The sequence below is a fragment of the Xanthomonas sp. Leaf148 genome (assembly GCF_001423585.1).
GTDB lineage: Bacteria > Pseudomonadota > Gammaproteobacteria > Xanthomonadales > Xanthomonadaceae > Xanthomonas.
In genome coordinates this window covers 346,030-460,545 of record NZ_LMOP01000001.1, presented here as the reverse complement: position 1 = coordinate 460,545, position 114,516 = coordinate 346,030, and the positions used below count along the sequence as shown (strand labels likewise).

Annotated in this window: 93 protein-coding genes, 1 tRNA gene, 3 other RNA genes and 1 pseudogene (1 of these 98 only partly in view); 54 read left to right on the top strand and 44 right to left on the bottom strand. The window is 64.8% G+C overall.

From position 1 onward, the window contains the following. A protein-coding gene (locus tag ASF90_RS01900) for a hypothetical protein (protein ID WP_055845143.1) crosses the window boundary here: on the top strand, positions 1 to 143 show its 3' portion. The gene continues 49 nt to the left of window position 1, outside the view; 143 of the gene's 192 nt are visible here — the last part of the coding sequence; its start codon lies beyond the left edge, outside the window; the stop codon is at positions 141 to 143. A 75-nt stretch (positions 144 to 218) separates the two neighbouring features. Here ASF90_RS01900 and bamA read toward each other — a convergent pair whose 3' ends face one another. The 16 genes from bamA to ASF90_RS01820 form a co-directional block, all read right to left on the bottom strand. Next, entirely contained in the window at positions 219 to 2,585 is a 2,367-nt protein-coding gene (bamA, locus tag ASF90_RS01895) for an outer membrane protein assembly factor BamA (RefSeq protein ID WP_055845140.1), read from the bottom strand. 83 nt (positions 2,586 to 2,668) lie between these two features. Further along, the gene (gene rseP, locus ASF90_RS01890) at positions 2,669 to 4,015 is read right to left on the bottom strand and encodes an RIP metalloprotease RseP (protein ID WP_055845138.1); all 1,347 of its coding nucleotides are present in this window, start codon (positions 4,013 to 4,015) and stop codon (positions 2,669 to 2,671) included. 26 nt (positions 4,016 to 4,041) lie between these two features. Then, positions 4,042 to 5,232 carry a 1-deoxy-D-xylulose-5-phosphate reductoisomerase gene (locus ASF90_RS01885; protein ID WP_055845134.1) on the bottom strand — a complete coding sequence of 397 codons (1,191 nt, stop codon included), beginning with the start codon at positions 5,230 to 5,232 and terminating at the stop codon, positions 4,042 to 4,044. Between the two features lie 2 nt (positions 5,233 to 5,234). Beyond that, positions 5,235 to 6,062 (bottom strand): phosphatidate cytidylyltransferase, encoded by an 828-nt coding sequence (locus tag ASF90_RS01880; RefSeq protein ID WP_055845131.1) that lies wholly within the window; start codon positions 6,060 to 6,062, stop codon positions 5,235 to 5,237. After that, complete coding sequence (gene uppS / locus ASF90_RS01875) at positions 6,059 to 6,820, bottom strand: polyprenyl diphosphate synthase (protein WP_055845128.1); 762 nt, start codon at positions 6,818 to 6,820, stop codon at positions 6,059 to 6,061. Before uppS ends, ASF90_RS01880 begins: the two co-directional genes overlap by 4 nt. Before the next feature lie 17 nt (positions 6,821 to 6,837). Continuing rightward, positions 6,838 to 7,395 (bottom strand): ribosome recycling factor, encoded by a 558-nt coding sequence (frr, locus tag ASF90_RS01870; RefSeq protein WP_055845126.1) that lies wholly within the window; start codon positions 7,393 to 7,395, stop codon positions 6,838 to 6,840. 199 nt (positions 7,396 to 7,594) lie between these two features. Then, positions 7,595 to 8,317, bottom strand: a complete 723-nt coding sequence (gene pyrH / locus ASF90_RS01865; protein WP_046963035.1) for a UMP kinase — start codon at positions 8,315 to 8,317, stop codon at positions 7,595 to 7,597. Between the two features lie 106 nt (positions 8,318 to 8,423). Then, on the bottom strand, positions 8,424 to 9,947 hold the full coding sequence (locus ASF90_RS01860) for a GGDEF domain-containing protein (protein ID WP_055845123.1): 1,524 nt from the start codon (positions 9,945 to 9,947) through the stop codon (positions 8,424 to 8,426). 279 nt (positions 9,948 to 10,226) lie between these two features. Continuing rightward, positions 10,227 to 11,105 (bottom strand): translation elongation factor Ts, encoded by an 879-nt coding sequence (tsf, locus tag ASF90_RS01855; RefSeq protein ID WP_055845120.1) that lies wholly within the window; start codon positions 11,103 to 11,105, stop codon positions 10,227 to 10,229. Positions 11,106 to 11,275: 170 nt separating this feature from the next. After that, entirely contained in the window at positions 11,276 to 12,109 is an 834-nt protein-coding gene (gene rpsB, locus ASF90_RS01850; RefSeq protein ID WP_055845117.1) for a 30S ribosomal protein S2, read from the bottom strand. A 314-nt stretch (positions 12,110 to 12,423) separates the two neighbouring features. Beyond that, a complete protein-coding gene (locus ASF90_RS01845) occupies positions 12,424 to 13,131 on the bottom strand; it encodes a fimbria/pilus periplasmic chaperone (protein ID WP_055845114.1) in 708 nt (235 codons plus the stop codon). 2 nt (positions 13,132 to 13,133) lie between these two features. Beyond that, on the bottom strand, positions 13,134 to 13,460 hold the full coding sequence (locus ASF90_RS01840; RefSeq protein ID WP_055845111.1) for a hypothetical protein: 327 nt from the start codon (positions 13,458 to 13,460) through the stop codon (positions 13,134 to 13,136). Positions 13,461 to 13,508: 48 nt separating this feature from the next. Beyond that, a complete protein-coding gene (locus tag ASF90_RS01835; RefSeq protein WP_055845108.1) occupies positions 13,509 to 14,543 on the bottom strand; it encodes a spore coat U domain-containing protein in 1,035 nt (344 codons plus the stop codon). Further along, entirely contained in the window at positions 14,540 to 16,888 is a 2,349-nt protein-coding gene (locus ASF90_RS01830; RefSeq protein WP_055845105.1) for a fimbria/pilus outer membrane usher protein, read from the bottom strand. Before ASF90_RS01830 ends, ASF90_RS01835 begins: the two co-directional genes overlap by 4 nt. Positions 16,889 to 16,904: 16 nt before the next feature. Then, on the bottom strand, positions 16,905 to 17,672 hold the full coding sequence (locus ASF90_RS01825) for a molecular chaperone (protein WP_055845102.1): 768 nt from the start codon (positions 17,670 to 17,672) through the stop codon (positions 16,905 to 16,907). Positions 17,673 to 17,680: 8 nt separating this feature from the next. Next, complete coding sequence (locus tag ASF90_RS01820) at positions 17,681 to 18,205, bottom strand: spore coat U domain-containing protein (RefSeq protein ID WP_055846220.1); 525 nt, start codon at positions 18,203 to 18,205, stop codon at positions 17,681 to 17,683. 317 nt (positions 18,206 to 18,522) lie between these two features. On the opposite strand from ASF90_RS01820, the gene map reads away from it, so the two are divergent. The 7 genes from map to asnB (ASF90_RS01785) all read left to right on the top strand — a co-directional run bounded on the left by map (position 18,523) and on the right by asnB (ASF90_RS01785) (position 27,288). Continuing rightward, entirely contained in the window at positions 18,523 to 19,299 is a 777-nt protein-coding gene (map, locus tag ASF90_RS01815; protein WP_055845099.1) for a type I methionyl aminopeptidase, read from the top strand. Then, the gene (locus ASF90_RS01810) at positions 19,296 to 21,905 is read left to right on the top strand and encodes a [protein-PII] uridylyltransferase (protein WP_055845096.1); all 2,610 of its coding nucleotides are present in this window, start codon (positions 19,296 to 19,298) and stop codon (positions 21,903 to 21,905) included. The genes map and ASF90_RS01810 overlap by 4 nt, the downstream gene beginning before the upstream one ends. 17 nt (positions 21,906 to 21,922) lie before the next feature. Then, positions 21,923 to 23,119: a 2,3,4,5-tetrahydropyridine-2,6-dicarboxylate N-succinyltransferase gene (gene dapD / locus ASF90_RS01805; RefSeq protein ID WP_055845093.1), complete on the top strand. Its 1,197-nt coding sequence runs from the start codon at positions 21,923 to 21,925 to the stop codon at positions 23,117 to 23,119. After that, positions 23,116 to 23,589 carry a hypothetical protein gene (locus tag ASF90_RS01800; RefSeq protein WP_055845090.1) on the top strand — a complete coding sequence of 158 codons (474 nt, stop codon included), beginning with the start codon at positions 23,116 to 23,118 and terminating at the stop codon, positions 23,587 to 23,589. The genes dapD and ASF90_RS01800 overlap by 4 nt, the downstream gene beginning before the upstream one ends. Then, positions 23,586 to 23,942 carry an arsenate reductase gene (locus tag ASF90_RS01795; RefSeq protein WP_055845087.1) on the top strand — a complete coding sequence of 119 codons (357 nt, stop codon included), beginning with the start codon at positions 23,586 to 23,588 and terminating at the stop codon, positions 23,940 to 23,942. Before ASF90_RS01800 ends, ASF90_RS01795 begins: the two co-directional genes overlap by 4 nt. A 225-nt stretch (positions 23,943 to 24,167) precedes the next feature. Continuing rightward, positions 24,168 to 25,298: a succinyl-diaminopimelate desuccinylase gene (gene dapE / locus ASF90_RS01790; protein ID WP_055845083.1), complete on the top strand. Its 1,131-nt coding sequence runs from the start codon at positions 24,168 to 24,170 to the stop codon at positions 25,296 to 25,298. 295 nt (positions 25,299 to 25,593) lie between these two features. After that, positions 25,594 to 27,288 (top strand): asparagine synthase B, encoded by a 1,695-nt coding sequence (gene asnB, locus ASF90_RS01785; protein ID WP_055845080.1) that lies wholly within the window; start codon positions 25,594 to 25,596, stop codon positions 27,286 to 27,288. 66 nt (positions 27,289 to 27,354) lie between these two features. Here asnB (ASF90_RS01785) and hpaM read toward each other — a convergent pair whose 3' ends face one another. The 4 genes from hpaM to ASF90_RS01770 all read right to left on the bottom strand — a co-directional run bounded on the left by hpaM (position 27,355) and on the right by ASF90_RS01770 (position 33,999). Continuing rightward, on the bottom strand, positions 27,355 to 28,407 hold the full coding sequence (gene hpaM, locus ASF90_RS01780; protein WP_055845076.1) for a type III secretion-associated outer membrane-bound protein HpaM: 1,053 nt from the start codon (positions 28,405 to 28,407) through the stop codon (positions 27,355 to 27,357). Between the two features lie 300 nt (positions 28,408 to 28,707). Beyond that, positions 28,708 to 30,849, bottom strand: coding sequence for a TonB-dependent receptor (locus tag ASF90_RS01775; RefSeq protein WP_055845073.1), 2,142 nt, complete (start codon positions 30,847 to 30,849; stop codon positions 28,708 to 28,710). A 206-nt stretch (positions 30,850 to 31,055) separates the two neighbouring features. Further along, positions 31,056 to 31,123: non-coding RNA, sX9 sRNA (locus tag ASF90_RS21165), on the bottom strand. 470 nt (positions 31,124 to 31,593) lie between these two features. Next, positions 31,594 to 33,999 carry a penicillin acylase family protein gene (locus tag ASF90_RS01770; protein WP_055845068.1) on the bottom strand — a complete coding sequence of 802 codons (2,406 nt, stop codon included), beginning with the start codon at positions 33,997 to 33,999 and terminating at the stop codon, positions 31,594 to 31,596. A 265-nt stretch (positions 34,000 to 34,264) separates the two neighbouring features. On the opposite strand from ASF90_RS01770, the gene bfr reads away from it, so the two are divergent. After that, positions 34,265 to 34,750 (top strand): bacterioferritin, encoded by a 486-nt coding sequence (gene bfr, locus ASF90_RS01765; RefSeq protein WP_074059611.1) that lies wholly within the window; start codon positions 34,265 to 34,267, stop codon positions 34,748 to 34,750. A 280-nt stretch (positions 34,751 to 35,030) separates the two neighbouring features. Here bfr and ASF90_RS01760 read toward each other — a convergent pair whose 3' ends face one another. The 3 genes from ASF90_RS01760 to ASF90_RS01750 all read right to left on the bottom strand — a co-directional run bounded on the left by ASF90_RS01760 (position 35,031) and on the right by ASF90_RS01750 (position 39,624). After that, positions 35,031 to 35,687, bottom strand: a complete 657-nt coding sequence (locus ASF90_RS01760) for a thiopurine S-methyltransferase (RefSeq protein WP_055845062.1) — start codon at positions 35,685 to 35,687, stop codon at positions 35,031 to 35,033. Positions 35,688 to 36,468: 781 nt separating this feature from the next. After that, positions 36,469 to 38,712 carry a DNA topoisomerase IV subunit A gene (parC, locus tag ASF90_RS01755; protein ID WP_055845059.1) on the bottom strand — a complete coding sequence of 748 codons (2,244 nt, stop codon included), beginning with the start codon at positions 38,710 to 38,712 and terminating at the stop codon, positions 36,469 to 36,471. Between the two features lie 60 nt (positions 38,713 to 38,772). Then, positions 38,773 to 39,624, bottom strand: coding sequence for a helix-turn-helix transcriptional regulator (locus ASF90_RS01750; protein WP_055845056.1), 852 nt, complete (start codon positions 39,622 to 39,624; stop codon positions 38,773 to 38,775). Between the two features lie 122 nt (positions 39,625 to 39,746). On the opposite strand from ASF90_RS01750, the gene ASF90_RS01745 reads away from it, so the two are divergent. The 5 genes from ASF90_RS01745 (at position 39,747) to ASF90_RS01725 (ending at position 46,075) form a co-directional block, all read left to right on the top strand. Continuing rightward, entirely contained in the window at positions 39,747 to 40,187 is a 441-nt protein-coding gene (locus ASF90_RS01745; protein WP_055845053.1) for a MarR family transcriptional regulator, read from the top strand. Beyond that, complete coding sequence (locus ASF90_RS01740; RefSeq protein ID WP_055845050.1) at positions 40,184 to 41,698, top strand: efflux transporter outer membrane subunit; 1,515 nt, start codon at positions 40,184 to 40,186, stop codon at positions 41,696 to 41,698. The genes ASF90_RS01745 and ASF90_RS01740 overlap by 4 nt, the downstream gene beginning before the upstream one ends. Positions 41,699 to 41,708: 10 nt before the next feature. After that, positions 41,709 to 42,902 (top strand): efflux RND transporter periplasmic adaptor subunit, encoded by a 1,194-nt coding sequence (locus ASF90_RS01735; RefSeq protein ID WP_055845048.1) that lies wholly within the window; start codon positions 41,709 to 41,711, stop codon positions 42,900 to 42,902. A 6-nt stretch (positions 42,903 to 42,908) separates the two neighbouring features. Then, entirely contained in the window at positions 42,909 to 44,489 is a 1,581-nt protein-coding gene (locus ASF90_RS01730; RefSeq protein WP_055845045.1) for a DHA2 family efflux MFS transporter permease subunit, read from the top strand. Between the two features lie 251 nt (positions 44,490 to 44,740). Next, positions 44,741 to 46,075, top strand: coding sequence for a serine hydrolase domain-containing protein (locus tag ASF90_RS01725; protein ID WP_055845042.1), 1,335 nt, complete (start codon positions 44,741 to 44,743; stop codon positions 46,073 to 46,075). A 565-nt stretch (positions 46,076 to 46,640) separates the two neighbouring features. Here the strand turns inward: ASF90_RS01725 and ASF90_RS01720 are convergent. From ASF90_RS01720 to ASF90_RS01710, 3 genes are all read right to left on the bottom strand, one after another. Next, positions 46,641 to 46,727 (bottom strand) — tRNA-Leu (locus tag ASF90_RS01720). 131 nt (positions 46,728 to 46,858) lie between these two features. Continuing rightward, positions 46,859 to 49,048, bottom strand: a complete 2,190-nt coding sequence (locus ASF90_RS01715) for a glycoside hydrolase family 3 protein (protein WP_055845040.1) — start codon at positions 49,046 to 49,048, stop codon at positions 46,859 to 46,861. A 180-nt stretch (positions 49,049 to 49,228) separates the two neighbouring features. Continuing rightward, complete coding sequence (locus ASF90_RS01710; protein WP_055845037.1) at positions 49,229 to 50,998, bottom strand: M14 family metallopeptidase; 1,770 nt, start codon at positions 50,996 to 50,998, stop codon at positions 49,229 to 49,231. Positions 50,999 to 51,282: 284 nt separating this feature from the next. Between ASF90_RS01710 and ASF90_RS01705 the strand changes: the two genes are divergently transcribed. Together ASF90_RS01705 and ASF90_RS01700 are read left to right on the top strand one after the other, a co-directional pair. Then, positions 51,283 to 52,848, top strand: a complete 1,566-nt coding sequence (locus ASF90_RS01705) for an oligopeptide:H+ symporter (RefSeq protein ID WP_055845036.1) — start codon at positions 51,283 to 51,285, stop codon at positions 52,846 to 52,848. A 7-nt stretch (positions 52,849 to 52,855) separates the two neighbouring features. Beyond that, complete coding sequence (locus tag ASF90_RS01700) at positions 52,856 to 53,464, top strand: rhomboid family intramembrane serine protease (RefSeq protein WP_055845033.1); 609 nt, start codon at positions 52,856 to 52,858, stop codon at positions 53,462 to 53,464. A 140-nt stretch (positions 53,465 to 53,604) separates the two neighbouring features. Here ASF90_RS01700 and ASF90_RS01695 read toward each other — a convergent pair whose 3' ends face one another. Beyond that, positions 53,605 to 53,805 carry a hypothetical protein gene (locus ASF90_RS01695; protein ID WP_055845030.1) on the bottom strand — a complete coding sequence of 67 codons (201 nt, stop codon included), beginning with the start codon at positions 53,803 to 53,805 and terminating at the stop codon, positions 53,605 to 53,607. A gap of 212 nt (positions 53,806 to 54,017) precedes the next feature. On the opposite strand from ASF90_RS01695, the gene ASF90_RS01690 reads away from it, so the two are divergent. The 3 genes from ASF90_RS01690 to ASF90_RS01680 all read left to right on the top strand — a co-directional run bounded on the left by ASF90_RS01690 (position 54,018) and on the right by ASF90_RS01680 (position 55,755). Next, positions 54,018 to 54,302, top strand: a complete 285-nt coding sequence (locus ASF90_RS01690; RefSeq protein ID WP_055845026.1) for a GNAT family N-acetyltransferase — start codon at positions 54,018 to 54,020, stop codon at positions 54,300 to 54,302. Positions 54,303 to 54,342: 40 nt separating this feature from the next. Beyond that, entirely contained in the window at positions 54,343 to 55,188 is an 846-nt protein-coding gene (locus ASF90_RS01685; RefSeq protein WP_055845022.1) for a DUF3298 and DUF4163 domain-containing protein, read from the top strand. Positions 55,189 to 55,254: 66 nt separating this feature from the next. Beyond that, positions 55,255 to 55,755 (top strand): MarR family transcriptional regulator, encoded by a 501-nt coding sequence (locus ASF90_RS01680; RefSeq protein ID WP_055845019.1) that lies wholly within the window; start codon positions 55,255 to 55,257, stop codon positions 55,753 to 55,755. A 90-nt stretch (positions 55,756 to 55,845) separates the two neighbouring features. Here the strand turns inward: ASF90_RS01680 and ASF90_RS01675 are convergent, their stop codons facing one another. Next, positions 55,846 to 58,044: a M3 family metallopeptidase gene (locus ASF90_RS01675; RefSeq protein ID WP_193552564.1), complete on the bottom strand. Its 2,199-nt coding sequence runs from the start codon at positions 58,042 to 58,044 to the stop codon at positions 55,846 to 55,848. Positions 58,045 to 58,413: 369 nt separating this feature from the next. On the opposite strand from ASF90_RS01675, the gene ASF90_RS01670 reads away from it, so the two are divergent. Then, complete coding sequence (locus ASF90_RS01670) at positions 58,414 to 58,899, top strand: glutathione peroxidase (RefSeq protein ID WP_055845013.1); 486 nt, start codon at positions 58,414 to 58,416, stop codon at positions 58,897 to 58,899. A 446-nt stretch (positions 58,900 to 59,345) separates the two neighbouring features. Here the strand turns inward: ASF90_RS01670 and ASF90_RS01665 are convergent, their stop codons facing one another. Together ASF90_RS01665 and ASF90_RS01660 are read right to left on the bottom strand one after the other, a co-directional pair. Beyond that, positions 59,346 to 60,125, bottom strand: a complete 780-nt coding sequence (locus tag ASF90_RS01665) for a ferredoxin--NADP reductase (protein WP_005988314.1) — start codon at positions 60,123 to 60,125, stop codon at positions 59,346 to 59,348. A 217-nt stretch (positions 60,126 to 60,342) separates the two neighbouring features. Continuing rightward, a complete protein-coding gene (locus tag ASF90_RS01660; protein WP_055845011.1) occupies positions 60,343 to 62,223 on the bottom strand; it encodes an ABC transporter ATP-binding protein in 1,881 nt (626 codons plus the stop codon). A 476-nt stretch (positions 62,224 to 62,699) separates the two neighbouring features. Here ASF90_RS01660 and ASF90_RS01655 point away from each other — a divergent pair, with 476 nt between their 5' ends. The 4 genes from ASF90_RS01655 (at position 62,700) to ASF90_RS01640 (ending at position 66,604) form a co-directional block, all read left to right on the top strand. Beyond that, complete coding sequence (locus ASF90_RS01655; protein WP_055845008.1) at positions 62,700 to 64,217, top strand: fumarate hydratase; 1,518 nt, start codon at positions 62,700 to 62,702, stop codon at positions 64,215 to 64,217. A gap of 69 nt (positions 64,218 to 64,286) precedes the next feature. Next, positions 64,287 to 64,363, top strand: a non-coding RNA gene (locus tag ASF90_RS21150) — sX9 sRNA. Positions 64,364 to 65,140: 777 nt separating this feature from the next. Further along, entirely contained in the window at positions 65,141 to 65,776 is a 636-nt protein-coding gene (locus ASF90_RS01645) for a glutathione S-transferase family protein (protein ID WP_055845002.1), read from the top strand. 189 nt (positions 65,777 to 65,965) lie between these two features. Next, complete coding sequence (locus ASF90_RS01640) at positions 65,966 to 66,604, top strand: carbonic anhydrase (protein WP_193552589.1); 639 nt, start codon at positions 65,966 to 65,968, stop codon at positions 66,602 to 66,604. 201 nt (positions 66,605 to 66,805) lie between these two features. Here ASF90_RS01640 and ASF90_RS01635 read toward each other — a convergent pair whose 3' ends face one another. Together ASF90_RS01635 and ASF90_RS01630 are read right to left on the bottom strand one after the other, a co-directional pair. Next, positions 66,806 to 67,936: a phospholipase A gene (locus ASF90_RS01635; RefSeq protein ID WP_055844999.1), complete on the bottom strand. Its 1,131-nt coding sequence runs from the start codon at positions 67,934 to 67,936 to the stop codon at positions 66,806 to 66,808. Between the two features lie 211 nt (positions 67,937 to 68,147). Then, a complete protein-coding gene (locus ASF90_RS01630; protein WP_055844998.1) occupies positions 68,148 to 68,633 on the bottom strand; it encodes a DUF456 domain-containing protein in 486 nt (161 codons plus the stop codon). 228 nt (positions 68,634 to 68,861) lie between these two features. On the opposite strand from ASF90_RS01630, the gene ASF90_RS01625 reads away from it, so the two are divergent. Beyond that, positions 68,862 to 69,077: a cold-shock protein gene (locus tag ASF90_RS01625; RefSeq protein ID WP_055844995.1), complete on the top strand. Its 216-nt coding sequence runs from the start codon at positions 68,862 to 68,864 to the stop codon at positions 69,075 to 69,077. Between the two features lie 90 nt (positions 69,078 to 69,167). Here the strand turns inward: ASF90_RS01625 and ASF90_RS01620 are convergent, their stop codons facing one another. Together ASF90_RS01620 and ASF90_RS01615 are read right to left on the bottom strand one after the other, a co-directional pair. After that, on the bottom strand, positions 69,168 to 69,650 hold the full coding sequence (locus ASF90_RS01620; RefSeq protein ID WP_055844992.1) for a glycine zipper 2TM domain-containing protein: 483 nt from the start codon (positions 69,648 to 69,650) through the stop codon (positions 69,168 to 69,170). Positions 69,651 to 69,780: 130 nt separating this feature from the next. Next, positions 69,781 to 70,209 carry a hypothetical protein gene (locus ASF90_RS01615; RefSeq protein ID WP_055844989.1) on the bottom strand — a complete coding sequence of 143 codons (429 nt, stop codon included), beginning with the start codon at positions 70,207 to 70,209 and terminating at the stop codon, positions 69,781 to 69,783. A gap of 71 nt (positions 70,210 to 70,280) precedes the next feature. Between ASF90_RS01615 and ASF90_RS01610 the strand changes: the two genes are divergently transcribed. After that, positions 70,281 to 71,114: a tRNA threonylcarbamoyladenosine dehydratase gene (locus ASF90_RS01610; RefSeq protein ID WP_055844986.1), complete on the top strand. Its 834-nt coding sequence runs from the start codon at positions 70,281 to 70,283 to the stop codon at positions 71,112 to 71,114. Positions 71,115 to 71,147: 33 nt separating this feature from the next. Here the strand turns inward: ASF90_RS01610 and ASF90_RS01605 are convergent, their stop codons facing one another. Together ASF90_RS01605 and ASF90_RS01600 are read right to left on the bottom strand one after the other, a co-directional pair. Beyond that, complete coding sequence (locus tag ASF90_RS01605) at positions 71,148 to 71,915, bottom strand: TatD family hydrolase (protein WP_055844983.1); 768 nt, start codon at positions 71,913 to 71,915, stop codon at positions 71,148 to 71,150. Next, positions 71,915 to 72,130 (bottom strand): DUF6116 family protein, encoded by a 216-nt coding sequence (locus ASF90_RS01600; protein WP_055844980.1) that lies wholly within the window; start codon positions 72,128 to 72,130, stop codon positions 71,915 to 71,917. Before ASF90_RS01600 ends, ASF90_RS01605 begins: the two co-directional genes overlap by 1 nt. 144 nt (positions 72,131 to 72,274) lie before the next feature. Here ASF90_RS01600 and ASF90_RS01595 point away from each other — a divergent pair, with 144 nt between their 5' ends. The 9 genes from ASF90_RS01595 (at position 72,275) to ASF90_RS01555 (ending at position 84,882) form a co-directional block, all read left to right on the top strand. After that, positions 72,275 to 73,066, top strand: a complete 792-nt coding sequence (locus ASF90_RS01595; RefSeq protein ID WP_055844978.1) for a glycine zipper 2TM domain-containing protein — start codon at positions 72,275 to 72,277, stop codon at positions 73,064 to 73,066. Between the two features lie 132 nt (positions 73,067 to 73,198). Next, positions 73,199 to 74,374: an acyl-CoA dehydrogenase family protein gene (locus ASF90_RS01590; protein WP_193552565.1), complete on the top strand. Its 1,176-nt coding sequence runs from the start codon at positions 73,199 to 73,201 to the stop codon at positions 74,372 to 74,374. Between the two features lie 88 nt (positions 74,375 to 74,462). Then, the gene (locus tag ASF90_RS01585; RefSeq protein WP_055846211.1) at positions 74,463 to 77,006 is read left to right on the top strand and encodes a DUF3857 domain-containing protein; all 2,544 of its coding nucleotides are present in this window, start codon (positions 74,463 to 74,465) and stop codon (positions 77,004 to 77,006) included. A 149-nt stretch (positions 77,007 to 77,155) separates the two neighbouring features. Beyond that, the gene (locus ASF90_RS01580) at positions 77,156 to 77,794 is read left to right on the top strand and encodes a glutathione S-transferase family protein (RefSeq protein ID WP_055844975.1); all 639 of its coding nucleotides are present in this window, start codon (positions 77,156 to 77,158) and stop codon (positions 77,792 to 77,794) included. Between the two features lie 19 nt (positions 77,795 to 77,813). Next, on the top strand, positions 77,814 to 79,754 hold the full coding sequence (gene asnB, locus ASF90_RS01575) for an asparagine synthase (glutamine-hydrolyzing) (RefSeq protein WP_055844972.1): 1,941 nt from the start codon (positions 77,814 to 77,816) through the stop codon (positions 79,752 to 79,754). A gap of 259 nt (positions 79,755 to 80,013) precedes the next feature. Next, positions 80,014 to 80,568, top strand: a complete 555-nt coding sequence (locus tag ASF90_RS01570; protein ID WP_055844970.1) for an NADPH-dependent FMN reductase — start codon at positions 80,014 to 80,016, stop codon at positions 80,566 to 80,568. A 221-nt stretch (positions 80,569 to 80,789) separates the two neighbouring features. After that, a complete protein-coding gene (locus ASF90_RS01565) occupies positions 80,790 to 82,220 on the top strand; it encodes a replicative DNA helicase (RefSeq protein ID WP_055844967.1) in 1,431 nt (476 codons plus the stop codon). Between the two features lie 250 nt (positions 82,221 to 82,470). Next, positions 82,471 to 83,889, top strand: a complete 1,419-nt coding sequence (locus ASF90_RS01560; protein ID WP_055844964.1) for a deoxyribodipyrimidine photo-lyase — start codon at positions 82,471 to 82,473, stop codon at positions 83,887 to 83,889. 267 nt (positions 83,890 to 84,156) lie between these two features. Further along, positions 84,157 to 84,882, top strand: coding sequence for an OmpA family protein (locus tag ASF90_RS01555; RefSeq protein WP_055844961.1), 726 nt, complete (start codon positions 84,157 to 84,159; stop codon positions 84,880 to 84,882). A 238-nt stretch (positions 84,883 to 85,120) separates the two neighbouring features. Here the strand turns inward: ASF90_RS01555 and ASF90_RS01550 are convergent, their stop codons facing one another. After that, entirely contained in the window at positions 85,121 to 86,152 is a 1,032-nt protein-coding gene (locus ASF90_RS01550; protein ID WP_055844956.1) for a LysR family transcriptional regulator, read from the bottom strand. Positions 86,153 to 86,281: 129 nt separating this feature from the next. On the opposite strand from ASF90_RS01550, the gene ASF90_RS21145 reads away from it, so the two are divergent. The 6 genes from ASF90_RS21145 to ASF90_RS01520 all read left to right on the top strand — a co-directional run bounded on the left by ASF90_RS21145 (position 86,282) and on the right by ASF90_RS01520 (position 93,927). Then, complete coding sequence (locus ASF90_RS21145; RefSeq protein ID WP_082473369.1) at positions 86,282 to 86,509, top strand: hypothetical protein; 228 nt, start codon at positions 86,282 to 86,284, stop codon at positions 86,507 to 86,509. Further along, positions 86,506 to 87,279: an SDR family NAD(P)-dependent oxidoreductase gene (locus ASF90_RS01540; RefSeq protein WP_055844950.1), complete on the top strand. Its 774-nt coding sequence runs from the start codon at positions 86,506 to 86,508 to the stop codon at positions 87,277 to 87,279. The genes ASF90_RS21145 and ASF90_RS01540 overlap by 4 nt, the downstream gene beginning before the upstream one ends. After that, positions 87,276 to 88,466 (top strand): efflux RND transporter periplasmic adaptor subunit, encoded by a 1,191-nt coding sequence (locus tag ASF90_RS01535; RefSeq protein ID WP_055844946.1) that lies wholly within the window; start codon positions 87,276 to 87,278, stop codon positions 88,464 to 88,466. The genes ASF90_RS01540 and ASF90_RS01535 overlap by 4 nt, the downstream gene beginning before the upstream one ends. Before the next feature lie 104 nt (positions 88,467 to 88,570). Beyond that, positions 88,571 to 91,741 (top strand): efflux RND transporter permease subunit, encoded by a 3,171-nt coding sequence (locus ASF90_RS01530; RefSeq protein WP_055844944.1) that lies wholly within the window; start codon positions 88,571 to 88,573, stop codon positions 91,739 to 91,741. Positions 91,742 to 91,777: 36 nt separating this feature from the next. Next, positions 91,778 to 92,509 (top strand): SDR family oxidoreductase, encoded by a 732-nt coding sequence (locus ASF90_RS01525; RefSeq protein WP_055844941.1) that lies wholly within the window; start codon positions 91,778 to 91,780, stop codon positions 92,507 to 92,509. Then, positions 92,503 to 93,927 (top strand): efflux transporter outer membrane subunit, encoded by a 1,425-nt coding sequence (locus ASF90_RS01520; RefSeq protein WP_055844938.1) that lies wholly within the window; start codon positions 92,503 to 92,505, stop codon positions 93,925 to 93,927. The genes ASF90_RS01525 and ASF90_RS01520 overlap by 7 nt, the downstream gene beginning before the upstream one ends. Positions 93,928 to 94,022: 95 nt before the next feature. Here the strand turns inward: ASF90_RS01520 and ASF90_RS01515 are convergent, their stop codons facing one another. Next, positions 94,023 to 94,997 (bottom strand): GGDEF domain-containing protein, encoded by a 975-nt coding sequence (locus ASF90_RS01515; RefSeq protein WP_055846208.1) that lies wholly within the window; start codon positions 94,995 to 94,997, stop codon positions 94,023 to 94,025. A 94-nt stretch (positions 94,998 to 95,091) separates the two neighbouring features. On the opposite strand from ASF90_RS01515, the pseudogene ASF90_RS01510 reads away from it, so the two are divergent. Next, positions 95,092 to 95,394, top strand: a pseudogene (locus tag ASF90_RS01510) (hypothetical protein). A 291-nt stretch (positions 95,395 to 95,685) separates the two neighbouring features. Here ASF90_RS01510 and ASF90_RS01505 read toward each other — a convergent pair. Beyond that, positions 95,686 to 97,401, bottom strand: a complete 1,716-nt coding sequence (locus ASF90_RS01505) for a diguanylate cyclase (RefSeq protein ID WP_055846206.1) — start codon at positions 97,399 to 97,401, stop codon at positions 95,686 to 95,688. Between the two features lie 386 nt (positions 97,402 to 97,787). Here ASF90_RS01505 and ASF90_RS23160 point away from each other — a divergent pair, with 386 nt between their 5' ends. Both ASF90_RS23160 and ASF90_RS23760 read left to right on the top strand, forming a co-directional pair. Continuing rightward, a complete protein-coding gene (locus ASF90_RS23160) occupies positions 97,788 to 97,925 on the top strand; it encodes a hypothetical protein (protein ID WP_156364941.1) in 138 nt (45 codons plus the stop codon). A 121-nt stretch (positions 97,926 to 98,046) separates the two neighbouring features. Next, positions 98,047 to 98,217, top strand: coding sequence for a hypothetical protein (locus ASF90_RS23760; protein ID WP_162847462.1), 171 nt, complete (start codon positions 98,047 to 98,049; stop codon positions 98,215 to 98,217). Between the two features lie 125 nt (positions 98,218 to 98,342). Here the strand turns inward: ASF90_RS23760 and ssrA are convergent. After that, positions 98,343 to 98,739, bottom strand: a transfer-messenger RNA (tmRNA) gene (gene ssrA / locus ASF90_RS21140). Between the two features lie 132 nt (positions 98,740 to 98,871). Here ssrA and ASF90_RS01500 point away from each other — a divergent pair. Next, entirely contained in the window at positions 98,872 to 101,319 is a 2,448-nt protein-coding gene (locus ASF90_RS01500; protein WP_055844934.1) for a S8 family peptidase, read from the top strand. A 134-nt stretch (positions 101,320 to 101,453) separates the two neighbouring features. Here ASF90_RS01500 and smpB read toward each other — a convergent pair whose 3' ends face one another. Beyond that, on the bottom strand, positions 101,454 to 101,957 hold the full coding sequence (gene smpB, locus ASF90_RS01495; protein ID WP_055844930.1) for an SsrA-binding protein SmpB: 504 nt from the start codon (positions 101,955 to 101,957) through the stop codon (positions 101,454 to 101,456). A 60-nt stretch (positions 101,958 to 102,017) separates the two neighbouring features. On the opposite strand from smpB, the gene ASF90_RS01490 reads away from it, so the two are divergent. Together ASF90_RS01490 and ASF90_RS01485 are read left to right on the top strand one after the other, a co-directional pair. Beyond that, positions 102,018 to 102,449: a type II toxin-antitoxin system RatA family toxin gene (locus ASF90_RS01490; RefSeq protein WP_055844927.1), complete on the top strand. Its 432-nt coding sequence runs from the start codon at positions 102,018 to 102,020 to the stop codon at positions 102,447 to 102,449. Between the two features lie 2 nt (positions 102,450 to 102,451). After that, positions 102,452 to 102,727, top strand: a complete 276-nt coding sequence (locus tag ASF90_RS01485; RefSeq protein ID WP_055844924.1) for an RnfH family protein — start codon at positions 102,452 to 102,454, stop codon at positions 102,725 to 102,727. A 412-nt stretch (positions 102,728 to 103,139) separates the two neighbouring features. On the opposite strand, the gene bamE is transcribed toward ASF90_RS01485, so the two are convergent. Continuing rightward, complete coding sequence (gene bamE, locus ASF90_RS01480) at positions 103,140 to 103,535, bottom strand: outer membrane protein assembly factor BamE (protein WP_055844921.1); 396 nt, start codon at positions 103,533 to 103,535, stop codon at positions 103,140 to 103,142. 104 nt (positions 103,536 to 103,639) lie between these two features. Between bamE and fur the strand changes: the two genes are divergently transcribed. Beyond that, positions 103,640 to 104,050: a ferric iron uptake transcriptional regulator gene (gene fur / locus ASF90_RS01475; RefSeq protein ID WP_055844918.1), complete on the top strand. Its 411-nt coding sequence runs from the start codon at positions 103,640 to 103,642 to the stop codon at positions 104,048 to 104,050. Between the two features lie 210 nt (positions 104,051 to 104,260). Here the strand turns inward: fur and ASF90_RS23975 are convergent, their stop codons facing one another. Then, a complete protein-coding gene (locus ASF90_RS23975; RefSeq protein ID WP_201782812.1) occupies positions 104,261 to 104,449 on the bottom strand; it encodes a hypothetical protein in 189 nt (62 codons plus the stop codon). A 125-nt stretch (positions 104,450 to 104,574) separates the two neighbouring features. After that, on the bottom strand, positions 104,575 to 106,239 hold the full coding sequence (gene recN / locus ASF90_RS01470) for a DNA repair protein RecN (RefSeq protein ID WP_055844915.1): 1,665 nt from the start codon (positions 106,237 to 106,239) through the stop codon (positions 104,575 to 104,577). A 139-nt stretch (positions 106,240 to 106,378) separates the two neighbouring features. Between recN and hrcA the strand changes: the two genes are divergently transcribed. The 6 genes from hrcA (at position 106,379) to ASF90_RS01435 (ending at position 114,238) form a co-directional block, all read left to right on the top strand. After that, entirely contained in the window at positions 106,379 to 107,410 is a 1,032-nt protein-coding gene (gene hrcA, locus ASF90_RS01465) for a heat-inducible transcriptional repressor HrcA (RefSeq protein ID WP_055844914.1), read from the top strand. Between the two features lie 99 nt (positions 107,411 to 107,509). Next, positions 107,510 to 108,028: a nucleotide exchange factor GrpE gene (grpE, locus tag ASF90_RS01460; protein WP_055844911.1), complete on the top strand. Its 519-nt coding sequence runs from the start codon at positions 107,510 to 107,512 to the stop codon at positions 108,026 to 108,028. Positions 108,029 to 108,170: 142 nt separating this feature from the next. Then, on the top strand, positions 108,171 to 110,096 hold the full coding sequence (gene dnaK, locus ASF90_RS01455; protein WP_055844909.1) for a molecular chaperone DnaK: 1,926 nt from the start codon (positions 108,171 to 108,173) through the stop codon (positions 110,094 to 110,096). A 162-nt stretch (positions 110,097 to 110,258) separates the two neighbouring features. Then, positions 110,259 to 111,392: a molecular chaperone DnaJ gene (dnaJ, locus tag ASF90_RS01450; RefSeq protein WP_055844906.1), complete on the top strand. Its 1,134-nt coding sequence runs from the start codon at positions 110,259 to 110,261 to the stop codon at positions 111,390 to 111,392. Between the two features lie 813 nt (positions 111,393 to 112,205). Continuing rightward, complete coding sequence (gene pdxY / locus ASF90_RS01440) at positions 112,206 to 113,114, top strand: pyridoxal kinase (RefSeq protein WP_055844901.1); 909 nt, start codon at positions 112,206 to 112,208, stop codon at positions 113,112 to 113,114. Beyond that, positions 113,111 to 114,238 (top strand): prephenate dehydrogenase, encoded by a 1,128-nt coding sequence (locus tag ASF90_RS01435; RefSeq protein ID WP_055844898.1) that lies wholly within the window; start codon positions 113,111 to 113,113, stop codon positions 114,236 to 114,238. The genes pdxY and ASF90_RS01435 overlap by 4 nt, the downstream gene beginning before the upstream one ends. Positions 114,239 to 114,516 lie beyond the last annotated feature (278 nt).

The window sequence follows — 114,516 nt, the reverse complement described above, 5'->3', positions numbered from 1 at the left end:
TCAGCAGCGCCTCGGCCGATGATTTCGCGCAGGAGCGTGCCGACGCTCATAACTTCTGGGACCAGCAGGTCCAGTGTGTGGATACATCCGATTGGAGCGGGACGGCGAGCTGTCTGAGCACGTTGTTCCAGAGCTACTTCTGAGCCTGTAACACCTCAGGCATGACAGACAAACAATGGCGGCCCGATCAGTCGGGCCGCCATTGTTTTGCGTGCGTCTTAGAACTGGCCGCCGAAGGTGAACTGCAGGCGCTCGATCTCGTCGTTGTCTTCCTTCTTCAGCGGGAACGCGTAGCTGATCGAGATGGGGCCGACCGGGGCGCGCCACAACAGCGCCACACCGGTGGAGGCGCGCAACTCGTTGGCCTTGAAGTTGTCCACGCCGTCGTACACGTTACCGAAGTCGAAGAACGCGGAGATGCGCGCCGACGGGCTGTCGAACAGCTTCGGGAAGTACATTTCCACCGAGCCGACGGTCTTGAACGACCCACCCAGCGGCTGACCGCGGTTGAATCCGTTGATCGGCTCCGAGCGCGGACCCAGGGTGTTGTCTTCGAAGCCGCGCACCGAGTTGGTACCGCCGGCGTAGAAGTTCTCGTAGAACGGCAGCCCGGTCGCAGTGATGGTGCGCGAAGTGCCATTGGGGCCGGCCACTACGCGTGTGCTGTCATTGCCATAGCTATCGCCGTAACCCAGCTCGAAGCGCGTGTTCAACACCAGCGCCGGGATGATCGGCCAATAGTTGGAGATCTGGTAGTTGAGCTTGTAGTACTCGACCGTGGAGCCGGGCAGGGTGGTTTCCAGGCCGACGCGCTGGTACATGCCGCGGGTTGGCATGAAGAAGTCGTTGCGGGTGTCGCGCGCCCAGCCCAGCTCGCTGCGCCAGGCATGGAAGGTGCGCGTGCCGATCGCATCGATGTAATCGACGATCGCCTGCGGCGTGGTGCCCGGGAACGTGGTGATCTGGTTGCTGTCGATGCCGATCATTGCCGAGACGGTGTCGTTCTCGGTGATCGGCACGCCGAACACCACCTGCGCCGAGCCGTTCTTGCTGTTGAACTGCGCGGTGTTGAAGTCCGAGTAATCCAGCGAGCGCCACGACAGGTTGTAGCCCAGCGACACGCCATCGTCGGTAAAGAACGGGTTGGTATAGGAGAACGCGTAACGCTGCTGGAAGGTGCTGCGCGAGGCTTCCACCGCCACCCGGTTACCGCCGCCCAGGAAGTTGTTCTGCGACAACTGCACCGAGGTGGTCACACCGAAGCTCTGCGAATAACCCAGGCCGAACACGAAGCTGCCGGAAGTGGTTTCCTTGACGTCGTAGATCACGTCCACCTGGTCGTTGCTGCCAGGCACCGCCGGGGTTTCCACGTTCACCGACTCGAAGTAGCCCAGGCGCTGCAGACGGATCTTGGAACGGTCGATCGCAGCCTGCGAATACCAGGTGTTTTCGAACTGGCGCATTTCGCGGCGCAACACTTCGTCGGAGGTGCGGCTGTTGCCCTTGTACAGGATCCGGCGCACGGTCACGCGCGGGCCCGGCACCACCTGCAGGTTCACCGCAACGGTGCGGTCCTCGCGGTTCGGCGTCGGAAGCGGGTTGACCTTGGCGAACGCGTAACCGACGTTGCTCAGCGTGTTGGTGATCGCATCGGAGGTGTATTCCAGCAGCGCGCGCGAGAAGATATCGCCGGCCTTGGGAATCACCAGGCGCTCGATATCGGCCTGCGGCAGCACGGTGTCGCCGGTGACCTTGATGTCGGAAATCTTGTACTGCTCGCCCTCGGTGACGCCGGCGCTGACGAACATGTCGCGCTTGTCGGGGCTGATCGCCACCTGGGTGGAGTCGATGCTGAAGTCGACGTAGCCACGGTCCAGGTACCAGGAGTTGAGCTTCTCCAGGTCGCCGGACATCTTTTCCTTGGAGTACTGGTCGTCGCGGCGATACCACGAGGCCCAGTTGTGCTCCTTGGATTCCCAGTTTTCCAGGATGTCTTCGTTGGCGAACTTTTCGGTACCGATCAGGTTGACGTGACGGATCTTGGCCGCCTTGCCTTCCTTGATCGCGATGGCCACATCGACGCGATTACGGTCCAGCGGGCTGACCGTCGGAGTGATCTCAACGTTGTACTTGCCGCGGTTGTTGTACTGACGGGTCAGTTCCTGGGTCACGCGGTCCAGGCTCAGGCGATCGAAGGTGCCGCCTTCGGTCAGGCCGATATCGCCCAGGCCCTTGAGCAGCTCTTCGGACTTGATGTCCTTGTTGCCGGTCACGGTGAGCTTGTTGATCGCCGGGCGTTCCTTGACCGTGATCACCAGGATGTTGCCCTGGCGGTCCAGCTGCACGTCTTCGAAGAAGCCGGTGCGGTACAGCGCCCGGATCGAGTCGGCCACCTTGGTGTCGTCCACGGTGTCGCCGCGGTTCACCGGCAGATAGGTGAACACGGTGCCGGAAGCGATGCGCTGCAGGCCGTCGACGCGGATGTCGCTGGCAACGAACGGCTCTGCGGCCAGGGCAACGGCTGGCAGGCTGAGGCCGGCGGCAAGAGCGAGGGCAAGCAGGCGGCGAGTGGGAAGACGCGTCATGTCACATCCGGTTGGAGTCGATTTCGGGTGTTGCTGGATGCCGACGTATGACGACGACAACAGGCGGAAAGAGTGGAGCAATTTCATCGTGGAACCAGGCCGAGGATGTCGTTGTAGAACGCCAGTCCCATCAACCCGGCCAGAACCGCCAGGCCGACATATTGCCCGGCAATCATGGCCCGTTCGCTGATCGGGCTGCCCTTGACCAACTCAATAAGGTAATACAGCAGATGCCCACCGTCCAAGATCGGGATGGGCATCAGGTTGATGATCGCCAGGCTGAGCGACAGCAAGCCCAGAAAATACAGGAACCAGTCGAGCCCGCGTTCGGCCGAAGCGTTGGCTGCGCGCGCAATCGTGACCGGGCCGGAAATGTTCTTGACCGAGGCCTGGCCGGTCAGCATTCGCTTCATCATGCCCAGCGAATCGGCGGTCATCTTGCCGGTTTCGCGGATGGCTGCCGGCACCGCAGCGAAGATGCCGTACTGCTGGCGACTATCGTATTCCGGCGCCGGCGCGGCGGCGGGGCGGACCCCGATCATCCACTGGCCTTGCGGCGATTTGCGCGGTGCGATTTCCAGCGCCAGGCGGTCTTCGCCGCGCGCCACTTCGATCATGCCCGGCCCGCCATGCGCGCCCAGCGCCTGCACCTGCGGAATGATGTCCTGGGCCGAGCGGATTGGCTGGCCATCGATGGCCACGATGCGATCGCCCGGCTTGAGCAGGCCGTCGGCCACCGAACCTGGCACCACTTCGGCAATCACCGGCGGCTGCAACATGAACTGCCAGCCGATGCCGGCCAGCGATGCCACCCGGCGCTCGTCGAAACCCACCGGCAACTGCGAAAGACGCAAGGTGTGCTCACTGTTGCCGCCACCCTCGACGGCGGTGCGCAGCTGGATATCGCGCTTATCCATGGCCGCAGTGGTGAGCTGCATGCTGGCATCGCTCCAGCTGCTCACGCTGCGTCCGTCGATGCGCACGATGCGCTCGCCCGGTGTCAGCCCCGCTTCGGCGGCCAGACCATCGGCGCGGCCGACGGTGGCCGAATAATCCTGCTTGCCGACCACGAACATTGCCCACAGCATCGCCATGCACAGCAGTAGATTGGCGATTGGGCCGGCCGCGACGATGGCAATACGCTGCCACACCGTCTTGCGATTGAACGCCTGGTCCAGTTCGGCCGGGTGTACGTCGCCTTCGCGCTCGTCGAGCATCTTGACGTAGCCACCCAGCGGGATCGCCGCCACCACGAACTCGGTGCCGTGGCGGTCGCGGCGCATCCACAGCGGCTTGCCAAAGCCCACCGAAAACCGCAGTACCTTGACGCCACAGCGGCGCGCGACCCAGAAGTGTCCGAATTCGTGGAACGTCACCAATAGACCCAGGCTGACGATCATCCACCAGACCGAACCGATGAAATCACCCATGGATGCAACTCGGCTGCGTGGATCGATCAAGCATGATGGGCGTAGTTGGCGAGGGCGCGTTCAGTGATTTGCCGGGCTTGCGCATCGGCAAAAAGCAGGGTGTCGAGGGAGTCGGCATTGTGCCGTGAGAGCGTTGTCAGCGTGTGTTCGACCAACGCAGGGATCGCTAGGAAACCTATTTGGCCCTGAAGAAACGCTGAAACAGCCACTTCGTTGGCCGCGTTCAGGATCGCCGGCGCGGTTCCGCCGGCGCGCAAAGCTTCCCAGGCCAGGTGCAGGCAGGGGAATGCATCGGTGTCGGGCGGCTCGAAATCCAGTCGGCCCTGTTGCAGCAGATCCAGTCCCGCCACGCCCGATTCCACCCGCTCCGGCCACGCCAGACCGACCGCCAGCGTGGTGCGCATGTCCGGCAGACCAAGCTGGGCCAGGGTGGAGCCGTCGACGAATTCCACCAGCGAATGCACCAGGCTTTGCGGGTGTACCAGCACGTCGATCTGCTCGCCGGGCAGGCCAAACAGATGATGCGCCTCGATGACTTCCAGGCCCTTGTTCATCAGGGTGGCCGAGTCCACCGAAATCTTCGGGCCCATCGACCACTTCGGGTGCGCAACCGCCTGCGCGGGCGTCACTGCCGCCAGCGCGGTGCGATCCCAGCCACGGAACGGGCCACCGGACGCGGTCAGGACCACCCGACGCACGCCGCGGCTGGCGTCGCACGAGCGCAGGCATTGGAAGATGGCGCTGTGTTCGCTGTCGATCGGAATGATTTCCGCGCCCGCCGCAGCAGCGGTGCGGGTCAGCAGCTCGCCGGCCAGCACCAGCGACTCTTTGTTGGCCAGCAGCAGGCGCTTGCCGGCGCGGGCGGCGGCCAGGGTCGACGGCAAGCCGGCGGCGCCGACGATGGCAGCCACCACGGTGTCGCAGGCATCGCTGCCGGCCAGCGCATCCAGCGCCGCGGTGCCGGCGTGCGCCTGGGTGGCGAGGCCGGCGGCACGCAAACCGTCACGCAGGGCCGGGTACAGCGCCTCGTCGGCAATCACCGCATGCGCAGGCCGATGCGTGGCGCACAGCGCCAGCAAGGCGTCGACCTGGCGGCCCGCAGACAGCACGCTGGCGCGCAGCCGCTGCGGATGACGGGCGATCACGTCCAGTGCCGACGTACCGATCGAGCCGGTCGCGCCGAAGATGGCGACCTGGCGGGGAGAAGAGCCAGCCATGCTTAGAATCCGAGAATTTCCTTGCCGAGTGCGAACACCGGCAGGGCGGCGAGCACGCCATCGATGCGATCCAGTACGCCGCCGTGGCCGGGAATCACCGTGCCCGAGTCCTTGGCGCCGGCGTGGCGCTTGAGCAGGCTCTCGAACAGATCGCCGAGTACCGACGCCAGCACCGCCACCGCCGCGACCAGGACCAACTGCGGCACATGCGCCAGGGTCAGCCCGGCCAGCCAGCCGAAGGCGCAGGCCACCGCGATGCCGGCAACCATCCCGCCGAGCAGGCCTTCGATGGTCTTGTTCGGACTGATGCGCGGCGCCAGCTTGTGCTTGCCGAACGCACGTCCGGCGAAATACGCACCCGAGTCGGCCGCCCAGACCATGGTCAGGGCGGTCAGCAGCCACAGGTTGCCCTTGTCCGGGTTGGCGTGCAGCAGCACCAGCGCGGCCCAGGCGGGAAGCACCGCCAGAGTGCCGGCCGCCAGTTTGAGCGCGCGCGCCTGGCCGTTGCCATGATCGGCACCGAAGGTGAAAAAGCGCAGCCACAGCAGCGCCAGCACCCACCAGGCCACACCCACCAGGGCGGCGATCTGGAACAGCACCATCGAGCCGGCCGACGCCCACACCATCAGCACCATCAGCAGCAGATTGAGCATCAGCAGCACGGTGCGCGGCAGGCTGTCGTCGATGCCGGAGAGCTTGAGCCACTCCCACAGGCCGGTCAGGAACAGAATCGCCGCCAGCGCCGCCAGCCATTGGGTGGGCAGCAGCACGATCGCGCAGATGGCGAGCGGCGCCATGATCAGCGCAGCAATCACGCGGGTCTTGGTCATGCGGAGGAGATCTCCGTCGCCTTGTCGGCGATCTGGGCACTGGTCAGGCCAAAGCGGCGTTCGCGCCCGGCATAGTCGTCCAGCGCCTGCTGCAGCACGCCGGCATCGAACTCCGGCCACAGGGTTTCGGTGAACCACAGCTCGGTGTAGGCCAGCTGCCAGAGCAGGAAATTGCTGATGCGGGTATCGCCACCGGTACGGATGAACAGATCCGGCGCCGGCAGGTCGGACAGTGCGACGCGGCTGGACAGCAGGGCCTCGTCGATCTGATGCGGTTGCAGGCGGCCGGCCGCCACCTCTTCGGCCAGCGCACGTGCCGCCAGCGCGATGTCCTGGCGGCCGCCGTAACTGGCCGCGATGCTGAGCACCAGTCGCGCATTGCCCGCGGTGCTGCGTTCGGCAGCGGCCATGCGGTCGCGCAACGGCGCAGCGAAGCGATTGCGCTCGCCGATGAAACGCACCTGCACGCCACGCCGTTGCAGTTCTTCGACCTCGCGGTCGAGCGCATGCAGGAACAGCTTCATCAGCGAATCGACTTCCTCCTGCGGGCGGCCCCAGTTTTCGCTGGAGAACGCAAACAGGGTCAGCGCCGACACGCCCTTTTCCAGGCAGAAATCGATGGTGCGATTGACCGCCCGCGCACCGGCGCGATGGCCGATCATGCGCGGACGTCGCCGACGCTGCGCCCAACGCCCGTTGCCATCCATGATGATGGCAATGTGGCGCGGGACTGCGTCGGTAGAAGGGACTGGATGCATGGCAGGCGATGCCACGATCAGACCGTCATCAATTCCTGTTCCTTGCCCTTGACGACCTCATCCACATCTTTGATGGCCTTGTCGGTCAACTTCTGGATGTCGTCTTCGGCGGCACGGGCTTCGTCTTCGGTGACCTTCTTGTCTTTCAGCAGATCCTTGACCTGCTGATTGGCATCGCGACGGATGTTGCGGATGGCGACCTTGCTGTCTTCGCCTTCGCCATGCACGGACTTGCTGAGCTCCTTGCGGCGCTCCTCGGTCAGCGGCGGCAGGTTGAGACGGATCACGGTGCCCACCACGGTCGGGGTCAGGCCCAGGTCCGAGGCGTACAGGGCTTTTTCCACGTCCTTGATCATGCCCTTGTCGAACAGGCTGATCACCAGCGAGCGGCCTTCGGACACGCTGATGCTGGCAACCTGATTGAGGGGGGTGTCGGTGCCGTAGGCCTTGACCTTGATGCCGTCCAGCAGCGCCGGCGAAGCGCGGCCGGTACGCACGGTGGTCAGTGAATGGCGCAGAGCATCGATGCTCTTGGTCATGCGCGCCTGCGCGTCTTGTTTGATCTGGTTGAGCATCGCCGGAATCCGTGTGGAGCTGAATCCGGGGATTATAGCCGGGACTGGGGTTTCACGACTCGCCGGCCTACATGAGCCGGCGCAGCCGGTTCACCTGCCTGGCGCGTTCACGCCAGGCGCTGCGATGGATCGGACACGAGCGGAGCGCCCGATCCACGCTGTGACGAATCACAAATCCCGATTCTCTATTCCCAAAAAGTCAGCTACGGCCCTGCACCAAGGTGCCGATCTGCTCGCCGCGCAGGATGCGCAGCAGCACGCCGGGCTCGCTCATGCCGAAGATGCGCAGCGGCAGATCGCTGTCGCGTGCCAGCGCGAAGGCGGCGGTGTCCATCACTTCCAGGCCCTGCATGATGACTTCGTCGTAGGTCAGGCTGTCGTAGCGCACCGCGTCGGTGTGCTTCTTCGGGTCTTTGTCGTACACGCCGTCGACCTTGGTTGCCTTGAGCAGCAGGTCGGCACCGATTTCGATCGCGCGCAGCGCCGCGCCCGAATCGGTGGTGAAGAACGGGTTGCCGGTGCCGGCGGCGAAAATCGCGATACGGCCCTTTTCCAGGTGACGCATGGCACGGCGACGGATGAAATCTTCGCAGACGTCGTTGATCTTGATCGCGCTCATCACGCGCACCTTGGCGCCGAGCTTTTCCAGCGCGTCCTGCATGGCCAGCGCGTTGATCACGGTGGCGAGCATGCCCATGTGGTCGCCGGTGACACGGTCCATGCCGCTGGCGGCCAGGCCGGCGCCGCGGAAGATGTTGCCGCCGCCGATCACCAGTGCGACCTGTGCGCCGGCCTGCTGCGCTTCGATCACTTCATGGGCGAGGCGGTTGATCACCTTGGGATCGATGCCGTAATCCCCGTCCCCCATCAGCGCCTCCCCGGAAAGTTTGAGAAGAATGCGGCGATAGGAAAGTTCGGACATGGGGGAGACCTCGGGGGTGGGGGACGACAAACGCCGGCAATTCTAGCGGAAGCGTGCCACCGGGCGTGGTAAAAATTCCTTTGTCGTCATCGAGGTGACGTGCCGCTCAGTGCGCCCGCGGGTTCGGTGGCGTCGGAACATCGGTCGCATCGTAGGCGGTGACGCGGTTGCGGCCGCGATGCTTGGAGCGGTACAGCGTGCTGTCTGCGGCCTGCAACAGGTGTTCGATACTTTCGAACTGGCGCTCGATGCCGCCATGCGTGGCCAGGCCCGCGGAGAAGGTGATGTGCAGCGGGCCGCCCTGCAGTTGCGCCATCGGCGTGCGCGCGGTTTCGGCAAGGATGCGCTCGATCACCATCAACGCCGCATCGGCAGGCGTGTTGGGCAGGATCACCAGAAATTCTTCGCCGCCATAGCGTGCCACCAGGTCGCTGGTGCGCACCATGCGTTGCAGCGTCTGCGCAAAGTTGCGCAACACCTCGTCGCCGACCAGATGGCCGTGCGCATCGTTGACGCGCTTGAAATCGTCCAGATCGATGAAGGCGATCGACAGCGGCCAGGCCTGCCGCGATGCCAGTTCGAACTCATGCGCCAGCGCGGTGCCGAGCTGATGCCGATTGAACACACCGGTCAGTGCATCGCGGCTGGCCTGCTCGGCCAGATGACGCATGCGGTTCTCCGATTCGTCGGCATGGCGGCGCGCTTCGGCCACATCCTGCAATTCGCGCAGGCTGCGCAGCAGGGCCAGCTCGCGCGCCTGCTCGAAGATCAGCTGGATATGCTCGGGTTGCGGCACGCGGATGTCGAATAAGGCTTCGAGCTCGGGCAAGGATTCGGCGATGCGTTCGATCACTTTTTCGAAGCGTTCGGCATCCAGCTCCAGCACGTCCTGCGCCTGGCGCTGCGCATGCTCGGTGGCGGTAGCCGCGCTAGCGGAGAGCCAGATGTCGGCCAGACGTCCGGACAGCGCGACGCAAGCCATGAAGGGCTCCAGGCCTGACGGTTCTTCTTCGCTTTTCGCGATCGCGTTCTGCAGGTAGTGCGGTAATTGCCACTGGTGCGCAAGCCAGGCGCCGATTTCGGCGTGGGTGGCACCCAGGTGTTCGCGTTCGGCATCCAGCAGCGATGCATTGTCGGGCGCCTGTTCCAGCAGCGGCGCATACAGCTCGGGCGCCCCTTGCAGCAGTGCCAGCTTGCCGATGTCCTGCAGCAGGCCGGCCAGCATCAATTCTTCGGGTTTGCGGATGCCATAGGCCTGACCCAAGATGCGACTGGCCAGCGCGCATAGCCCGGCACGACGCCAGATGCGCTCATGCAACGGGTGCGCGATAAAGGTGCTGCGCACGCCGTGCACCATCGAAAACCCCAGCGCCAGGCTCAGGGTCGCGTTGAGGCCGAGCATGGTGAGCGCCTGGCCGAGGTTGTCGACACGGCGGCGGCTGGCGTAGAGCGGTGAGTTGGCCACGCGCAGCATGCGTGCGCTCAGGGCGATGTCCATGCCGATGACTTTCGCGGTGGTGGTCATGTCCACATCCGGGTCCTGCGCCAGCTCGATGATGCGCAGCGCGACGCCGGGTGGCGATGGCAGGTTACGGCAGTAGTGCAGGGCGGCCTGGAGATCTGGTTGCATGAGTCATCGCCAACAGTGAACGCAAGCATACAGCTGCGTTCGGTGAGTTTGAGCACGCCACGGCTCGCAGTCGCTGCGCTGGAACGCATGCGTGAGGGGTGCTGAGAGTCTGGTTGGCATCTAGGCTTAGCGGCACGGCCGACGACATCTATAGCGTCGAGGCCGGTTGCAGGCACCACGGATGTGTGTGCTTCAGTTCGTGCGCTTCGATGCAGCGCGGATTCGCAGGCAAAAAAAAGCCGCGGCATGGCCGCGGCTTTTTTCACTCTTTGGCGAAGATCAGGCCAGACCGGCCTGCTTCATCACTTCGGCGGCGTAGTCTTCCACCACCTTCTCGATGCCTTCGCCAACGGCCAGGCGCTGGAAGCCGATCACGTCGGCACCAGCGGCCTTGACGGCCTGCTCGACGGTCTGATCGGTGTTCAGCACATACGGCTGGCCGTACAGCGTGACTTCGTTGACGATCTTGCTGATCTTGCCGCTGATGATCTTTTCCAGGATCTCGGCCGGCTTGGACTTGTCCTTTTCGGACATCTTGGCCAGTTCGATTTCCTTTTCCTTGGCGACAAACTCGGCCGGGACGTCGGATGCCTTGATGTGCGGCGGGTTCATTGCGGCGATGTGCATGGCAATGCCGCGTGCCAGCTCGATGTCGCCACCCTTCAGCTCGACCAGCACGCCGATACGGCCGCCGTGCACGTAGGCCGCGACGTTGTTGGCGCTGTCGATACGGGCCAGGCGACGCACCTGCAGGTTCTCGCCAACCTTGGCGATGACCGCAGCGCGACGCTCTTCGATGGTCTCGCCGCTGTCCAGCTTGACGCTCTTCAGCGCTTCGGCATCGGCGACGTCGGAGTTCAGTGCGGCGTTGGCCACGACCTCGGTGAAGGCCAGGAAGTTCTCATCCTTGGCGACGAAGTCGGTCTCGGAATTGACTTCGACCAGCACGGCCTTGCCGCCGGCCTGTGCAGTGGCGATGCGGCCTTCGGCAGCAACGCGGTCGGCCTTCTTGTCGGCCTTGGCCAGACCCGACTTGCGCAGCCACTCGGCAGCGGCATCGATGTCGCCAGCGTTTTCGACGAGTGCTTTCTTGCACTCCATCATGCCGGCGCCGGTGCGCTCGCGCAGTTCCTTGACCAGGGAAGCAGTGATTTCCATGGAATTACCTCGTATGGACGAATGCGTACGGCGGAAGTGTTCCGCCAGTGAGGAGACGGTGCAGCGTGCGGGCCGCCCCCGTAAAAATCTTTGGTGGCCTCAGCGACGGGGCGCGATGGACCCGTCGGGGCTGCGGCCGCCCAGCATGGAGCGGCCGCATTGCATGCCGATTACTCGGCAGCCGGTGCTGCAGGTGCTTCAGCTGCTGCCGGTGCGTCGGCCTTCTTCTCGGCGGACTTCTTGGCCGGGGCACGACGGCCCTTGCCTTCGTCGCCGGCGTCAGCCGAGAACTCTTCTTCGCGCACCGACGCCGAGTTCGGCGCAGCAGCCTTGCCTTCCAGCACGGCATCGGCAGCGGCACGTGCGTACAGCTGCACGGCGCGGATGGCGTCGTCGTTACCCGGGATGGCGTAGTCGACCAGGGCCGGATCGTAGTTGGTGTCGACCACGGCGATCACCGGGATGCCGAGCTTCTTGGCTTCCTTGATGGCGATGTCTTCATGGCCGATGTCGATCACGAAGATCGCGTCGGGCAGACGGTTCATTTCCTTGATGCCGCCCAGCGACGCGTCCAGCTTTTCGCGCTCGCGACGCAGGCCCAGCACTTCGTGCTTGACCAGCTTTTCGAAGGTGCCGTCGGTTTCAGCGGCTTCCAGTTCCTTCAGGCGGGCAACCGACTGCTTGACGGTGCGGAAGTTGGTCAGCGTGCCGCCCAACCAGCGCTGGGTCATGAACGGCATGTTGCAACGCTCGGCTTCTTCCTTGATCGACTCGCGCGCGCTGCGCTTGGTGCCCAGGAACAGCACGGTGCCGCGCTTCTGCGCGATCGAGGAGAGGAAGTTCATCGCGTCGTTGAAGAGCGGGACGGTCTTCTCGAGGTTGATGATGTGGATCTTGCCGCGCGCGCCGAAGATGTACGGCGCCATCTTGGGGTTCCAGTAGCGGGTCTGGTGGCCGAAATGGACGCCGGCTTCCAGCATCTGACGCATGGTGACCTGAGGCATTGAAAAAACTCCTGGTAGCGGAATCGCCGTGCGCAGCTGTTGTTTGAAGTCAGCGCAGGGAGTGCGGGCGCTGCGAGAACACTCGCATCAAACGCACAAGATTCCGGGGTTGGGCTTCCCTGTTGCCTCCGCGACGAACCCTTGTGAGGGCACCCCGGCACGGATGGCGGCAGCAGGTGTGGATTCGTCGGTGACGTCCGACGTGGACGGCGCAATGCGGCAAAGACGCAAAACAGCCGGCGGAGTATAGCCGGCCGGGCCGGTCGTATGCAATGTGCACTGCCGGCATCGCCCGGACTGGCGGGCGAGGGGACTCAGGGCTGCAGTGCGAGCGTGGTTTCGGTATCGCTGTTGACGCGGGCCACGAAGCGTCCCAGATCGGCGGACAGGGTTGCCGGCAGCGCCCATTGCCGGGTCTGGCCGGGCAGCACATAGCCGGCCAGATCGTTGCCGATGCTGTGCCGGGTACCGCCGGCATCGATAAAGGCCAGGTCGGCCAGGCGGGCGTGGTGCACGCCGGCATTGTGGATGCGTAAGCTGCGGCCGCTGCCCTGGCCGGACAGCGTCGCCTGCAGCTGCGGGTGCAACTCGCCCGGCTCGGTGGGCATCGCAAACACCGGCGTGGAATAGCGCAGCAGCTCGGTTTCATCGCCCACGGCATGTTGGGTCACCACCAACCGATAGCTGTCTTCGATCCGTGCCGGGCTTGGGCCGAGGCGGATGACCCGCAACAGCTGGCGGCCTTGCGCCGGGATTTCGAACTGACTGGGACTGACGGCGGCGCCGGTGGCCGGTTCCAGCAGTTCGCGCCCACCGTCCTGGTGCCAGCGGTAGAGCTTGGCGTCGGCGCGCCACGGTTGTGCAGACTGGTTATAAAGCCACACGGCCGCCTGGTTGCTGTCGGCCGGGATGTGTGCGGTGGTTGGGGCGATGGCGATTTCGGCAGCGACAGCGCTGCCGCTGGCGGCCATGCATAGCAGGCCCAGGATCAGCCAACTGCAGCGCGGGTGGGTGGCGGCCATGCTCAGAACGCGATGGTGGTGATGCGCGTCGCACCGCTGGGCGCAGGCCCTGCAAGTGCGCTGGCGTCCTGGCCCGTGCTGGTGGTCGACGGGGTGTTGACGTTGCGCGACGGCTGCGCAACCGCGACCGGCGTGCCACGCGAGCAGCTGGCGCGCGGCGGGGTCGTGCGCAGCTCGCAACCGCTGAGCAGGCGCAGGCCGATGTGCAGGCTGGAGTTGTCCGGGCCGCGGTTAGTGGACGCAGTTGCGGCAGCGGCGCTGCAAGCGAGGGCGACCAGCGTGAAGCACTTCAGGAAGGTGACCGGCGTCATGAAGGCAATCGTTTGCATTGGAGTCGTTACAAATAGCGACGCCCCCGAAGCGAACTTAATTAACGGTCAGTAAGTGATCGAGACAGTCACCGTGTCGGTATAGGCCCCGGCGATGGGTAGCTGCGGCGCCGGCGCGCGGCCATAGACGGTCACCGTCTGCGCGACCCCGTTGCCGGTGCCGGCGAGGGTATCGACCCCGATCGTGGTGCCCCAGCGGCTGCTGCGGCCCGAGTCCTTGTAGAGCTCGTAGGTGATGAAGTTGGCGCTGCTGGCGTGGCGCATCCGTCGGGTGCTGCCGCTGGCGTTGACGCCGACGTCCAGGCCGATGTTCCAGGCGGTGCGGTTGGTGCAGGCCAGGCTGATGGTCGAGCTGCGGTCGATCTGGGTGTCGATGCTGCCGGCGATGCTGCCGAAATCCAGATCGGTAGTGACATAGGTATTGCAGCGCGCCGGCACATTGGCCGAGGCGGTGAACGGGAATGCATTGCTGGCGGTCTTGGCGCCGCTGCCGCCCGTGTTGCAGCTGGCCGGCGGCTGGATGCCGCCGATGATGCTTTCGTTGTAGGCGTAGCGCATCACCGTATCGGCGCCGCCGAAGCTGCTGGTGTGGTTGCCCACCGACAGCGTCTGGCTGCCGGGAATGCGTCCGTAGAAGGTGACCGTGGTGGTCTGCGAGCCGCCGACCAGGATCGGTACCGAATAGGCGAAATTCAGTACCAGCGGCGACGGCGTGCTCGATCCGGTGGCGCCCCAGACCTGCGTGCGCGCCGCATCGCTGTAGATCTGATAACTCACCGCATCGCTGGTGGCGTTGAGCATGCGGCGCGGCGTATACACGCCTGCGCTGGCACTGCCGGGCCCCAGGTCCAGGCACAGCGTCACCCGCGCCTGGCCCAGCACGCTGAGCGCGGTGGTGGCGCAGGACACGTTGAAGCTCGCGACCGCATCGGTGGCGCCATTGGCAGCCACGTTGCCGAAGGCCAAGGGCGTCCCCAACGTCACCGTGCAGGTGGTATCGGCATGCGCCGACTGGCTGGGCGTCAGCCATAGCAGTGCAAGGCTCAGTGCAAGCAAGACCCGCCAGAGCGCATGCAGGCTCATGGCGTCGGCTCCGCGATGCAGCGCAACGGGCCGACCCGCGGAATGCGGCCAGCGTCGGCCGGATACGCGAACTGCGCGATGCAGCGGCCCTCCGGCAACTCCACCAGGATGCGGTTGTCGTTCTGCAGATTGTCCAGATAGGTTTCGCCGTCGTAGCCGACCACCACGCGTTCGGCACCGCCTTCGCGTTGCGCCACGCTGCCCACCGGCACCGGCGCGCCGTTTGCGTCGTGCAAGACGATCACCGCAGCCCGCACGCGGGTAATGCCGAAGCGCACCGCCACACCAGATTGCTGGCGCGGCGTCACCGTGGTGTCGACCCGATCCACGCGCAGGTCCGCCGGCAGGCTCAGCGTGTCGATCGATAGCTGATTGCGCTGCCACGATTGCAGCGGCGTCACCAACAAGGTGCCGCGTGCATCGGTGACCCCGATCAAGCGGTTCTCCAGCCGTACCGGAATGCCGGCCTGGCCGTCGGTGGACACCACCGCAAACGCGTCCTGGACGTCGCGCGCCGCAAAGCTGCGGCCGTCCATCCACACCAGGCTGCCGCTGGCGCTGGCATAGCCGAACTGGTCGCCGTCCTGGGTGGCGGCGCCGAAGTTGTAGCGGCCGACGCGGTTCAACCAGCCCAGCTCGGCCAGCCCGCCGCTGGCATCGTCGCCCGCGCGTGCCTGCACGCGCCAGCCGATGCCGCCCAGGTCGCCGTCGCCGGGTAGCGGCTGGCTGACATCGGCCACAAACCCGGTGCGATTGCCGTTGCGCTGCATCGACGCGCTGGCCTGGCGCAATTCGCCGAAGGTGGTGGACAGCGACAGATACAGGCTGCGGTCGCTGCGGATATCCAGGTTCTGGTTGCCGGATAGATTGGCGGCCCAGTTGCGCCCGAAGCTGCGCGACCAGAACACGCTGGCATAACGCGAGGTGTCGCCTTGCGGGTAGCTCAGGCGCACGTAGCTGGTGCCCAGCGAGCCGATCGGGTCGGCATTGACGCCGAATGCGGCGCGGTCGCTGACGCGCGCCGGCAGGCTGCCCTGCAACGCGCCGAGGTCGCGGTAATCGCCGTGGGTACGCTGGGTGCCCAGATTTACGTTGAAACGCCGGTTGTTCCAGGCGTAGCCCAGCACGGACTGGCCGCCACGCAGCGCATGCATGCTGCTGTGTGCGTAGGCCGCATTGAACACGCCGCCAGCGCCGAGCAACCACACCCCGCCTGCGCCGGCATTGACCACGCCGCCGCCGGCTTCGGTGTGCGCCTCGATGGTGAAGTCATCGCGCAATCCCTTGCGAAAGCTGGCGCTGGCGACCGGCTGCGAGGCATAGGAAAACGAACGCACGCCATAGTCGCGGCGCAGATGGCCGATGCCTGCCGACCACTCGGAAATGCCGCGCGCAAGCAGTTGCGGCGTGCCGTAAAACGCGAAGTCCAGTCGACGCACCCGGCCGAAGGCATCGGTCACCACGATCTGCGCCTGCCCGGTGCCGCTGATGCCCGGTTGCGCGGCCAGTTGAAACGGCCCGGCCGGTACCTGGCCGCTGTACTGACGCAGGCCATCGACATACAGCTCCACCGTGGAGGGCACCGCCGCTTCGCCCAGAAAGCTGGGCGTCGGGGTCAGCACACGGTAGGGCTGCAGCGCGTAATTGCGGCCGATCTGCACGCCGCCCAGCCGCAGCGAACGGCTCCAGTCGACGAACCCGCTGTAGAAATCGCCCACCCGCAGGCTGGTGGCGCTGTCGGGGAAATCCATCTGCCAGGCGCTATCCAGGCGCACCGCCTCGCTGCGCCAGCGTTGGTCCTGCGGGCGGTCGTAGGCCAGAAAAATGGCGGTGGTATCGACCATGCCGCGACCCAGGCCGAAGCCGCGCAGTTCGGTGGCCAGCGACATGCTGCTGGAACCGGCATTGCGCGTGGCATAGAAGTCGTAATTGAGCAGCATGCCCGGCGATGCGGTGGCGCTGGGCGGGGCGGCTTCTTCGGCCTTGAGTACGGTGGTGGACAGCGACAGCTGCGCCAGCGGTACCTGCAGCGCGAGCCGCTGCAGTGCGGCGTCGTAGCGCACTTCCACATCGGGTAGCTGATCCAGATCGACCAATTCGCCGGGCAGGCGATCGGCCAGGATGAAGCCGAGTTTGCGCAGCGTTTCCACCGATCCACGCAAATGACCGTCGACCAGTTCGAACGGCGCCAGGCCGCGATCGGCCTGATTCAAGGTGACGTCCAGATACAGCGACTGCGGTTGTGTGGCGGCGCTTTGCGCAATCTGGTCGGGCAACGATGCGACATCGGCGAGATCGCCGGCCATGGCGTTTGCCAACCCGGTGGCGGTCGCAAGCAGGGTCATCGCCAGCCGGGCCGCATCACGGCGCCGTGGGCGCGGCCAACAGGGTGCGTTCGTCAGCCTCACCATTGATCCTTGCGACGATGGAGCCGCGGCCGAACTGCGCCAGCGGTGCGCCCAGCGACCAGCGCATGGTCTGGCCCGGTAACACGTAGCCCACCAAGCCATTCAAGGTGGTCTTGGTTGCGCCATCGACCCGGTGCTGCAGATCGGCGACCTGCGCATGCCCGGAGCCGCTGTTGCTGATCTGGATCTGCGCATTGCCATCGGTACCGGCGATCACCTGCGCGCTCAGGGTGGGCGTGGGCTCGGCCTTGCCGGGTGGCAGGACGAAGATCGGCACCGAGTAGCGCAGCACGAACTGCATGCCCTTGCGATCGGCATCGGCGCTGGGCAGTTCGTCGACAATGATGCGGTAGCAGAGCTCCTGGCGACTGGGCGCAGGCCCGGCGCGGATCACGCGAATCAGTTGGCGCTCGCCTGCAGCCAGGGTGCGCATCGGTGGGCTGATCAGGATTTCCTGGGTCGGATCGAGCTGGTCCTGCCCATCGCGCTGGGTCCAGCGATAGGCGCGGGTCTGCACTTGCACCGGCGCGCCGCCACTGTTGCTCAGCCATAGGCCGTCGGCGGTCTGCTCTGCGCTCAGGGTCAGCGAGGTCGGTGCCAGCTGCAGGCTGGCCGCCTGCGCAGACGGCAACAGCCAGGCGCAGCTCAGCGACAGGCTCAGGGCGAGTCCAACCGGGACCAGCCACGCACGGAGGCGCGACGGCAGCTGTTGCAATGGCATGCGTGAGCTCAATAGACGATGGTCGCGGTGATCGTGTCCTGGTAGCTACCGGTCGCGGCGTTGTTGACCGACGGATTGGTCACACGACCGTAGACCGGGTAGACCTGGTTGATGCCGGTGGCGGTGCGGCTCAGGGTGTTGGTGCCGGTGGTGCTGCCCCACACCGTGCTGCGGCCCAGGTCCTGATAGAGCTGATAGGCGATGAAGTTGTTGGTGGTGACCAATGGGTCGGCGTTCTTCATGCGACGGGTGGTCACATCGTTGGCGGTGCCCGCGTTGCTGCCCGCGCTCAGCGCGATGTTGTAGGGCGTCAATGCGGTGCATTGGGCGGTCACGCTGCCGTTGGCATCGGCGTTGGCGGTCGAGGTGGAGAGCACCGAGCCGAAGTCGACGTCCGTGGCGGAGGCGGCGGTGATGGTGCAGGCCTTGGTGACGGCGATCTTGACGTTGAAGGTGGTTGTATCTGCTGCCGTCGCCATGCCGATGGTCGAGAGCAGGCCGATGGAGAGCAGGACAGGGCGGACAGTGCGCATGGACATTTCCTTGACCGGTCAGGTCTTTGATGACGCGACAAGCTGTCGCCCTCCATGCAATGCATCAACTGTGCCAAACATAACTGCGAATTCATCTTGTATCTAGCTGTTTCGCTTGCATCTTTTGCGAAATTTGCGATGTCCTATTGATGACTTCGCTCGCAGGATTCTTGACGCGAGAGGAACTGCGTCACACATGAATAGGCGCTCGCGACGGTTTGCTGTTGCCCGGTCCGCTTGCCGTGTCGACACTGTGTCCTGCAAAAAACGCTGTCGCGGGTCGTTCAGATTCAGCCCGGATCGGCGATAATCGGGGCATGAGCGTCAATCTAAAAACCAAAGAAGAAATCGAACTGATGCGCATCGCCGGCCGTCTGGCCGCCGAGGTGCTCGACATCGTTGGCCCGCACGTCAAGCCAGGCGTGACCACTGCCGAGCTCGACCGCATCTGCCACGACCACATCGTCAACGTGCAGGGCACCATTCCTGCAAACGTTGGCTATCGCGGCTTTCCCAAGAGCGTGTGCACCTCGGTCAATAACGTGATCTGTCACGGCATTCCGAGCGCGGCCAAGGTGTTGAAGGAAGGCGATATCGTCAATATCGATGTCACCGTGATCAAGGACGGCTGGCACGGCGACACCAGCCGCATGTATTACGTTGGCACGCCGTCGGTGATGGCCAAACGCCTGGTGGACACCACCTATGAAGCGATGTGGCGCGGCATCCGCGCGGTCAAGCCGGGCGCCACGCTGGGCGATGTGGGCCATGCGATCCAGAAGTTTGCCGAGGCCGAACGTTTCAGCGTGGTGCGCGACTACTGCGGACACGGCATCGGCAAGGTCTATCACGACGAACCGCAGGTGATGCATTACGGCCGTCCGGGCGAAGGCCTGGTGCTCAAGCCGGGCATGACCTTCACCATCGAGCCGATGATCAACGAAGGCACCTATCACCATAAGACACTGCCCGACGGCTGGACCGTGGTCACCAAGGACCGCAAGTTGTCCGCGCAGTGGGAGCACATGGTCGCAGTGACCGAAGACGGCGTGGATGTGCTGACGCTGTCTGCCAATTCGCCCGCGCCGGTATGACGGCCACGCCGGCGGATCGACCCGACCCGGGCGTCGCCGGCGATGCGGAATGGGCCGCGCAGGCCCGTCCGCTGCTGGTGCACGCGGACATGCGGCTGTGCAAACGCTTCGATCAGGGCGAACCGATCGAACGGTTGGTTGCGCTACGCGCACGCGCGGTCGACCAGTTGATGCGCAACGCCTGGACCCGCTGTATTCCGGCCGATAGCGGCCTGTCGCTGCATGCGGTCGGTGGGTATGGCCGCGGCGAGCTGTTTCCGCGTTCGGACGTGGACGTGCTGGTGTTGGGCGACACCGCCGTGCAGCAGCGCCACGAGCAGGCGCTGGCGCGGTTGTTCGCGTTGTTGTGGGATGTGGGCCTGTCGATCAGTCACGCAGTGCGCTCGCCGGCGCAATGTACCGCCGCGGCGATTGATCAGACCGTGCTCACCGCGTTGATCGAGTCGCGGCCGTTGGTGGCCGATGGCGACGCGCGCGCGGCACTGGCTGCGGCGATCGCGCCGCAATGGGTGTGGCCGCCGCGCGATTTCTTCCAGGCTAAGCGCGAAGAATTGCTGGCGCGGCATCAGCGGTTTGGCGACACCGCCGACAATCTCGAACCCGACATCAAGGACGGCCCGGGTGGCCTGCGCGATTTGCAGACCCTGGGCTGGATGGCGTTGCGCGCGTTCGGGGTTAAGGATCTGGAAGCATTGGTCGGGCTGGGCCATGTCGGCTTCGACGAAGCGGCTGCCTTGCGACGCGAGCGCGAAGAATTGGCGCGGCTGCGCTTCGGGCTGCACATCGTGGCCAACCGGCCGGAAGAACGCCTGCGTTTCGATTACCAAAAGACCCTGGCGCAGCGGCTGGGCTTTGCCGACGACCCGGAAAGCCTGGGCGTCGAAAAGATGATGCAGCGCTTTTACCGCAGCGCTGCGTTGATCCGCCGGATCAGCGACCGGCTGCTGCAGCGCTTCGAAGAACAGTTCGATGGCGAGGCGGTACCGGAGCCGTTGGACGACGGTTTCAGTCTGCGTCGTGGTTACCTGGCCGCCGATGCCGACAGCTGGCCGGATGGCGATGTGCTGCGGGTATTCGCGCTGTTTGCGCAGTGGGCCGCGCATCGCGATGTGCGCGGGCTGCATTCGCTGACCGCACGCGCGCTGGCCGAAGTGCTGCAGCAACTGCCGGCTTACGACGTGGCCGATGCCGCCACGCGCGACCGTTTCATGGCGCTGCTGCGCGGCCCGCGTGCGGTGGAAACGCTCAATCGCATGGCGCGGCTGGGTGTGCTGGGGCAGTGGATTCCGGCGTTTGCCAGTGTGTCCGGTCGCATGCAGTTCGATCTGTTTCACGTCTACACGGTGGACCAGCACACATTGATGGTGCTGCGGAACATCGCGCTGTTCGCCGCAGGGCGCGCCGACGAGCGTTTTTCGATCACCCACGAAGTCTGGCCACGGCTGCGCAAGCCAGAATTGCTGCTGCTGGCCGGGTTGTTTCACGACATCGCCAAAGGCCGCGGTGGAGATCACTCCGAACTGGGCGCAGTCGATGCGCGCGCGTTCTGTCTTGCGCATCGGCTCAGCGAAGGCGATACCGAACTGGTGACCTGGCTGGTGGAGCAGCACCTGCGCATGTCGGTCACCGCGCAAAAGCAGGACATCTCCGACCCGGAGGTGATCCATCGCTTCGCCACCCTGGTCGGCACCCGCGAGCGTCTGGATTATCTGTATCTGTTGACCTGCGCCGACATCGCCGGCACCAGCCCCAAGTTGTGGAATGCGTGGAAGGACCGGTTGCTGGCCGATCTGTATTTCGCCGCGCGTCGCGCGCTGCGCGAAGGCCTGGAACATCCGCCGCCGCGCGAGGAGCGCTTGCGCGAAGCGCGCGACTCCGCACGCGCGCTGATGCAGGCGCAAGGCCATGACGATGCCACCATCGACCGCCAGTTCGCCGGCATGCCGGATGAAAACTTCCTGCGCTTCCGTCCCGAGCAGCTCGCCTGGCAGGCCGTCTCGCTGATCGAAGTGCAGATCGGCCAGACCCTGGTCAAAGCGCGTCGTGCGGTGCCGGACAACGATGCGTTGGAACTGTTCGTGTATTCGCCAGACCGCGATGGCCTGTTTTCGGCGATCGTCGCCACGCTGGATCGCAAGGGCTACGGCATCCATCGTGCGCGCGTGCTGGACGCGCCGCACGATGCGATCTTCGACGTGTTCGAAGTGCTGCCGCAGGAAGGCTATGCCGATGGCGATCCGCAGCGTCTTGCCGCCGCGCTACGCCAGGTGCTGGCCGGCGACCTGCAAAAAGTACGGCCATCGCGGCGTGCCGTGCCGCGCCAGTTGCGGCATTTCCGCTTTGCGCCGCGCGTGGAATTCAGCGAAAGCGCTGGCGGCCGCCGCACCCGCATCAGTCTGGTCGCCCCCGATCGCCCCGGCCTGCTCGCCGATGTGGCGTATGTCCTGCGCATGCAACATCTGCGCGTGCACGACGCGCGCATCGCCACCTTTGGCGAGCGTGCGGAAGATCAGTTCCAGATCACCGACGAGCACGATCGCCCGTTGTCCGAATCCGCCCGGCAGGCCCTGCGCGATGCGTTGTGCGCCTGTCTCGACCCCGCCTAGTACGTCTGGAGACCCCCATGGCCACCACCAAGAAGACCGCGCGCAAGCCCGGCGCGACCACCGCCAGCGCCGCACCCAAGCGCGCAGCCACCTCCACCGCCAAGGCCGGCAAGACGCCTGCAGCAGACACGACCAAGCCGGTCGCGAGCGTCGGCAAGAAAGGCGCCGTCAAGACGGCGGCGGTCAAGACCGCGCCGGTCAAGAGCACCGCTGTAAACAAGGCTGCTGTAAAGAAGACTGCTGAAAAGAAGGCCGCCAGCGCAGCGCGCGTGGCCAGGCAGGCGACCGGCGTGGTGTCGGCGCCAGCTGCAAAGAAAGCGGCCGCTGCAAAGAAACGGCCGATTGCCGAGCAGGCCGTGCAGAGCGCGGCAACCCATGTGGGCAGCGATGAACTGAAGTTCGGCATCGAAAGCGCCTTCGAGCGCCGCGCCACCTTGACGATGGATGAGATCGACGGCTCCACCCGCGCGATCGTCACCCGCGTGATCGATGGCCTGGAGAGCGGCGAATTCCGCGTGGCCGAGCCGGACGGGCAGGGCGGCTGGACCGTCAACGAGTGGTTGAAGAAAGCTGTGCTGCTGTATTTCCGCGTCAACGAGATGGCGGTAATCGACGCCCAGCCGGCGCCGTTCTGGGACAAGGTGGAATCGCGCTTTGCCGGCTTCCATGAAGCCGACTTCCGCAAGGCCGGCGTGCGCGTGGTGCCCGGTGCGGTCGCGCGTCGCGGCACCTATTTCGGCAAGGACGTGGTGCTGATGCCGAGCTTCACCAATATCGGTGCTTATGTCGGCGAAGGCACCATGGTCGATACCTGGGCAACGGTGGGCTCGTGCGCGCAGATCGGCAAGCACTGCCATCTGTCCGGCGGTGCCGGCATCGGTGGCGTGCTCGAACCGCTGCAGGCCAGCCCGACCATCATCGAAGACCATTGCTTCATCGGCGCGCGGTCGGAGGTGGTCGAAGGCGTGGTCATCGGCCATCACAGCGTGATCGGCATGGGTGTGTTCATTTCGCAGAGCACGCGTATTTACAACCGCGCTACCGGCGAGATTTCCTACGGCTATGTGCCGCCGTACAGCGTGGTGGTGTCTGGTCAGCTGCCGTCCAAGGACGGCTCGCATTCGCTGTATTGCGCAGTGATCGTCAAGCAGGTGGATGCCAGGACACGCAGCAAGACCAGCGTTAACGAGCTGCTGCGCGGTCTGGCCGATTGAGTACCGCACCCGCATCCGCCGGCACCCTGCTGTCGCGTCCGGGCAGTGGCTGGATCCGGTGGGGCATCCCGGCCCTGTGGCTGGGATGGGCCGCGGTCTACGTGGCGGGCTCGCTGGCGCGCGATGGCGTGCCGCAGCAGCTGGACGTGCTGCGCTGGCTGGCGCCTGTCGCGATGCTGGGGCTGACCGTGCGGCATATCGTGTTGTGCAGGCGATGGGCGCAGGTGCGCGATGCCGGCGATGCGCTGGAGATCGTGCAGAAGGGGCGGTCGCAGCGTGTGGACCTGGCGCAGTTGCGTGCGGTCGATCCGGCCTGGCTGTTTCCACCGGTGCGGCTGGCGTTGAAATTCCACGGTGAGCGCGCACGGGTGGTGTTCCTGCCTGCACGCGGGCAAGACCCCACCGCGTTGGCCACCACCTTGCTGGCGCGTGCGGGCACGCACCATGCAGTTGAAGAGAGCACGACATGACCACGTTGTATGGATTGAAGAACTGCGACACCTGCAAGAAGGCCACCAAGTGGCTGGACCGCTTCGGTGTCGCTTACACGTTTGTGGATTACCGCGACAACAAGCCGTCGCCGGAGACACTGCTGGAGTGGGCCGACAAGGCGGGCGGATTCGATGCCTTGATCAACAAGTCGTCCACCACCTGGCGGCAGCTGCCCGACAACAAGAAGGTGCCCGGCTCGGAGGCGGAGTGGAAGCTGTTATTGCGCGAGTACCCGCAGTTGATCCGCCGGCCGGTAGTGGTTACCGACGACGGTGCATTGACTCAGGGCTTTTCCGATAACGGCTTCAAGAAAGCGTTTGGTGTGGGCTGAGCAGCTGCAGTCGCGACGGTGCCGGCAATGCCACCGCAGCGGTTGCTGCTGCGGTGGCGAAAGACGCCCGTACTGGGTGCAGCTTGCTTCAGCGTAGACCGCAGTACCACGACGCGCCGCGAGCGGTGATCAACGCGCGCGGCGCGGACCTGGTCAGTGCGCTTGCTCTACGCTGTCCATGATCCATCCACGCCGCTGGTGCGGCCTCGCTATGGTGATGTTTCGATGAGTGATGTGCTGGATCTGACCCGTGATTTGATTGCGCGCGCCTCGGTGACCCCGGTGGATGCCGGCTGCCAGGCCGTGATCGCGCAGCGCCTGGCCGCTGCCGGATTCGCCTGCGAGCACCTGCGCTTGGGCGAGGTCGATAATCTGTGGGCCACGCACGGTAGCGGCGCGCCGGTGCTGGTGCTGCTCGGGCATACCGATGTGGTGCCGCCTGGCCCGCGCGAAGCGTGGACCAGCGATCCGTTCGATCCGCAGATCCGCGATGGCGTGCTGTACGGGCGTGGTGCCGCCGATATGAAAGGCAGCGTGGCTGCCTTCGTGATTGCCGCCGAGCAGTTTGTTGCGGCCCATGCGGAGCACCCCGGTACGTTGGCGGTGTTGTTGACCTCCGATGAGGAAGGCGATGCCATCGATGGCGTGCGGCGTGTGGCCGATCTGTTCCGCGAACGTGGGCAAGCGATCGATTGGTGCATCACCGGCGAGCCATCGTCCACCGAGCGACTGGGCGACCTGCTGCGGGTTGGACGCCGCGGTAGCCTGTCCGGCACGCTGACCGTCAACGGCGTGCAGGGCCATGTGGCGTATCCGCACAAGGCGCGCAACCCGATCCATCTGGCAGCGCCCGCGTTGGCCGAATTGGTCGCACGGCGCTGGGACGACGGGTTCGAAAGTTTCCCGCCCACCAGTCTGCAGATTTCCAACATCCATGCCGGCACCGGTGCCAACAACGTGATCCCCGGCGAGCTGCAGGTGGCCTTCAATCTGCGTTACACCCCGCAGTGGGATGCGCCGCGGCTGGAGGCAGAAATCACCGCAGTGCTGGATCGCCATGCGCTGGATTACAGCGTGCGCTGGCACCGCAGCGGCGAGCCGTTCTACACCCCGGAGGGGCGCCTGCGCAGCGTCGCGCGCGAAGTGTTGGGCCAGTTCGCTGGCGCGCCGCCGGAGGAGAGCACCGGCGGTGGCACCTCCGATGCGCGCTTCATCGCGCCGCTGGGCGCGCAATGCATCGAGGTCGGCCCGGTCAACGCGTCGATCCACCAAGTCGACGAGCATGTGCGCGTGGCCGATCTGGAGGCGTTGCCGTCGCTGTACCGCACGCTTGTCGAACGCTTGTTGATCGGTTGAGCAAGCGCTGCGTCGCCGTCGTTGCCGCTGAAACAGTTGCGCCAGCGAAAACGAACGGTTAGCGTCGGTTACATGGTCATCCACCTCGCCAAGCTTAATAACGCCAACCGCAACACGCTGCGCGCGAATAATCGTGCGCGGCCGATGCGGGTCTGCGACTAGGCGAAGTACATCCAAACGCCCAGGAATCAGAAAACCCGCATCGGCCGATGCGGGTTTTTTTTTGGGCGTCACTTCCAAGCAGCATGCTCGTCCATCGGTCATCCATCCCCGCAGTTTGATCAGGAGTGTTTCCATGTGTTCCATCTTCGGCATTTTCGGCCTGCAACCCGGCGACGATCTGCAGGCCCTGCGCCGGCAGGCGCTGGAATGTTCGCAGCGGCAGCGGCATCGCGGTCCGGACTGGAGCGGCGTGTATGTCGACACCGGCGCAATCCTGGTGCACGAGCGGCTGGCCATCGTCGACCCGGCTGGCGGCTCGCAGCCCTTGCTCTCCGAAGATGGGCAGCTGGCCTTGGCGGTGAATGGCGAAATCTATAACCATCGCGAACTCAAGCAGGAGCTGCAGCAGCCGTACGCCTTCCAGACCGGTTCCGATTGCGAGGTGATCAACGCGCTGTATCGCGAAGATGCACCGGCCTCGTATCTCAACCGCCTCAACGGCATCTTTGCGTTCGCACTGTGGGACAAGGCGGCCGGGCGCGTGATCATTGCGCGCGACCCGATCGGCGTGGTGCCGCTGTACTGGGGCCACGATCGCGAAGGCCGCCTGCGCGTGGCCTCCGAGCTGAAATCGTTGGTGGACGATTGCGCCGATGCCGCACAGTTTCCGCCGGGCCATTGGTACGACAGCGCCACCGGCGCATTGAGCCGCTACTACGAACGCGCCTGGCGCGAATACGGCGAAGTGGAAGGCGTGCAGGTGCAACTGCAGGAATTGCGCGAAGCCTTCGAGCGGGCGGTGCATCGTCAGTTGATGACCGACGTGCCATACGGCGTGTTGCTCTCGGGCGGCCTGGATTCGTCGTTGGTTGCAGCCGTCGCCGCGCGCTATGCACGGCATCGCATCGAAGAAAACGACACCACCGAAGCGTGGTGGCCGCGGCTGCATTCGTTCGCGATCGGCCTGAAAGGCTCGCCCGATCTTGCCGCTGCAGAAGTGGCCGCCGCAGCGCTGGGCACCGTGCACCACGGGTTCGAATACACTTTCGAAGAAGGCCTGGACGCGTTGCCTGAAGTGATCCGCCACATCGAAACCTACGACGTCACCACCATTCGCGCGTCCACGCCGATGTTTCTGCTGGCGCGGCGCATAAAGGCGATGGGCGTCAAGATGGTGCTGTCTGGCGAAGGCAGCGACGAAATCTTTGGCGGCTATTTGTATTTCCACAAGGCACCGAACGCGCGCGAATTCCATGAGGAATTGGTACGTAAGCTGGATGCACTCAACAACTTCGATTGCCTGCGCGCCAACAAGTCGATGATGGCTTGGGGCGTTGAGCCACGCGTGCCGTTCCTGGACCGCGAGTTCCTGGATGTGGCCATGCGCATGGATGCCAGCTTCAAGATGATCGACAAGACCAGCACCGGCGCCACGCGTATGGAAAAGGGCGTGCTGCGCGAAGCGTTCGCCGGTTATCTGCCGGAATCGATCCTGTGGCGGCAGAAAGAGCAGTTCAGCGATGGCGTGGGCTACGGCTGGATCGATGGGCTCAAGGCGCATGCCGCCGCGCATGTGAGCGACCGCGAGCTGGCTGCGGCCGACCGGCGTTTTCCGGTCAACCCGCCGCAGACCAAGGAAGCGTATTTCTATCGCAGCCTGTTCGAGCAGTTTTTCCCGAGCCAGGCGGCGGCAGAAACGGTGCCGGGCGGCAAGTCGATTGCGTGCTCGTCGCCGACCGCGATTGCCTGGGATGCGAGTTTTGCCGCGATGGCCGACCCGTCGGGCCGTGCGATCGCCGGCGTGCACGAACAGGCACTGGCCTCATAACGCGCGTTGCAACTGCAGCGGCCGGCATGCGCCAACGCGCTGCCGGCCGCTCTGTAGTGCACGTGTTTATTGCTCGTGGCGCACGCAATAGCCGTAGCGCTGCGGCTCGATATCCACACCGGCCACATCGGCCTGGTTGTTGCGCCACAGGTTGGGCTTGAAGTCGGCCGCGGTGCAGTTGGCGGCACGGTCCACACCGATGGTGTAGGTGAACGGCGTATTGGAGAAGCGGTTGTTCTCGAACACGTTGTCCTGACTCATGCTGTTGTCCCAGCACAGGATTTCCGGCGTGCGATAGCGGATGGCGCAGGCCAGGAACACGCCGGCCACCTTGTTGCCATCGAACACGTTGTTGCTGAAGCGGTTGCGCCGCGCATCGGACAGATAGATGCCCTGGCTGCCGTTACGCTCGAAGCGGTTGTTGCGGATCTCGCTGTCTTCCAGATGTTCGGTGGTCAACCCGGCCGCCACGTTGTCGTGGATGTAGTTGTTGACCATGGTCACCTTGGCGGTGCGGTTGAACGACACACCGTCCCAGATCGCGCCAGACACATCGTTGTTTTCGATGGTGATCTCGCGCGTGTCGTATTCGCTCAACAGACAGGCGCTACGGCACTTGTTGACCTGCAACCCAGCCAGGCGAATGCCTTGGCCGGAGCGCACCACCACTGCGCTGTTGCTCAGGTACGGGCGCTCGGGCATGAATTCCTTGTCGCCGGTGCTGGCAACGATCTGCATGTCTTCGATGCTGACATTGCGGATCACGCCGGTTGGCTGCTGATTTTCGTAGTCGCCCACCACCAGTGCCGGTTGCTGCACGCCATCGGCCATACGCAACACCGTGCTTGGGCCTTTGCCGCGCAAGGTCAGGTTGCCGCGGTGGATCGAGACCAGCCCACGCAGCGGAAATTCGCCTTTTTCCAGGCACAACACCGACGGCGTATCGCCTTGCGGCAGTTTATCGATGGCCTTTTGCAGATCCTGCCCCGGCTTCACCTTGGCGGTGCAGCTGGCGACAGGCGCGTCGGGTGGGCCGGATTTAGCCGGTGGTGCGGCCGAGCAGGCGGCTGCAAACACCAGGGGCAACAGGGCGGAAACGGAGCGGGCAAGCTGAGGCATGCGGATTCCGGTCAGTGAGGGGAGGGGGGCGATCGGTGTGGAGAGATCTCCAGATCGCGACGGCCTCTAGTGTGTCCCACCGAACGTTAAGTTCCAGCCCATGACCGCCTGCGCGATTCGGCGCAGGTTCATTGCGTGGCAATCGTGCGCAGTGCAACTGTGCGTCAACGCGCAGTTGCGGTGGTGGCGAGTGCGTGTTGCATGGACGCAGGCGTGATCGTGATGGCGATGCTTGCCGGAGGGCGCGCCGGCGTTGCAAGCGTCGCGTGCTGCAGATGCTTGAGCGACGAGTCGCCGTGCTCAGAAGGTATAGGCCAACTGCGCATAGATGCGTCGCGGCTCGCCCGGAAAGTGCCCGCCACGCGCATTGAAGCCGCTCATCGCGTACACCTTGTCGAATAGATTCTTGACGTTGATCTGCAGCTTCCACGCATCCCACTGCGTCTGCCAGCTGATGTCGTAGATGGCGTACGGCTTGACGCGCTGGCCGTCCAGGCTGACGCGCTCGCCCACGTAGTCGGCGCCGAAGGCTACCGCCGAGCGCCAGGCCGGCAAGTCGTAGCGGGTCCACAGCCCGAGCGTGTTACGCGGTGCGTTGGCGAAGCGATCGCCCGATGCATTGGTGATGCCGTCGCTACCGGCATCGAGCACGCGCGCATCGTTGTAGGCGTAGGTCAGGTTGAGCACCCAGCGCTGGGTCAGATCGGCCAGCAGATCGACCTCCAGCCCTTCGCTGCGCACCAGGCCCAGCGCAGAGAGTTGGTTGACGCCATCGACGACGCTGCCGTTGGCCTGCACGATGTTGCTGCGCTCGATGCGATACAGCGCGGTATTGAGCGTCAGCCCGCCATCGTTGAGCGCGGTCTTCAGGCCAAGCTCCCATTGTTTGCTGCGCTCCGGGTCGAACGGCCCGCCGACGCTCGCATCCTGATTTGCCGCGTCCTGCGGCACAAACCCGCTGGCGTAACTCGCATAGGCATTGACGCCATCGCGCAGCACGAAGGTGCTGCCCACGCGCCAGCTGAGGTCGTTGCCGGTGATGCGCGAGCCATCCAGCAGGTTGTCGTCCTTGAAGCCATCCCAGCGCAGTCCGGCCATCGCATACCAGCGTGGGGTCAACGTCAGTTCGTCCTGCAGATACGCGCCGTAGCGCAGGCTACGCGTGCTGGTGGCACGCCAGGGCAGCGTGTCCAGGCCGTAATCGTAAAAGCCGCTACGCCCGTAGACCGGGTTGAACAAGTCGATGCCCGGCACCGGCCCGCGCACGCGTCCGCTATCTGCGGTATTGGCCGTTTGCGCACGGAAATCGGCATCCAGGCGATAGTAATCGGCGCCCATCAGCAGCTTGTGTGCGATGGCGCCGGTGCTGGTGCGGAACACCGCATTGACGTTGCTGGAAATGGCATCGTTGTCGCGGTACTGGTTGCGTAACTGCCGCGTCATCCACTCGGCGGTGCCGTCGCGATCGCGGTCGATCAAGCCCATCGGCTCGTGATAGATCTGATGCTCATCGTTTTTGAACCAGCGCAGTGCCATATCCACATCCCACGCACTGGAGGGCGCAAACCGATACTGCGCGAAGGCGACCTTGGCGCGCATGTCGAGAAAATCGGTGGGCTCGTTGTGGTTCCAGCGACGGTCGGTGAGGAAGCTGCCGTCGTCATCGACCGGCACGCCGCGCAGGCGATTGCCGCCCAGGTTCTGGGTGATATCGGTGTATTGCAAGGTGAGCTCGCCGGTGTCGCCGACATCGAAGGCCACCGAGGCATCGCCGATCTGGCTCTGGCTATCGGTGTTCCAGCGAAAGCCATCCTCGCCATCGGCATAGGCGCCGATGCGATAGCGGATGCGGCCGTCTTCGCGCGCCGGGCCGGTGGCTTCGAACGACGCTGCGCCGAACGATTGATTGCCCAGCTGCAGCTCCACCCGCCGCTGCGCCTGGTGCGCAGGCTTGCGGGTGACGTAGTTGATGACGCCGCCGGGTTCGCCGCCGCCATACAACGCACCGGCCGGACCCTTGAGCACTTCCACGCGTTCGATGTTGAACAGCTGCGGCACCGAAAAACCGGCATACGGATCGCCACGCAGACCGTCATACAGCACGTTTTCCTGTCGGAACCCGCGCAAGGTAACGCCCGCGTAGCTGAAGAAACTGATGCCGCTGATGCTGCGATACAGATCGGTGATCTGGCGCGCGGCCTGGTCGTCGATCAACTCGCGCGGCAGCACCTGCACCGATTGCGGCACCAGCGCCAGTGGCGTGTCGGTGCGCGTGGCGACCGCTGCATCGTCGGATTTGTATAACGTCTGCGCCCGACCGACCACGTTGACGCCATCCAGTTCGGTGACCGCAGGCGAGGTGCTGGTGTGCTGAGCGAAAGCGGATGGCGAGGGCAGGGCGAGCGCAGCGGTCAGCGCGGTGACAAGAAGCGTGGGGCGCATTGGTCGTTAATGATAATGGTTATCAAATGCATCTTATCATGCTGTGCTCGCTTGATCACATGCCCCGCCTGCCGTGCGGATGCCTGGACGCTGAAACGTGCAGATGTGCGAGGTGCAGCATCCAAAACGCCAAACGCCAAACGCCAAACGCCAAACGCCGAACGCCGAACGCCGAACGCCGAACGCCAAACGCAACCCATAAGCGTGGCTAACGAAACGTAGCGAACAGTCGTCAGGCGGGGCGCGGAGTAACCGGAGCGTATGCGTGGTACATACCCCACCGAGCAATGGCCGCGCCCGCCTGATGGCTGCACAGTCTTTTTTTAGCTGCTCTAAATGCAGACGTCAGAAGTGCAGCGCTCTCCCTCTTCCGATGGGAGAAGGTGCCCGAAGGGCGGATGAGGGGACACACGAAGCCTCGTGGTGTTTGTCATGCACAAGCCGCTTGAAACAAGCCGAGGCTGCGTCGCATCGCATGCCATCGGTCGCATGCGTGCGCACGTACCCTCACCCCAACCCCTCTCCCGCAGGAGAGGGGCTACTGCGGCTCGACCATTTCTTCGCTTGCGTCGAGACCGGTATCCGACAAATCGGACAACGCCAGCGCGCCTACTGCGGCTGCAAACGCAGCGTGTGCGTTGTGGTGGTCGGCAGGTCTCCCGCAGGAGAGGGGCTACTGCGGCTCAATCATTTCTTCGCTTGCATCGAGACCGGTATCCGACAGATCGGACAACGCCAGCGCGCTTACTGCGGCTGCAAACGCAGCGTGTGCGTTGTGGTGGTCGGCAGGAACGGAGTCGGACGGCCGTGGACCCAGTCGTCGTGGCCGGCGCCCCAGAACGGCGACAGTGGGTGGCCGCTCTGGCCGCCGGGCATGTGCACGATGCCGTCCTGCTCGTGGCCGGGCGACACCACCATGCGTTCGGAGGCGCCAAAGGCCGGGCCCTGGACGCGCGGCATGTCGCGGTCGCCTGGGAGTTGGTCGGCCGGCATGCACAGCCAGCGCGCGGCCAACGCCGGCAGCGCGCGTGCGATCGGGTGGCAGATGGCGGCGGTGTTGCGCTCGCCCCAGGTGCGTTTGTCGAGTGGCTGGCCTGGGTCGGCCTGCGCCACCAACTCCGCTTGCGCATTGCGTGCAGCATCGCTCAGCAATTGGTCCCAGCTTGCAAAGGCAGGCGGCAGCAGGTTGGCGGGGCGCTGCTGCAAGATCGGCCAGACGATGCCTTCCAGCTGTGCGCGACGCGGCGTCAGGAACTGCTCGCCCAATGCGGATTGGGCGGGCGCCAGCAGACCGGCTTCTACCGCATCGATGGTCTTGCTGCGGAAATCGCGCACGATGCGGTAGCTGACCGACGTGGTGGTTGCATGACCGTCCCACTGGCGCGTTGCTTGTTCGATCTGCTGCAACGCCGGGTCTTTGCTGTGCTCGACCACGCTGCGCAACAGCTGCCACCACCGCGTCAGCAACAGCGCACGGTCGTCCAGCTGGATCGCCAGCAGATCGCGCTCGCTAAAGCGCTGCTTTGCGAACAAGTCGTCGCGGATCTGCTGCGCACGCGCGCCGAGGTCGTAGCCGGCATTGCCAAGCGTGGCCAGTTGTTGCGTATCGACCACGCGGCTATTGGCGGTCCATAGCCGATGCGAGGGCGGGTCGACCAATGCCGGCGCCGCATCGCTGCGTACCGGCCATGGCATGCAGGTGGGCGGCGGTGTGCCGGTCTGCGCAGGAGGTGTGGGCAAGGTCGGCTGAGCTGCAGAGGTCGCAAGCTCGGCAATGCCGGTCGGGCTGCATCCAGCGTTGCGTGCAGGACGTGCGCCGATCAGGCGCCAGGCGATGCGCCCGCTGCGGTCGGCCAGCAACAGGTTCTGTGCCGGAATGCCCGAGCGGTCGGCCACTTCAAATGCGCTCTGCAGGTCGCGTGCGCTGCTCATCTGTGCGAAGTCCAGACGGATCGCGCCGGGCAGCTGCGCGGCCCAGCGCAGCGCCAGCAGGCTGCCATCCTGGTTTTCATGCAGGATTGGCCCCCACGCCGCTTCGCGTACGTCCAGGCGCACCGGCGCAGCGCCCGCCACACGAATCGTTTCGACATGCGTGGTCAGCGCTTGCGGATGCTCGGGCGTGGCAGCGGGAATCCGCGCAAAGTCGGCGGTGTCGATATAGCTGTTGGTGAACGCCCAGGCTACATGGCCATTGCTGCCGACCACCACCGCAGGCAGGCCGGGCAGGGTGAAGCCGGTGACGTCCACCTTGCCGTCCGGCGCCGCGGCGTCGGGATAGCGCAGCCGCGCGCGGAACCAGATGTTGGGCGCGCGCAGGCCCAGATGCATGTCGTCGGCGACGATGGCGCGGCCGTCGGCCGTGAGGCTGCCATCCACTGCAAAATTATTGCTGCCCGGGGTGGGTTGCTCGGCAGGCGGTGTAGCGGGCGGATGCGGCAAGCGACGCAGATCCAGCGCAGCCGCATCGGGCAACACGGCATCGCCGTGCGCCGCGCCGAACAGTGGCGCGTCCCAGCTGGAGCCTTGATGATCGAGCAGCGCCGCCAGGGCGGGCGGCACCACGGCGCGGATGCGCGCGGCAGCCAGTTCGGTCTGATTGTCGCTGTCCTGCAGGTCGGCATACATCGCCAAGCCGGTGAGGATGGAGTCTTCCAACGTCCAGGCGCGCGGGGTCTGGCGCAGCAGTAGATATGGCCACGGCCGCACCGGCAGCGCGGCCAGACCTGCATTCACGCCGTCGGTGTAGGCCTGCAGAGCCGCGCGCTGGCTGCCGGCGGCGATGTCCAGGTTGGCATGCACGCGTGCGCGCAGCCGATGCACGCGGTTGCGCTTGTCCAGATCCACCGCTTTGGGGCCGAACAGTTCGGACAATTCACCGGCAGGCGCGCGGCGCATCAGATCCATCTCGAAATAGCGCTCCTGCGCATGCACGTAGCCGAGTGCGCGCATCGCATCGGCCTGGCTGGCCGCGTCGATGGTGACCACGCCGTTGTGGTCGCGCTGCACGCCGACTGGGGCGGTCAGGCCGGTCAAGGGCGTCTCGCCGTCCAACTGCGCCAGGCTGCCGCGCAGCAGCAGATACAGCGTCAGGCCGGCGGCGAGCACCAGCACCACAGTTGCCAATATCAGCCGGGTCAGCCATTTGCGCATCGTCTATTCCTTGGAGCGTGGTTCGTGGGTAGCCGACAGACCTTGGCGGGCAGTGGGGCGGGAGCAGCAGCACTGGCGCATCAAGTGCAGTGCTGGCCGATACCGCCCGTTTGCCACTGCGCCGTGGTGGTTTGGGTCGTCTCAGTGTGGCCGCAGATCATGACCGCGACGGGTCTTGCCGCAAGCGCAACTGAAAGTGATTCCGATTAGATCATTGCCCGCCGGCTTAGTGCACCATGCGCGCATTGCGTTGCTGGAGCACACCATGAAAGGCCATCCCGAAGTCGTCGATTACCTCAAACAGCTGCTACGCGGCGAACTGGCGGCACGCGACCAGTATTTTCTGCATTCGCGCCGCTACGAGGATCAGGGCCTGATGGCGCTGTACGAGCGCATCAATCATGAGATGCAGGAAGAGACCGAGCACGCCGACGCGTTGCTACGTCGCATCCTGTTCCTGGAAGGCGACCCGGATATGCGCCCGGCGGAGTTTGCGCCAGGCAAGACCGTGGTCGAGATGCTCGAGCGCGATTTGGTGGTGGAATACGAAGTACGCGCGGCGCTCGCTGCCGGCATGAAGCTGTGCGAAGAGCACGGCGATTACGTCAGCCGCGACATGCTGCTCAAGCAGCTGCAGGACACCGAAGAAGATCATGCCTGGTGGCTGGAGCAGCAGCTCGGCCTGATCAAGCGGATCGGCCTGGAGCTGTACCAGACCTCGAAGATCGACAAGGGCCACGTGGCCGGTTGATTGCGGGATCGCTGCCGACCGCTGTGCGGTGCAAGGCCGCGCGGCGGTGGCGGCCTCGGCGTATGGGCCAGCGCGATAGACGGCCCACGCGTCTATCGCGCCCCGATCGGATGTGCTGATCTCATCGCTCTACCGCTGGTCGAGCTGAGCTAGATCGCCGTCTTGGTGCCGGCGTTTTTCGTCAAGGCCGTCCATGCGTCGAGAGTAGCGCTGCAGACCTTGTTTCGACATTGCCTGCGGTCCGCCGCGATGTAGCCGACACCGGCGGTGAGGCTGGGTGTCAGCTGCGTTGCAGGCGATACACCGCGGTGGAGAGTGCGGTGACGCCATCGGCACGGAAACGCGATTCCTGATCAAGGATGTCGCGCTGTTCCAACTGCTGCACCTGCCATTGCGCCTGAAACAGCGTCTGCACCTCGGCCGCATCCACCGCGAAGGGTGGGCCGGCCTTTTCGGCTTGCGGATAATCCAGCGTGATCAGCAGCCCGCGACACGCTGCAGGCAAGCGCGCGTAGGTGGTTTCCAAGTACCGCCAGCGCAGATCCGCCGGCAAGGCCACCAGCGCGGCACGGTCGTAGACCGCCGTGCAATCGGCCAACACGCTTGCGTCCAGCGCAAAGGCGTCGCCGCAGATGATCTCGATGGGGCCGGCGACGAAATGTTCGCCAGCGCTGCTGGTGTGGCGCTGCGGGTGCAGGTTGGCCTCATCGAAGAACTGCGTCACGGCCAGCGGCGAGAGCTCCACACCCAGGACACGATGGCCTTGCGCAGCCAGCCAATGCAGATCCAGCGTCTTGCCGCAGAGCGGCACCAATACGCGTGCAGCGTGTGGCAACTGCAGTGCGGGCCAGTGCTTTTGCAGCAGCGGCATCACCTCATCCTGATGAAAGCCGGTCTGCCCGTCCTGCCAGCGCTGCAGCCAGAAGTTTGTGTCCATGCTGTTGCCTTGTTGGTTTGCGTTGACGAGTGACGTAGTGGTGGGAATAGCAGTGACATCTCAGATCTAAAGGAGCCGATCAGACCGCACCGCGCCGGGCATCCGCGCGACATGCACACCGACCATCTTGACTGGTCCTTGCTCGCCCGCCGTCGCGGGACCTTATGCGGCATGGATGCCGCATAAGAGCTACATGGACGTACTTGCAGCGTGTCCTGCGATGGTGGGCGGGCAAGGGCCCTGCAGTAAATCCGCAGATCAACCACGCTACAACCGACGCATCTGCACCGTGCGAGGCAGAGCTTGAGCTTCAGCGTCGTCTCGTTGTTCCAAGCCGAGCTGATCGAGGGCGCGATGCCCTCAGCGCTCGCGGGACACGTCGTATATCCATCCATGGAGACTCCGTGGCGACATCCATGTCGCCACAGGGTCCCGCGAGCGCTGAGGACATCGCACCTGCAATTTGGCCGTGTGCTGATAGAAACCACAACGCCGGCCGCGCCTATCTGGTGGTGATTTTATTAGCCACCCAAAACGCCCGAACAACGTGCAGTCGCGCGGCGCTTCAGCGAACCACCGTTACTGAGCTTCCAGCCTGTCCACCTTTTGTTGCGCCTCAGTGAATCAGGGCTCAGCGTCAGTGCCAACCGCGCCGCCGCGCATCACCGCGATGACAGACCGTTACTGCACTTCCAGTCCATCGACCTTTTGCCGCATCTCAGTGAAAAGCGGCGGCGGTAATGCCAGCCGCGCCGCCGCGCGCCGATTGGATGACAGGCCGTTACTGCACTTCCAGTCCATCCACCTTCTGCCACCCTCGCGGCAACAACGAGCCACGACTCGCACGTGTGCCCACATAGGTGTCCAGATCCTTGAACGACAGGCTCATGGTGCGCGCGCCGCTGCGTACCAGCAGGGTGTTGCCCGGTGCCACCGCGACCACCGCCACCACGCGCTCGGTGCCGAGTTTGGCCTTGGGGATCTCGATGATCTTGTTGCCTTTGCCCTTGTCCAGCTCAGGCACGTCGGTGGCCGGCACGGCCAGCAGGTTGCCGGCGCTGGTGACGGCAACGATGCGGTCGGTCTGCGGGTTGCTCACCTGCGCCGGGCTCAGCACATGCGAGCCGGCGGTCAGGTTGAGCATCGCTTTGCCGGCCTTGTTGCGGCCGGTGAGGTTTTCGAAACGGGTCACGAAGCCATAGCCGTGCGAGGACGCCAGCACGAAGCGGGTGGCATTGTCGGCACTGGCCATGACCTGGAACGATGCGCCGGAGGCCGGCGAAAAACGCCCGGTCAGCGGTTCGCCGTTACCACGTGCAGAGGGCAGGGTGTGCACGGCAGTGGAATAAGCGCGGCCGTCCGAATCCAGAAACGCCACCTGATGCGTGCTGCGGCTACGCACCGCGGTCAGCAGGCTGTCGCCATCGCGATACGACATGCCGGCCGGATCGACCTCGTGGCCCTTGGCTGCGCGCACCCAGCCCTTTTCCGACAGCACTACCGTCATCGGTTCGCTGGCGACCATCTCGGTTTCGTCGATCGCCTGCGCGGCGCCGCGCTGCACCAGCGGCGAGCGACGCGCGTCGCCGAACTTCTTGGCGTCGGCGGTGAGCTCGTCCTTGATCAGCTTCTTCAGCTTGGTCTTGCTTTCCAGGATGGCCATCAACTGCGCGCGTTCCTTGGCCAGCGCTTCCTGCTCGCCGCGGATCTTCATTTCTTCCAGGCGCGCCAACTGACGCAGCTTGGTTTCTAGGATGTATTCGGCCTGTTCCTCGCTGAGCGCGAAACGGGCGATCAACACCGGCTTGGGTTCGTCTTCGCTGCGGACGATGCGGATCACTTCGTCCAGATTGAGGAAAGCGATCAACAAGCCTTCCAACAGGTGCAGACGACGCTCGACCTTCTGCAGGCGATGGTTGAGGCGGCGGGTGACGGTGTCGCTGCGGAAGGTCAGCCACTCCGTCAGCAGCTGGCGCAGGTTCTTGACCTTCGGGCGGCCATCCAGACCGATCACATTGAGATTGACGCGGTAGCTGCGTTCCAGATCGGTGGTGACGAACAAGTGGCCCATCAACTGCTCGGCATCCACGCGATTGGAGCGCGGCACCAGGACGACACGCACCGGGCTGGTGTGGTCGGATTCGTCGCGAATGTCTTCCAGCCACGGCAGCTTCTTGGCGCGCATTTGCTGGGCGATCTGTTCGATCACCTTGGACGGCGACACCTGATACGGCAGCGCATCGATGACGATGTTGGCGTGTTCCCGTTTATAGGTGGAACGTGCGCGCACGCTGCCATGGCCGGTCTCGTAGATGGCGCGCAGGTCGGCGGCCGGGGTAATGATTTCCGCGGTGGTCGGGTAGTCCGGGCCCAGCACGTGCTCGCACAGGTCGGCGACCGTGGCATCGGGGTCGTCGAGCAGGCGCAGCAGCGCGCTGACGATCTCGTTGAGGTTGTGCGGTGGTACGTCGGTGGCCATGCCGACGGCAATGCCGGTGGTGCCGTTGAGCAGCAGGTGCGGCAGGCGCGCCGGCAACCAGGTTGGCTCTTCCAGGGTGCCGTCGAAGTTGGCCGCCCAGTCGGTGGTGCCCTGGCTGATCTCGCCCAGCAGCACTTCGGCGATCGGGGTCAGCTTGGATTCGGTGTAACGCATCGCCGCAAACGACTTGGGATCGTCGGTGGAGCCGAAGTTGCCCTGGCCTTCGATCAGCGGGTAGCGGTACGAGAACGGCTGCGCCATCAGCACCAGCGCTTCGTAGCACGCGCTGTCGCCGTGCGGATGGTACTTACCGATGACATCGCCCACGGTGCGCGCGGACTTCTTCGGCTTGGCGGCCGCGTTCAGGCCGAGCTCGCTCATCGCGAAGATGATGCGGCGCTGCACCGGCTTCAGGCCATCGCCCAGGAACGGCAGGGCGCGGTCGAGCACCACGTACATCGAATAATCGAGATAGGCGCGTTCGGCGTACTCGCGCAGCGGCAGCTGTTCGAAGCCGTGGAAGGTGGGGCGGGTCAGATCGGTCATGTAAAGCCAGGTCCTGCGAAAGAAGAACCCGCACCAGAGCGCGGACTCGAAGAGCGCCGATTATCCGGATGCGGCGGGGGATGCCAAGCCGCGCGCGTGGCCGGCGGCCAGATAACGGGTGGGCGGGGCGCCGAAATGGCGGTGAAACACACTGACGAAGGCACTGGGGCTGCTGTAGCCGAGCTGGTCGGCCACCTGCGCCACGGCGCTGCCCTGGCTGAGCCGGCGCAGACCTTCGGCCAGCCGGGCCTGCTGGCGCCACTGCGCAAAACTCAACCCGGTCTCGTCGCGAAAATGTCGGCTCAGGCTGCGCGGCGACAGCCCGCCCCAATCGGCCCAGGCATCGAGCGGGCGCGGGTCGGCGGGGGTGGCGAGCAATTGCCGGGCAATCCGCAGCAGGCGGCGGTCGGCCGGCATCGGCAGGTGCAGGTGGTCGATCTGGACCTGGCATAGCTCGTCCAGTAGCACCGCAGCCAGCCGTTGCTGGGCGGTATCCAGCGGCTGATCCAGCGGCCAGCTGGCGGCGCGCATGATCGCTTCGCGCGCCAACCCGGTCAGCCGGATCACGCCGCCTTGCGCGGGCAGGGCGGCGCAGGCATCCGGCCGCACCACCACGCCCCAGCCGCGCATCGGACCGGCCAGCTCTACGGTGTGCTGCTGGCCGGGCGGCATCCAGCCGGCGCAGCCCGGTGGCAGCGACAGCGCGCCTTGCTCGGTGTGCACGGTCAGCACCCCTTGCTCGACAAACATCAGCTGCCCGCGCACATGCGTATGCCAGGCGGTCTCCGGCGCCCACACCGCGCGCAGGTCGGCCAGGAACGCGATCAGCACCGGCCCGTCGGCCCATTCGAAGCTGGCACGTACGCCAGGGGGAAGGGCGTCCACGGTCGTTGGCGGGTTTTCGATAGTCATTGGCCTGATTGTATTACCGGGCCAGACGGAGTGGCGCGTAAGGTGACGATCCTTGCTGACGGTTTAATCCCGGTTGAGATATTTGCGTTGACAAATATATTTTTCGGAACAAAATGTGCTGCATGAATTTAACCCCCACCGCTCCGCCGTCGTTCGGGTTGCTGTTGCGCCAGGTGCGCGACGCGCTGATGCGTCAGCTCGAGGCCGAGATGAAGGGCGAGCTGCCCGACTTCGGTTTCAGTCACTACGTCGGTCTGAAGATCCTGGCAGTGCGTTCGCCCTGCACGGCCAACGAACTGGCGCAGGCGCTGGACCAGACGCCGAGCGCGGTGACCCGCCTGCTCGACAAGCTCGAGGCCTTGGGCGCAGTGCGGCGCGAGCCGCATGCCCAGGACCGGCGCGCGCTGCAGATCGTCATGACCGAGCAGGGCGTGGCGCTGTGGGAACGGCTGCGCTTGCGCGGCGAACGTGCGATCGAGCATGGCCTGCGCGACCTGGATGCCCCTGAGCGCGAGCAACTCACCTCCCTTCTTATCCGTGTCCGCGATGCACTCAACTCATGAACGCTGCTAGTTCCTTCATCCAGACGCTGCGCCCGCGCTCGATGCGCCTGGCGCGGCCGCTTGTTCTCACCGCGTTGACGCTGGCGCTGGCCGCCTGCGCCAGCAGCCGTGGGCTGGCGCCGCAAGGCACCTTGCTCGACGCCAGCCAGCTGCATGCCGAGCGCACCCTGGCGCAAGCCGGGCTGAGCCCAGCCGCATGGCCGGCTAGCGATTGGTGGCGCGCGCTGGGCGATGCGCAATTGAATGCGCTGATCGGCGAGGGCCTGCAGCACAGCCCCAGCCTTGACGCCGCCGACGTGCGCCTGCGCCAGGCACAGGCCCGTATCGGCACCGCGCAGGCCGATCGCGGCCCCAGCCTGTCGGTCTCCGGCGGCTACGCAGGCGTGCAGTTGCCGGAATCGGTGGCCGGTGAGGAACGCGGCGGACGCTTTGGTGGTAACGGTCAGTTGGTGGTGGATTTCCGCTACGGCGTGGACCTGTGGGGCGGCAAGCGCGCCGCCTGGGAAGCGGCGGTGGACACCGCGCACGCGGCCGAGGTGGATGCGCAGGCAGCGCGCCTGAACCTGTCGGCGGCGATCGCCGAAGCCTATGCGCAGCTCGACTACGCCTGGCGTCTGCACGATGTGGCCGACGAAGAACTGGCGCGCTCGCGCAAGACCGTGGAACTCACCCAGCAGCGCCGCAGTGCCGGCATCGACAGCGATCTGCAACTGCGTCAGGCGCAGGCCCGGGTGCCGGCCGCGCAGCAGCAGGTGCAGTCGTCGCAGCAACAGATCGACGAGGCGCGTAACGCGCTGGCGGCGTTGCTTGGCCAGGGCCCGGACCGCGGGCTGGACATCGCACGCCCGGTGCTGGGCGCGACCATTGCCGCGCAGCTGCCGAGCAACCTGCCGGCCGATCTGCTCGGCCGTCGCCCGGACGTGGTGGCTGCGCGCTGGCGCGTGGAGGCGGCCGACAAGGACATCGCCACGGCCAAGACGCGCTTCTATCCCAGCTTCAACATCATCGCCCTGGGCGGCGTAGTGAACCGCGATGTCGGCCAGTTACTGGAAAGCGCGTCGGTGTTCGGCGTGGTTGCGCCGGCATTGAGCCTGCCGATTTTCGACGGCGGCAAGCTGCGCGCCAATCTGGCCGGCAGCGACGCGCAGTACGACCTGGCGGTGGCCGACTACAACCAGAAAGTGATCGCGGCGCTGCGCGAAGTGGCCGACCAGGCCAACGCAGTGCGTTCGCTGGAGCAACGCGCACGTGCGCAGGACGACGCCGTGCAGACCGCTGCTGCGGCATTCGATCTGGCGCAGCAGCGCTACCGCGCCGGTATCGGCGGCTATCTGGACGTGCTCAGCGTGCAGGAGCAATTGCTCGTCGCACGCCAGCGCATGGCCGGGCTGCAGTCGCAACAACTTTTGGCCTCGGTGAGGTTGCAGCGTGCGCTGGGCGGCGGATTCACGCCGGAGCCCGCACGCGACACCGCACACACCGCGCCCACTTCCGCACAACCGAATTCCTGAGACATCGACGATGAGCCAGACGACTCCAACTTCTTCCCAACCCGCGCCCGCCGCACCGAGCAAGCGCCGTGCGGCGCTGCGCATCGTGGCCATTGTGGTGATCCTGGCGATCATCGGCATCGTGACCTGGTACGTCCTGGTCGGCCGCTGGTATGAGGACACCGACGACGCCTACGTGCAGGGTAACCAGGTGCAGATCACCCCGATGGTGGGCGGCACGGTGGTCAGCATTGGTGCCGAAGACGGCATGCGCGTCGAACGCGGCCAGCTGCTGGTGCAACTGGATCCGGCCGATACCGCAGTGGCGTTGCAGCAGGCCGAAGCCAACCTGGCCAAGACCGTGCGCCAGGTGCGTGGTCTGTACCGCAGCGTGGAAGGCGCGCAGGCCGAATTGTCGGCACGCGAAGTCACCTTGCGCAGTGCCCGTGCCGACTTTGCGCGACGCAAGAATCTGGCTGCCAGTGGCGCCATTTCCAATGAAGAACTGGCGCATGTCCGCGAAGAACTGGCTGCCGCCGAAGCGGCAGTGAGCGGCTCGCGCGAGAGCTTCGAGCGCAACCGTGCGCTGATCGACGACAGCGCGTTGTCCAATCAGCCGGATGTACAGACGGCTGCAGCGCAGGTGCGTCAGGCCTATCTCAACCACGCACGTACCGGTGTGGTGGCACCGGTGTCCGGCTATGTCGCACGCCGTTCGGCGCAGGTTGGCCAACGCGTGCAGCCGGGTAGCGTGCTGATGGCGGTGGTGCCGCTGGAGCAGGTGTGGGTGGAAGCCAACTTCAAGGAAACCCAGCTCAAGCACATGCGCCTGGGCCAGGAAGTGGAACTGCATTCGGATCTGTACGGCGGTGGCGTCGACTACACCGGTCGCATCGAGAGTCTGGGCCTGGGCACCGGCAGCGCGTTCTCGCTGTTGCCGGCGCAAAACGCCAGCGGCAACTGGATCAAGATCGTGCAGCGCGTGCCGGTGCGCATTGCGGTGGACAGCAAGCAACTGGCCGACAACCCGCTGCGCATTGGCTTGTCGATGAAGGTCGACGTCAATCTGCATGACCAGCAGGGCAGCGTGCTGCCGACCAAGCTGGCGACCGGCTCGGTGTTCTCCACCGATGTGTATGCGCAGCAGTTGCAGGCTGCCGACGCCGACATCCATCGCATCATCCAGGACAACCTGCCGTCGCAGGCTGCCAGCAAGGCGGGCTAAGCCACCATGTCTTCGCAAGCTCCCACCGCGTCCGGCGGCCCGGCGGCGCCGGCGCCCGCGGCCGGCTTTCGTCCGGCCAGCGTGGCGTTGTGCACCATGGGCCTGGCCATGGCCTCGTTCATGCAGGTGCTGGACACCACCATCGCCAACGTCTCGCTGCCGACCATCGCCGGCAATCTCGGCGCAAGTTCGCAGCAGGCCACCTGGGTCATCACCTCGTTCGCGGTGAGCACGGCGATCGCGTTGCCGCTGACCGGCTGGTTGAGCCGGCGCTTTGGCGAAACCAAGTTGTTCGTGTGGTCGACGCTGGCGTTCACCGTGGCATCGCTGTTGTGCGGCTTGGCGCAGAGCATGGGCATGCTGGTGGTCGCACGCGCGCTGCAGGGGTTTGTCGCCGGGCCGATGTATCCCATCACCCAAAGTTTGCTGGTGTCGATCTACCCGCGCGAAAAACGTGGGCAGGCGCTGGCGTTGCTCGCAATGATCACCGTGGTCGCGCCGATTGCCGGCCCGATCCTGGGCGGCTGGATTACCGACAACTACAGCTGGGAATGGATCTTTCTGATCAACGTGCCGCTGGGCATCATCGCCAGCAGTATTGTGGGGTCACAGTTGCGGCATCGCCCCGAACAGCTCGAAAAACCGCGCATGGATTACATCGGCCTGATCCTGCTGGTGGTCGGCGTGGGCGCGCTGCAGCTGGTGCTGGACCTGGGCAATGACGAAGACTGGTTCTCGTCCGACAAGATCGTGGTGCTGGCCTGTGTCGCCGCCGTGGCGCTGGTGGTGTTCGTGATCTGGGAACTCACCGACAAGGACCCCATCGTCGATCTCAAACTGTTTCGACATCGCAACTTCCGCGCCGGCACCTTGGCGATGGTGGTGGCGTATGCGGCGTTCTTCAGCGTGAGCCTGTTGATCCCGCAGTGGCTGCAACGCGACATGGGCTATACCGCGATCTGGGCCGGCCTGGCCACCGCGCCAATCGGCATCCTGCCGGTGTTGATGACGCCGTTCGTGGGCAAGTACGCATTGCGGTTCGATCTGCGCATGCTGGCCACCGTCGCCTTTATCTTTTTGTCGTTCACCAGCTTCCTGCGCTCCAACTTCAACCTGCAGGTGGACTTCAGCCACGTGGCCACCGTGCAATTGGTGATGGGTGTCGGCGTTGCGTTGTTCTTCATGCCGGTGCTGCAGATTCTGCTATCGGATCTGGACGGGCGCGAGATCGCGGCCGGCTCCGGCCTGGCGACGTTCCTGCGGACGTTGGGCGGCAGCTTTGCTGCATCGCTGACCACGTATCTGTGGGCGCGACGCACGCAAGTGCACCACGCGCATATCACCGAACACATCTCGGTCTACACGTCCGGCATGCAGGAACAGGTCACCGCGATGGGGCAGGGCGACCTGCAACGCGGCGCGGCCTCGCTCAACAACATGATCAACCACCAGGCCTCGCAGATGGGCTTCAACGACATCTTCTATCTGCTCGGCTGGACGTTCCTGGCGATCATCTTCTTCCTGTGGTTGGCGAAGCCGCCGTTCGGTGCGGGCGCCGGTGGCGCTGCAGCGGCTGGGGGACACTGAGCGCACGGCAGGTTGTGCGGCTCGGCTAGACTGGCGCTGTTCACTCAGGAGCAGCGCCGATGGTCAGGTGTTGGGCAGGTAGGGCATTCACGGATGGAGCTTCGCCAGCCACGACGCGATCATCGCGTCTGCCGGCGCGGCGACTACACCTTCCGCACTGGTTTGCATGGTTGCTGCTGTGTCTTGCGGTGTGCTGTTGCTTTCCCGTCGCTGCCACGCCTGAGCCTCTTGCCGACCGTCTGACCCGGCAGATGCAGCTCAATCGGCAACGCTACGGCATCGTCGGCCAAGCGGTGGTTGTCGTGCACAACGGCAAGCGGGTGTTTCGCGGAGTCGACGGCGTTGCCGATCTGCAGACGCAGCAGCCGGTCACGCCCGAGCAGATCTTTCCGGCGTTTTCGGTCGCCAAGCTGTTTGTCAGCACCTTGATCATGCAATTAGTGGAAGCAGGTGAGATCGACCTGGATCAGCCGGCCAGGCAGTATCTGCCTGCGTTACCCGAACCCTGGAAGCACATCACCGTTCGGCAGCTGCTCGATCACACCTCCGGTCTGCCGGAGTACTTTGAACCGTCGCAGATGCGTGGCGCGGACGAGGCCAATGCGCGCTTTGCGGCCAGCGCGCAGGCGATGTTCGAGCGACTGGCCACACAGCCCTTGGTTGCCGTTCCCGGCAGCGATACGCGCTATACCAACATCAATTACGTGGTGCTTGGGCAGCTACTGCAGGCGCACTACCGCAAGCCGTATCCGCAGATTGCATCGGAGCGAATCATCACCAAGCTGCATCTGACGCACACATCAATTGGACTTCCACTGCTGCCTGCGCATCGCGTAGCCAGCGCGTATCTCGGCACCGACGGCAAGCTGGAGCCGGAGCCCACTGTCGCCTGGCCGGAGTACGCGCTGGCGCATGGGCAGTTGTACACAAGCGTCGACGATCTGAGCACGTTTCTGGAGGCGGTGCGGACCGGGCGCCTGGTGGGCAAGGAGACCCTACGCAAGCTCTGGCAACCGCAGACGCTTCCCAATGGGCAGCGCGGCTGGTTCGCCAGTGGTTGGGAGGTCGGGCAAGACGATGCGTATCAATCTGTCGGCCACGATGGCGGCGCGCGAGTGCGGGTGCGGATCCTGTTCGATACGACGCTTGATGGTGACAGCTACAGCGTGGTCTATCTCACTAATGGAAGTGCGCGCGGTGTGTGGAGCAGGGTGCTGCTGGACAGCGTCGTTGCCACGCTCTCAACGCAACGGTTTCCCAGCAAATCGCTGGCTGAAACACTGATCGCCTTCGCACTGCGCGCTCCCGACGAGCAGGAGACCCGCATCTTTGCGCAGGCACTCCGGGCGCGGCCCGGCCTCTCCGACGAGGCGCTCGAACGGGCGATCAACACCACCGGCTACACCGTGCTGTCCAACCTGGGCGCCACCGCCGCGATCAGGGTGTTTGCACTCAACGTGGACTTGTTCCCGGCATCGAGCAATGCGCTGGACAGCCTGGCGGAGGCGTATGAGGCGGCCGGAGACCTCGCACGCGCCAAGCGCATCAGTCAAGCGATCAGGGACAAGTCCAGCAGTCCTGACTAAGCGCAGCTAACACGCCACTGTCGCAGTAAAGCCAGATGCCGCCGCGGTCGGCGAGCACATTGAACGCTGTACCAAGGCCGCAGTGGTGCGATCACATCTGCGCCCGATGCGTCTGCGACGGGCTAGTATGCGCCTGCTGTGCCCACGCGGGTGGGCTGAGCGTGGCAATCTGCAATAAGGCACGTGGCAGCGAGCGACGCATGGGGATTGCCGTGAAGGTGACGCGGCATCCTCATGCGTTTGGATCGCGTGCGGCGCGTGTCGAAAGTCACTGCCTCGCGCGCTACGGCGCTTGTGTGTCTGTAAAACACCGCAACGGCGTGCAGCCATGTGGTGTTTGTTGGCAGCACATGGCTTTGGATCACTGCGGCTGCGCGTGCTGCGCGGCGTGAGCTTGGCTGGTGCTCAGTGACCTTGCCGCGCGATGGCGGAATCGTTCGATGGACCTGCCGCCGGAGACTGCCTGCAACAGACAACGGCTCAGCGGCCAGTAGTGCGCTAAAGCAAACACCCAAACGCAAAAAACCCCGCCGAAGCGAGGTTTTTTACGATCTACCGTGAGTCGTGGTGCCCAGGAGAGGACTCGAACCTCCACGAAGTTGCCCCCGCTAGCACCTGAAGCTAGTGCGTCTACCAATTCCGCCACCTGGGCGACTCAGGGGGCGAATTGTGCAAGCTGGGCGTGCGGCTGTCAACGCACTTTCCTACATTTTTTGTGTGTGCCATGCAGCGCTCGGCAGCTGGACGCGGCGGACGCATGGATCGCGCGCGCCGCGCCGCTGGTTACGGCAGTTGCGTCGCCTGCAAGCGGACCTCCGCACTCTGCACCGGCTCGCTCGCCGAGCGCGCCAGTTGCACGCGGTAGGTGCCGCCAGCGATCTTCCAATGACGTGCCTTGGCATCGAAATCGGCCAGCGTCTTCGGTTCGGCAATCACCTGCACGCTGCGCTTTTCGCCGGGCTTGAGGGTGAGCTTCTGCCAGCCGATCAGGCGCAGCGGTGTGGCATGGCCATCGGGCAAGGTGACGTAGAGCTGCGGCACCGCAGCGCCTTCGCGCTGGCCGGTGTTCTCCACCTCGAAGCGTGCGGTGAGGGTGCTGCCTTGCGCGTCCACCTGCAGGCCGCCCATGCGGAATTGCGTGTACGACAGACCGTGGCCGAACGGATAACGTGGGGTGAGCTTGCGCGCGGCAAACCACTTGTAGCCGACGTTGGCACCTTCGATGGCGTAGTCGATGCTGTCTTCGCCCGGCTTGGCCGGCTTGAAGCCCAGCCCCGGAATCGACGGGCGCGGCAGCTGCGATTCGTCCACCGGCCAGGTCACCGGCAGATGGCCGGACGGATTCACCGCGCCGGTCAAAAGGTTGGCGATCGCTTGGCCGCCGCCGATGCCCGGATACCAGGCCTGCAGCACCGCCGGCACGCGCTCGGCCCAGGGCATGCGCACGGGGCCGTTGGTTTCCAGCACCACGGTGGTCTTGGGGTTGGCCTTGGCCACTGCGTCGATCAACGCATCCTGGTTGTCGGGCAACTGCATGTCCGGCAGGTCCACCGATTCGGCGGCCCATTGGGTGGCGAACACGATGGCGACATCGGCCGCTTTGGCCGCACGTGCGGCCGCATTGCGGTCCTTGCCGTCGACGTAGTCGATCTGCACATTTGGCAATGCGGCGCGCAGGGCCTGCAACGGCGAGGACGGATGGATGATCACCGGGCCCGGCCAGGTGGTCGGGGTGAGCCCGGGCACCGCGTTGCCGCCATTGATGGTGTAGTCCACCCGCGAGGAGCCGCCGCCGGACATCACGCCCTTGTCGGCGTAGCCGCCAATCACCGCGATGCGGCGCACGTCCTTGGAGAGTGGCAACAGAGCTTGCTCATTACGCAGCAGCACGCTGCCTTCTTCGGCCACATGCTGCGCGGCCAGTTGCCCGGCCTTGCCATCGATGGGTTGGCGCTGGGTCGGGTGATCGAACGCGCCATGCGCAAACAGGCTGCGCAGCACGCGCTTGACCATGTCGTCGAAGCGCGCGCGCGGCACCACGCCGGCGCCCACCGCCATGCGCAACGGCGCATCGAAGAACACTGCAGCATCGAACACTTCGCCGGCCGATTGCTGATCCAGTCCAGCCAGCGCGGCCTTGGAGCCGCTGTGCACGCCGCCCCAATCGGACATCACATAGCCGGGGTATTTCCATTCCTGTTTGAGCACCTGGTTGAGCAGGTAATCGTGCTCGCAGCCGTAGATGCCGTTGATCTTGTTGTACGAACACATCACCGACGCCGGGTCGCCGATCTTCAGCGCAATCTCGAAGGCCAGCAGGTCCGACTCGTGCATCGCCTGCTCGCCAATGTCGGCGCTATGGAAGTTGCGCCGGGTTTCCATGTCGTTGAGCGCGAAGTGCTTCATCGTCGACAGCACGTGTTCGCTCTGCACGCCGCGGATCGATTCGCCGACCATGGTGCCGGCCAGCAGCGGGTCTTCGCCGGCGTATTCGAAGTTGCGGCCGTTGCGCGGATCGCGCTGCAGGTTGACGCTGCCGGCCAGCAGCACGTTGAAGCCCTGCTGCCAGGATTCGCGGCCCATGGTCTTGCCGCCGGCAAAGGCCAGCTGCGGGTTCCAGCTGGATGCCGTGGACGGGCCGGACGGCATCGCGGTGGCGAAGTCGCCCTTGCGGATGCCACCTGGATTGGTCACGCCCACGCCGGCATCTGCCAGCTGCTGCGCGGGGATACCCAAGCGTGGAATGCCGGGCACATAGCCTGCCGACCCCAGCGCGCCTTCCGGCTTGGGAATCTTGTCGGTGCCCAGGCCGAAATAGCTGCGCAGCATCTGGAATTTTTCGTCGTCGGTCATCTGCGCCAGCAGCCGGTCCGCACGTTGGTCGGCGGTCAACGCGGTGTCCATCCATGGCTGCGGTGCCGCTGCGGATTGTGCGAGTGCCAACGGCGCAGACAGCGCGATGCCCAGGCCCATGACCACCGCCAAGACGAGCGGGCGAGGGCGAAGAGTAGTCGTTGTAAACGGTTTCATAGCGGGGTGTGGCACGGGGTGTCCTTGTCGTACTGGGTCATTACGAAATTGGGGGCAGCGAGATGCCCGGATGGGAGCCGCGCACAGGCGCGGTTCGGTCGCTCGCCTGGAGAGGCGGCGCGGTTAGAAGTCGGTCTGCGCGGTACGCAGCACCGGATAGAGCTGGTAGCGCTCGTCCCAGGAAGAATGACGCTTGGCGAAGAACTCCAGGCGCGCTTGCGGGCTGTTGGCAAACTCCGGGTCGCTGGCGATGCGCTGGTCGAACTGGGCCTTCAACGCGGCGTCGTTGGCCAGCATGTCGCGCGCCACGTCTTCGGCCACGTAGGCCTCCATGTATTCCTTGCGCTCGAAGGCCGTGTTGAAAAAGCCCCACTGCAGCAGCGAGTCCGGTGCCTGCGGCTCCAGCATCGCCATCAACAGGCGCGCCTTGGGTTGCGCAATCGGCACGAACAACGCGCCGGCCGGGACATTGCGGGTTTCATCGCGCCATTGCCCACCGACCTCCAAGGTCTGGTGACCTTCGTTCGAGCGCGCGGCAAAGTTGGCGGTGTCGGCACGGAAGGTTTGCACCGGATGTTCTGCCGCACTGGCGACGGTGCGGAAATCGATGCCATGTAGGCGTAATTTCTCGGCGACAAAGGCCGCTTGCGCTGCCGGCACCAGATAGCCGCCACGCGGTGCGTCGACCACCAAATCGGGTTTGATCTGATCGCGCAGCGGTACCTTCCAGATCTGCGGTTTGCTCTCGTCGTAGCGCGTCATCAGCGCGCCGGAAATCGGCGACGGCGTGCGCGTATACGCATAGCCGCGAAACGCCACGGTGCGCGCGGCAGGGCCGGCGGCAAAGCGCAGCGGCTCGGGCATGCCGGCCAGCTGGCTGGCGCGCTGATCGGCCGCCAGCGCATCGGCGCGCCAGGCGTTGCCATGTTTTGCGGCCTGCTGCAGCACCGACACGATGGCATTGCGGGTGACCCGCACGCGCGTGGGGTAGTCCTTCCACGAGTGGGTTTCCACCAACATGCCGAAGCGGTTGCGCAGCAGGAAATAGCCATGCGAAAACCGCGGCGGCGACACGTCGTCGGCGAAGCCGGAGCTGGGGTCGTCTTCGTGCACGAAAGAGGGGTAATACGGCAGCGGCAGCGAACCTTGCTTGGCCAGATCGCCCAGCACTGCATCGCGCCAACGCGTGCCGTCGCGCTGCAGCGTGGTGTCGCCGGCATGCACCGGCTCCACCTGCACCGAGACGTCGTGCTCGAACTTGGCGCCGTCGGTGACATGCAGGTCCACGTACATCAGCGGGTCCCACTGCTGTACCAGCCGCAGCATGGCCTGCATCTCCGGCGCGTCGGCCTTGACGTAGTCGCGGTTGAGATTGAGGTTCTGCGCGGTGACACGCCAGCCCATCTGCTCGGGGCCGCGCTGGTTGGGGCGATTCCAGGCGCCGAAGCGCTCGTGTCCATCCACGTTGAACACCGGCACGAATACCCATACCAACGTGTCGAGCACGCCCTTGCCGGCCTTGCCATCGAGCAGCTGGCGCAAGGCCAGAAAGCCCGCGTCCTTGCCATCGATTTCGCCAGCGTGGATGCCGCCCTGGATCAAGACCACCGGCAGCTTGCGCTGTGCGGCGCTGGCCGCATCCAGCGCGCCGCTGGTGGAGGCGATCAAGGCCTTCATCGGCCTGCCTTCCGGCGTGGTGCCGAACTCGACGCAGCGCACCGCCTGCGGGTAACGCTGCGCAAACGCATCGCACAGCGCGATGACTTCGTCATAGCGGCCGGTATGCACAAAGCCGCTGCGCTCGGCCTGGGTGGTCAGCGGTTCGGCGGCCAGCGCGACAGGGGCGCAGGTCAACAACAACAGGCTCAGGGCCAGGCGGGTGAAGCGGGGCATCCAGCGGTCCAGTGTTCCAGGAAAACGTTTGCAATGTAGCCGAGCCGAGCTGGCAGGCCAATCTGCACTGCGGCATGGTCGCCGACTTCAAGCGGGCGCGAGCGATTCGAAAACGCCGGTTTTTGCGGGTTATCGACGCGGTCTGCGCACGCATGCACTCGGCGTCGACTGCGCGCGGTGCGATGTCCTGAGCGCGCAACGCCAGCAGCCGACCTGCGCGCGCATGGCGGCCGGCAGCTCGGCGCCGGTACGATAGGGCCTGTTTTCAGCTCGTCGGACCGCCTTTGACCACCTCGACCTTGCCGGGCCCCACGGCCGGCGCGCGCCTGCCGCGCCAGATTCCTTTCATCATCGGCAACGAAGCCTGCGAGCGTTTCAGCTTCTACGGGATGCGCAACATCCTGGTGCAGTTTCTGATCACCTCGCTGCTGCTGCAGGAGGTTGGCGGGCCGGGCCGCGAGGCCGAAGCCAAGCACATCCTGCACAGCTTCATGATCGGGGTGTTTTTCTTCCCGCTGCTGGGCGGCTGGCTGGCTGATCGCTTGTTCGGCAAATACAACACGATTCTGTGGTTCAGCCTCATCTATTGCGCCGGCCACGCGTGTCTGGCGATGTTCGAGGGCAGCCGTCAAGGCTTCTTCGTCGGGCTGGGCTTGATTGCGCTGGGTGCGGGCGGCATCAAACCGCTGGTGGCCTCGTTCATGGGCGACCAGTTCGACCAGTCCAACAAACACATGGCCAAGGTGGTGTTCGACGCTTTCTACTGGATCATCAACTTCGGCTCGTTGTTCGCCTCGTTGCTGATCCCGGTCGCACTGAAGAATCTGGGCCCGTCGTGGGCGTTCGGCATTCCCGGCATCTTGATGTTCGTGGCCACGCTGGTGTTCTGGCTGGGTCGCAAGCGCTACGTGCTGGTGCCGTTGCCGCCGAAAGACCCGCACGGGTTCGGCGCGGTGCTGCGCACGGCATTGCTGGCACGCGCGCCAGGGCAGGGGCGGCCTGGTCTGGCGCTGGCAGTCATCGCGGTGGTCGCTGCACTGGCCTGCATGATGCTGATCGAGCCGCTGGGCATCGTTATCTGCCTGTGCATGGCGCTGGTGTTGCTGCTGGCCGGGATCGGCGGCGGCACCTGGTGGCAGCTGGAGCGCGCGCGCGGTACGCATCCGGATGCCGCGGTCGAAGGCGTGCGCGCCTTGCTGCGGGTGCTGGTGATCTTCGCGCTGGTGACGCCGTTCTTTTCGTTGTTCGATCAGAAGGCCTCGACCTGGGTGTTGCAGGGACGCGAGATGACCATGCCGGCGTGGTTCACCGCCTCGCAGATGCAGGCGCTCAATCCGCTGCTGGTGATGTTGCTGATCCCCTTCAACAACCTGGTGCTGTATCCGCTGTTACGCCGTGGTGGCTGGGAGCCGACGCCGTTGCGTCGCATGACCAGCGGTATCGCCTTCAGTGGCGTGGCGTGGATTGCGGTCGGCGCGATCCAGGTCGTCATGGACGGCGGCGAGCCGATGCACATCGCCTGGCAGATGCTGCCCTATGCCTTGCTTACCTTCGGCGAGGTGCTGGTGTCGGCCACCGGCATCGAGTTCGCTTATAGCCAGGCGCCGCCGTCGATGAAGGGCGTGGTGATGAGCTTCTGGTATCTGACCACCACGGTCGGCAATCTGTGGGTGCTGCTATCGAACGTGGCGGTGCGCAATGCGACGGTGACCTCGCATATCGCCGATACTGGGCTCAGCGAAGCGGCATTTTTGATGTTCTTCTTCGCGGCCTTCGCATTCCTGGCAGCACTGGCCTTTGGCTTGTACGCGCGCCGTTATCGCATGGTCGACAATTACCGTTCTGCCTGAGGTCCGCATGATTACCCTGATCCTGATCGCCATCACCGGCATCGTCTCGTGGCTGGCGTTCAATAACCGCAAGCTGGCCGACCGGCTCATCCTGTGGCCGCCGGCGCTGGACAAGAACCGGCAGTACGACCGCCTGGTGACCTACGGCTTCATCCACGCCGACCTGGGACACCTGGTCTTCAACATGATCACGCTGTTCTTTTTCGGACGAGTGATCGAAAAGGTGATGACGCAGCTGACCGGCAGCGTGCTGACCTATCCGTTGTTCTATCTGGCCGCGCTGGTGGTGTCGATCCTGCCCAGCTATCTGAAGAACCAGAAGAACCCCAATTATCTGAGCCTGGGTGCCTCCGGTGCGGTGTCGGCGGTGCTGTTCGCCTTCATCCTGCTGCAGCCGTGGACCATCATCCTGGTGCTGTTCATTCCGGCACCGGCGATCATCTATGCGGTGTTCTACGTCGGCTACAGCCTGTGGATGGACCGCCGCGGCGGCGATCGCATCAACCACAGCGCACACCTGGCCGGCGCGGCATTCGGGGTGATGTTCATGCTGATCATGGAGCCGCGGGTGTGGCAGATCTTTCTGGAGCAGCTGTCCAATCCGCGCTTCGGCTGAGGGCGCTGGCGGGTCCGGTCGCTCGGGTACCGGGCTGGCCGGGGTTGCGGTAATGCGTCAGTGCAGCGGTTGCGTGCGGCAACCGGGCCAGGACCGACGCCATGGCGTCACAGGTCCTGGCAAGTGGAGCGACGCAGGCATCAGGCTGCGCTGCGTTCCCGGTCAGTACTGAGTGCCGAGCCCGACACCGCGCCGTAGGCCTGCTGCAGACGCTCGTAGACGGTATCGTTGAGTTGCGCGAAGTCGGGGTTGTGGGTGTCGCCGTTGATGGCGAACTGGAACAAGCCTTCCAGCAGCGAGCTGTCGCTGTCTGTGCCGTTTCCTGCCGAATCGTTTTGCATGCGTGACTCCTCGTTGGTAAGGCGAGGGCGCTGGCCAGGCCGGAGACCGGTTGCAGGCAGCGCCTTCGAGTCAGCTATCGGCGCTGGTTGAGCGAACTTAAGGATGTCGTTGCCGAGTCGGGCTAACGGTCACAGCGTGGATTCATTTTCACGCAGGCGCGGCGTCGCGCTGGTCACACTTGCCGCACATTCACTGCCGGGCGCACACCACGATGGAGGCAGCGACAGTGCACGCCGAACACGACCCGACACAGCAGCGATTCGTTATTGACACCGAGGGACATCGCGCCGAGCTGGTGTATCAGCTCGAGGGTGCGCGCATGACCATCACGCATACGCTGGTGCCGGATGCGATTGCAGGGCGCGGTATTGCCGCCGTGTTGGTCGAGTCTGCTTTGCAGCATGCGCGCGAGGCCGGCCTGAAGGTCGTGCCAGCGTGCAGCTACGCCGCCGCCTACGTGCGCCGGCATCAACAGTTTCAGGATCTGCTGGCCTGACGGACAGCAGTGGGTGGTTTGATCAGGGGAGCAGGTGGGAATGGTGCGGTTGCTTGGATTCAAGAGTGTGCGGGGTCTGCTGATGCTGGCCCTGTTGGCGGGCTGTACGCAGCGCGAACCGGCAGTAGTCGAGCCGACCGAGCCGGCAGCCGATGCGGCAGCAGCGACAACGCCGCCTCCGGAACCGCTGATGGTGCAGAGTGGCCCGTTGGAAGATGTGATCGAACACGCGCCGGCTTATATGGTCGGGATCAGCTATCCGCCTGGGCTGGATGCGTATCCGGAACTGGCCGCGTTGATTCGCACGTATGCGCAGGATGCCCGCAGCGAACTGATGGAAGCGGTAACCGGTCTGGGCAACGACAAACCGGCAGCGCCCTATGAGTTGTCGCTGGCATTCGAAAAACTATTGCAGACCGCCGACCTGATCGTCGTCTCCGCCGATGGCAGCCGCTATACCGGCGGCGCGCATGGCGATCCGCTGGTGGCGCGCTTCGTCTGGCTGATCAAGGAGCGCAAGCAACTGACCGCGCAAGCGATGATTCCCGACCCGGCCGGCTGGGAAAAGATCGGTCGCGATGTCGCTGCGCAATTGCATGCCGCTGCCACCCAGCGCGTGGAAGCCGATCGTGTGCCGGTCGAAGAACAGGCCGAACAAGTCGCATCGGCCGACCGCATGATTGCCGAAGGAACCGCAGCGCAGGTGGACAACTTCGCGCAGTTCGTGCCGGTGTTGAATGCGGCCGGACAGATCACCGCAGTGCGCTTCGTGTTTCCGCCTTATCAGGTCGGGCCGTATTCGGATGGCACGCAAACGGCCGAGGTCGCTGCATCCACGTTGATGCCGTGGGTCGCGCCGGAATATGTACATCTTTTCGCTCGCTGAGATGTCGCCCCGCAAGTGATGTGATTGAATGCTCAGGCCATTCAGTAATGTAACCAAACGGGTGATATGAGCAGTTTCGATCCAACCGCAAATCGCGTAGACCACACCTGCGCGCGCTATCCAGCCTTTCCGCGGGAGCCGGCTGTCCTGGTGAGGTTGATCAAGCATCTCTACAAGCGGCTGCACACCATCAGTTGTGTGCGACTCAGGCCGTACGGGATCAGTCCGCCGGAATACGAGATCCTGATGATGTTGTACGGCACGCCCGAGCAGGCCATTACGCCGACCGAGGCGGCAGAGGCGGCCAGCGAGAAGCCGGCCAACATCACCCGACTCACCGATCAGTTGTGCGAGAAGGGTTTGATCGCACGGGGCAGCAGTCCCGACGACCGGCGCAAGATCGTGCTGTCCCTGCAACCGGCCGGGCTGGCGTTAATCGAAAGCCTGTTGCCGGAAGCATGCACGCTGTTGCACGAGCAGGCGGGCGATATCAGCGAGGCCGAACAGGCGCGTCTGGAAAAACTGCTCAAGAAATTGCTCAATGGCGTGGACGCCGTAGAGTCCTGAGCGACGCGCGATGGCTGCCATGCACGCCACCGCAAAAACGACAACGCCGCCCGGATCGCTCCGGGCGGCGTTGTCGTTACGCAGCTCCAATCACGGCTTGGACTGCGGCGCTTCCGGGGTGGCGCCATCGCCGCCCTGCGCGCTCAGACCGCGCTTCTCAAGCAAGGGCTCGATCTGCGGCGCATGCCCGGCGAAGTTCTGGAACAGCTCCATCGCATCCACGCTACCACCGCGCGACAGCAGCGTCTTGCGGAACCGATCGCCATTGGCGCGGCTCAATCCACCATTCTGTTTGAACCATTGCTGGGTGTTGGCATCCAGCACTTCGGACCAGATGTAGGCGTAATAGCCCGCCGCATAGCCGCCCATGATGTGGCTGAAATATGGAGTCTTGTAGCGCGGCGGTACCGGCGCGTAGGCAATGCCGTCCTGCTGCAAGGCCTTGGCCTCGAACGCCATGACGCCGGCCGCATCGGGCACCTGGTTGGCGCTGATCTGATGCCAGTTCTGATCCAGCATCGCCGCACCCAGATATTCGGTGGTCGCAAAGCCCTGGTTGAACTTGGACGCGGCAATCACCTTGTCCAGCAAGGCCTGCGGCATCGGGGTGCCGTTTTGATAATGCTTGGCGTAGTTCTTCAGGATGGACGGCTCGTCGGCCCACATCTCGTTGACCTGCGAGGGGAACTCCACAAAGTCGCGCGGCACGCTGGTGCCGGAGAAATACGGGTATTTCACATCGGAGAACATGCCGTGCAGCGCATGCCCGAACTCATGGAACATGGTGGTCACTTCGTCCCAGGTCAGCAGCGTGGGCTGGCCGGCAGGCGGCTTGGGGATGTTGAGGTGATTGGCCACCACCGGCTTGAAACCGGTCAGGTCCGACTGCGACACGTATGAGTTCATCCATGCGCCACCGCGCTTGGATTCGCGTGCATACATGTCGGCGATGAAGATCGCCAGCTGCTTGCCGTCGGCATCGAACACGTCATAGACGGTGATGTCGTCGCGGTAGGTCGGCAGGTCGGTGCGCTGCTTGAAGGTCAGGCCGTATTCCTGGTTGGCTGCATAAAACACGCCGTTTTCCAGCACGTTCTTGAGCTCGAAGTACGGCTTGAGCTGCGACTCGTCGAAGTTGTACTTGGCCTGGCGCACCTTCTCGCTGTAGTAGGCCCAATCCCAGGCTTCGAGTTTGAAGGTTGGTTTGCGTGCGGCTTTTTGTTCCTTGTCGATCATCGCCTGCAGATCGGCAGCCTCGCGCTTGGCGTTGGCCACCGCGGCCGGTGCCAGCTTGCCCAGCATGGCGTTGACCGCTTCCGGGGTCTTGGCGGTCTGGTTTTCCAGCGAGTACGCGGCGTAGGTCGGGAAGCCGAGCAGCTTGGCCTTGTCGGCGCGCAGCTTCATGATGCGCGACACCAGCGCGGTGTTGTCGTACTGACCACCATGGCTGCCGCGCGAGACCGACGCGTCATAGATTTTCTTGCGCAGGTCGCGATTCTTCAGCTGGGTCAGCGGCGGCTGGCCGGTGGTGTTGAGCAGCGCAATCACGTACTTGCCATCGAGCTTGCGCGCCTTGGCTGCTTCGGCAGCAGAAGCGATCTGCTCCTCGGACAGGCCATCGAGCTGCTTGACGTCATCCACTACGACTGCCGCCGCATTGACCTCGGCCAGCACGTTCTGGCTGAAGGTGGTGCCCAGGTTGGCCAGTTCGGCATTCATCGCCTTGAGCGTGGTCTTGTCGGCATCGGAGAGCTTGGCGCCATCGCGGACGAAGTCGCTGTAGTACTTCTCGACCAAGCGCAGGCCTTGCGCATCCAGGCCCAGCTTGGCGCGTTGGTCGTACAAGGTCTGGATGCGCGCGAACAGCTTGCCGTTGAGCGAAATCGCATCGCGATGCGCAGCGAACTTGGCCGAGTAGTCGGCCTGCAGTTTCTTGCGTGCATCGTTGGTGTCGGCACCCACCAGGTTGAAGAACACCGTGGTGGCGCGATCGAGCGTGGCGCCGCTCTTTTCGAGTGCGACGATGGTGTTGTCGAAGCTCGGCTTGGCTTTCTGGGTGGCGATCTTGTCCACTTCCTTCAACTGCTCGGCCATGCCGGCGTCGAAGGCAGGTGCGAAGTCGCTGTCTTTGATCTTGTCGAACTGCGGGTAATGCAGTGGCAGCGTGCTGTCGGCAAAGAAGGGGTTGGCTTGGGTGGCAGCCTGCGTGGTGGCGGGTGCGGCGATGCTGTAGGACGGCATGGCAAGTCCCAGGGAAGCGGCCAGGGCAAAGGCGAGACGGGTGGTCAAGAGGGTGGCTCCAAAGTGCGAGCCGCCGAGGCTAACCCAGCCCGCCGGGACAGGCGTGTGACAAAAGGCATGTCTGGCTGGCGGACGCGACCATGCGCCAGGTCACGCCAGGCCCCAAGGCCGCCAAGACGCCGGGACTTCGCCAGGACAGCCGCCAGCGGCTCGGCGACACATCGGGACATGCTACAAGTCCTGCTCCAGCGAATGCGCTGCCGGAGGTCCTGCATACAGACCTGCGAACAGCCAACGATACGCGGCTGGATCGTGGTGCGCGGATGTCACATGGGCGAGAGGTAGCGCTGTGCGGAGAGGGTGTGGCTGGCCGAGAGGGCTGGGTTAGGCTAGCGCTTTCCCTATCGAGAGTTGTCGATGACCGCGCTATCCACCTTTGAGTTCACCGACCTGGACGGTCGCACGCAATCGATGCGTGACTACGCCGGCAGTGTGGTGCTGGTGGTGAATGTGGCTTCGAAATGCGGCTTTACCCCGCAGTACGCAGGGTTGCAGGCCTTATGGCAGCGCTATCGTGAGCGTGGCCTGGTAGTGATCGGTTTCCCGTGCGATCAGTTCGGTCACCAGGAGCCCGGCGATGCTGCACAGATCCGGCAGTTCTGCTCGCTCGACTATGCGGTGGATTTTCCGCTGGCGTCCAAAGTCGAGGTCAACGGCAGCAGCGCGCATCCGCTGTGGCAATGGCTCAAGCACGAACAGCGCGGCGTGCTTGGATCGGAGGCGATCAAATGGAACTTCACCAAGTTCCTGATCGGCCGCGATGGCACCGTGTTGGAGCGCTACGCACCGACCACCAAGCCGGAGGCCCTGGCCGCCGATATCGAGCGTGCGCTGGGCGCGTGACATCGCAGGTGCATGCCCAACCTTAGATGCGCCTGGATCGTAGGAGCGCACCCGGGCGCGACGAGGCGTTACCGAAAATGCAAGGCGTTACCGGGGATGAGGCTGTACCGGTAAGGCTTCGTCGCGCCCAGGTGCGCTCCTACGACAGTGCAGTAGCGGCATGCCTGCGCGTTGCTTCACTTCTCGACGAAGGCGCGCTCGAACACCTTACGCACCACCACCAAGCCGGAGGCCTTGGCCGCCGATATCGAGCGTGCGCTGGGCGCGTGACATCGCAGCCGCACGCCCAATCTTAGATGCGCCTGGATCGTAGGAGCGCACCCGGGCGCGACGAGGCGTTACCGAAAATGCGAGGCGTTACCGGGGATGAGGCTGTACCGGGAACGCTTCGTCGCGCCCAGGTGCGCTCCTACGACGGTGTAGTAGCGGCACGCCTGTGCATTGCTTCACTTCTCGACGAAGGCGCGCTCGAACACGTAATGCCCCGGGGTGCCGATGCGTGGCGAGGTCTGGAAACCGCGTGCGTCCAGCAACGTGCGCAGGTCGGCCAGCATCTGCGGGCTGCCGCAGATCATGAAGCGGTCGTTGGCCGGGTCCAGGGTCGGCAGGCCCAGCGTCTGCTGCATGCGGCCATCGGCCATCAGTTCGGTCAGGCGGCCCTGATTGGCAAACGCTTCACGGGTGACTGCCGGGTAATACAGCAGTTTTTCGCGCAGCAGATCGCCGAGGAATTCGTGCTGCGGCAGCTCGCGCTCGAAGTAGTCGCGATAGGCCAGATCCTGCACGAAGCGCACGCCCTGGGTGAGGATCACCTTGTCGAAGCGCTCGTAGGTTTCCGGGTCCTTGATGATCGACAGCCACGGCGCCAAGCCGGTGCCGGTGCCCAGCAGATACAGATTACGACCCGGATGCAGGTCGCTGATCAGCAGCGTGCCGGTGGGTTTCTTGCCGACCAGCACCTTGTCGCCCGGTTGGATGTGCTGCAGCCGCGAGGTCAGCGGGCCGTCCGGCACCTTGATGCTGAAGAACTCCAGATGCTCTTCCCAGTTGGCGCTGGCGATCGAATACGCGCGCAGCAACGGCCGGGTTTCGGTTTCCAGCCCGATCATCACGAACTGGCCGTTTTCGAAGCGGAAACCGGCATCGCGGGTCGTGGTGAAGCTGAAGTAGGCATCGGTCCAATGACGGACCTCAAGCACCGTTTCGGCGCCGAAAGCGGAAGACATACCGGTTTAGTGTCGTGGGAGGAATACTCGGCAATTCTACCTCAAGCTGGCCAAATGAGATGAACTCTCATTTGGCGGGAATGGAGAATCGGGAATCCGGAATGGGGTGCAGGGCCGCAAGATCTGGGGCTTCTGCAGGATGGGGAGGCTCAGTACCTGTCAGCCGCCGCGACGCCGCTTCTAACGATTCCCCATTCCCGATTCCCCATTCCCGGCCTCACCGATATCCCGCCGCCTGCAGCTCGAACAGCTCCGCATAGCGCCCGCCCTGCGCCATCAGTTCCGCATGGGTGCCGTTGGCTTCGATGCGCCCGTCGGCCAGCACCAGAATGCGGTCGGCCATGCGCACGCTTGAGAAGCGGTGCGAGATCAGCACCGCAGTGCGGTTGTCGGAGAGCTCCTTGAAGCGCTGGAACACCTCGAACTCGCTGCGCGCATCCAGCGCGGCGGTGGGTTCGTCCAAAATCATTAGCTGCGCATCGCGCATGTAAGCGCGTGCGATGGCGATCTTCTGCCATTGCCCGCCGGACAGATCCACGCTGTTCTTGAAGCGGCGGCCGATCAATTGATCGTAGCCATCGGGCAGGCTGTCGATGAGCTCGCCAGCCATCGCGCGCTGCGCTGCGGCCTGGATACGCGGCGCATCGTCCATCGCATCGACCTGGCCCACGCCGATGTTCTCGCCTACGCTCAGGTGGTAGCGCACAAAGTCCTGAAAGATCACGCCCAAGTTGGCGCGCAGATCGTCCAGGTCGTAGTCGCGCAGGTCCTGCCCATCGAGCAGGATGCGGCCTTCGTCGGGGTCGTACAGCCGCGCCAGCAGCTTGACCAGGGTGGTCTTGCCGGCGCCGTTTTCGCCAACCAGGGCCAGCACTTCGCCGGCGCGCAGTTCGAAATCCAGATGCCGCACCGTCCACGTCTCGGCGTCCGGATAACGGAAGCCCACATCCTGGAACACGAAACCCTGGCGGATCGGGCGCGGCACCGGCAAGGCGTTGGGGCGCGAGCGGATTTCCGGCACGATGTTGAAGAACGAATACAGATCGTCCAGATACAAGGCCTGGCCGGCGACCTGCGAAAACCCAATCAACAGGCCTTCCAGCAACTGACGCAGACGCAGGAAGCTGCCGGCCAGAAAGGTCAGGTCGCCGATGCTGAAATCGCCGCGCACCGTGCGCCAGGCGATATAGCCATAGGCCATGTAGTAGCCCAGCGTACCCAGCGCCGCCAGCAACGCACCCCACGACGCACGCTTGCGCGCCAGTGCGCGGTTGGCCTGGAAGAACTTGTCGGCCAGGCGGCGATAACGCGCGATCAAGAAGCGGTGCAGGTTGAGGATTTTGACTTCTTTTGCAGTCTCCACGCTGGCGCCGACCTGGCGCAGGTAATCGAGCTGGCGGCGCTCCGGCGTCCACTGGAAGTTGAGCGAATAGCCCAGCGCATTGAAGTGCGCTTCGCCGATGAAGGCCGGGATTAGCGCCACCGCCAGCAGCACGATCAACCACGGCGCATACACCACCAGCCCCACCGCCAGGCTGATCACGGTGATCGCATCCTGCACCTGGCCGAACAACTGGCTCATCAGGTTCATGCGGTTCATGGTCTGACGCCGTGCGCGATCCAGCTTGTCCTGGCGGTCGGGGTCTTCGAAATCTTCCAGATCCAGTTGTGCGGCATGTTCCATCAACCGCACGCTGGCAGCGTTGTTGAACAACTCCGACAACAGCGCATCGGCATAACCGACCATGCGCCCGAGCAGGTCCGAGCCGATCGCCAGCGCCAGTTCCAGCGCCAGCAATTCCAGCAAGCGGTTCAAGCGCCCGCTGCTGAGCGCCTGCGTAAAGGACTCGAATGCCGGCGGCTGGTCGACCAGGTGAATCGCCTCGTCGATGATCAATTTGCCGATGTAGAGCGTGGCCACCGGCATCAACGCGCGCAGCACACGCAGGCCGATGCTGCTGGCGCTCAACCAGCGGCTGGTCTGCCAGATCTGGCGCAGGAACGGGGGCAGATTACGCAGCGCATCCAGGCGCTCGCGCAGGGTAGGGCCGGTACGAGGGGCGGCAGGCGCAGTAGCGCTGGAACGGGAAGCTGACATCCCACTAGTGTGCCGCGCGCGGCGTCGGTGCGGAGTGTTGGGCCGCTCGCCGGGGAGGACGTGCACGCATCGCAGCGGCCCGGGATATCTGCCGCTCGACGCAATGCCTCGGCCAGCCGCGACAGCAGCGCCACCGCCTGTGCGGGTCGAGTGGGGCCGCGGCGGCCTGCAGGCGCGCGTCTACCATGACGGCAATACCGGAAGGCTTATCCAGGGCGGCACGGTCGTTGGAGGTCCATTCGGTCTTCTGCACGTGCCCGTGTTCCGGGTGCGGCGTGCTGCGATGTCGCAGCGCTCCCTGCGCCCTCGCAGGTCGGCTGCCATCGTCGCCGGCGAGCGCGGCGCACTCATCTTGCCGCGCCTGGGTGGCGCGCGGCGCAGGCCCCAGTCAATCGCTTCAATAGATGCCACATCCGGCCGCGGCCGCGGTTTGCTCTAAAATGTGCGGATTGCCCCCGCCAGCCGTAGAGCCAGCCGTGACCTCGATCAAGCAGGAAGACCTCATCCAGTCCGTCGCCGATGCGCTGCAGTACATCAGCTACTACCACCCGGTCGACTACATCAAGAACCTGTCCGCCGCCTACGAGCGCGAAGAATCGCCGGCCGCCAAAGACGCCATCGCGCAGATCCTGATCAACTCGCGCATGTGCGCCGAAGGCCACCGCCCGATCTGCCAGGACACCGGCATCGTCACCGTGTTCCTGGAAATCGGCATGAACGTGCGTTGGGACGACGCGACCATGGGCGTGGAAGACATGGTCAACGAAGGCGTGCGCCGCGCCTACAACCATCCGGACAACAAGTTGCGCGCCAGCGTGCTGGCCGATCCGGCCGGCAAGCGCGCCAACACCAAAGACAACACGCCGGCAGTGGTCAACACCAAGATCGTGCCGGGCGACCATCTGGACGTGATCGTCGCGGCCAAGGGCGGCGGCTCGGAGGCCAAGAGCAAGTTCGCCATGCTCAACCCGTCCGATTCCATCGTCGATTGGGTGCTCAAGACCGTGCCGACCATGGGCGCCGGCTGGTGCCCGCCGGGCATGCTCGGCATCGGCATCGGCGGCACTGCCGAAAAGGCAATGCTGCTGGCCAAAGAAGCGCTGATGGAGCCAATCGACATCGTCGACCTGCAGGCGCGTGGCGCCTCCAATCGTGCCGAAGAACTGCGTCTGGAGCTGTACGAAAAGGTCAACGCGCTCGGGATCGGCGCGCAGGGCCTGGGCGGCCTGACCACGGTGCTCGACATCAAGGTCAAGGACTATCCCACCCACGCCGCCAACTTGCCGGTGGCGCTGATTCCCAACTGCGCCGCCACTCGCCACGCGCATTTCACCCTGGACGGCAGCGGCCCGGTGATGCTGGACCCGCCGTCGCTGGAAGACTGGCCCAAGCTCACCTACAACCCGACCAACGCGCGCCGGGTGAATCTGGACACCATCACCCGCGAAGAAGTCGCCAGCTTCAAGCCGGGCGAAGTGGTCCTGCTCAACGGCAAGCTGCTGACAGGCCGCGACGCCGCGCACAAGCGCATGATCGACATGCTCAATCGCGGCGAAACGCTGCCGGTCGACTTCACCAATCGCTTCATCTATTACGTCGGTCCGGTCGACCCGGTGCGCGATGAAGTGGTCGGTCCGGCCGGCCCGACCACCGCCACCCGCATGGACAAGTTCACCCGCCAGATGCTGGAACAAACCGGCCTGCTCGGCATGGTCGGCAAGTCCGAGCGCGGCGATGCGGCCATCGATGCGATCCGCGACAACAAGGCCGTGTACCTGATGGCGGTCGGCGGCTCGGCGTATCTGGTGTCCAAGGCGATCAAGGCCGCGCGCGTGCTGGCGTTCGAAGACCTCGGCATGGAAGCGATCTACGAGTTCGAGGTCAAGGACATGCCGGTCACCGTGGCGGTGGATTCCACCGGCGAATCGGTGCACAAGACCGGCCCGCGGCTGTGGCAGTCGCGTATCGGCAAGATTCCGGTGGTGGTGGAGTAACCGCGTTAGAGCAACTGACAAAACTACTGTGCAGCCGCCAGGCGGGCGCGGCCGGTGCTCGGAATCGGCATGTACCACTCGTACACTCCGGTTCTGAGCGCGCCGTCCACACCCACCTGACGACTGCTCGCTACGTTTTGTTAGCCACTCTTGGCGCCGACTGTGCAGCCCGTCAGCCAGGCGGGCTGCGCCAGTTGGCGCAAGACGTACGCGGACACGCGGGTGTGTTTTCTCCGCACTGTCTGCATCCGGCTGACGACCGTGCACGCCAGTGCGGTCGTCAGGCTTGATGTGGAATGGCGAGGCGATGACACGTCTTGCTGTTTGCTGCAGATAACCGGGCAGATGGAGGCGGTTGTCGGCAGAGGGTCTGGTGCTGTCGGGAGGCGGAGCATCTGCGACCTCTCGACAGAGGAAGACCGGTGTTGCCCCACGCGAACCGGCTATGCTCGCTGCACTGGCCGGTACCCCAAGGAGAACAGGAATGCTCCGACTCGTCTGTATCGCGTTGTTGTTGTGCCTGAGCCTGAGTTCGGCGGCGCAGCAGCAAAAGGCACCCACGGTGTTGTTTCCCTCGCGCAACTACGCGCCGCCACCTGCCGCCCCAGGGCCGTTCGCAGAGCGCAAGCCGCTCAGGACAAACGACACCGCGACTCGGTTCAACGGACCCTCGGCTGCGGATCGCTGCATCGCACAGTGCAACAGCAGCGCCCGACAATGCCGCGCCGACCGACCCAGCGAGTCCAGTTGCAGCAGCAGGGCAGCACCGCGTGGAAAGCGCTGCGACGACGTACAGAATCCGGCGCAACGGGCCAACTGCATGGCGCAAGTCTTCGACTGCACCCAGCAGAGCGATGACAATCGCTGCGAACCGCGCAAGCTCGCCTGCCTGCGCGCCTGTACCAACTGACCCGAGAGCCCGCATGGCCGCTACGCTTTATCACACCCCTAGTACCGCCGCCCTGGTCGTCCATTGGCTGCTGATCGAACTGGACGTTGCCCACGTGCTGCATCCGCTGGATTTCGAGCGCGGCGAGCAAAAGGCGCCGGAGTATCTGGCGCTCAACCCGGCCGGCGTGGTGCCGACGCTGGTGCTGGACGGTCAGGTGTTGACCGAAGCGGCCGCGATCGCCATGCACCTGGCCGATCTCTACCCGCAAGCCGGGTTGGCGCCGCCGGTCGGCACGCCCGAGCGTGCGGCGTACTACAAGTGGATGTTTTTCTGCGCCAATACCTTGCAGCCGGCCTATCGCGCCTGGTTCTACCCGCACGAGCCGGCCGGCGCTGCCCATGCCGATGCGGCGCAGGCCCAGGCACGCAACAGACTGGAAGCGGCCTGGACCCAGGTCGATGCGCATCTGCAGGAACACGGGCCCTATCTGCTCGGCCAGACGGTATCGGCCGCCGATTTCATGCTGACCATGTTGATGCGCTGGTCGCGCAATATGCCGCGTGCGACCGATACCTGGCCGGCACTGAAAGCGCATGCGCAGCGGATGAAGGCCCGGCCGGCGTTCCAGGAAACCTACCGGCGCGAAGGCCTGACCGACTGGACCTGACTGCGGCGCGCACGCTAAAGCGAAGTGGTGCGTCGATAGCGCCGCTAGAGTCCGTTAGGTTATGCCCGCTGGGGTGTACGATCGCGCGACACACCAGAGAACAGGGGCTCTACCATGTTGCAGTCCGTATCCCGTCGCAAGCTGTTGCAATGCGCATGTTGCGCGCCGGTGGCCGCGGCCGCCGCGTCGTTGCCATTTTCGTTGCGCGCCGCGCCCAGCAAGAAAACCGATTTGAATGCCGAGCAGGCGCTGCAGACCCTGCGTGACGGCAACGCTGCATTTGTCGAGAACCGTCCTAAGAAGGTGATCTCCGACGGCAAGCGCCGCTTGGAACTGGCGCTGGGCCAGACCCCGTTCGTGATCCTGGTGTCGTGCTCGGATTCGCGCGTGCCGCCAGAACTGCTGTTCGGTCGCGGCCTGGGCGAGATGTTCATCGTTCGCAACGCCGGCAACACCGTCGATACCACGGCATTGGGTTCGATCGAATATGCGGTGAGCCAGCTCGGCGTGCCGTTGGTGGTGGTGATGGGCCACGAAAGCTGCGGCGCGGTTGCCGCCGCGGTGTCGGTGGTGGAGCAGGGCGCGTTCTTCCCCGGCGCGATCGGCGCCATGATCGAACCGATCGTCCCGGCCGTGCTGACTGCCAAGAAGAATGGCGGCGACGACCTGCTCGCAGCGTCGGTCAAGGCCAACGTCAAGCGCACGGTCGACCGCCTGCGCGGTGCTTCCGAACCCGCCTTGCTCGAACCGCTGAGCGCAGGCGCATGCCGTGTCGTGGGGGCTTACTACACCCTCAAGGACGGCAAGGTGGATTTCTTCGACGTCTGAGTCGGCGCATGAAAAGCGGCAGTAGCGATGCTCCACACGCCTGCCGACCGCCATCGTCATCGCCACAAAAAAAGCCGGCAGCAATGCCGGCTTTTTTGTGGCGATCTTCTGTGGACGCGGCGCCGATGCAGCACCGGCGCGGCAATGTTCGCAGGAGGCGACGGGTGCGTGTCTACACCCGTGCCGCCCGACATCGACGCGTCAGAACCACTCCAGCAACGACACGCCCAGGCCGATATAGGTAGCCTTGTGGTTGTAGTCGATCAAGCTTTCGCCGTAGCCGTCGAACACCTGCACATGGCCGCGCAGCAGGTTGGTGATGGGGAAGCCGTAATCCAGCTGCACCGAGCCATGCGAGCGGTCGCCGCCACGCAGCGAATGCCGCGCGATCAACGCAAATTCATGCCCATCCTTGTTGTAGACCAGGGTGGCATCGCCGCGACCCATGTAATCCTCGATGTCGGGATTATTGTCGTCGGCACGGTCTTCCTTGATGCGGAACCACGGGCGCAACGTCAGCGCCCAGTTTTCGCGATCCAGACCGATGTTGAGGATCACCCGGTTCCAGGAGCGCGACAGCGGATCTTCGCGGCCGTTGGACATGTGGTTGAGGCTGATGCCGCTCATGCGGCCCTTCCAGCCGAACAGGCTGTAGTTGTTGCGAAACACCAGCATCGCTTCCGGCTCGTAATTGGTCTCGCGGAACGGGCGCGATGCATCGGAGTTGTAGGCCTGCCACCGCGAGCTCTGGGTGTAGCCCATCCAGATGTCGCCGTTGTCGCCGAACAGGTCTTCGACCACCTTGGTCTTGAAGCTCAGCTGGAACTTCAGCTCGGCGCTGTCCAGCTGCTGCGGCGTGCTGACCGAGTTGGCCGGATTCGGCGATTGCGGGGTGCGGTTGGTGTCGCTGGTCCAGAACGCCGGCAGCAGATAGACCGGCTTGTAGCCACGCAGTTGAAACGTGCCCAGCTTGGAGTCCTTGGCCAGTTCCCAGCGGCGATCCAGCAGCGAGCCGCGGCCGGCATTGGCGACTGCTTCTTCTTTCGGCTGCTCCTGGACGTCGGCGCGAAAGAAATCGCCCATACGGCTGCTCTTGGGGCTGTCTTCCGCCTTGGCAGCCTGCTTGGCCAATTGCGCTGCGGCATCTGCCTCCTGCACCGCCTGCGGGGTGTAGCCCAGCGCCTGGTCGTAACACGCCAGACGCGCCGCATCCGAGGTCACGGACGTGCAGGCTTGCGGCGATGCGGGTTGCGGAGCGATTTCCTGCCCATGCGCCAACGGCGCGGCGGCCAGGGCGATCAGCATCAGGGGACGGGTGCGGTGCTTGGGCATGGGCAGTCTGGCCGAGTGTAGGCGCCAGGCAGGCGCGTCAGGCGCGTAGCTTAACGGTCGCGTCTGCATACGCGATGTGTACACGGCGGCATAACATCTGCGGCGTGTCGACTAAACAGGTGTCGCGACGCTCGCCAGGTCGCTGCTGCTGCGCGTTCTGCACGCTTGGAGCGACGGTGGCCGCGACGGCTTGGGAGCTTTAACTACTGCGTTAGAAGAACCAGGCGATCGCAAACACGCCCAACATGCACAGGCCCAGCGCCAGCTTGGTGGCCGTGCCGAGCATGATCCCAATCCAGGTGCCGAAGCCCACCTTGGTGGCCTGGCCGGTCTTGCGGGTCTGGTAGTACTCGCCCAGCCACGCGCCGGCAAACGGGCCGACGAACAAGCCGATCGGCATAAAGAAAATACCGGCGATGGCGCCGATCACCGAGCCCCACATCGCCATCTTGCTGGCCCCCACGCGCTGCGCGCCGTACAGGGTGGCCAGGAAGTCGATGACAAAAGACAGCGCGGTGATCAACCCGAGGATCACCAGCGCGACCCAACCGACATGGGTGAACCCGTCGGCCCAGGCGGCCACCAGCAGCCCGGCAAAGACCAGCGGCAAGCCAGGCAGCGCGGGCAGGATGACGCCGGCAAGGCCCACCAGCACCAGCACGCCAGCCAGCACGTAATAAACGACAGTCGTGTCCATGATGGTTTGGAAATGTCCTATTTCAGGCTTTATAAAAATACGCAAGGGATGCTTGAAAATTGGTTTTGTGCGGGTTAAGTTGCAGCCGCTGCTGTTTGCAAAGGTCACCGTGAATCGTGGCCTGATGCGGTAGATCGCCCGATCCGCTACATCCTTGCACCTCGCTTCCTCCTTGCAATCACAGCCGCCACCGCCAGTCCATCACAGTGTCGTAGGGAGTCAGTCGAGATGTCCAATATCGAACGCGAGAATGGTGTCGTGAAGTGGTTCAACGATGCCAAGGGCTTTGGATTCATCAGTCGCGAAAACGGCGAAGACGTCTTCGTCCATTTCCGCGCCATCCAGATCCAGGGCTTCAAGAGTCTCAAGGAAGGGCAGAAGGTCAGTTTTACCGTCGTGCAAGGTCAAAAAGGCCTGCAGGCCGATGCGGTGCAACTGGTCTGAGCCACGGCACCGGGGTAATACATCACGCGCCCAGCAAAAAGGCCCGTTACCGGGCCTTTTTGTTGTCTGCACGTTGGCGGCAGCCGCTGCTTAGCGCAGCACCACCTTGCCGTTGACCACCCGCACGTAGGCGTTTTCGCGCACGCCGGCCAGGTCGCGCTGGTTCACCACGACCACGCGGCCATCGTCCATGCGCACCTGCACGTCGAAGCTGTCGCTGGTGACGTTGTTCTGGATGGCGTTACCCGCCAGCGCGCCGGCAGCGGCACCGGCCACGGCCGATACATTCTTGTTGCCCTTGCTGCCGCCGGTTTCCTTGGAGATCTGGCGGCCGGCCACTGCGCCGACGATGCCGCCGAGCACTGCGCCAGTGCCGGTGGGGGCGGAGCGGGTGGGGCCGACTTCATCGATACGGGTCACGATGCCGCAATCCACGCAACGCGGCGCCGGCTGGGAATAGCCCTGGTCGTAGCCGCGGTCGCCGCGATAGCTGCCGTACTGGGGCTGGGACGTGGCGCAGCCGACCAGGGTCGCGGTTGCAGCCAGGCCAATAACAAGCAGTCGGGTCTTCATGAGATGTCTCCGGATGGTTCTGAAGGCGGTCAGGGCCGCGGCGACGTCATCCTGTGTTGGTCCAGGTGAACGGTCTGCCAACTGGATCACTCCAGGCTTAACGAAACCCGAGCGCCGCCTTCATCCAACCTCATCGAAAGTCGCGGTGACACCCCTCGCAGGCCTCTGAAATCTGCCGTTTGATCGGCACGAACGCGGCGCAGCTGGACGGCGCGCTGCGCTGCGCCTGATCCAGAGCGACACGCAGTGCCTGGGCATGTTCGCCGAAGCGGCGGTCCTCGCCGATCTGTGGAAATGCCGGTTCCAGTTCGTCGGCCAGCAAGCGCAGCGATTGCAGCCGCGCCAGTTGCTGCGCGGGTGTGCACACGGCGCCCGGCGTCGGCTGCAATGCGCGCAATTGGTAGTCCAGCACGTGCATCAGGCTGTCGGGTACCGGGTCGCGCCGCGCCTGCAGCACGCGCGCCACCATCACGGTTGTGATCAGCCCGATCAACACACCCAGCACCAGCATGAAGGCGTAACGGGCAGCGCGGGATTGGTTGGGAGGTGTGGCGGACATGGCGAGCTGCTCCGGCAGGAAGGCGTGCGATGGGGCGGACGCGCGGGAGGTGGCGCGCGTAAAATAGGCCGATGAAAGCACAATGGCGTGAACGCTTTGCCGGTATCGACCGGCTGTACGGAGTCGGCACGGTGGAGCGGCTGTCCGCCTGCCGCGTGGCAGTGGTCGGCATGGGCGGGGTGGGCTCGTGGGTGGTCGAGGCGCTGGCACGGACCGGCGTCGGGCATCTGCGCCTGATCGATGCCGACGACCTGTGCGTGTCCAACACCAATCGGCAATTGCCGGCATTGGCCGGGCAGTACGGGCGCAACAAGGCGCGCGCCATGGCCGAGCGCTGCGTTGCGATCAACCCGGAGATCGAGGCCGATGCGGTGGAGGCGTTTCTCACCACCGGCAATATCGAAACGCTGCTGGGCGATGGCCTGGATCTGGTGATCGATGCCTGCGACAGTTTCCGGGTCAAGGTGGAAACCATCGCCTGGTGCCGCCGTCGCAAGCTGCCGCTGCTGACCGTGGGCGCCGCCGGCGGGCGCACCGATCCCACCCTGGTGCGCGTGCGCGATGTCTCGCGCACCGAACACGATGCGATGCTGGCGCTGATCCGCAAGAAGCTGCGTAGCGATTTCAATTTCCCCAAGAATGCGCAGCGCTATTTCGGCGTGCCGGCGGTGTACTCGCTGGAAAACGTCAAATACCCGCAGGCCGATGGCAGCGTGTGCGGCATTCGCCCGCAGCTCGATGCCGATGCCACGCTCAAGCTGGATTGCGGTGCCGGGCTGGGCGCGGCCACGCATATCACCGGCACGTTCGCGTTTGTGGCGGTGGGCAAGGCGCTGGAGATGTTGCTCAAGCCCAAGCCCGCTGCGTCCAAGCCGCTAGCCGAGGTTGCTGCCGCGTCGCCATAACTGCACGCGCGCGCTGCGGCGGCAGCTGGCCTATCAGCCCGGCAAGCCGAACAAGGCGCGCGCGTTGGCCGTGGTTTGCGTGGCGATATGGTCGGCGTCTTCGCCGCGCAGCTGCGCGATGCACGCCAAGACCGTGCGCAGAGCGGCCGGCTCGTTGCGCTCACCGCGGATGCTGGCATCGGGTTGATCGGGTGCGTCGGTTTCCAGCAGCAGGTGCTGCAATGGCATGGTTGCGGCCAGGCCGCGCAGGCGGTTGGCGCGTGGGTAGGTGACCGGGCCGCCCAGGCCGATCATGAAATCCAGCTTCCACAACTGCTGCGCCTGCTCGGGGCTGCCGGCAAAGCTGTGCACCACGCCGCGCAGGCCGCCAATGGCCTTGATGCGCGCGATGACTTCTTCGGTGGCGCGGCGCGCGTGCACGATCAGCGGCAGGTCGAAGCGTTTGGCCAGGTGCAATTGCCCATCGAAGTAGTCGCGCTGGGCCTGCGCGTCCAGGCCCTCCAGATAGAAATCCAGCCCGCATTCGCCGATCGCGCAGGGGCGCTCGCGTTCGATCCATTCGGTCAGTAGTTCCAGGTGCTCGGGGCGGTGCTGATCGAGAAAGATCGGATGCAGGCCATAGGCAGGATGCAGGCCCGGAGCCTGCGTGCACACTGCGCGCAGGTTCGGCCAGCTGGCCGCGGTGATCGCCGGCACTACTTGTTGGACGACGCCGGCCGCGCGCGCGCGGGCAACCACCGCAGCGCGGTCGTGGTCGAATTCGCTGGCGTCCAGATGGCAATGGCTGTCGATCAACTGCATCAGTCGCGGCGCACCGGTGCCGGCAGCGGCGCCTTGCGGGTCTTCCAGTTCGCCAGCAGCAGCGTGGTCAGGCCGAACAGCAATTCGTCCACGAATGGCACCAGATCCGGCACCAGTACATCCACCACGAACAGCGTGGCTGCCAGCTTGAACAAGGTGGGGTAGCGCAGCTTGGCCGCCCAGTCCAGGGCACGCGCGGTCAGAGGATTTCGCATGCGAGAGCTCCGGCTGTTAGAAGTGCATGAAGTAACCGCTAGCTGAACTTAACCGCGGCGTTCATGAGCGAGGGCGTTTTCGTTCAGGGTTCACGTGCTGGAATCACGCCGTCAACAACGCGGTACGTCCGCAGGGAGCTGGTCATGAAGAGCAACACGACAACTATACTGGTCGCTGCCGGTGCCTTGCTGGTAGGAGGCGTGGCCACTGCCGCCTTCATGAATAACCGTCCGTCGTCGGGCGACTTCGTCGCCAACGGCCAGCCGGCGCCGCGCGGTCTGGAATACGCCGATGTGGTCAAGGTCGCACCGATCACCCAGCGCGAGCCGCAGTACGCGCAGGTCGTCAACAGCGCCGCAATCCGCGAAACCACCACCAGTTCCTCGCCGCGCGAAGTATGCCGCGACGTGGTGGTGCAGGAACGTCTGCCCGAGCGCGATGGCAACGTCGGCGGCACCGTCGCAGGCGCAGTGATCGGTGGCCTGCTGGGCAACCAGGTAGGTGGCGGTAATGGCCGCAAGCTGGCGACCGTTGCTGGCGCTGTCGGTGGTGGCATGGTCGGCAATCGTGTGGACCGCAACCATGTCGGTGGCCGCGTGGTGGATCGCACCGAGCGCCAGTGCCACACCGAAAACGCCAATTCGAGTTCGTCGCGTGTGGTGGGCTACGACGTGACCTACCGCAATGCCGACGGCACCACCGGCACCATGCGTATGGACAGCAAGCCGGGCGAGCGCATTTCGCTGGGCGATGCCGACAACGTGGTGGCCTACGACGTGACCTACCGCTACGACGGTTTCGAAAAGACCGTGCGGATGAACGACAAGCCGGCGAGCGATCGTCTGGCCGTGGTCGATGGTCAGCTGGTGACCCAGACCGCCTCGACGGCGGGCGATCCCGGCGTCCGTCAGGACGCGGCGAGCAGCCGTCAGTAATCCGCAGGGATCGACATCACTGCAACGAGAGAGCCGGCATTGCCGGCTCTTTTCGTTTCAGCCCAGCGAGCTACCGCATGAGCACAACGGTGCTGAGCCGGGAACTGGCAGATAATCGCCGCCTCTCCTGTGGTGGAAACCAGCATGCCGGTGCGTCCCGATGATCTGTTCGATGTACGAGCGCTGCTGACCGACGAGGAGCGGGCGGTGCAGGATGCCGTCGCGCGTTTTACCGATGCCCGGGTACTGCCGGCGATCGGCGATGCCTTCGATGCGGGGCGGTTCCCACGCGAGTGGGTGCCGGAACTGGCGCAGCTGGGATTGCTCGGCGCCAGCCTGCCGGTCGGCGATGGCGGTGCGGGTCTGGGGGCGGTGTCCTACGGGTTGATTTGCCAGGAACTGGAGCGTGGCGACAGCGGTTTGCGCAGTTTCGTCAGCGTGCAGTCCTCGCTGTGCATGTATCCCATCCATGCCTATGGCAGCGACGCGCAACGCCAACGCTGGTTGCCGGAGATGGCCGCCGGCCGCGTGATCGGCTGCTTCGGCCTGAGCGAGGCGCAGGGCGGCTCGGACCCGGCGGCGATGACCACCCGTGCGGTGCGCGATGGCGATGGCTGGCGCTTGAACGGCGCCAAGATGTGGATCACCAACGGCAGCATCGCCAGCCTGGCCATCATCTGGGCGCATACCGACGATGGCGTGTGCGGCTTTCTGGTCGACACCGACAGCCCCGGGTTCAGTGCGCAGGACATCACCCACAAGATGAGCCTGCGCGCCTCGGTCACCTCCGCGCTGTTCCTGGACAACGTGTTCGTGCCCGAGCAGATGCGCCTGCCGAACGCGGCCGGGTTGAAGGCGCCGCTGGGCTGCCTCAACCAGGCGCGTTACGGCATTGCCTGGGGCGCCATCGGTGCTGCGGTGGCCTGCCTGCGCGAGGCGCTGGCCTACGCGGGCGAGCGCATCCTGTTCGGCCGGCCGCTGGCGGCCACCCAGAGCGCGCAGATCAAGCTGGCCGACATGGCGCGACGGATCTCCACCGCACAGCTGCTGGCGCTGCAGCTTGGCCGTTTGAAGGAGGCCGGGACGTTGCGGCCGGAACAGATCTCGCTGGCAAAGTGGAATAATTGCCGCATGGCGCTGGACGTGGCACGCGAATGCCGCGACCTGCTGGGGGCGGCCGGCATCACCACCGAACATGTGGCGATCCGGCATGCGCTCAACCTGGAATCGGTGATTACTTACGAGGGCACCGAAACCGTGCATCAGCTGGTGGTAGGACGTGCGCTGACGGGACTCAACGCGTTTTAACGAGGAGTAGGTGTTGATCGGCAAGGATGTGATGCGGCGCCTACGCGGCGTCTTCTGGACGGTGTGCGGGATCTGCGCGATTGCCGCAATCGCGATACCGCCGGCGCAGGCAAACGAGGCGCCGAGCATGGCTCCGGCACCAGCATGGGTGGTCGCCGATGCGGTGCCCGACAGCGTGCCGGGCGCGAGCGGGTTGCGCTATGAGTTGGTCTCCGATCAGGTCGATCTGACCGGCCCTGCGGCGCGCGCGTATCGGCGGCTGAGTTATACGGTGCAGCGGGCCAAGAGTCTGGACGAGGCCGGGCAGATCTCCATCGACTACCAGCCGCAGTATCAGACGTTGCAGCTCAACAGCCTGGATGTCTGGCGCGCGGGCCAGCGCATCGACATGCGTAGCCGCGCGCATTACGCCAAGCTACGCCGCGAAAGCGGCCTGGAAGAAGGCTTGATCGATGGCGCGCTGACGCTGTCGATCACCTTGCCGGACCTGCGCGTCGGCGACCGGGTGGATTACGGGGTGACCATCACCGGCAGCAACCCGGTGTTCGGCAAGGGCTATTACGACATCTTCGATGCGCGCTACGGCGTGCCGCTGGGCGAACGGCGGATTCGTGTGCGTTATCCCGCCGACATGGCCTTGCAGTGGCGCATCAGCGCGCCAGGCTTCAGCCGCAATGTCAGCAGTGCCGATGGGGTCACGCTGTTGAACATCGGGGCAAGCAATATCGCCGCGGTGCAGGAGGAAAAAGGCGCTCCCGACGATGTGGACCCGTATGGCGTGATCGAAGTGTCCACTGCCGGCAACTGGGCGAATGTGGCCGCATGGGCCGCGCAGTTGTATCCGGATGCGTTCAAGGATGCGCAGGTGGCCGCCAGCATGAGGCAGAGCCTGCGGCTGCACAGCGACGATGCGCAGGGCGCGTTGTTGCGCGCGGTGGCCTTCGTGCAGGGCGAGATCCGCTACGTCGGTCTGGACATGGGCGAAAACTCGCACGCGCCGCATGCGCCGGAAGTGACGTTGCGCAACCGCTACGGCGACTGCAAGGACAAGGCGACCTTGCTGATTGCGTTGTTGCAGCTGGCCGGCATCCGCGCCGAACCGGTGCTGGTCAGCAGCGACAAGGGCGCCGCACTGGACAAGCGCCTGCCCAGCCCCTACTCCTTCGACCATGTGGTGGTGCGCGCACATCTGCCGCAGGGCGATGTGTGGGTGGACGCCACGCGCGACCGCGAGGACGGCCCGCTTGCGCAGCGTCGGCCGCTGCCGTTCGTACGTGGATTGCCGGTCCTGGCCGGGCAGGATGCCCTGGTCGATGTGCCGGCGCCGATGCCGACCTTGCCGCAGGTCGAGGTCATCGAAGACATCGCGATTTCGCTGCGCAAACCGCAGCGCGTCGCCACTTTCAGCGTGGACACCACGTATCGGCAGGGACGCGGTGAGCGGGTGACATCGAGTTTCGAAAACGATGGCGCGCAGGCGATGGGCGAGCGCTATCTGGAGTTCATGCAGCAGTACTACACCGCGCTGACACAGGTCGATGCGCCGACCATCGACGATAGCGATGCATTGAATGTGCGCACGCACGAAACCTATCGGCTGGAATGGCCGGTGGCAGAAGGCGATGAAGTGGGTTTTCCGCTGTTTCAGCTCGGCGACTGGATGGATAGCTTGCCCAAGGAGGCGCGCAAGAGCCCGTTGGTGCTGCGCGGGCCGCAGCTGGCGCGGCAGACCGTGCGCGTGCAGAGCGACCCGGTGACGAAAGTGGATGCAGACACGCAGAGCGTGAGCAACCCCTGGTTTCGCTTCTCGCGCACGATTGCGATGCGCGATGGGCGCATCGAAATTGTCGGCGAATGGCAGCGTTTTACCGACCGCATTCCCGCTAACGGGGTGGAGCGTGCGGCGGCCGATATGGAGCGTGCGCGCGACCTGCTGTACTTCAATCACGACCTCAAGCCGCAGCGGCGCAAGCAACCGACCGATTGGCGGGCGCTGAGCTATCCGCTGGTCGGGTTGCTGGCCTTGATCGTGCTGGTGCTGGGTTGCCTGGCCTGGTGGCGTGGCGGTGGGCTGGGCGGGCTGCTGTTCGACCCGCACGGCACGGCGCAGCGCATGCCGCAGCAGGTTGGGCTGCAGCGCAGTGCCTGGGCGGTGTTTGCCGTGACCACGCTGGTGTCGGCGTGGATGTGGCTGCATGCGCTGCCATGGTGGATGCAGCTGGCCGGTGCTCTGGCCGTGGGCGCGGTGCTGGTGCTGGGCTGCGTGCTGCTCAAACAGTTGTTGCGCTGGATGGGCAGCGCGGCGCAGGTCGCGCGGCTGCTGCCGGCAATGGCGGGCAGCGTCTTGCCATGGCTGGTGTGCGTGCTCGCCGGGCTGGTGGCGCTCAAGGGCAAGCCGGCCCTGCTGCAGAGCGGTGCCAGCGATCCGGCCGGCATGGCGCAGTTGTCGATGTGCGTGCTGCTGTTGATGCTCGGCGGCCTGTGGTGGTCGGTGTGCTCGGTGCAGGCCGTTGCCGGTGCCACCGGGTGCGGACGCGCGCGCGCCTTCGGTGCCTGGGCGTTGACGCTGTCGCTGCTGGGTGTGGTGATCGCCGTGCTGGGCGTGCCGGTGGCGATCGTGGCGACGGGGTGAGATGGGCCATCGCTGCTGCAGTCCGACTGGCGATTGCAGTGCCCGCACCGGTGGCGGCAGGCGGCTGCCGATGCGTGCAAAGGGCTTTGCAAAGGCGCACGGGGCTGTGACACTGCCAGCCCCCTCGTCGTTGTCGCGGAGCCAGCTTGATGTCGACCGTGCGTCCCCCGTTGACCGTGCATGGCATGTCCAGTTCCGGCAACTGCTACAAGGTGCGTCTGCTGCTGGAGCAGCTGGGTAGCCGTTATCACTGGGTCGAAGTAGACAGCGTGGCGGGGCAGACCCGCACGCCCGAGTACCTGGCCAAGAATCCCAACGGCAAGGTGCCGATGGTGGAACGCGACGACGGCCGCGTGCTGACCGAATCCAACGCGATCCTGTTCTGGCTGGCTGAAGGCACGCCGTACCTGCCCACCGATGCGTGGCAACGTGCGCAGGCGCTGAGCTGGATGTTCTTCGAGCAATACAGCCACGAACCGTATCTGGCGGTGGCGCGCTTCATCAGTCTGTGGACCCCGCGCGATGCCGCGCGCCGCGCCGAATTGCCGCAGCTGCGCGTGCGCGGCGACCAGGCGCTGGCGGTGATGGAGCAGCATCTGCAGCAGCACGCCTGGTTTACCGGGAGCGACTACGGCATCGCCGACATCGCGCTGTTTGCTTACACGCATTGCGCCGAAGACGGCGGTTTCGATCTGGAGCGCTGGCCGGCGATCGGTGCCTGGCTGCAACGCGTGCGGGCGCTGTCGGGCTTCGTGCCGATGCCCCCACCTGCGGCGGTGGCGGCATGAGTCGGCAGGAGCGCTGAGCATGTGCGGATTGGCAGGAATGCTGCTGGCGTCGCCGCGTCTGCATGGCGAGCAGCTCGACGCGCTGGTGCGACCGATGGGTGCGGCCTTGCGTCATCGCGGCCCGGACGATGCAGGTACCTGGTGCGATGCGCAGGCCGGCGTGGCACTGGCGCACCAGCGGCTGAGCATTCTGGATCTGTCGCCGCTGGGCCATCAGCCGATGCGTTCGGCCGACGGCCGCTATGTGCTGGCCTACAACGGCGAGGTTTACAACTTTGCGCAACTGCGTGCCGCACTGGCTGCGCTCGGGCATCGCTTCCGCGGGCATTCCGATACCGAAGTGCTGCTGGCAGCGGTGGTGGAATGGGGGCTGGACGACACCTTGACCCGCTGCAATGGCATGTTCGCCATCGCACTGTGGGACGAGCGCGACAACTGCCTGTTCCTGGCGCGCGACCGTGTCGGCAAGAAGCCGCTGTACTACGGCTGGGCCGGCGACACGCTGGTGTTCGGTTCCGAACTCAAGGCGCTGTGGCAGCACCCGGATTTCGACAATGGGGTCGATCGCGACGCGCTGACCTTGCTGCTGCGCCTGGGCTACATCCCGGCGCCTGCCTGCATCCACGAGCGCACCTTCAAGCTGATGCCGGGCCGCGTGTTGCGGATGGATGCGCAGACCGTGGCGGCAGGTGCGGCCGCGCACCGTCCCGATCAGGCGCAACAGCCGTTCTGGAATGCGCGCGAAGCGATGCAGCGCGCCCTGGCAGCGCCATTTACCGGCACCGATGCGCAGGCCGAGGAACAACTCGATGGCGTGCTGCGCGATGCGGTGGCGCTACGCATGGTGGCCGACGTGCCGGTCGGCGTGTTCCTGTCCGGCGGCACCGACTCGTCCATCGTCACCGCGATGATGCAGGCGCAAAGCAGCCAGCCGGTGCACACCTTCAGCATCGGCTTTGAAGGCTCGCATCACGATGAAGCGCCGCTGGCGCGCGAAGTGGCCACGCATCTGCATACCGACCACACCGAGCTGTACGTCAGCGGTGCCGATGCATTGGCGGTGGTGCCGACCTTGCCGGACATGTTCGACGAGCCCTTCGCCGATGCGTCGCAGGTGCCGACCGCGCTGGTGGCACGCCTGGCACGCGGCGGCGTGACCGTGGCGCTGTCCGGCGATGGCGGCGATGAATTGTTCTTCGGCTATGGCCGCTACCAGCGTGCGCTGCGCAACTGGCGCATGCACGGCCTGGTGCCTGGCCCGTTGCGTCGCCTGATGGCGGTGGCGGCGCGCAGCAATGGCGAATCCTCGCGTACCGGCGGGCTGGCCGCGCTGGTGGCCGAGGCCGGCGCGCGCGGCATCGGCGACATCTACCGCAATCGCATTTCGCGCTGGCGCGACCCGGCCGCAGTGGTGCTGGGCGCCACCGAGCCGGACAGTTTCTACAGCCTGGCCGACCCGCTGCACGGCTCCGGCACGCCGGCCGACGCGATGATGCTGGCCGATTTCGCCGCGTATCTGCCCGACGACCTGTTGTGCAAGGTCGACCGCACCACCATGGCGGTGGGGCTGGAAGCGCGTGCACCGCTGCTGGACTGGCGCGTGGCCGAATTCGCCTGGTCGCTGCCGCTCTCGCTCAAGTACCGCGACGGCGTCAGCAAATACCTGCTCAAGCGCGTGCTGTGCCGCTATCTGCCCGACCCGATGGTCTACCGCGGCAAGCGCGGCTTCGGCGCGCCGGTCAGCGCCTGGCTGCGTGGCGATTTGAACGGCTGGGCGGACGATCTGCTGGCGCACGGCACGTTGGAGCGCGAGGGCGTGTTTGCCGCCGACACCGTTGCCGGACTATGGCGCGACTTCAACGGTGGCGAACGCAAATGGCACACGCACCTGTGGACGGTGCTGATGTTCCAGGCCTGGCAGGCGCACTGGCGCGAACAACGCGCGGCGATGACGCGCTGATCGTGATCGTGGCGATCAAGCGTTGATAGGTGCGGGAGACGGCGTCGCTGCGCCCGCGCGGAGTGTGACGCTGGACGCCGCGGCTCGAACATCAGGCCGGGTAGGAGCGGAGCGTCAACGCCTTGCAGGTGAAATCCTGGTGATCCGCGTGCCGTCGATGCGTGCGCCGCCGGTTGAGCCGCCGGTGCCGGTCGGCGTTTCACCAGCTCTGAGCATGGGGCTGGGTAGGGTGGGGCCCTGATTCCACGGAGCGTCCCCCATGAGCAAGATCAGTATTGCCGTCCTGGTCGGCAGCCTGCGCGCAGAGTCGTACAACCGTCAGCTGGCGCGCGCGCTGGAGCATCTGGCTGGCGACAAGGCCGTGTTCGAGTATGTGGAAATCGGCGATATCCCGCTGTACAACCAGGACCACGACGGCGACTACCCGGCCGAGGGCACGCGCCTGAAGCAGCAGATCCGCGCGGCCGATGCGGTGTTGTTCGTCACGCCCGAGTACAACCGTTCGATTCCCGGCGTGCTCAAGAACGCCATCGACACCGGCTCGCGTCCTTACGGCGACAGCGCGTTTAGCGGCAAGCCGGCAGCGGTGGTCGGTATCTCGGTCGGCGCGATCGGTACCGCGACTGCACAGCAGCATCTGCGCAATGTGCTGGCCTATCTGAACATGCATGTGCTGGGCCAGCCGGAGGTCTTCCTGCAGTACAAGGACGGCCTGTTCGGCCCGGACGATCAGATCGCCAATGCCGACAGCCGCAAATTCCTGCAGAGCTTTGTCGATGCGTTTCTGGGCCTGGTCGCGCACCTTAAGCATTGAGTTGATCACAGCGTTGTCGCGGCGGGTGCGCGCTCGCCGGGCAGCCTGGCTAGGGTGCTGAAAGCCAGACAGGGCAAGGGTCGCGGCTGCTGAGACAGCGCTCGCGTACAAAGGTGATGCACTGGCTGTCCACCAGTTATCCACAGAGTTGTGCATGGTCGTCGGCGCCGTCGATGACTATGCTTCCTGCCCTCGTCTCCCCGCGTCAGGTTTGTTCGTCCATGTCCGCTCGTCCTGGTTTCCGTTCCAAGCGCAATCGTGATCGCGACGACGACGATTACGATCGTCCCGAGCCGCGTCTGGACCAGTTGCGCGTGCCGCCGCATTCGGTCGAAGCCGAACAGGCTGTGCTTGGCGGGCTGATGCTGGCACCGGAAGCATTCGATCGGGTCAACGACCAGCTCACCGACAACGATTTTTACCGGCGCGACCACCGGCTGATCTACCGCGCGATCCGCGAGTTGAACGAGAAAGACCGTCCGTTCGACGCGGTGACGCTGGGCGAGTGGTTCGAGTCGCAGGGCAAGCTGGAGCAGGTGGGCGATGGCGCGTATCTGATCGAGCTGGCCAGCACCACGCCGTCGGCCGCCAATATCGCCGCGTATGCGGAAATCGTGCGCGACAAGGCTGTGCTGCGGCAGCTCATCGAAGTGGGCACCACCATCGTCAACGATGGCTTTCAGCCGGAAGGGCGCGAGAGCGTGGAGCTGTTGGCATCGGCGGAAAAAGCGGTGTTCAAGATCGCCGAAGCAGGCGCGCGCGGGCGCACCGATTTCGTAGCGATGCCGGGCGCATTGAAGGACGCGTTCGAAGAGCTGCGCAACCGGTTCGAAAACGGCGGCAACATCACCGGTCTACCGACCGGCTACACCGACTTCGATGCAATGACCGCCGGCCTGCAGCCGACCGATCTGATCATCCTGGCCGCGCGTCCGGCCATGGGCAAGACCACGCTGGCGCTGAACATCGCCGAATACGCTGCGATCAAGTCCAAGAAGGGCGTGGCGGTATTTTCGATGGAAATGTCGGCATCGCAGCTGGCGATGCGTCTGATCTCCTCCAACGGTCGCATCAATGCGCAGCGTCTGCGTACCGGTGCGCTGGAAGACGAGGATTGGGCGCGCGTGACGGGCGCGATCAAGATGCTGAAAGAAACCAAGATCTTCATCGATGACACGCCAGGCGTGTCGCCGGAAGTGCTGCGTTCCAAGTGCCGCCGGCTCAAGCGCGAACACGACCTGGGCCTGATCGTCATCGACTACCTGCAGCTGATGTCGGTGCCGGGCAACAGCGAAAACCGCGCGACCGAAATTTCGGAAATCTCGCGTGGTCTCAAGGGCCTGGCCAAGGAACTCAACGTGCCGGTGATTGCGCTGTCGCAGCTCAACCGCTCGCTGGAAACCCGTACCGACAAGCGCCCGGTGATGGCCGACTTGCGCGAATCCGGCGCAATCGAGCAGGACGCCGACATGATCGTCTTCATTTACCGCGACGATTACTACAACAAGGAAAATTCGCCGGACAAGGGCCTGGCCGAGATCATCATCGGCAAGCACCGTGGCGGACCGACCGGCTCGTGCAAGCTCAAGTTCTTCGGCGAATACACTCGCTTCGACAATCTGTCGCACGACTCGGTGGGCAGCTTCGAGTAAGTGCCTTGTCAGCGCTGCCTGCGGTCGTGGGCGGCGGTTGAACGGCAGTGGCGCGGCAACGCTTGCGCCTCCGTCCATGAGCGCGCGCGTGCGGCGATATCGATGTCGCTGCGGTAGCGCGTGAGCGATCCACTGCCGCGCAACGTGTGCTGCCGGCGGACGACCCGCATGTCGGAGTGGGCCGGGCATCGCGCCATCGTTGCGTGCGCTGGCTTATGCTGCGCAGCCTCATCGCCGCTGCCGAGTTCGCATGTCATACGCCATCGTCTGGTTCCGTCGCGATCTGCGTCTGCAGGACAACCCGGCCCTGCGCGCTGCGCTGGATGCCGGGCATGACCCGATTCCGCTCTACATCGACGCACCGCACGAAGAGGGCGAGTGGGCGCCTGGCGCGGCTTCGCGCAGCTGGCGACATCGTTCGCTTGCGGCGCTGGACAACGCGCTGCGTGCGTTGGGGAGCGGCCTGGTCATCCGTGCCGGCAACAGTGCGCAGGTGCTGGATGAGGTGATCGCGCAGACCGGCGCAGTGGCGGTGTATTGGAACCGCAAGTACGAGCCGGCCACCCAGCCGCGCGATGCGCAGATCAAGCGCAGCCTGCGTGAGCGCGGCATCGAGGTGCAAAGCTGCAATTCCGCGTTGCTGTTGGAGCCCTGGCAGTTGTCGACGCAACAGGGCGGCCCGTACAAGGTCTTTACCCCGTTCTGGCGCAACGCGCTGACCCAGTTGCAGCTGCCCACTACGGTGCCGGCGCCGCGCAGTTTGCCGCCGTTGCCTGCGAAGGTAAAAACCGTTGCGCTGGAGTCGCTGCAGTTGCTGCCGCGCTTGAACTGGGACCAAGGATTCTGGGAGCACTGGCAGCCCGGCGAGGCCGGTGCACATGAAATGCTGGAGATCTTCATCGACGGTGCGCTCAACGGGTATCGCGAAAACCGCGACCGTCCCGATCGCGTCGGTACCTCGCAACTGTCGCCGCATCTGCATTTCGGCGAGATCGCACCGTGGCGGATTGCCAGCACGCTGGAAGCGCATCGCAACGCGCGCAATGGTGCCGAGATCGATGGCTACATCCGCCAGCTGGGTTGGCGCGATTTTGCGTATCACCTGCTGCATCACTTCCCGGACACCACCAACCAGAATCTCAACCCGCGCTTCGAAGGGTTTGACTGGGCCAAGGTCGATCCGGTCGCATTGCAGGCCTGGCAACGCGGCCGCACCGGCATTCCGATCGTCGATGCAGGCATGCGTCAGCTCTGGCACACCGGCTGGATGCACAACCGTGTGCGCATGATCGTGGCCAGTCTGCTGTGCAAGCATCTTCGCGTGCACTGGATCGAAGGCGCGCGCTGGTTCTGGGACACGCTGGTGGATGCGGACCTGGCCAACAACACCATGGGCTGGCAATGGGTGGCCGGCACCGGTGCCGATGCCGCGCCGTATTTCCGCGTGTTCAACCCGGTCACGCAGGCAGAAAAATTCGATCCGCAAGCCACCTACATCACGCGCTGGGTGCCCGAACTCGGCAAGCTCGCGGTGAAGGAACGCTTCGCCCCCTGGCTGCATCCGTTGTCGCTCGCACGCTTCGCACCGGAGTATCCGCGCACACCGATCATTGGTCTTGCAGAAGGGCGCGATGCGGCGTTGGCCGCCTATGCAAAAACGCGGGGCTGACTGCGGCGCGTGTGCTGCGGCATGTGCGTGTGCATCTGCAGTGCAGGCACGTCGCAACGCCCAACGCTCCCTCGATGCGGTCGCGTTGCAACGCAGGCAGCTGCAATTTTCGTCATGTTTTCGCGTGTGGCCACCGAAAACGTTTTCCTGAATGGACGGCTATCCGTACGTCATCCATGACCATTTTCATCATGCGCCAGTCGCGTTGGCCTGTTTATCCTCGCCACCACGATTGAGTGCCGGATGTTCCGGCCACAGGAGAACACCATGTCCCCAGCAGCCACCAAGAGTCTCGCCGTTGCCCTGGTCAGCGCCATCGCGCTGTCCGCCTGCGCTACCGGCGGCTCGTATGTGCAGCGCGATCAATATGGCGACCAGACCCAACAGCAGAACCGCACCGGCCGCAATGCGCTGATCGGCACCGCGATCGGTGTGGCTGCGGGCCTGCTCACCGGCGACAGCGCTACCGAGCGTCGTCAGCACGCCATGGTTGGTGCTGGTATCGGTGCACTGAGCGGCGCGGCGGTTGGTCAGTACCAGGATCGGCAGGAACGCGCGTTGCGTGAGCGCACCGCCAATACCGGTATCGACGTGCAGCGCCAGGGCGACAACATCACCTTGAACCTGCCCGACGGCATCACCTTCGACTTCGGCAAGTCTGCGTTGAAGCCGCAGTTCTACAGCGCGCTCAATGGCGTCGCCTCCACGCTGCGCGAGTACAACCAGACCATGGTGGAAGTGGTGGGCCATACCGATAGCGTCGGCAGCGATGCGGTGAATCAGCGCCTGTCCGAAGAGCGTGCCGGCGCCGTGGCGCAGTATCTGACCGCACAGGGCGTGCAGCGCGAACGCATGGAAACTATGGGTGCCGGCAAGCGCTACCCGATCGCCGACAACAGCACTGACGCCGGTCGCGCGCAGAACCGCCGCGTGGAAATCCGCTTGATTCCGCTGCGTGCGGAAGGCGCTGCCAGCAACACCGGCATGCGTTGAGTACGTCGTATGTGTGAAGTGTGCGCTGGTGACTCCTCGCCAGCGCAGAAGTCCTGAAGCAGGCCGCGAGAGCGGCCTGCTTTTTTATGTCGAACCAGAAATTTCAAGCGAAAGCGCGGCGTGATGTTGCCAGTTCGACCTGCGCACGTACCCGCATCCGCCCGTCGGGCAGCTTCTCCCGACGGGAGCAGGATCCATCTAAGCCCACTCGACTAACGCGCGCGACTCAAGCACGCAGTCACGCAGTCACGTGTTCCAGAATGCGCTTGCCTTCCGCACGTTCGGCTTCGACTTCGACTTCCACTTCCGCCTCGCTGTTGGCCTTTTGCGCAGCCAACCGTGCCGGGCACTGGGCCATCATGTAATCCGCGTCGAAGTTCATCCGCGTCACCAGAAAGTCCACGAACGCGCGCACTTTGGGCGACACCAGGCGGCCGCCGGCAAACACTGCGTTGAAATCCACTTCCGGCCCGGTCCAGCCAGCGAGGACGCGACGCACCAGGCCCGATTGCACGAACGGTTTGGCCATCACATCGCCGGTCAGCAGCAACCCTTCGCCGCATAACACCGCACCGTTGAGCGCGGCCGGGTCATTGGCCACCATCAATGGATTGACCGGAAAATCGCGCACATCGCTGCCATCGCTGAGCGACCAGAAAAAGCGGTTGTTGTGCACGTTGCGGTTCTTGCGCAATGCCAGCGTGCGATGGAATTGCAGCTCGTCCGGATGCAGCGGCTCGCCATAGCGTTCGATATACGACGGGCTGGCAAACACCTGCGTGCGCAGGCTGCCCAGCTTGCGTGCGACCAGGTTCGAATCGGGCAGGGCACCGACGCGCAATGCCAGATCGGCTTCGCCGCCGATCAGGTCCAGCTTCTCGTTGCCCAGATGCATATCCAGCTGGATTTCCGGGTATTGCGCATGGAATTCGCCCAGCAATGGCGCGATCCAGGTAATGCCCAGCGAATACGGCACGGTAAACCGCAGCCAGCCGCGAGGGCCAGACTGCAATTGCCCGACTGCGCTTTCGGCTTCTTCCAGTTCGCGGGCGATGCGCTGGCAATGTTCGTGATACACCGAGCCGGCTTCGGTCAGGCCGATGCGCCGCGTGGTCCGGTGCAGCAGGCGCGCACCCAGCCGCGTTTCCAGTTCCTGCACCTTGCGGCTGACGGTGGTCTTGGGCAGGCCAAGCGCGTTGGCGGCAGCAATGAAGCTGCCTTGTTCGACCACCTTGACGAAGATCAGGGTGTCGTTGAGATCGTGTGTCATGGGACTGCCTTCCGGGGGTCAGGAGGGATTGGACCGCTTGCGGGACGATTATTCCCCTAAATCCGGACTAATCAAGTGCTACTTTCAGGCCTAGCTTATGCGGCATCCCCTCCATGCAGGAGCACGGCCATGTGGTTGTGCGATGTCTTCGGCTTGTCCTCTAACGCGCGCAGCGCCATCGAAAGCGCTTTCGATCCGGTGGTTTCCTCGGCAAGAAGCCCGCGTGCCAGCGTTTCACGTGGCTTTTCTGCTTCGCCCAAGCGGCAGGCTGGCGGTGCGCCCATGCAGCGGACTGGACTGCAGGCGCGCTGGGTACAGCGCGGAATTGTCCCGATGTCGGGAGTGAAAGTCCCATGATCGGGATGGTCCAATCCGAAACCGTCGTAATCGGCGGTGCGGGCAACGTTGGTGCCGGGATCGTCACCGCGTTGCTCGACGCCGGCATGCCGGTGTTGGTGATTGGACGCGATGCCGCCAAGCTCGACGCGCTACGCGCGCAGCATGGCAATGCCCCGCTGCTGGAGACCCTGCAAGGCTCGGTGGCCGATGACGCCTCGGCACAGGCGCTGGCCACCGAGCTGGCGCAGCGGTCGCGCCCCTTGGGCGCAGTGATCGCCAGCCTGGGCAGCCCGCGGAAGGCCGGGCGCTTGCTGGATCGGCCGGTGACGGCGCTGCGTCGGCGCCTGGAGCGCGACGTGCTGCCGCATCTGGCGGCGGCTCGTCACCTGCTGCCGCTGCTGGCCGAAGCCGACGGCGGCGGCCGCTATCTGTTGCTTGGCAGCCCGTGCGCGCTGCGCGCCTGGGCGGCGCACGGCGACAGTTCGGTGGCCGCCGCCGCCATCCGCATGCTCGCCCAGGTGCTGCATGAAGAAGCCAAACCGCTGGGCGTGCGCGTGCATCTGCTCTCGGTCGAACAACCGGTGTGCACGCCGGGCCGTGCCAAGGACGCGTGCCCGGAATGGATTCGCGCCGTGGATGTCGGCCGCGCCGCCGTCTCGCTCATCGCCGGGCCTGGCCAGCCCGGACAACCCATCGTGACCGTCAGTCGTCGTCTTTCTACCGCGCCGTCGGTGGACCGGCTGGCCGGTCTGCATTTGCCCATCCCCACTCGAGAGATCTCTCCATGACCCCGAACGCCACCCCGTTCCGTTTTCCGATGCGTACTGTTCTGACGGGCGCCGTGCTCGCGGTCGTGCTTGCCGCCTGCGGCGGCGGTGCCGCGCAGACCGGCGCGCCGCCGCCGCCCAGCGTCAGCGTCGCGCCGGTGCTGATGAAAGAGATCAGCCAGTGGGACGAATTCAGCGGCCGCATCGAGGCGGTGCAAAGCGTCGAATTGCGCCCGCGCGTGTCCGGCTACATCGACAAGGTGAATTACACCGAAGGCGCCGAAGTGAAGAAGGGCGATGTGCTCTTCAGCATCGACGACCGTAGCTACCGCGCCGATTTCGCCCGCGCCAACGCAGCGATGGTGCGGGCCCGCACCCAGGCCACGCTGGCGCGCAGCGAAGCGGCACGTGCGCGCAAACTCTCCGACCAGCAGGCCATTTCCACCGAAATCTGGGAGCAGCGTCGCGCCGCCGCCGATCAGGCCGATGCCGATCTGCTGGCCGCACAAGCGGCAGTGGACACCGCCAAGCTCAATCTGGACTGGAGCCGCGTGCGCGCGCCGATCGACGGCCGCGCCGGGCGTGCGATGGTCACCGCCGGCAACCTGGTCACCGCCGGCGACAGCGCCAGCGTGCTGACCACGCTGGTGTCGCTGGACAAGGTGTTCGTCTACTTCGATGCCGACGAAGGCACCTTCCTGCGCTACTCGCAGATGGCCCGCAACGGCGAGCGTCCGGACGAACGCGGCGGCGAGTTGCCGGTGCGTATCGGCCTGGTCGGCGAGCAGGGCTTCCCGCACGCCGGGCGCGTGGATTTCCTGGATAACCAGGTAACCCGCAGCACCGGCACCATTCGGGTGCGTGCCGTGCTCGACAACGCGCAGCGGCAGTTCACGCCGGGCCTGTATGCGCACGTGCAGTTGCTGGGCAGCGGCCAGTTCAAGGCCATGCTGGTCGACGAAAAAGCCGTGTTGACCGACCAGGACCGCAAATACGTATACGTGGTCGACAAGGATGGCAAGGCGCAGCGTCGCGATGTGGAGCTTGGTCGCAGTGCCGATGGGCTGCGCATCGTGCGCAAGGGTCTGGCCGCGGGCGACCGCGTCGTGGTCGATGGCGTGCAGAAGATCTTCATGCCCGGCATGCCGGTCGATGCCAAGGCCGTGGCCATGGCCGCCGCATCGGACAAACGCACCGCGTCGAACTGATTCATCGCTGCATCGCGCTTCGACCACCGGCCTGACACCCAGACCGGATCGGGGCCGCTGTGCCGCGCCGCCACCCGGCGGCAACCTCTTTCAGGACCACCCCAATGGACTTTTCCCGTTTTTTCATCGACCGGCCGATCTTTGCCGCGGTGCTGTCGATCATCATCTTCGCGGCCGGCCTGATCGCCATGCCGCTGCTGCCCATCAGCGAATACCCCGAAGTGGTACCGCCGAGCGTGCAGGTGCGTGCGGTGTATCCGGGCGCCAACCCCAAGGTCATTGCCGAGACCGTCGCCACGCCGCTTGAAGAAGCGATCAACGGCGTCGAAAACATGATGTACATGAAGTCGGTGGCCGGCTCGGACGGCGTGCTGGTGGTCACCGTGACCTTCAAGCCCGGCACCGATCCGGACCAGGCACAGGTGCAGGTGCAGAACCGCGTCAGCCAGGCGCAGGCGCGTCTGCCCGAAGACGTGCGCCGGCAGGGTGTGACCACCCAAAAGCAGTCGCCGACGCTGACCATGGTGGTGCATCTGACCTCGCCCAAGGGCAAGTACAACTCGCTGTACCTGAGCAACTACGCCACCTTGAAGGTCAAGGACGAGCTGTCGCGTCTGCCCGGCGTGGGCCAGATCCAGATCTTCGGTTCGGGCGACTACGCCATGCGTATCTGGCTGAATCCGGACAAGGTGGCCGCGCGCGGGCTCACCGCCAGCGACGTGGTCGCTGCGATCCGCGAACAGAACGTGCAGGTCTCCGCCGGCCAGCTCGGCGCCGAGCCGATGCCGAACAAGAGCGACTTCCTGCTCTCGATCAATGCGCAGGGCCGCCTGACCACCGAAGAAGAGTTCGGCAACATCGTGATCCGCAGCGGCAACAGCGGCGAGATCGTGCGCTTGAGCGATGTGGCGCGTCTGGAGCTGGGCGCCGGCAACTACACTTTGCGTTCGCAGCTGGACAACCAGAACGCGGTGGGCATGGGCGTGTTCCAGTCGCCCGGTGCCAACGCGATCGAATTGTCGGACGCCGTGCGCGCCAAGATGGCCGAGCTGGAAAAGCAGTTCCCGCAGGACATGGCCTGGTCGGCAGCGTATGACCCCACCGTGTTCGTGCGCGACTCGATCAGCGCCGTGGTGCACACGCTGCTGGAAGCGGTGCTGTTGGTGGTGCTGGTGGTGATCCTGTTCCTGCAGACCTGGCGCGCTTCGATCATTCCGTTGCTGGCGGTGCCGGTGTCGGTGGTGGGCACGTTTGCGGCGCTGTATCTGCTGGGGTTCTCGATCAATACCTTGAGCCTGTTCGGCCTGGTGTTGGCGATCGGCATCGTGGTCGACGATGCGATCGTGGTGGTGGAAAACGTCGAGCGCAATATCGAAGAAGGTCTTACCCCGCTGGCAGCTGCGCATCAGGCGATGCGCGAAGTGTCCGGGCCCATCATCGCCATCGCGCTGGTGCTGTGCGCAGTGTTCGTGCCGATGGCGTTCCTGTCGGGTGTGACCGGTCAGTTCTACAAGCAGTTCGCGGTGACCATCGCCATTTCCACGGTGATTTCGGCGATCAACTCGCTGACCTTGTCGCCGGCGCTGGCAGCCATGCTACTCAAGGCGCACGACGCGCCGAAGGACGGCCCGTCGCGGTTGATCGATCGTTTGTTCGGTTGGCTGTTCCGCCCGTTCAACCGCTTCTTCAACAGCAGCTCGCACAAGTATCAGGGCGCGGTGTCGCGTGCGCTGGGCAAGCGTGGCGCGGTGTTCATGGTGTATCTGCTGCTGCTGGTCGGCACCGGTTTCATGTTCAAGATCGTGCCGGGCGGCTTCATTCCGACCCAGGACAAGCTGTACCTGATCGCCGGTACCAAGCTGCCGGAAGGCGCTTCGCTGGAGCGCACCAATGAGGTGATCCGTCAGATCACCCAGATCGCGCTGCAGACCGAAGGCGTGGACCATGCGATTGCGTTCCCGGGTTTGAATCCGCTGCAGTTCACCAACACGCCCAATACCGGCACGGTGTTTCTGACGCTCAAGCCGTTCAGTCAGCGCACCCGTACCGCCGCGCAGATCAATGCGGAAATCAACGCACGTATCAGCCAGATCCAGCAGGGCTTTGCGTTCGCCTTCATGCCGCCGCCGATTCTGGGTCTGGGCCAGGGCTCGGGCTACTCGCTGTATATCCAGGACCGTGCAGGTCTGGGCTATGGCCAGTTGCAGAGTGCGGTGAATGCGATGTCCGGTGCGATCGCACAAACGCCGGGCATGCAGTTCCCGATCGGTACCTACCAGGCCAACGTGCCGCAGCTCGATGCCAAGGTCGACCGCGACAAGGCCAAAGCGCAGGGCGTGCCGCTGACCAATCTGTTCGACACGCTGCAGACCTACCTGGGCTCGTCGTACATCAACGACTTCAATCGCTTCGGTCGCACCTATCAGGTGATCGCCCAGGCCGATGGACAGTTCCGCGACAGCGTCGAAGACATTGCCAACCTGCGCACCCGCAATGCCAACGGCCAAATGGTGCCGATCGGCAGCATGGTCACGCTGGGCCAGACCTACGGCCCGGATCCGGTGATCCGCTACAACGGCTACCCGGCTGCCGATCTGATCGGTGAAGCGGACCCGCGCGTGCTGTCGTCCACCGAGGCGATGCACACGCTGGCCGGCATGGCACCGAAGGTATTGCCCAACGGCATGAACATCGAATGGACCGACCTGAGTTATCAGCAGTCCACGCAGGGCAACTCGGCATTGATCGTGTTCCCGATGGCGGTGTTGCTGGCGTTCCTGGTGCTGGCCGCGTTGTACGAAAGCTGGACCCTGCCGCTGGCGGTGATCCTGATCGTGCCGATGACCTTGCTGTCTGCGTTGTTCGGTGTGTGGCTCACTGGCGGCGACAACAACGTGTTCGTGCAGGTGGGCCTGGTGGTGTTGATGGGCCTGGCGTGCAAGAACGCGATCCTGATCGTGGAATTCGCCCGCGAGCTGGAGATGCACGGCAAGGGCATTGTCGAGGCCGCGCTGGAAGCCTGCCGCCTGCGTCTGCGCCCGATCGTGATGACCTCCATCGCCTTCATCGCCGGCACCGTGCCGCTGGTGTTCGGCCATGGCGCCGGCGCCGAAGTGCGCTCGGTCACCGGTATCACCGTGTTCGCCGGCATGCTGGGCGTGACCTTGTTCGGCCTGTTCCTGACCCCCGTGTTCTACGTGGCGCTGCGCAAGTGGGTGACCCGTCGCGGGCCCGCTGCACCGGCCGCCGTTTCGCATGACACGGTCAAGGCGTAAGCCAATCACTTCCCCCAATTGAAGAGGATTCACCACATGAGCAACACCAAGATCGCACTGGTCACCGGCGCCACCCGCGGCATCGGCCTGGAAACCGTTCGTCAACTCGCACAGGCCGGCGTGCACACGCTGCTGGCCGGTCGCAAGCGCGACGACGCAGTGGCCGCTGCACTCAAGCTGCAGGCCGAAGGCCTGCCGGTGGAAGCGATTCAACTGGACGTCAACGACGACATCAGCATCGCCGCGGCAGTCGGCACGGTGAAGGAGCGTCACGGCCACCTGGACATCCTGGTCAACAACGCCGGCATCATGATCGACGACACCCAGCGCAAGCCGTCCGAGCAAAGCCTGGACACCTGGAAGCGCACCTTCGACACCAATCTGTTTGCGGTGGTCGGCGTGACCAAGGCGTTCCTGCCGCTGCTGCAGCGTTCGCTGGCCGGCCGTATCGTCAACGTGTCCAGCGTTCTCGGCTCGCTGACGCTGCATAGCGAGCCCAGCTCGCCGATCTACACTTTCAAGGTGCCTGCCTACAACGCCTCCAAGAGCGCCTTGAACAGCTGGACCGTGCATCTGGCCTACGAGCTGCGCGACACCTCGATCAAGGTCAACGCCATCCATCCGGGCTACGTCAAAACCGACATGAACGGTGGTGAGGGCGAGATCGACATCGAGCAGGGCGCACACAGCAGCGTGCAGATGGCATTGATCGATGCGCACGGCCCCACCGGCAGCTACACCCACTTGGGAGACACCTTGCCATGGTAAGAACATTGCTCGGCGCGGCGCTGGCTGCGCTGGTGCTCAGCGGTTGCGCGGTGGGGCCGGATTACCGGCCCGACCCGCCCGCCTCGGTCACGCTACAGGGCGCGCAGGATGCGTCTTTCAGCGCTGAATCTCCGGTCGGCAACTGGTGGTCGCAGTTCGACGACCCGGTGCTGGAGCAACTGGTGCGCGATGCGTTGTTCGCCAACCACGATCTGCGCATTGCGGTGTCGCGGGTGAAGCAGGCACGTGCGGTGTTTGTGGAGCGTCGTCTCGATCAGGCCCCGCATATCACTGCGCAGAGCAGCTTCGATCGACGCGAGCAGCAGCAGGTGATCGCCGGCAATCAGCGCTTCCTCACCGAACAGACCACCCTGGGCCTGGATGCGGCCTGGGAGCTGGATCTGTTCGGCCGTCAGCGCCGCGCCTCGGAAGCGGCGCGCGCCGATCTCGACGCCGAGCAGGCCAACCTGCTGGACGTGCAGGTCACGGTTGCAGCCGAAGTGGCGCGCAATTACTTCGAATTGCGCGGCACCCAGAAGCAGCTCGATGTCTCCAAGCGCACCCTGACCAATCTGCGCGATACCCAGAAGCTGACGCAGACGCGTTGGGACCTGGGCGCCGGCAGCGAGCTGGATGTGCAGAGCAGCCTGGCGCGTTTGAAGGCCATCGAAGCGGATATTCCATTGCTGGAAACCGCCGAGGCGCAATACCGGCATCGGCTTGCCGTGTTGCTCGGCCAGCAGCCGAATGCGCTGGACGCCACCCTGGTCGCACGCAGCATGCCGGCGTTTGCGCGCCCGTTGCCGCTGGGCGATACGGCCGGATTGCTGCGTCAGCGCCCGGACGTGCGTAGCGCCGAGCGCCGTCTGGCCGCAGCCACCGCGCAGGTTGGCGTGGCCACCGCCGATCTATTCCCGCGCATCAGCGTGAGCGGCTTTGTCGGCTTTCTGTCCGGCGATGCGGCCAGGTTGACCCAGGGCAACGCAAAGGCCTGGTCGATCACCCCGTCGATCAGCTGGGCTGCATTCGACTTCGGTACCGTGCGTGCACGCCTGCGTGCCAGCAAGGCTCAAGCCGACGGTGCATTGGCGCAATACCAGCAAACGGTGTTGCTGGCACTGGAAGACACTGAAAACGCCTTGATCGGCTACGGCCGGCAGCAGGCGCGTCTGGCGATCGTGGTGGACCAGGCCAATGCCGCGCGACGTGCCGAACAGCTCGCACAGATCCGTTACCGCGAGGGGTCGGAAGACTTCCTGACCTTGCTGGATGCACAGCGCACCCAGCTGGCGGCAGACGATGCGTTGGCGCAGGCCGAGGCGGCAGTCAATGTCGGCGTGGTCGGTGTGTACAAGGCGCTGGGCGGCTGGAAGCAGGGTGAAGCGCCCGCCGCACCGGTGGCGGTGGTCGATCGTTGAACGATGGACGGGGCGGCCGTTGGGTCGCCCCGTCTAGCAGAAGATCGTAATCGTCGTGTTCGATGTCGCGATCTAGCCAGCTAGCAGGGCGGTGCTCAGTCGGCAACCCGTACGCTGTCGCGGCCGCTGTTCTTGGCCAGATACAGTGCCGCATCTGCACGCGAAAACCAGTCTTGCCAGTGCGTTTCGCCATCGTGGCGCGCAGCTCCCAGCGAGACCGTGATGCGTCCTCCCGGGCCACGCAACCCATTACGGATCACCTTGCGCAAGCGCTCGGTGGCCGCTTCCAGTTCCGCCGATGAGCCGGCGCGCAGCAACACCACGAATTCTTCGCCGCCAAAACGGAACACCTGATGCGGCTCGCGGACTTCGTAGCGCAAGATGGTCGCCAGATCCGACAGCGCGGCATCGCCTGCGGCATGCCCGTACAGATCGTTGACCTCTTTGAAATGGTCCAGGTCCAGGATGATCAGACTGTTGAGCCGCTCCTGCGGTTGGCGCTGATCGATCTGATGGGTCAACGCGCGTTCGAGCATGCGTCGGTTGGGCAAGCCGGTCAGTGCATCCAGCGACGCCAGCTCTTCCAGGTGCACGCGGTCGTCCTGCATGCGCAGCGAGAACGAATACCCCACTGCCAACGTCACCAGCGTCACCACCACGGTCGACACGCCCTGGCCGGGGCTGACGATCAAGCCGGGCAAGAACAACAATGCCACCATCAACGGCAGGCTCAGCAACACCGCGCGTTGCGGTCCGCACAGAAAATAATTGGTTGCCAGCACCGGAAACAGCCAGGGCAGGGCGCCGTCGCCCCCGGTCCAGCAGGCCACCAGGCAGCCGGCGACATTGATCGATGCCAGCCAGACACCGCCGGCGCCCGTGCGTTCTGCCGCGCGCATCTGCCAGCCGCGCCAGATCGCCAACACGCCCAGCGCTGCGGTGATGAGGCACGCAATCGCCTGGCCGGTCATGGCCAGGTACACCGCATAGAGGCAAAGCAACAGCGCGGTGATTGGCCCAAGCATCTTGACGATGCCGAGGCGGAAATCCCGCCGCAGGTGAAGGATCACAGGCAAGGTTCTGTCGGAGTCGGCATCATTATCGGCCGGGTTGCGCGAAAGTTGAGCATGCAATCACCGCTGTAGCGGGTAGGAAAATGAAGCGTTGCATGGCAAGGCTTGGTGCGTTGTTGACGGCCTTGTGGCAACCGTATCGGCTGTGAGTCGGGGCCTGTTATGCCTAAACGCGAAGAGCTAGCGACGCGCCTCGATGCGTTGCAGAACGGACTGCCGCAGCTGCCTGCAGATGAAGATGCGGATTTCGACTATCGGATCTCCAGCGCGCACCGAAGCGGTACTGCGCAGCGCCGAGCCCGACGATGCGACCTACGTGCGTGCCCGCGTCGACGGAATGCTGGCTGGAACATGGATGATTCCCACCGACGCGGATGAGCGTGCCGGTCAGTGATGCAGCGCTACTGAAGAATCGGCCGACACGTATGGCAGGCGCGGCGAGTGCTTGTGTCGGCATGGTGCGTCAGGCCGCAGCTTCGGCGACGCCGTCTTGCTCAGCGAACCGCCTCTCATTGATCTGTGGCTTGCGGATATAAGTGTATATGCATAGTCGCGCTGGGGTGGCCTGGCGCCGGACCGACGCCTGGCGACCGGCTGACGATCAGATATCGCATATCCAATCATCGCGCTGCGATCGCTGCGATCGCTGCGATCGCCGGGATCGCTGGGATCTGCCTGTCGGCTGTCAGGACTCCTGCGCCAACTCTGTATCGGCCGCTTCCGGCGCGCTGATGACCTGATTGCGCCCGGCTTGCTTGGCGCGGTACAGCGCTTCGTCGGCGCGCCGCAGCAGTTGCGCCGCATTGCCCGCGTGTTCGGGAAAGCTCGCCGCGCCGAACGATGCGGTGATCTTCGGCAGCGACACGCCATCGGCCATCACCTGCAACCCCTCGATCCCGGCGCGCAACTTTTCCGCCATCCTGCGCGCAGTGGCCAGATCCACCTCGGGCAGGATGATCGTCAATTCTTCGCCACCGTAGCGGCAGCAGATATCTTCGCCACGGGTCTGCGCCAGCAGCAGTTCGCCGATTGCCGCCAGTACCCGGTCGCCGCCGCTGTGCCCATGCAGATCGTTGAACCGCTTGAAGTGGTCGACGTCCAGCATCAGCACCGACAACGGCTGCACCCGGCGCGTACAGCGTGCCAGTTCGTGATTGAGCGCTTCTTCCAGATAGCGGCGGTTGTACAGGCCGGTGAGCGGGTCGCGGATCGATTGCTGACGCAGTGTTTCGCGCAGACGCAGGCTATGCAGCACCAGCGAGAGTTGTTCCGCCGCCGCTTCGGCCACGGTCAGTGAACTCAGACCGCCCGGTTGGTCGCTGCGCAGCGCCAGCATGCCCAGCTGTGTGCCCTGTGCCGACAATGGAATGCACACCGTGCTGGCGTGCGTCGGAAGATTGGCGCCGGTATGGCGACACAGCATGCCCAGGCTGGCATCTTCCACCACGTGCGTGCGATCGCGGCGCAGCGCCCAGCATGTCTCCGGCGCGATGCTTGCGCTGTCGTCGTCGGCCATCGCGCCCCAGGCCACCACCTGCTCGGCGCGATCGCGCGATGCGCGCAGCAAATACACCGCACCGGCCGCGCCGGGAATCAGCGGCGCAATCGTGCGTGCGGTAATTTCCAGCGCTTCTTCGGCATCGCGGCAGTTTTGCAGCAATCCCGAGTAGCGCGACAAGGCTTCCAGTCCCGCAGAGGTGCGCTCCAGCGTCGCAAACGACTCGACCAACTGCTCGCTGGTATGGCTGGCCTCGTCCTCGGCACGCTCGCGGCGTTGCAGCTCGCGCGCCAACAAGCGGTAAGCCAGCAGCATCACCAGCAGCCCGCTGACGATGCCGGTCACGGTCATCCGCAGCACCCACTGCGCACTGAGTGCATTGGTCTCTGTCCGCTTCACCAGCTGGTGACGTTCCAGCTCGGTCATGGTTTGCACCTGGCGCCGCAATGCCGAGGAGGTCTGGAACACGCCGCGCGCAATCGACCCGCGCGCGCCATCCAGGCCATGGGTGCGATAGCTGTGCAGCAGATCATTGATCTGCACCAGTCGCGTGTCCACCAATTGGCTGAGCACACGTACATTGCGTCCCTGTACCGGGTTGTCCTGCACCAGCGCCTCCAGCCGTACGATGCGCTCGGGCAGGCGCCCGATCGCATCGGCATACACGCCCAAGAACGCCTCGTTGTCGGTCAGCACGTAGCCACGCACCGACGACTCCGCCGACAGCAGCCCAGCCTGGATTTCGTCGATGCCCGCAAGGACTTCCTGCGTATGCGTCACCCAGCCCGCATCGGCCAGCGAGCGCTGCGTGGTGAAGTAGCCGCCGATACCGATCAGGACGAAGATGGCGCCCCCGAGCAATAAAGCCCCAGCGGCATGGCGTTTTGCTTTTTTGGTCAACACCGTGTTCCCCAACACCGATTGTCTGGTTGAGGCCGATGCAAGCGCCGTGCCTCAATCAGTCAGTTAGCCAATCAGTTAGCAGGCAAGCAGGCAGGCCTCGATGGCAGGCCTCGGTGCCATGCCCTAACGCCAGTACGCTCCTGCCGCACTGCAGAACCAAGCGCGTCTTGGTTATTTTTCTTCTAACCGGTCGGCTGATCTGTCGCGCCGCCCCAAGCCGTGGCATCGGCGAGTCTTGGGGCGCGGTTGGGTACATCGGAACAGCGGTGCGGGCAGAGAAGCGCAAGCTCACAGGCGCCGCGCTTGCGCCTACGTTCCCGATCGACCCAGCGCCGTGTTGGCTGGGCGAAGTGCCGGCAGGGTGTCCCATGCCATGGAGGCCATGCATGCCGAAGCGCAACGGCAACTCGACTCCGCCTGAGCTGAACGCCTTGTTCGCCAGCGGTGCAGAGCCGACGTGTAGCCAGGAGGAGGGCGTCAACCTGGCCATTGCCATAGCCGGGCTTGAAAGCGCCACGCGTTGATGCACTGAATCGCCCTAGTTGGTCCAGCCAGTGCCGGAGCAGCAACCAGCACCGGCACGCTGGCATGCGGTTTGCTTCGAGTGCATCAGGAGCGCTGACGAGCGCCGTCGGAGTAGATGCAATGGATGAGCCCAACAAGAGCGCACTGGTCCTGCTGCAGCAGGAAGCGACCGAGCTGCTCGCACTGTTCGACCAACTCCGCGGCGACGTTGCGTTAGCCCACGCGTGTGACCGCCCTCTCGCAGGGGCGATCGCCACCACATCCGAACCGACAGCCCGCGTCACTAATTGACGCGGCGGGCAGTGGCGAGCGCTGGCGATGGCGCTAGCGGCGTCGCTGCCGCAGCGCCCATGAAAAAGGCCGGGAAACTCTTTCGAGGATTCCCGGCCTTAGTCGGTCTTCTTAGGACCGCTGTGTGGTGGAGGTGGGCGGAATCGAACCGCCGTCCGGAAGCACTCCATCCCCGGCACTACATGCTTATCCCTCCGTTAGATCTCATTCCCAGGCAGCACGGCGGGCAAAGCGCACCTGGAAACCAGCCTGCTTGATTTAGCCGGTAGCTGACAGGCAGCCACCACCGGCGGTTCCGTGATAATGACCCTACATCTACGAGCACGGGCACAAGTAGTTTCGGGGGTTCGCCTTAGGCGGCTGTAGAACTACAACTAAAGCCAATTAAGCGGCGATAGCGAAGTCCGAACCGTAGTTGTCGTCGTTGGCAACTAAAAGTTTGCTGCTGGATTAACGAGGAAAGCTGCCCCCTCGGCATGCGCCAAGCGACTTCGCGACCCCCGTCGAAACCAGTGCACCCCCGGGGAAAGCATCAAACGCTGACGTGGTCAGTGTAGGGATCGGCGCGCCCTGTCACAAGTGGTGAGATGGACAGCGCTTACAGTGGCTTCAGTCCTACCGGACCGAACAGTCTGTAAACGAAGGAGCGAAGCGATGGCGACAGGTAAGCCCCCACGTCCACGTTCGACACGCGCAGCCCCGCGCCCGGCCACTGCAACTGCCAAGCAGTCGGCACGGCCGCAACAGAAGCGCGCGCCTAGGTCAGGCGCACAAGCCGCCGCGGCAGCCCGCGTGCAGGGAAAGGCGCGCACCGTTGTCTACATCCACGGCATCGGCAACAAGCCGCCCGCCGAAGTGTTGCGTTGTCAGTGGGACAAGGCGTTGTTCGGGCGTCCGATGGGCGAGCGCACCCGGCTGGCGTACTGGGTCAATCGCGAGCGCTATCCGGTGGCAGAGCCCGGCAATTGCGATGGACGCGATGTGGGGCCGGCGCTCAACCAGAGCGTGCAGCGTGCATTGAGTACGCTCGGCCTGGTGCCGGGCGGGCAGGATCTGCACGTGCTCGCCGATGCGTTGGCCAACAGTGAGCAGGAGCGGGCCGATCTGCATCGCTTGCTTGACGAACTGGAGACTGCGAGCGCACCCGGCAGCGTGCAGGCAAAGGGCCCGATCGATGCGATCAACCGCGTGCTGCTGCGGCTAATCTCTGCGGCGTTGCTGCAGGACGTGCACGACCTGTTCTTCGTGCCCGAGCGCGCTTCATCGATGCGCGAAAGCCTGACCCAGCGGCTGCGTGCAGGCGGCGGGCCGTTCGTGGTGGTCGCGCATAGCCAGGGCTCGATGATCGCTTACGACGTGCTGCGGCAGCTTGAGGCGGCCGACTGCGAGGTGACGCTGTTCCTGACCGTGGGGTCGCCGCTCGGGCTACCGCAGGTGCGCAGCATGTTCAAGCGCTGGACCGGCACCCGCAAGCTGCCATTCCCGGCGTGCGTGCAGCAGTGGATCAATGTGGCCGAGACGCGCGACCCGATTGCGCTGGACCCGGATCTCACCGGCGACATCGCCAATGCGAAGGGGCGTTTCGAAAACATTGCTGGCGCGCGGATCAATCCCGACTGGCAGCACAACCCGCATTCGGGCTCGGGCTATCTGTCGATCCCGCAGGTACGCGCAGCGGTGCGTCAGGCGGTGGGTATGGGCTTCGATCAGCCTGTCTCCAATGCGGTGTTGATCAAGGACCTCAGCGAGCAGCTCGAAGCGCACGGCCCAGAGCATCGACATGAAGTCCTGATCGAGCTGGATCGGCGGCTCGCCGGCAACGATCCGGCCGGGGTGCGGGCGGTGCTGGTGCGCCATCTGCGCGAGGTCGCTGCGCGCAGCACCGGCCTGGAGGGCGACGCATTGGATGAGGCGATCGAGTTGGAAGACGGGTTGCAGCGCTTCGTGTCCGCGCGCCTGACCCGGTTCGAAATCGAATCGCTGCAGAATCGCTACCGCGCGCTGGGGTTTCGCCGGGTGTGGCGCGATGCCGGCAAGCGCGCGCTGATTCACATCTCCGGCAACGTGCTGCATGCCGATGCAGCACGCAATGCCTATCGTGCGCGCGGGCAGCAGATCGGCTGGGCGGTGCTGGATACCGGTATTGCCGCCAGCCACCCGCATTTCTTCGTCAAAGGCCAGCGCGACAATGTGGTGGCGCAATGGGATTGCACCCGGCGCGGTGCGCCCAAGCGATTGACGCGCGCCGACGGCGATGCGTTTGCCCGGCTCGATCGGCACGGCCACGGCACCCACATCGCCGGGATCATTGCCGGCCACTGCCAGGCGACGCTGCCGGATGCGCAGGGCAAGCCGGGCCCGCCGCTGGAATTTGCCGGCATGGCGCCGGACGCGCAGCTGTATGGCTTCAAGGTGCTGGACGACGCCGGTGATGGGCGCGATTCGTGGATGATCAAGGCCGTACAGCAGGTGGCTGCCATCAACGAGCGCGCAGGCGAGCTGGTCATCCATGGGGTGAATCTGAGCCTGGGCGGCTATTTCGACCCGGAAAGCTATGGCTGCGGCTTTACGCCGCTTTGCAACGAGTTGCGGCGGCTATGGCGGCAGGGTGTGCTGGTGGTGGTGGCTGCCGGCAACGAGGGACTGGCCTGGTTGATGGGCAAGGATGGCGATGCCTATCCGGCCAACATGGATCTGTCGATCAGCGACCCGGGCAATCTGGAAGAGGCCATCGTGGTCGGCTCGGTGCACAAGAGCAGCCCGCACAATTACGGCGTGTCGTATTTTTCTTCGCGCGGGCCCACCGCAGACGGCCGCGGCAAGCCCGACGTGGTGGCGCCCGGCGAAAAAATCGTCTCGGCCTATTACGACTTCGACCCCAAAGATCCGGCCAGCCTGATGGTGGAAATGAGTGGCACCAGCATGGCCGCGCCGCATGTCTCCGGCGTACTGGCCGGCTTTCTGTCGGCACGCCGCGAGTTCATCGGCTTCCCGGACCGGGTCAAGCAATTGATGCTCGACACCTGCACCGATCTCGAACGCGATCGCTACGTGCAGGGCAGGGGAGTGCCGAATTTGATGCGGATGCTTGGAAAGACGTGATTCGGAAGTCGGGATTGGGGATTCGCAATAGCAGCGAGGCCATGCCTTGCGTTGGTACTTGATTGGATCGCACGCCAGCGACGCGGGTCACCGCCGTAACGAATCCCTAATTCCCAATCCCCAATCCCGGCTACTCACGCATCTCGGTTGTGCCGCCGCATCACGCGCTGCTTGTCGCGCTGCCAGTCGCGGTCCTTGGCGGCGTCGCGCTTGTCGTGATTCTGCTTGCCCTTGGCGAGCGCGATTTCCAGCTTGACCTTGTTGCTGCTCCAGTACAGCGCGGTCGGCACCAGGGTGTAGCCTTCGCGCTCCACGCGGGTGAGCACCTTGTCGATTTCGCTCCGGTGCAGCAGCAACTTGCGGTCGCGACGTTCCACCGGCACGGTGTGGGTGGAGGCCTGGATCAACGGGGTGATTTGCGCGCCGATCAGGTAAATCTCGCCGGAGCGCACATACGCGTAACCGTCGACGATGTTGGCGCGGCCGGCGCGGATCGCCTTGATCTCCCAGCCCTGCAGCGCCAGACCGGCTTCGTAGCGCTCTTCCAGGTGGTATTCGTGGCGCGCACGCTTGTTCAGCGCGATGGTTTTCGTGGCCTTCGCGCCGTTTGCTTTATCCTTGGATGGTTGCTTGCTCATGACGCCATTGTCGCCGATTCGGCGTCGTCAAACGATCTTCCGTCTTTCACAAGTTAGCGAATGCCTACCATCCGTCGCAGCGCACTGGTCGAACACAGCACCTCCCGCATGTTCGATCTGGTCAATGATGTCGCCGCCTATCCGCGCCGCTTCGGCTGGTGCGACGCTGCCCATGTGCTGGAGCAGGACGATGCGCATATCGTGGCGCGCCTGGATCTGGGCCTGGGCTCGTTCCGCACCTGGTTTACCACCGAGAACATGCTCGAGCGGCCCGAACGCATCGTGATGCATCTGCGCGATGGGCCGTTCAAGCGCCTGGAAGGCTTGTGGGAGTTTCAATCGCTGGGCGACAACGCGTGCAAGGTGAGTCTGACCCTGGAAGTGGAAACCAGCTCGCGCTTGCTGGGGCCGGCACTGGCGCTGGGATTTCAGGGTCTGGCCGATCGCATGGTCAACGATTTCGTGCGGGTCGCCGATCGCGGCGACGTGTGACCATGCAGGTTGAAGTCGTCCTGGCCTGGCCGGATCGCTACAGCGCGGTGTTGCTGGATCTGCCGGAGGGCGCAACGGTCGCCGAGGCAGCGGCGGCATCTGGCCTCATGCAACAGAACGCATCCGCAGCGATCGCCATCCACGGTGTCGTGGCGCGCCAGGATCAGGTGTTGCGTGCGGGCGACCGGGTCGAATTGCTCAGGCCGCTGCTGCTGGACCCGAAAGAAGCGCGTCGCCGCCGGGCTGCGTCTGCTGCGAAGGCCGATCCCGCTAGCTAATGCACGGATCTGGCTGTATCGGCCGGGCAGAAGCCATTGAGCGAACTCTTCCGGCAAGGGCGCCATCGCAGTAGCTGCGTTGTGGTGCTCGACGTCGTGCTGTGCTGGCTGCAATCGGCTTCGATACAGAAGCGAGCGCGCAGAAACGGGCTTCGAGCGAGTTTCGCTCTGCGCGTCGCCAGACAACTGCGGCGCCCGCCTGAGGCCAGACAGTATCGAGCGCTGCCATCTGCGCACTGCGCCAAGCGTGCACTTTGCTGGCGCAGGCAAGCGCGCGGCAGTTGGCAGGCCGAGTGCGATGGTTCGAGCAGACAATCCGAGCGGACAAGGAAAGAGCAAAAAGCCGGCATCGATGGCCGGCTTTCAGGCGTTGCGGGTGGTCAGACGATCGCGTGATCGCTGACCGAACGCATCAACGGCCGCGCTGCTTCTTCTTGTCGCGCGCCAGGTTGCGGCCGAACTGCTTGGGTGCCGACTTGGCCAGCTGCTCGTCCTGCGAGGGGAAGTAGTCGCCTTCCCAGCGCGCCACCTGATCGTTCTCGAAGAACACGGTGAAATTCTTGACGTCGGTACGCGCCAGGCGATCGACGCGCTGGGTGGACGTGTAGTCCCAACGCTGCGCATGGAACGGGTCGGGAATCGACGGAGTGCCCAGCAACGCGCTGACCTGCTGCTTGCTCTGGCCGACCTGCAGTTGCTCCACGGCATTCTGTTTGATCAGATTGCCCTGGTAGATCGGCTGCTTGTAAATGATGCCGCAGCCAGCGGTGGAAAGAGCAACGGCGGCGACCAGCAGGAGATTGCGCATCGGGGAATAAGTGCTGAGGAAATCACGCCGATGATACACTCCCGCCGGTCGCCGCGACCCGTTTGATGGCAGCTGGCGCTAAATCGCCAATGAACGGAGAACATATGGAAACCCACGACCTGCGCAAAGTTGGGCTCAAGGTGACCCATCCGCGCATGCGGATCCTGGAATTGCTCGAGCAGAAGAGCAGTCACCATCACCTCAGCGCAGAAGACATTTATCGGCAGCTGCTCGATCACGGCGACGAGATCGGGCTGGCAACGGTGTATCGCGTGCTGACGCAGTTCGAGGCCGCTGGCCTGGTGCTCAAGCACAATTTCGAAGGCGGGCAGGCCGTGTACGAGCTGGATCGCGGCGGCCACCACGACCATATGGTCGATGTGGATACCGGCCACGTCATCGAATTCGAAAGCGAAGAGATCGAGGCATTGCAGCGTCAGATTGCCGCCAAGCACGGCTATGAGCTGGAAGAGCATTCGCTGGTGCTGTACGTGCGTAAAAAGCGGCCGCGCTGAGCGCGCGTCATCGCGTACGGCAACAACAAGGCGGCTTCGGCCGCTTTGTGCGTTTTGTGGTGCAGGTCGTGATGATTCGCTGGCGTCTGTGTGCTCCCATCCGCCCTTCGGGCACATGCAGGTGAATCGCGCTGGCGGAACGCTTTCCTGGGCGGGCTCGCTGCCAGTCCTGCAGAGCAAAGTCCGCGCCTAAAAGGTAGCGAGCAGTGGTCAGGCGGGTGTGAGCGGCGCGCTGAGAACCGGAGTGGGCATCCGGTAATGCCACAGCGAGCGTCTAGCACCAACACCAACACCAACACCAAAACCAAAACCAAAACCAAAACCAACACCAACACCAAAACCAACACCAAAACCAACACCAAGCACCGGCAGCGCCCGCCTGGCGGTGAGCGCAGTCAAGGTTGCCAGCCGCTCCAAGCCCGAGGACGGGCGGACGCTGCGTCGGTTGATTGCTGCAACGCCCGGAACCGCCAGCGGAGGCTGCGAGACCGCGTTGCCCCTGCCGGCTCCGCAATCTGCCTCGATCAGGCGCTCTGCAATAGCTTGCGGGCTGCCGCGCGCGCTTCCTTGCTCACTTCCACACCCCCGAGCATGCGGGCCAGCTCTTCCTGGCGCGCCTGCGGGCCGAGCAGCTCGACCGCGCTCTGGGTCATGCCGTCTACCGGCGCCTTGCTGACCCGGTAATGCGCGTGGCCCTTGGCTGCCACCTGCGGCAAGTGGGTGACGCACAGCACTTGGCGCTCTTCGCCCAAGGCGCGCAGCTTCTGGCCGACGATATCGGCCACCGCGCCGCCAATGCCGGAATCGACTTCGTCGAAGACCATGGTCGGCACGCTGTCCAGGCCGAGTGCTGCCACTTCGATCGCCAACGAAATCCGCGACAGCTCACCGCCAGAGGCCACCTTGCGCAGCGCGCGCGGTGGCTGGCCGGCATTGGCGGCGACCAGGAATTCCACCCGCTCGGCGCCGTTGGGATCCGGGCGCTGGGTCTCCTGCGGCTGCAGCTGAATCAGGAATTGCCCGCCGCCCATGCCCAATTCGCCGATCAGCGTGGTGGTGGCAGCGGACAAGGCCTCGGCAGCGGTCTTGCGACTGTCGCTGAGCACGCCGGCGGCGCTGCGCCAGACCTCGGTGGCGGACTCGATGTGCTTGTCCAGCTGCTGAAGGCGCTCGTCGGCACCACGCAGGCTTTCCACTTCCAGGCTCATGCGTTCGCGGTGGGCGGCCAGCTCGTCCGGGGCGACACGGTGTTTGCGCGCCAGGTCGTGCAGGCGGCCGAGACTGCGTTCCATCGCTTCGAACTGGGCCGGATCGGCGTCCAGGTCGTCGCGCACGCGGTCGAGCAGGGCCAGTGCTTCTTCGATCTGGATCACGGCGCTGTCCAGCAGCGCGTCCACCTCGCCCAGGCGCGGCTCGTGCTCGGCGACGCGGGCCAGGTCGTGGCGGCTGTCCTGCAACAAGCCGAGTGCCGACGCGCCGTCATCGCCGTTGAGCTGCTGGGCCACGCTGTCGCAGGCGCCGATCAGTGCTGTGGCATGCGCCTGACGGCGGTGATTGACGTCCAGGGCGGCGATCGCGGCCGGGTCCAGCTCCTCGCGTTCCAGTTCGCCGAGTTGATGTTCGAGAAAGCCGATGCGGTCGGAGACATCGCCCTGCGCAGACAGCGCGTCGCGCTCGTCCAGCAGCGCCTGCCAGCGCTGGCTGGCCTGGCGTACCTGCTCGCGCTGGGGGCTGTTGCGGGCGTAGGCGTCGAGCAGGGCGAGCTGGCTGTGGCGGGCCATCAGGGCCTGGTGCTCGTGCTGGCCGTGGATTTCCACCAGCCGTGACGCCAGTTCGGCCAATTGCGAAGAGGTCACCGGGCGGCCGTTGATCCAGGCACGCGAGCCGCCGTCGGCGCGAATGATGCGGCGCAGCTGGCATTGGGCCTCGTCGTCCAGCTCGTTGTCGGCCAGCCAGGTCAGGCCGGGGTGCGCGGCCGGCAGCTGGAATTCCGCCGACAGCTCGGCGCGGTCGGCGCCATGGCGCACGACGCCGCTGTCGGCGCGCAAGCCGGACAAGAAGCCCAGCGCGTCCACCATCAGCGACTTACCGGCGCCGGTTTCGCCCGACACCACGGTCATACCCGGCCCGAACTCCAGTTCGGTGGCGCGGACAACGGCGAAATCCTTGATCGAGAGGTGTCTGAGCATGAGGGTCGAGTGTGAATGCGTTGGGGAAGCTTAGGGCAGGAAGGGGCGGGCAGGGAGTCGGACGCTTGCCATCCCCGGGGCCAGACATTATCTATGCCCAGTCTCACCGGATGATCCCATGCGCGCGTCCCAGTCCCCAATGCTCGACCCCCGCGCCCGCCAGTTGCTGCGCACCTTGATCGCACGCTACATCCGCGATGGCGAGCCGGTGGGCTCGAAAACCCTGGCCCAGCATGCCGGGCTGGATGTGAGCCCGGCGACCATCCGCAATATTCTGGCCGATCTGGAGGACGTGGGGCTGCTCAGCTCTCCGCACACCTCGGCCGGGCGCATTCCCACCGCGCACGGCTACCGGGTGTTCGTCGACAGCCTGGTGCAGATGCAGCCGCCTGGCGAAGAAGAGGTGCGGCGCCTGCGCGCGGAGCTGGCCAGCGGCAATGGCACCCAATCGCTGCTGGGCAGCGCCTCGCAGATGCTGTCGGCGATGAGTCACTTCGTGGGGGTGGTCAGCGCCCCGCGCCGGGAGCAGTTCGCGTTCCGACATATCGATTTCGTGCCCCTGGATGCGCGGCGGGTGCTGGCGATCCTGGTGTTTGCCGACAACGAAGTGCAGAACCGGGTGATCGAGCCGCGCCGCGCCTACGAGCCGGCCGAGCTGGAGCGGGTGGCCAATTACCTCAATGCACAGTTCGCCGGGCGCGCGCTGTCGGATATCCGCGCCTCGCTGCTGCGCGAACTGCGCGTGGCCAAGAACGAAATGGAGCAGTTGCTGGCGCACAGCGTGGACCTGGCCAGCGAGGCGCTGGTGCCGGCTGAGGCGGACGATATGGTGATGGCCGGGCAGACCCGGCTGATGGGCGTGCAGGACCTGTCGGACCTGGACCGGCTGCGCGAGCTGTTCGAAGCCTTCGCCAGCAAGCGCGAGATCCTGCAACTGCTCGAACGCACCATCCAGGCACCGGGCGTACGGATCTTCATCGGCGAGGAGACCGGCATGGTGTCGCTGGAAGACGTCTCGCTGGTCACCGCACCGTATTCCGCCAATGGCCAGGTGCTGGGCGTGCTGGGGGTGATCGGGCCCAAACGCATGGCCTATGACCGCCTGATTCCGCTGGTGCAGACCGCCGCCCAGGTGCTGGGCGCGGCCATGGAGCCGCCCGGCACGCGATAACCAGCGGCAATCGAAGCCATCGTTTTGCTTGAAACGCGGCCGAGCGCCCACATACGGGGTGACGTTGGGGCGGGCGTTCCGCTTGCCCGGGAACTGCATATGAACCAAGACCACCCCGAATTCGACTCCGAAGACCTGTCCCAGAATCCACCCGAGACCGATCCGCTCAAGGCCGAGATCGAGTCGCTGCGCAGCGAGATCGCGCTGGTCAAGGCCGACGCCCTGCGCGAGCGCGCCGACCTGGAAAACCAGCGCAAGCGCATCGCGCGCGACGTCGAGAACGCGCGCAAGTTCGCCAACGAGAAGCTGCTGGGCGAGCTGCTGCCGGTGTTCGACAGCCTGGACGCCGGGCTCACCGCCGCCGGTACCCAGCCCAGCCCGCTGCGCGATGGCCTGGACATGACCTACAAGCAGTTACTCAAGGTCGCTGCCGACAACGGCCTGACCCTGCTGGACCCGGTTGGCCAGCCGTTCAACCCCGACCAGCACCAGGCGATCAGCCAGGGCGAGGCCGAAGGCATTGCGCCGGGCCACATCGTGCAGGTGTTCCAGAAGGGCTACCTGCTCAACGATCGCCTGCTGCGCCCGGCCCTGGTGGTCGTGGCCAAGCACGACTGATCGGCAGCGCCCGGCTGAACTGCCGGGCGCGCCGTTAGAACACAGATGCGCACAGATGGCTTGAACACCTGCGCGCCACCCCCACATCTCAGCCAGACCCGGCGTCGCCGGACACAGCTACAGAATCATCAGGAGCGTATCCATGGGCAAGATCATTGGTATTGACCTCGGCACCACGAACTCGTGCGTGGCGATCATGGACGGCGGCAAGGCCCGCGTCATCGAAAATTCCGAGGGCGATCGCACCACGCCCTCGATCGTCGCCTACACCAAGGACGGCGAAGTGCTGGTCGGTGCCTCGGCCAAGCGCCAGGCGGTGACCAACCCGAAGAACACCTTCTACGCGGTGAAGCGCCTGATCGGCCGCAAGTTCACCGACGCCGAAGTGCAGAAGGACATCTCGCACGTGCCGTACGGCATCCTGGCGCACGACAACGGCGATGCCTGGGTGCAGACCAGCGATTCCAAGCGCATGGCGCCGCAGGAAATCTCCGCGCGCGTGCTGGAAAAGATGAAGAAGACCGCCGAAGACTTCCTCGGCGAGAAAGTTACCGAAGCGGTGATCACCGTGCCGGCGTACTTCAACGACAGCCAGCGTCAGGCCACCAAGGACGCCGGCCGCATCGCCGGTCTGGACGTCAAGCGCATCATCAACGAGCCGACCGCCGCAGCCCTGGCCTATGGCCTGGACAAGAACGGCGGCGATCGCAAGATTGCGGTGTACGACCTGGGCGGCGGTACCTTCGACGTGTCGATCATCGAAATCGCCGAAGTCGATGGCGAGAAGCAGTTCGAAGTGCTGGCCACCAACGGCGACACCTTCCTGGGCGGCGAAGACTTCGACAACCGCGTCATCGAATACCTGGTGGACGAGTTCAACAAGGATCAGGGCATCGATCTGCGCAAGGACCCGTTGGCGCTGCAGCGCCTGAAAGATGCCGCAGAGCGCGCCAAGATCGAGCTGTCGACCAGCCAGCAGACCGAAGTGAATCTGCCCTACGTCACCGCCGATGCGTCGGGCCCGAAGCACCTCAACATCAAGTTGACCCGTGCCAAGCTCGAAGCGCTGGTGGAGGACCTGGTCAAGAAGTCGATCGAGCCGTGCCGCACTGCATTGAACGACGCCGGCCTGCGCGCCAGCGACATCAATGAAGTGATCCTGGTCGGCGGTCAGACCCGCATGCCGAAGGTGCAGCAGGCGGTGGCCGATTTCTTCGGCAAGGAACCGCGCAAGGACGTCAACCCGGACGAAGCCGTGGCCGTGGGCGCTGCGATCCAGGGCGGCGTGCTGGCTGGTGACGTCAAGGACGTGCTGCTGCTGGACGTGACCCCGCTGTCGCTGGGTATCGAAACCATGGGCGGCGTGTTCACCAAGATCATCGAAAAGAACACCACCATCCCGACCAAGGCCTCGCAGACCTTCTCCACCGCCGAAGACAACCAGTCGGCCGTGACCGTGCACGTGTTGCAGGGTGAGCGCGAGCAGGCCCGTTTCAACAAGTCGCTGGCCAAGTTCGACCTGTCCGGTATCGAGCCGTCGCCGCGCGGCATGCCGCAGGTGGAGGTGTCTTTCGACATCGACGCCAACGGCATCCTGCATGTGTCGGCCAAGGACAAGAAGACCAACAAGGAACAGAAGGTCGAGATCAAGGCCGGTTCGGGCTTGTCGGACGAAGAGATCCAGCGCATGGTCGCCGACGCGGAAGCCAACCGCGAAGAAGACAAGAAGTTCCAGGAGCTGGTGCAGACCCGCAACCAGGCAGATGGCCTGATCCACGCTACCCGCACCGCGATCACCGAGCATGGCAGCAAGGTCGGTGGCGATGTGATCGGCAAGGTGGAAGCGGCGCTGTCGGATCTTGAGACCGCCATGAAGGGCGACGACAAGGCGCAGATCGACGCGCGCAGCAAGACGCTGGAAGAAGCCGGCCAGTCGCTGTACGCAGCGGCCGCCGCGGCAGAGCAGGGCGGCAACGCCGATGCGGCCAGCGGCAATGCGCAGGCCTCCAAGGCCGCCGATGACGTGGTGGACGCCGAGTTCACCGAGGTCAAGGACGACAAGAAGTAAGCCGTGATTTGGGAGTCGGGCGTGGGGAGGGGCAGGCGCTAAAGCGCATGCCCCTCCCGCCCGATATCCTCTACGCGTCGCGTCGCCAAGGCGGACCAGCAGCATGCTGTCCGCCTTCGCGTTTCAAACGAATCACGAATCACGAACCACGAATCCCCGCTTATGAGCAAACGCGATTACTACGAAGTGCTGGGCGTTGCCCGCGGTGCCAGCGACGAAGAGCTGAAGAAGGCCTATCGCCGTTGCGCCATGAAGCACCACCCGGACCGTAATCCGGGCGACGCTGCGTCCGAGGCGCTGTTCAAGGAGTGCAAGGAAGCCTATGAAGTGTTGTCGGACGGCAACAAGCGCCGCGCCTACGATGCGCATGGCCACGCGGCCTTCGAGCACGGCATGGGCGGTGGTGGCGGTGGCGGGCCGGGCGGCCCGGACATGGGAGATATCTTTGGCGATATCTTCGGCAATATTTTTGGCGGTGGCGCCGCCGGTCCGCGCGCTGCGCGACGTGGCGCCGACGTCGGTTACGTACTGGAACTGGATCTGGAAGAAGCCGTCGCCGGCATCGAGCGACGCATCGAGATCCCGACCCTGATCGAATGCGAACCCTGCCACGGCAGCGGCTCGGAAGACGGCAAGGTCGAGACCTGCGCCACCTGTCATGGGCGCGGCCAGGTACGCATCCAGCGCGGCATCTTTGCCATGCAGCAGAGTTGCCCGCACTGCGATGGCCGCGGCACGCTGATCCAGAACCCGTGCAAGACCTGCCACGGCGCCGGTCGCGTGGAAGAAGACAAAGTGCTGTCGATCAAGGTGCCGGCCGGCGTGGATACCGGCGACCGCATCCGGTTGGCAGGCGAAGGCGAGGCCGGCCCTGCCGGTACACCGCCGGGCGATCTGTATGTGGAAGTGCGTGTGCGCGAGCATGCGATTTTCCAGCGCGACGGCGACGACCTGCATTGCGAAGTGCCGATCCGCATTTCGCAGGCGGCGCTCGGCGACACCGTACGCGTTGCGACCCTGGGCGGCGAGGCGGAAATCCGTATTCCCGCCGAGACGCAGACAGGCAAGTTGTTCCGATTGCGCGGTAAGGGCGTGCGTTCGGTGCGCAGCCGCAGCGAAGGCGATCTGTATTGCCGCGTCGTGGTCGAAACGCCGGTCAACCTCACCGCCGATCAGCGTGAGTTGCTGCAGCAGTTCGAGGCAACCTTCACCGGTGAGGATGCGCGCAAGCATTCGCCCAAGTCGGCCACCTTCATCGATGGCGTCAAGGGCTTCTGGGATCGCATGACGTCGTAAGCGACGTCATGGGCAGTGGGGAAGCTGCCCAACAAAACTACGCCTACGCCTGCATGGAGCAGGCGTGGACGTTGAGCGAGGCGAATGAGGAAAAGACAGCTTTCCTTCGCCCGATCGAAAGCGCTCCTGCAGCGATATCCTTTTCCTGTGGCGAGAAGCGCTACACGAACGACATCCTTCTCGCTCGGAAGAACTGCCACAAGAGCGTTCGAAATAAACTGCCAGAACGAAACAAACTGCCAGAAGCTTGCTCGCAGGAAAGTGCCAGACTCTCCCTCGCAAGAAAGTGCCAGAAGAACAACATCCTTCTCCCCTCGGGAGAAGGTGCCCGAAGGGCGGATGAGGGTGCGGCGTACCGATCGCCAACGCCTAAGCGATCGGCAACTTGGCCTTGCTCCGGTGCAGTCGTGCATCAGCAGAGATGCCCACCTGACAACACATCGTGTCGCCCTCCATGCAGGCCTGCGCTTCACTCACCTCACGCGCGCAGTGCCCAGCACTCTTGATTAAATCGCTGCGCGATGCCGCAAACTGCATCTGAGCCACTGACACCATCCCGACGCTGAGCCGATACCCGCTCACTCAGCGCTGTTGCGCCTCGTCAGATCGCAACGTCTGCAAAACATGCAGAGACTGCGCAGCGCTTAAGCGTTCGGCTCTGACGTCTGCGTCGCCAGACGGTATGAATGTCAGTGCCATCCAGCTCGCATCCAGTCAACGCACGTCGCACTGCACATCGCGCGGCTCCAAACACGCCACGCGCTCACGCATTGCGGCAGATAATGGGGCTCTCCTCTCACGATGGCGCCTCCCATGAGCGATGCAACCGACAGTCATCTCGTCCACGGTCGCCGCCAGCGCCCGGATGGTCCTTCGCCGGTCGATGTGATCTCGGTGCAGTCGCAGCTGGTCTACGGCCATGCCGGCAACAGCGCTGCCGTGCCGCCGCTGCGCGCGCTCGGATTACGTGTGGCCGAAGTGCCGACCACCTTGCTCAGCAACGCGCCGTTCTATGCAACCTTGCGCGGCCGTATATTGCCGGCCGACTGGCTGGCCGATCTGTTGCTCGGCGCCACCGAACGCGGCCTGCCGCAGCGTGCGCGCATGCTGGTCTCCGGCTATTTCGGCAGCCTGGCCAACGGCGAAGCATTCGCCGATTGGCTGGAGCAGACGCTGCCGCAGGCGCCGCAGCTGCGCTATTGCCTGGATCCGGTGATCGGCGACACGCACACCGGCCCCTACGTCGAGCCGGGCCTGGAGCGGGTGTTCGCCGAACGTTTGCTACCGCATGCCTGGCTGGTCACGCCCAATGCGTTCGAGCTGGGACGCTTGACCGGTATGCCCAGCCTGGAGCAGGACGACGCCATCGCTGCGGCCCGCGTCCTGCTCGCACGCGGCCCGCGATGGGTGCTCGCGCATAGCGTGGCCGGCGCGACAGGCGAATTGGTGACCTTGGCGGTCAGCACTGATGCGGTGTATCGCTGGGCCAGCCCGCATCTGCCGGTCGACGTGGCCGGCACCGGCGATGTGTTGATGGCGCTGCTGATCGGCTTTCTGCTGAGTGATGTGCCGTTTGAGCAGGCGGTGGGACACGCGCTCACCGGTGTGCACAGCGCGCTGGAGGCCACGCTGGCGGCAGGTTACGAAGAGTTCGATGTGCTGGCCGCCGCTCCGGCCGCGCTTGCGGCACTGCCGCGCTTTGCCGCTGAGCGCCTGGCATGAGTGCGCAGCCGGTGGTCGGCATCGTCGGCATTGCCGGCGCCTACGGGCGCTGGCTGGCGCAGTTTTTGCGCACCCGCATGCAGCTGGAGGTGATCGGCTTCGATCCTGCAGTCAGCGGCGACATCGATGAAGCCACCCTGGCGCAGCGTGCGGATGTGCTGATTTTTTCTGCGCCGATTCGCCACACCGCCGCGTTGATCCAGCGCTATGTGGAACTGGCCGGTGCACGCGCTGCATCGCAGCTGTGGATGGACGTCACCTCGATCAAGCAGGCGCCGGTCGCTGCGATGCTGGCGTCGCAGGCAGATGTGGTCGGCCTGCATCCGATGACCGCGCCGCCAAAATCGCCAACCTTGAAGGGGCGGGTGATGGTGGTCTGCGAAGCGCGCCTGCAGCATTGGTCGGCGTGGGTGCAGACCTTGTACGTGGCACTCCAGGCAGAGTGCGTTTACGCCACGCCCGAGCACCACGACCGGGTGATGGCCTTGGTGCAGGCGATGGTGCACGCCACTCACTTGGCGCAGGCCGGCACCTTGCGCGACTACGCACCGCTGCTGGGCGAATTGCAGGCATTGATGCCGTATCGCTCCGCGTCGTTCGAACTCGACACGGCAGTGATCGCGCGCATCCTCTCGCTCAATCCATCGATCTATGAAGACATCCAGTTCGGTAACCCGTACGTCGGCGAAATGCTCGACCGCCTGCTGTCGCAGCTGCAGCAGTTACGCGCACTGGTGGCGCAAGGCGACGACGCGGCGCGCGCGCAGTTCCGCAGTCAGTTCCTGCACGCTAACGTGCAGGCCCTGCAACACACCGCATTGGCCGCGGGCAACTACACCTACGAGCGCGTTGGCTATTTGCTTGCCGATCTCACCGAACCGCTGACCTTGAGCGTGTATCTGCCGGAAGACCAGCCTGGTTCGCTACGCGCGCTGCTGCATGTCTTCGAACGGCACGGAGTGAATCTGTCGTCGATCCATTCCTCGCGCACACCGGTAGGCGAGCTGCATTTCCGGATCGGGTTCGAAGAGGGTAGCGATCTTCAGTCATTGGCGGAAGCAGCGAACGAGATTGATTCGAGCGGCATCGGGCGCGTACTGGAGCGTCCAGAGCTGGGAAAGTGATTGCGGAAGGAAGATGTTTGCGGCAGTCCGTTGCTTCAAGAGGCTAGGACGGCTTGCGGTGTGCAGTGCTTGTAAAGCGGAAGTATCTTACGCATTGATTAATGCATCTTCCGCGGCAGCCTGGTTTCCCAGCAGCAGTCGGTACCTGGTCTTTGTGTGAGCGTTGCTCGGTGCGTTTTTCAATTCGCCTTCCAGCATCGCTGGCGCGTTAGGCTCGATCACCCTCGACTTTGGCTGGTCTGCAGCTTAGCGTTCCGAGGCAAAGCCCGCCACGGTGG

What these genes read in the sequence shown, in the direction of transcription:
- ASF90_RS01775 (WP_055845073.1), bottom strand. Translation starts at nt 30,849, where the DNA reads ATGCGCCCCACGCTTCTTGTCACCGCGCTGACCGCTGCGCTCGCCCTG.
- ASF90_RS21145 (WP_082473369.1), top strand. Translation starts at nt 86,282, where the DNA reads ATGTGGTTGTGCGATGTCTTCGGCTTGTCCTCTAACGCGCGCAGCGCC.
- hpaM (WP_055845076.1), bottom strand. Translation starts at nt 28,407, where the DNA reads ATGCCTCAGCTTGCCCGCTCCGTTTCCGCCCTGTTGCCCCTGGTGTTT.
- pdxY (WP_055844901.1), top strand. Translation starts at nt 112,206, where the DNA reads ATGAGCGATGCAACCGACAGTCATCTCGTCCACGGTCGCCGCCAGCGC.
- asnB (WP_055844972.1), top strand. Translation starts at nt 77,814, where the DNA reads ATGTGCGGATTGGCAGGAATGCTGCTGGCGTCGCCGCGTCTGCATGGC.
- recN (WP_055844915.1), bottom strand. Translation starts at nt 106,239, where the DNA reads ATGCTCAGACACCTCTCGATCAAGGATTTCGCCGTTGTCCGCGCCACC.
- ASF90_RS01690 (WP_055845026.1), top strand. Translation starts at nt 54,018, where the DNA reads ATGGAGGCAGCGACAGTGCACGCCGAACACGACCCGACACAGCAGCGA.
- ASF90_RS01700 (WP_055845033.1), top strand. Translation starts at nt 52,856, where the DNA reads ATGATTACCCTGATCCTGATCGCCATCACCGGCATCGTCTCGTGGCTG.
- ASF90_RS01715 (WP_055845040.1), bottom strand. Translation starts at nt 49,048, where the DNA reads ATGGGCCTGGGCATCGCGCTGTCTGCGCCGTTGGCACTCGCACAATCC.
- grpE (WP_055844911.1), top strand. Translation starts at nt 107,510, where the DNA reads ATGAACCAAGACCACCCCGAATTCGACTCCGAAGACCTGTCCCAGAAT.
- ASF90_RS01680 (WP_055845019.1), top strand. Translation starts at nt 55,255, where the DNA reads ATGAGCAGTTTCGATCCAACCGCAAATCGCGTAGACCACACCTGCGCG.
- ASF90_RS01845 (WP_055845114.1), bottom strand. Translation starts at nt 13,131, where the DNA reads ATGGCCGCCACCCACCCGCGCTGCAGTTGGCTGATCCTGGGCCTGCTA.
- ASF90_RS01580 (WP_055844975.1), top strand. Translation starts at nt 77,156, where the DNA reads ATGTCGACCGTGCGTCCCCCGTTGACCGTGCATGGCATGTCCAGTTCC.
- rpsB (WP_055845117.1), bottom strand. Translation starts at nt 12,109, where the DNA reads ATGCCTCAGGTCACCATGCGTCAGATGCTGGAAGCCGGCGTCCATTTC.
- dnaJ (WP_055844906.1), top strand. Translation starts at nt 110,259, where the DNA reads ATGAGCAAACGCGATTACTACGAAGTGCTGGGCGTTGCCCGCGGTGCC.
- ASF90_RS01830 (WP_055845105.1), bottom strand. Translation starts at nt 16,888, where the DNA reads ATGACCCTGCTTGCGACCGCCACCGGGTTGGCAAACGCCATGGCCGGC.
- ASF90_RS01490 (WP_055844927.1), top strand. Translation starts at nt 102,018, where the DNA reads ATGCCTACCATCCGTCGCAGCGCACTGGTCGAACACAGCACCTCCCGC.
- ASF90_RS01695 (WP_055845030.1), bottom strand. Translation starts at nt 53,805, where the DNA reads ATGCAAAACGATTCGGCAGGAAACGGCACAGACAGCGACAGCTCGCTG.
- ASF90_RS01665 (WP_005988314.1), bottom strand. Translation starts at nt 60,125, where the DNA reads ATGTCTTCCGCTTTCGGCGCCGAAACGGTGCTTGAGGTCCGTCATTGG.
- ASF90_RS01635 (WP_055844999.1), bottom strand. Translation starts at nt 67,936, where the DNA reads ATGCCCAAGCACCGCACCCGTCCCCTGATGCTGATCGCCCTGGCCGCC.
- map (WP_055845099.1), top strand. Translation starts at nt 18,523, where the DNA reads ATGAGCGTCAATCTAAAAACCAAAGAAGAAATCGAACTGATGCGCATC.
- ASF90_RS01770 (WP_055845068.1), bottom strand. Translation starts at nt 33,999, where the DNA reads ATGCGCAAATGGCTGACCCGGCTGATATTGGCAACTGTGGTGCTGGTG.
- ASF90_RS01595 (WP_055844978.1), top strand. Translation starts at nt 72,275, where the DNA reads ATGAAGAGCAACACGACAACTATACTGGTCGCTGCCGGTGCCTTGCTG.
- pyrH (WP_046963035.1), bottom strand. Translation starts at nt 8,317, where the DNA reads ATGTCCGAACTTTCCTATCGCCGCATTCTTCTCAAACTTTCCGGGGAG.
- ASF90_RS01740 (WP_055845050.1), top strand. Translation starts at nt 40,184, where the DNA reads ATGAACGCTGCTAGTTCCTTCATCCAGACGCTGCGCCCGCGCTCGATG.
- ASF90_RS01725 (WP_055845042.1), top strand. Translation starts at nt 44,741, where the DNA reads ATGCAGCTCAATCGGCAACGCTACGGCATCGTCGGCCAAGCGGTGGTT.
- ASF90_RS01885 (WP_055845134.1), bottom strand. Translation starts at nt 5,232, where the DNA reads ATGGCTGGCTCTTCTCCCCGCCAGGTCGCCATCTTCGGCGCGACCGGC.
- ASF90_RS01735 (WP_055845048.1), top strand. Translation starts at nt 41,709, where the DNA reads ATGAGCCAGACGACTCCAACTTCTTCCCAACCCGCGCCCGCCGCACCG.
- ASF90_RS01710 (WP_055845037.1), bottom strand. Translation starts at nt 50,998, where the DNA reads ATGCCCCGCTTCACCCGCCTGGCCCTGAGCCTGTTGTTGTTGACCTGC.
- fur (WP_055844918.1), top strand. Translation starts at nt 103,640, where the DNA reads ATGGAAACCCACGACCTGCGCAAAGTTGGGCTCAAGGTGACCCATCCG.
- ASF90_RS23160 (WP_156364941.1), top strand. Translation starts at nt 97,788, where the DNA reads ATGCCGAAGCGCAACGGCAACTCGACTCCGCCTGAGCTGAACGCCTTG.
- ASF90_RS01555 (WP_055844961.1), top strand. Translation starts at nt 84,157, where the DNA reads ATGTCCCCAGCAGCCACCAAGAGTCTCGCCGTTGCCCTGGTCAGCGCC.
- ASF90_RS23760 (WP_162847462.1), top strand. Translation starts at nt 98,047, where the DNA reads ATGGATGAGCCCAACAAGAGCGCACTGGTCCTGCTGCAGCAGGAAGCG.
- ASF90_RS01750 (WP_055845056.1), bottom strand. Translation starts at nt 39,624, where the DNA reads ATGACTATCGAAAACCCGCCAACGACCGTGGACGCCCTTCCCCCTGGC.
- parC (WP_055845059.1), bottom strand. Translation starts at nt 38,712, where the DNA reads ATGACCGATCTGACCCGCCCCACCTTCCACGGCTTCGAACAGCTGCCG.
- ASF90_RS01745 (WP_055845053.1), top strand. Translation starts at nt 39,747, where the DNA reads ATGAATTTAACCCCCACCGCTCCGCCGTCGTTCGGGTTGCTGTTGCGC.
- ASF90_RS01605 (WP_055844983.1), bottom strand. Translation starts at nt 71,915, where the DNA reads ATGCAGTTGATCGACAGCCATTGCCATCTGGACGCCAGCGAATTCGAC.
- ASF90_RS01520 (WP_055844938.1), top strand. Translation starts at nt 92,503, where the DNA reads ATGGTAAGAACATTGCTCGGCGCGGCGCTGGCTGCGCTGGTGCTCAGC.
- ASF90_RS01630 (WP_055844998.1), bottom strand. Translation starts at nt 68,633, where the DNA reads ATGGACACGACTGTCGTTTATTACGTGCTGGCTGGCGTGCTGGTGCTG.
- dapD (WP_055845093.1), top strand. Translation starts at nt 21,923, where the DNA reads ATGGCCACCACCAAGAAGACCGCGCGCAAGCCCGGCGCGACCACCGCC.
- ASF90_RS01485 (WP_055844924.1), top strand. Translation starts at nt 102,452, where the DNA reads ATGCAGGTTGAAGTCGTCCTGGCCTGGCCGGATCGCTACAGCGCGGTG.
- smpB (WP_055844930.1), bottom strand. Translation starts at nt 101,957, where the DNA reads ATGAGCAAGCAACCATCCAAGGATAAAGCAAACGGCGCGAAGGCCACG.
- ASF90_RS01670 (WP_055845013.1), top strand. Translation starts at nt 58,414, where the DNA reads ATGACCGCGCTATCCACCTTTGAGTTCACCGACCTGGACGGTCGCACG.
- hrcA (WP_055844914.1), top strand. Translation starts at nt 106,379, where the DNA reads ATGCTCGACCCCCGCGCCCGCCAGTTGCTGCGCACCTTGATCGCACGC.
- ASF90_RS01560 (WP_055844964.1), top strand. Translation starts at nt 82,471, where the DNA reads ATGTCATACGCCATCGTCTGGTTCCGTCGCGATCTGCGTCTGCAGGAC.
- ASF90_RS01835 (WP_055845108.1), bottom strand. Translation starts at nt 14,543, where the DNA reads ATGAGCCTGCATGCGCTCTGGCGGGTCTTGCTTGCACTGAGCCTTGCA.
- ASF90_RS01525 (WP_055844941.1), top strand. Translation starts at nt 91,778, where the DNA reads ATGAGCAACACCAAGATCGCACTGGTCACCGGCGCCACCCGCGGCATC.
- ASF90_RS01645 (WP_055845002.1), top strand. Translation starts at nt 65,141, where the DNA reads ATGGCCGCTACGCTTTATCACACCCCTAGTACCGCCGCCCTGGTCGTC.
- ASF90_RS01730 (WP_055845045.1), top strand. Translation starts at nt 42,909, where the DNA reads ATGTCTTCGCAAGCTCCCACCGCGTCCGGCGGCCCGGCGGCGCCGGCG.
- ASF90_RS01625 (WP_055844995.1), top strand. Translation starts at nt 68,862, where the DNA reads ATGTCCAATATCGAACGCGAGAATGGTGTCGTGAAGTGGTTCAACGAT.
- ASF90_RS01615 (WP_055844989.1), bottom strand. Translation starts at nt 70,209, where the DNA reads ATGTCCGCCACACCTCCCAACCAATCCCGCGCTGCCCGTTACGCCTTC.
- ASF90_RS01570 (WP_055844970.1), top strand. Translation starts at nt 80,014, where the DNA reads ATGAGCAAGATCAGTATTGCCGTCCTGGTCGGCAGCCTGCGCGCAGAG.
- ASF90_RS01530 (WP_055844944.1), top strand. Translation starts at nt 88,571, where the DNA reads ATGGACTTTTCCCGTTTTTTCATCGACCGGCCGATCTTTGCCGCGGTG.
- bamA (WP_055845140.1), bottom strand. Translation starts at nt 2,585, where the DNA reads ATGACGCGTCTTCCCACTCGCCGCCTGCTTGCCCTCGCTCTTGCCGCC.
- ASF90_RS01825 (WP_055845102.1), bottom strand. Translation starts at nt 17,672, where the DNA reads ATGCCATTGCAACAGCTGCCGTCGCGCCTCCGTGCGTGGCTGGTCCCG.
- ASF90_RS01620 (WP_055844992.1), bottom strand. Translation starts at nt 69,650, where the DNA reads ATGAAGACCCGACTGCTTGTTATTGGCCTGGCTGCAACCGCGACCCTG.
- bfr (WP_074059611.1), top strand. Translation starts at nt 34,265, where the DNA reads ATGAAAGGCCATCCCGAAGTCGTCGATTACCTCAAACAGCTGCTACGC.
- uppS (WP_055845128.1), bottom strand. Translation starts at nt 6,820, where the DNA reads ATGCATCCAGTCCCTTCTACCGACGCAGTCCCGCGCCACATTGCCATC.
- ASF90_RS01880 (WP_055845131.1), bottom strand. Translation starts at nt 6,062, where the DNA reads ATGACCAAGACCCGCGTGATTGCTGCGCTGATCATGGCGCCGCTCGCC.
- ASF90_RS01820 (WP_055846220.1), bottom strand. Translation starts at nt 18,205, where the DNA reads ATGCGCACTGTCCGCCCTGTCCTGCTCTCCATCGGCCTGCTCTCGACC.
- ASF90_RS01795 (WP_055845087.1), top strand. Translation starts at nt 23,586, where the DNA reads ATGACCACGTTGTATGGATTGAAGAACTGCGACACCTGCAAGAAGGCC.
- ASF90_RS01500 (WP_055844934.1), top strand. Translation starts at nt 98,872, where the DNA reads ATGGCGACAGGTAAGCCCCCACGTCCACGTTCGACACGCGCAGCCCCG.
- rseP (WP_055845138.1), bottom strand. Translation starts at nt 4,015, where the DNA reads ATGGGTGATTTCATCGGTTCGGTCTGGTGGATGATCGTCAGCCTGGGT.
- ASF90_RS01535 (WP_055844946.1), top strand. Translation starts at nt 87,276, where the DNA reads ATGACCCCGAACGCCACCCCGTTCCGTTTTCCGATGCGTACTGTTCTG.
- dapE (WP_055845083.1), top strand. Translation starts at nt 24,168, where the DNA reads ATGAGTGATGTGCTGGATCTGACCCGTGATTTGATTGCGCGCGCCTCG.
- asnB (WP_055845080.1), top strand. Translation starts at nt 25,594, where the DNA reads ATGTGTTCCATCTTCGGCATTTTCGGCCTGCAACCCGGCGACGATCTG.
- ASF90_RS01550 (WP_055844956.1), bottom strand. Translation starts at nt 86,152, where the DNA reads ATGACACACGATCTCAACGACACCCTGATCTTCGTCAAGGTGGTCGAA.
- dnaK (WP_055844909.1), top strand. Translation starts at nt 108,171, where the DNA reads ATGGGCAAGATCATTGGTATTGACCTCGGCACCACGAACTCGTGCGTG.
- ASF90_RS01760 (WP_055845062.1), bottom strand. Translation starts at nt 35,687, where the DNA reads ATGGACACAAACTTCTGGCTGCAGCGCTGGCAGGACGGGCAGACCGGC.
- tsf (WP_055845120.1), bottom strand. Translation starts at nt 11,105, where the DNA reads ATGGAAATCACTGCTTCCCTGGTCAAGGAACTGCGCGAGCGCACCGGC.
- ASF90_RS01610 (WP_055844986.1), top strand. Translation starts at nt 70,281, where the DNA reads ATGAAAGCACAATGGCGTGAACGCTTTGCCGGTATCGACCGGCTGTAC.
- ASF90_RS01810 (WP_055845096.1), top strand. Translation starts at nt 19,296, where the DNA reads ATGACGGCCACGCCGGCGGATCGACCCGACCCGGGCGTCGCCGGCGAT.
- ASF90_RS01660 (WP_055845011.1), bottom strand. Translation starts at nt 62,223, where the DNA reads ATGTCAGCTTCCCGTTCCAGCGCTACTGCGCCTGCCGCCCCTCGTACC.
- ASF90_RS01685 (WP_055845022.1), top strand. Translation starts at nt 54,343, where the DNA reads ATGGTGCGGTTGCTTGGATTCAAGAGTGTGCGGGGTCTGCTGATGCTG.
- ASF90_RS01565 (WP_055844967.1), top strand. Translation starts at nt 80,790, where the DNA reads ATGTCCGCTCGTCCTGGTTTCCGTTCCAAGCGCAATCGTGATCGCGAC.
- ASF90_RS01840 (WP_055845111.1), bottom strand. Translation starts at nt 13,460, where the DNA reads ATGCAAACGATTGCCTTCATGACGCCGGTCACCTTCCTGAAGTGCTTC.
- bamE (WP_055844921.1), bottom strand. Translation starts at nt 103,535, where the DNA reads ATGCGCAATCTCCTGCTGGTCGCCGCCGTTGCTCTTTCCACCGCTGGC.
- ASF90_RS01860 (WP_055845123.1), bottom strand. Translation starts at nt 9,947, where the DNA reads ATGCAACCAGATCTCCAGGCCGCCCTGCACTACTGCCGTAACCTGCCA.
- ASF90_RS01600 (WP_055844980.1), bottom strand. Translation starts at nt 72,130, where the DNA reads ATGCGAAATCCTCTGACCGCGCGTGCCCTGGACTGGGCGGCCAAGCTG.
- frr (WP_055845126.1), bottom strand. Translation starts at nt 7,395, where the DNA reads ATGCTCAACCAGATCAAACAAGACGCGCAGGCGCGCATGACCAAGAGC.
- ASF90_RS01540 (WP_055844950.1), top strand. Translation starts at nt 86,506, where the DNA reads ATGATCGGGATGGTCCAATCCGAAACCGTCGTAATCGGCGGTGCGGGC.
- ASF90_RS01435 (WP_055844898.1), top strand. Translation starts at nt 113,111, where the DNA reads ATGAGTGCGCAGCCGGTGGTCGGCATCGTCGGCATTGCCGGCGCCTAC.